Annotated in this window: 110 protein-coding genes and 3 pseudogenes (1 of these 113 cut by a window edge); 47 read left to right on the forward strand and 66 right to left on the reverse strand. The window is 68.8% G+C overall.

The genetic code is table 11. The features are described 5' to 3' along the window. Positions 1–27 precede the first annotated feature (27 nt). The 6 genes from RF637_RS08025 to RF637_RS08050 all read right to left on the reverse strand — a co-directional run bounded on the left by RF637_RS08025 (position 28) and on the right by RF637_RS08050 (position 6,114). Positions 28–975: an NADP-dependent oxidoreductase gene (locus RF637_RS08025; RefSeq protein WP_368844546.1), complete on the reverse strand. Its 948-nt coding sequence runs from the start codon at positions 973–975 to the stop codon at positions 28–30. A gap of 44 nt (positions 976–1,019) precedes the next feature. Continuing rightward, the gene (locus RF637_RS08030; protein ID WP_052160849.1) at positions 1,020–1,448 is read right to left on the reverse strand and encodes a cupin domain-containing protein; all 429 of its coding nucleotides are present in this window, start codon (positions 1,446–1,448) and stop codon (positions 1,020–1,022) included. A gap of 114 nt (positions 1,449–1,562) precedes the next feature. Continuing rightward, positions 1,563–3,494 (reverse strand): heavy metal translocating P-type ATPase, encoded by a 1,932-nt coding sequence (locus RF637_RS08035; protein WP_368835477.1) that lies wholly within the window; start codon positions 3,492–3,494, stop codon positions 1,563–1,565. Between the two features lie 213 nt (positions 3,495–3,707). Then, positions 3,708–3,947, reverse strand: coding sequence for a heavy-metal-associated domain-containing protein (locus RF637_RS08040; protein ID WP_035964356.1), 240 nt, complete (start codon positions 3,945–3,947; stop codon positions 3,708–3,710). 115 nt (positions 3,948–4,062) lie between these two features. After that, positions 4,063–4,887 carry a Crp/Fnr family transcriptional regulator gene (locus RF637_RS08045; RefSeq protein WP_084118103.1) on the reverse strand — a complete coding sequence of 275 codons (825 nt, stop codon included), beginning with the start codon at positions 4,885–4,887 and terminating at the stop codon, positions 4,063–4,065. A 165-nt stretch (positions 4,888–5,052) separates the two neighbouring features. Continuing rightward, a complete protein-coding gene (locus tag RF637_RS08050; protein WP_167317933.1) occupies positions 5,053–6,114 on the reverse strand; it encodes an IS481 family transposase in 1,062 nt (353 codons plus the stop codon). A 251-nt stretch (positions 6,115–6,365) separates the two neighbouring features. Between RF637_RS08050 and RF637_RS08055 the strand changes: the two genes are divergently transcribed. Next, positions 6,366–6,941 (forward strand): recombinase family protein, encoded by a 576-nt coding sequence (locus tag RF637_RS08055; protein WP_035965574.1) that lies wholly within the window; start codon positions 6,366–6,368, stop codon positions 6,939–6,941. A 140-nt stretch (positions 6,942–7,081) separates the two neighbouring features. On the opposite strand, the gene RF637_RS08060 is transcribed toward RF637_RS08055, so the two are convergent. The 3 genes from RF637_RS08060 to RF637_RS08070 all read right to left on the reverse strand — a co-directional run bounded on the left by RF637_RS08060 (position 7,082) and on the right by RF637_RS08070 (position 8,905). Then, on the reverse strand, positions 7,082–7,414 hold the full coding sequence (locus RF637_RS08060) for a recombinase family protein (protein WP_240919039.1): 333 nt from the start codon (positions 7,412–7,414) through the stop codon (positions 7,082–7,084). Between the two features lie 271 nt (positions 7,415–7,685). After that, on the reverse strand, positions 7,686–7,898 hold the full coding sequence (locus tag RF637_RS08065) for a hypothetical protein (RefSeq protein WP_368844547.1): 213 nt from the start codon (positions 7,896–7,898) through the stop codon (positions 7,686–7,688). A 125-nt stretch (positions 7,899–8,023) separates the two neighbouring features. Beyond that, on the reverse strand, positions 8,024–8,905 hold the full coding sequence (locus tag RF637_RS08070) for a manganese catalase family protein (RefSeq protein ID WP_035965578.1): 882 nt from the start codon (positions 8,903–8,905) through the stop codon (positions 8,024–8,026). Positions 8,906–9,300: 395 nt separating this feature from the next. Here RF637_RS08070 and RF637_RS08075 point away from each other — a divergent pair, with 395 nt between their 5' ends. Continuing rightward, complete coding sequence (locus RF637_RS08075; protein WP_368844548.1) at positions 9,301–10,617, forward strand: APC family permease; 1,317 nt, start codon at positions 9,301–9,303, stop codon at positions 10,615–10,617. A gap of 188 nt (positions 10,618–10,805) precedes the next feature. Here RF637_RS08075 and RF637_RS08080 read toward each other — a convergent pair whose 3' ends face one another. Then, positions 10,806–11,393 (reverse strand): recombinase family protein, encoded by a 588-nt coding sequence (locus RF637_RS08080; protein ID WP_368844549.1) that lies wholly within the window; start codon positions 11,391–11,393, stop codon positions 10,806–10,808. Between the two features lie 117 nt (positions 11,394–11,510). Here RF637_RS08080 and RF637_RS08085 point away from each other — a divergent pair, with 117 nt between their 5' ends. Next, positions 11,511–11,984 carry a relaxase/mobilization nuclease domain-containing protein gene (locus RF637_RS08085; protein ID WP_368844550.1) on the forward strand — a complete coding sequence of 158 codons (474 nt, stop codon included), beginning with the start codon at positions 11,511–11,513 and terminating at the stop codon, positions 11,982–11,984. A gap of 6 nt (positions 11,985–11,990) precedes the next feature. On the opposite strand, the gene RF637_RS08090 is transcribed toward RF637_RS08085, so the two are convergent. Beyond that, positions 11,991–12,344: a hypothetical protein gene (locus RF637_RS08090; RefSeq protein WP_368844551.1), complete on the reverse strand. Its 354-nt coding sequence runs from the start codon at positions 12,342–12,344 to the stop codon at positions 11,991–11,993. Between the two features lie 289 nt (positions 12,345–12,633). Continuing rightward, complete coding sequence (locus tag RF637_RS08095; protein WP_368844552.1) at positions 12,634–13,824, reverse strand: alcohol dehydrogenase catalytic domain-containing protein; 1,191 nt, start codon at positions 13,822–13,824, stop codon at positions 12,634–12,636. 399 nt (positions 13,825–14,223) lie between these two features. Between RF637_RS08095 and RF637_RS08100 the strand changes: the two genes are divergently transcribed. Both RF637_RS08100 and RF637_RS08105 read left to right on the forward strand, forming a co-directional pair. Further along, the gene (locus tag RF637_RS08100) at positions 14,224–15,447 is read left to right on the forward strand and encodes an MFS transporter (RefSeq protein WP_368844553.1); all 1,224 of its coding nucleotides are present in this window, start codon (positions 14,224–14,226) and stop codon (positions 15,445–15,447) included. A 43-nt stretch (positions 15,448–15,490) separates the two neighbouring features. Continuing rightward, the gene (locus RF637_RS08105) at positions 15,491–16,777 is read left to right on the forward strand and encodes a cytochrome P450 (protein ID WP_368844554.1); all 1,287 of its coding nucleotides are present in this window, start codon (positions 15,491–15,493) and stop codon (positions 16,775–16,777) included. A gap of 166 nt (positions 16,778–16,943) precedes the next feature. On the opposite strand, the gene RF637_RS08110 is transcribed toward RF637_RS08105, so the two are convergent. From RF637_RS08110 to RF637_RS08120, 3 genes are all read right to left on the reverse strand, one after another. Then, the gene (locus RF637_RS08110; protein ID WP_368844555.1) at positions 16,944–18,932 is read right to left on the reverse strand and encodes a peptidoglycan DD-metalloendopeptidase family protein; all 1,989 of its coding nucleotides are present in this window, start codon (positions 18,930–18,932) and stop codon (positions 16,944–16,946) included. 125 nt (positions 18,933–19,057) lie between these two features. Further along, positions 19,058–19,582, reverse strand: a complete 525-nt coding sequence (locus RF637_RS08115) for a DUF664 domain-containing protein (RefSeq protein ID WP_144933087.1) — start codon at positions 19,580–19,582, stop codon at positions 19,058–19,060. A gap of 87 nt (positions 19,583–19,669) precedes the next feature. Beyond that, on the reverse strand, positions 19,670–20,308 hold the full coding sequence (locus RF637_RS08120) for a DMT family transporter (RefSeq protein WP_368844556.1): 639 nt from the start codon (positions 20,306–20,308) through the stop codon (positions 19,670–19,672). A 221-nt stretch (positions 20,309–20,529) separates the two neighbouring features. Between RF637_RS08120 and RF637_RS08125 the strand changes: the two genes are divergently transcribed. Next, complete coding sequence (locus RF637_RS08125; RefSeq protein WP_368844557.1) at positions 20,530–21,120, forward strand: GntR family transcriptional regulator; 591 nt, start codon at positions 20,530–20,532, stop codon at positions 21,118–21,120. A 28-nt stretch (positions 21,121–21,148) separates the two neighbouring features. On the opposite strand, the gene RF637_RS08130 is transcribed toward RF637_RS08125, so the two are convergent. Beyond that, a complete protein-coding gene (locus tag RF637_RS08130; RefSeq protein ID WP_368844622.1) occupies positions 21,149–22,663 on the reverse strand; it encodes an MFS transporter in 1,515 nt (504 codons plus the stop codon). Between the two features lie 173 nt (positions 22,664–22,836). Between RF637_RS08130 and RF637_RS08135 the strand changes: the two genes are divergently transcribed. Continuing rightward, entirely contained in the window at positions 22,837–23,382 is a 546-nt protein-coding gene (locus RF637_RS08135; protein WP_368844558.1) for a TetR/AcrR family transcriptional regulator, read from the forward strand. Positions 23,383–23,468: 86 nt separating this feature from the next. Here RF637_RS08135 and RF637_RS08140 read toward each other — a convergent pair whose 3' ends face one another. From RF637_RS08140 to RF637_RS08190, 11 genes are all read right to left on the reverse strand, one after another. Continuing rightward, positions 23,469–24,113 carry an ABC transporter permease gene (locus tag RF637_RS08140; protein ID WP_368844559.1) on the reverse strand — a complete coding sequence of 215 codons (645 nt, stop codon included), beginning with the start codon at positions 24,111–24,113 and terminating at the stop codon, positions 23,469–23,471. Between the two features lie 62 nt (positions 24,114–24,175). Then, complete coding sequence (locus RF637_RS08145) at positions 24,176–24,742, reverse strand: DUF3817 domain-containing protein (protein ID WP_085106831.1); 567 nt, start codon at positions 24,740–24,742, stop codon at positions 24,176–24,178. Next, positions 24,739–25,818 carry a hemolysin family protein gene (locus tag RF637_RS08150; RefSeq protein ID WP_098054609.1) on the reverse strand — a complete coding sequence of 360 codons (1,080 nt, stop codon included), beginning with the start codon at positions 25,816–25,818 and terminating at the stop codon, positions 24,739–24,741. Before RF637_RS08150 ends, RF637_RS08145 begins: the two co-directional genes overlap by 4 nt. After that, positions 25,815–27,362 carry a hemolysin family protein gene (locus tag RF637_RS08155; RefSeq protein ID WP_368844560.1) on the reverse strand — a complete coding sequence of 516 codons (1,548 nt, stop codon included), beginning with the start codon at positions 27,360–27,362 and terminating at the stop codon, positions 25,815–25,817. The genes RF637_RS08150 and RF637_RS08155 overlap by 4 nt, the downstream gene beginning before the upstream one ends. Positions 27,363–27,634: 272 nt before the next feature. Further along, on the reverse strand, positions 27,635–29,047 hold the full coding sequence (locus tag RF637_RS08160; RefSeq protein ID WP_085106834.1) for a TIGR01777 family oxidoreductase: 1,413 nt from the start codon (positions 29,045–29,047) through the stop codon (positions 27,635–27,637). Between the two features lie 42 nt (positions 29,048–29,089). Next, positions 29,090–30,217 (reverse strand): Gfo/Idh/MocA family protein, encoded by a 1,128-nt coding sequence (locus RF637_RS08165; protein ID WP_368844561.1) that lies wholly within the window; start codon positions 30,215–30,217, stop codon positions 29,090–29,092. 139 nt (positions 30,218–30,356) lie between these two features. After that, positions 30,357–31,154 (reverse strand): carbon-nitrogen hydrolase family protein, encoded by a 798-nt coding sequence (locus tag RF637_RS08170; protein ID WP_131333738.1) that lies wholly within the window; start codon positions 31,152–31,154, stop codon positions 30,357–30,359. Positions 31,155–31,289: 135 nt separating this feature from the next. Next, entirely contained in the window at positions 31,290–31,682 is a 393-nt protein-coding gene (locus RF637_RS08175) for a hypothetical protein (protein ID WP_085106837.1), read from the reverse strand. Then, positions 31,679–31,909: a hypothetical protein gene (locus RF637_RS08180; RefSeq protein WP_035965611.1), complete on the reverse strand. Its 231-nt coding sequence runs from the start codon at positions 31,907–31,909 to the stop codon at positions 31,679–31,681. The genes RF637_RS08175 and RF637_RS08180 overlap by 4 nt, the downstream gene beginning before the upstream one ends. After that, positions 31,906–32,460: a hypothetical protein gene (locus tag RF637_RS08185; RefSeq protein WP_368844562.1), complete on the reverse strand. Its 555-nt coding sequence runs from the start codon at positions 32,458–32,460 to the stop codon at positions 31,906–31,908. The genes RF637_RS08180 and RF637_RS08185 overlap by 4 nt, the downstream gene beginning before the upstream one ends. Positions 32,461–32,525: 65 nt before the next feature. Further along, positions 32,526–34,559, reverse strand: coding sequence for a maleylacetate reductase and hydroxyquinol 1,2-dioxygenase domain-containing protein (locus RF637_RS08190; RefSeq protein WP_368844563.1), 2,034 nt, complete (start codon positions 34,557–34,559; stop codon positions 32,526–32,528). Positions 34,560–34,663: 104 nt separating this feature from the next. Between RF637_RS08190 and RF637_RS08195 the strand changes: the two genes are divergently transcribed. From RF637_RS08195 to RF637_RS08220, 6 genes are all read left to right on the forward strand, one after another. Beyond that, a complete protein-coding gene (locus RF637_RS08195; RefSeq protein WP_368844564.1) occupies positions 34,664–35,632 on the forward strand; it encodes a LysR family transcriptional regulator in 969 nt (322 codons plus the stop codon). Positions 35,633–35,769: 137 nt separating this feature from the next. Continuing rightward, the gene (locus RF637_RS08200) at positions 35,770–36,585 is read left to right on the forward strand and encodes a sulfurtransferase (protein ID WP_239319740.1); all 816 of its coding nucleotides are present in this window, start codon (positions 35,770–35,772) and stop codon (positions 36,583–36,585) included. 94 nt (positions 36,586–36,679) lie between these two features. After that, positions 36,680–37,345, forward strand: a complete 666-nt coding sequence (locus RF637_RS08205; protein WP_368844565.1) for a hypothetical protein — start codon at positions 36,680–36,682, stop codon at positions 37,343–37,345. Positions 37,346–37,473: 128 nt separating this feature from the next. Beyond that, on the forward strand, positions 37,474–39,144 hold the full coding sequence (locus tag RF637_RS08210) for an AbgT family transporter (RefSeq protein ID WP_082943423.1): 1,671 nt from the start codon (positions 37,474–37,476) through the stop codon (positions 39,142–39,144). A 244-nt stretch (positions 39,145–39,388) separates the two neighbouring features. After that, positions 39,389–40,132, forward strand: coding sequence for a hypothetical protein (locus RF637_RS08215; RefSeq protein WP_186317169.1), 744 nt, complete (start codon positions 39,389–39,391; stop codon positions 40,130–40,132). A gap of 251 nt (positions 40,133–40,383) precedes the next feature. After that, positions 40,384–41,217 (forward strand): hypothetical protein, encoded by an 834-nt coding sequence (locus RF637_RS08220; protein ID WP_368844566.1) that lies wholly within the window; start codon positions 40,384–40,386, stop codon positions 41,215–41,217. 244 nt (positions 41,218–41,461) lie between these two features. Here RF637_RS08220 and RF637_RS08225 read toward each other — a convergent pair whose 3' ends face one another. From RF637_RS08225 to RF637_RS08250, 6 genes are all read right to left on the reverse strand, one after another. Continuing rightward, positions 41,462–42,169, reverse strand: a complete 708-nt coding sequence (locus RF637_RS08225) for an aldolase/citrate lyase family protein (RefSeq protein WP_368844623.1) — start codon at positions 42,167–42,169, stop codon at positions 41,462–41,464. Positions 42,170–42,279: 110 nt separating this feature from the next. Further along, on the reverse strand, positions 42,280–43,065 hold the full coding sequence (gene hpaH / locus RF637_RS08230; protein ID WP_368844567.1) for a 2-oxo-hept-4-ene-1,7-dioate hydratase: 786 nt from the start codon (positions 43,063–43,065) through the stop codon (positions 42,280–42,282). Positions 43,066–43,101: 36 nt separating this feature from the next. Continuing rightward, on the reverse strand, positions 43,102–44,268 hold the full coding sequence (hpaD, locus tag RF637_RS08235; protein ID WP_368844568.1) for a 3,4-dihydroxyphenylacetate 2,3-dioxygenase: 1,167 nt from the start codon (positions 44,266–44,268) through the stop codon (positions 43,102–43,104). A gap of 49 nt (positions 44,269–44,317) precedes the next feature. Next, positions 44,318–45,853, reverse strand: coding sequence for a 5-carboxymethyl-2-hydroxymuconate semialdehyde dehydrogenase (hpaE, locus tag RF637_RS08240; RefSeq protein ID WP_085106848.1), 1,536 nt, complete (start codon positions 45,851–45,853; stop codon positions 44,318–44,320). A 110-nt stretch (positions 45,854–45,963) separates the two neighbouring features. Beyond that, positions 45,964–46,659: a GntR family transcriptional regulator gene (locus RF637_RS08245; protein ID WP_085106849.1), complete on the reverse strand. Its 696-nt coding sequence runs from the start codon at positions 46,657–46,659 to the stop codon at positions 45,964–45,966. 28 nt (positions 46,660–46,687) lie between these two features. Further along, a complete protein-coding gene (locus RF637_RS08250) occupies positions 46,688–48,214 on the reverse strand; it encodes a fumarylacetoacetate hydrolase family protein (RefSeq protein ID WP_368844569.1) in 1,527 nt (508 codons plus the stop codon). Between the two features lie 150 nt (positions 48,215–48,364). Between RF637_RS08250 and RF637_RS08255 the strand changes: the two genes are divergently transcribed. Then, on the forward strand, positions 48,365–48,709 hold the full coding sequence (locus RF637_RS08255) for a hypothetical protein (RefSeq protein ID WP_368844570.1): 345 nt from the start codon (positions 48,365–48,367) through the stop codon (positions 48,707–48,709). 183 nt (positions 48,710–48,892) lie between these two features. Beyond that, a complete protein-coding gene (locus RF637_RS08260) occupies positions 48,893–50,779 on the forward strand; it encodes an FAD-binding monooxygenase (protein WP_368844571.1) in 1,887 nt (628 codons plus the stop codon). Between the two features lie 52 nt (positions 50,780–50,831). Here the strand turns inward: RF637_RS08260 and RF637_RS08265 are convergent, their stop codons facing one another. The 3 genes and pseudogenes from RF637_RS08265 to RF637_RS08275 form a co-directional block, all read right to left on the reverse strand. After that, a complete protein-coding gene (locus RF637_RS08265) occupies positions 50,832–51,092 on the reverse strand; it encodes an encapsulin (protein WP_368844572.1) in 261 nt (86 codons plus the stop codon). Then, positions 51,089–52,081 (reverse strand): annotated as a pseudogene (locus RF637_RS08270) (Dyp-type peroxidase). Before RF637_RS08270 ends, RF637_RS08265 begins: the two are co-directional and overlap by 4 nt. 134 nt (positions 52,082–52,215) lie before the next feature. Continuing rightward, positions 52,216–53,229 carry an NAD(P)H-dependent flavin oxidoreductase gene (locus RF637_RS08275; RefSeq protein ID WP_368844573.1) on the reverse strand — a complete coding sequence of 338 codons (1,014 nt, stop codon included), beginning with the start codon at positions 53,227–53,229 and terminating at the stop codon, positions 52,216–52,218. A 22-nt stretch (positions 53,230–53,251) separates the two neighbouring features. Between RF637_RS08275 and RF637_RS08280 the strand changes: the two genes are divergently transcribed. Further along, positions 53,252–53,746, forward strand: coding sequence for an NUDIX domain-containing protein (locus RF637_RS08280; protein ID WP_368844574.1), 495 nt, complete (start codon positions 53,252–53,254; stop codon positions 53,744–53,746). A 205-nt stretch (positions 53,747–53,951) separates the two neighbouring features. On the opposite strand, the gene surE is transcribed toward RF637_RS08280, so the two are convergent. Together surE and RF637_RS08290 are read right to left on the reverse strand one after the other, a co-directional pair. After that, complete coding sequence (surE, locus tag RF637_RS08285) at positions 53,952–54,836, reverse strand: 5'/3'-nucleotidase SurE (protein WP_368844575.1); 885 nt, start codon at positions 54,834–54,836, stop codon at positions 53,952–53,954. A gap of 218 nt (positions 54,837–55,054) precedes the next feature. Next, positions 55,055–56,017 carry a 1-phosphofructokinase family hexose kinase gene (locus tag RF637_RS08290; protein WP_368844576.1) on the reverse strand — a complete coding sequence of 321 codons (963 nt, stop codon included), beginning with the start codon at positions 56,015–56,017 and terminating at the stop codon, positions 55,055–55,057. A gap of 61 nt (positions 56,018–56,078) precedes the next feature. Here RF637_RS08290 and RF637_RS08295 point away from each other — a divergent pair, with 61 nt between their 5' ends. After that, a complete protein-coding gene (locus RF637_RS08295) occupies positions 56,079–56,558 on the forward strand; it encodes a GNAT family N-acetyltransferase (protein WP_035965631.1) in 480 nt (159 codons plus the stop codon). A 63-nt stretch (positions 56,559–56,621) separates the two neighbouring features. Here the strand turns inward: RF637_RS08295 and RF637_RS08300 are convergent, their stop codons facing one another. After that, the gene (locus RF637_RS08300) at positions 56,622–57,041 is read right to left on the reverse strand and encodes a ChaB family protein (RefSeq protein WP_368844577.1); all 420 of its coding nucleotides are present in this window, start codon (positions 57,039–57,041) and stop codon (positions 56,622–56,624) included. A gap of 259 nt (positions 57,042–57,300) precedes the next feature. Here RF637_RS08300 and RF637_RS08305 point away from each other — a divergent pair, with 259 nt between their 5' ends. Continuing rightward, complete coding sequence (locus RF637_RS08305) at positions 57,301–57,795, forward strand: Hsp20/alpha crystallin family protein (protein ID WP_085106852.1); 495 nt, start codon at positions 57,301–57,303, stop codon at positions 57,793–57,795. Positions 57,796–57,954: 159 nt separating this feature from the next. Here the strand turns inward: RF637_RS08305 and RF637_RS08310 are convergent, their stop codons facing one another. The 6 genes from RF637_RS08310 to RF637_RS08335 all read right to left on the reverse strand — a co-directional run bounded on the left by RF637_RS08310 (position 57,955) and on the right by RF637_RS08335 (position 67,919). Then, positions 57,955–61,734 (reverse strand): MMPL family transporter, encoded by a 3,780-nt coding sequence (locus RF637_RS08310; protein WP_368844578.1) that lies wholly within the window; start codon positions 61,732–61,734, stop codon positions 57,955–57,957. A gap of 178 nt (positions 61,735–61,912) precedes the next feature. Then, complete coding sequence (locus RF637_RS08315; protein ID WP_368844579.1) at positions 61,913–62,614, reverse strand: TetR/AcrR family transcriptional regulator; 702 nt, start codon at positions 62,612–62,614, stop codon at positions 61,913–61,915. Positions 62,615–62,698: 84 nt separating this feature from the next. Beyond that, positions 62,699–64,090: a D-serine ammonia-lyase gene (locus RF637_RS08320; RefSeq protein ID WP_368844580.1), complete on the reverse strand. Its 1,392-nt coding sequence runs from the start codon at positions 64,088–64,090 to the stop codon at positions 62,699–62,701. 45 nt (positions 64,091–64,135) lie between these two features. Next, positions 64,136–65,992, reverse strand: a complete 1,857-nt coding sequence (locus tag RF637_RS08325) for a bifunctional sugar phosphate isomerase/epimerase/4-hydroxyphenylpyruvate dioxygenase family protein (RefSeq protein ID WP_368844581.1) — start codon at positions 65,990–65,992, stop codon at positions 64,136–64,138. After that, positions 65,989–66,930, reverse strand: a complete 942-nt coding sequence (locus tag RF637_RS08330; protein WP_368844582.1) for a shikimate dehydrogenase — start codon at positions 66,928–66,930, stop codon at positions 65,989–65,991. Before RF637_RS08330 ends, RF637_RS08325 begins: the two co-directional genes overlap by 4 nt. 74 nt (positions 66,931–67,004) lie before the next feature. Next, a complete protein-coding gene (locus RF637_RS08335) occupies positions 67,005–67,919 on the reverse strand; it encodes an IclR family transcriptional regulator (protein WP_368844583.1) in 915 nt (304 codons plus the stop codon). A 147-nt stretch (positions 67,920–68,066) separates the two neighbouring features. Between RF637_RS08335 and RF637_RS08340 the strand changes: the two genes are divergently transcribed. Next, entirely contained in the window at positions 68,067–69,521 is a 1,455-nt protein-coding gene (locus RF637_RS08340) for an MFS transporter (RefSeq protein WP_085106858.1), read from the forward strand. 159 nt (positions 69,522–69,680) lie between these two features. Here RF637_RS08340 and RF637_RS08345 read toward each other — a convergent pair whose 3' ends face one another. From RF637_RS08345 to mgtE, 5 genes and pseudogenes are all read right to left on the reverse strand, one after another. Then, positions 69,681–70,922 (reverse strand): MFS transporter, encoded by a 1,242-nt coding sequence (locus RF637_RS08345; protein WP_085106859.1) that lies wholly within the window; start codon positions 70,920–70,922, stop codon positions 69,681–69,683. Positions 70,923–71,441: 519 nt separating this feature from the next. After that, positions 71,442–72,527, reverse strand: coding sequence for an alkene reductase (locus tag RF637_RS08350; RefSeq protein ID WP_085106860.1), 1,086 nt, complete (start codon positions 72,525–72,527; stop codon positions 71,442–71,444). 145 nt (positions 72,528–72,672) lie between these two features. Further along, positions 72,673–73,155, reverse strand: a pseudogene (locus tag RF637_RS08355) (aldehyde dehydrogenase family protein); the annotation flags it as partial. Positions 73,156–73,209: 54 nt separating this feature from the next. Next, positions 73,210–73,341: a magnesium transporter gene (locus RF637_RS08360; RefSeq protein WP_259462906.1), complete on the reverse strand. Its 132-nt coding sequence runs from the start codon at positions 73,339–73,341 to the stop codon at positions 73,210–73,212. Further along, positions 73,332–74,573 carry a magnesium transporter gene (mgtE, locus tag RF637_RS08365; RefSeq protein ID WP_368844584.1) on the reverse strand — a complete coding sequence of 414 codons (1,242 nt, stop codon included), beginning with the start codon at positions 74,571–74,573 and terminating at the stop codon, positions 73,332–73,334. Before mgtE ends, RF637_RS08360 begins: the two co-directional genes overlap by 10 nt. 180 nt (positions 74,574–74,753) lie before the next feature. Here mgtE and RF637_RS08370 point away from each other — a divergent pair, with 180 nt between their 5' ends. After that, the gene (locus RF637_RS08370) at positions 74,754–75,191 is read left to right on the forward strand and encodes a PaaI family thioesterase (RefSeq protein ID WP_064846888.1); all 438 of its coding nucleotides are present in this window, start codon (positions 74,754–74,756) and stop codon (positions 75,189–75,191) included. Positions 75,192–75,546: 355 nt separating this feature from the next. On the opposite strand, the gene RF637_RS08375 is transcribed toward RF637_RS08370, so the two are convergent. Further along, on the reverse strand, positions 75,547–75,699 hold the full coding sequence (locus tag RF637_RS08375) for a hypothetical protein (protein WP_165489830.1): 153 nt from the start codon (positions 75,697–75,699) through the stop codon (positions 75,547–75,549). Between the two features lie 284 nt (positions 75,700–75,983). After that, positions 75,984–76,613 (reverse strand): MFS transporter, encoded by a 630-nt coding sequence (locus tag RF637_RS08380; RefSeq protein ID WP_368844585.1) that lies wholly within the window; start codon positions 76,611–76,613, stop codon positions 75,984–75,986. Positions 76,614–76,763: 150 nt separating this feature from the next. Between RF637_RS08380 and RF637_RS08385 the strand changes: the two genes are divergently transcribed. Beyond that, complete coding sequence (locus RF637_RS08385) at positions 76,764–76,955, forward strand: hypothetical protein (RefSeq protein ID WP_035965649.1); 192 nt, start codon at positions 76,764–76,766, stop codon at positions 76,953–76,955. Between the two features lie 90 nt (positions 76,956–77,045). Next, a complete protein-coding gene (locus tag RF637_RS08390) occupies positions 77,046–78,377 on the forward strand; it encodes a CynX/NimT family MFS transporter (protein WP_368844586.1) in 1,332 nt (443 codons plus the stop codon). 124 nt (positions 78,378–78,501) lie between these two features. Here RF637_RS08390 and RF637_RS08395 read toward each other — a convergent pair whose 3' ends face one another. Then, positions 78,502–78,813 carry a WGxxGxxG family protein gene (locus tag RF637_RS08395; RefSeq protein WP_312795808.1) on the reverse strand — a complete coding sequence of 104 codons (312 nt, stop codon included), beginning with the start codon at positions 78,811–78,813 and terminating at the stop codon, positions 78,502–78,504. A gap of 548 nt (positions 78,814–79,361) precedes the next feature. Between RF637_RS08395 and RF637_RS08400 the strand changes: the two genes are divergently transcribed. Next, positions 79,362–79,799: an NAD(P)-binding protein gene (locus RF637_RS08400; RefSeq protein WP_144932883.1), complete on the forward strand. Its 438-nt coding sequence runs from the start codon at positions 79,362–79,364 to the stop codon at positions 79,797–79,799. On the opposite strand, the gene RF637_RS08405 is transcribed toward RF637_RS08400, so the two are convergent. The 5 genes from RF637_RS08405 to RF637_RS08425 all read right to left on the reverse strand — a co-directional run bounded on the left by RF637_RS08405 (position 79,800) and on the right by RF637_RS08425 (position 85,544). Then, entirely contained in the window at positions 79,800–81,056 is a 1,257-nt protein-coding gene (locus tag RF637_RS08405) for an FAD-dependent oxidoreductase (RefSeq protein ID WP_368844587.1), read from the reverse strand. It lies immediately after the preceding gene. Beyond that, positions 81,053–82,783, reverse strand: a complete 1,731-nt coding sequence (locus tag RF637_RS08410; protein WP_144932879.1) for a choline/carnitine O-acyltransferase — start codon at positions 82,781–82,783, stop codon at positions 81,053–81,055. The genes RF637_RS08405 and RF637_RS08410 overlap by 4 nt, the downstream gene beginning before the upstream one ends. 102 nt (positions 82,784–82,885) lie before the next feature. Further along, positions 82,886–84,088 (reverse strand): PLP-dependent aminotransferase family protein, encoded by a 1,203-nt coding sequence (locus RF637_RS08415; protein ID WP_144932877.1) that lies wholly within the window; start codon positions 84,086–84,088, stop codon positions 82,886–82,888. 43 nt (positions 84,089–84,131) lie between these two features. Further along, on the reverse strand, positions 84,132–84,761 hold the full coding sequence (locus RF637_RS08420; protein ID WP_186313852.1) for a TetR/AcrR family transcriptional regulator: 630 nt from the start codon (positions 84,759–84,761) through the stop codon (positions 84,132–84,134). Between the two features lie 111 nt (positions 84,762–84,872). Next, positions 84,873–85,544, reverse strand: a complete 672-nt coding sequence (locus tag RF637_RS08425; protein ID WP_368844588.1) for a DedA family protein — start codon at positions 85,542–85,544, stop codon at positions 84,873–84,875. 106 nt (positions 85,545–85,650) lie between these two features. Between RF637_RS08425 and RF637_RS08430 the strand changes: the two genes are divergently transcribed. The 10 genes from RF637_RS08430 (at position 85,651) to RF637_RS08475 (ending at position 94,078) form a co-directional block, all read left to right on the forward strand. Next, the gene (locus RF637_RS08430; protein ID WP_368844589.1) at positions 85,651–86,097 is read left to right on the forward strand and encodes a pyrimidine dimer DNA glycosylase/endonuclease V; all 447 of its coding nucleotides are present in this window, start codon (positions 85,651–85,653) and stop codon (positions 86,095–86,097) included. A gap of 69 nt (positions 86,098–86,166) precedes the next feature. Next, positions 86,167–87,669 (forward strand): DNA-3-methyladenine glycosylase 2 family protein, encoded by a 1,503-nt coding sequence (locus RF637_RS08435; RefSeq protein ID WP_368844590.1) that lies wholly within the window; start codon positions 86,167–86,169, stop codon positions 87,667–87,669. Continuing rightward, positions 87,666–88,166 (forward strand): methylated-DNA--[protein]-cysteine S-methyltransferase, encoded by a 501-nt coding sequence (locus tag RF637_RS08440; RefSeq protein ID WP_144997712.1) that lies wholly within the window; start codon positions 87,666–87,668, stop codon positions 88,164–88,166. Before RF637_RS08435 ends, RF637_RS08440 begins: the two co-directional genes overlap by 4 nt. A gap of 12 nt (positions 88,167–88,178) precedes the next feature. After that, positions 88,179–88,973 carry a glycosyltransferase family A protein gene (locus tag RF637_RS08445; RefSeq protein WP_368835434.1) on the forward strand — a complete coding sequence of 265 codons (795 nt, stop codon included), beginning with the start codon at positions 88,179–88,181 and terminating at the stop codon, positions 88,971–88,973. Next, the gene (locus RF637_RS08450; protein ID WP_368844591.1) at positions 88,970–89,515 is read left to right on the forward strand and encodes a hypothetical protein; all 546 of its coding nucleotides are present in this window, start codon (positions 88,970–88,972) and stop codon (positions 89,513–89,515) included. Before RF637_RS08445 ends, RF637_RS08450 begins: the two co-directional genes overlap by 4 nt. A gap of 347 nt (positions 89,516–89,862) precedes the next feature. Then, entirely contained in the window at positions 89,863–90,480 is a 618-nt protein-coding gene (locus RF637_RS08455; RefSeq protein ID WP_368844592.1) for a methyltransferase domain-containing protein, read from the forward strand. Next, complete coding sequence (locus RF637_RS08460) at positions 90,477–91,898, forward strand: MFS transporter (protein WP_368844593.1); 1,422 nt, start codon at positions 90,477–90,479, stop codon at positions 91,896–91,898. The genes RF637_RS08455 and RF637_RS08460 overlap by 4 nt, the downstream gene beginning before the upstream one ends. Positions 91,899–92,109: 211 nt before the next feature. After that, complete coding sequence (locus RF637_RS08465) at positions 92,110–92,778, forward strand: hypothetical protein (RefSeq protein WP_368844594.1); 669 nt, start codon at positions 92,110–92,112, stop codon at positions 92,776–92,778. Continuing rightward, entirely contained in the window at positions 92,775–93,239 is a 465-nt protein-coding gene (locus RF637_RS08470) for an N-acetyltransferase family protein (protein WP_368844595.1), read from the forward strand. The genes RF637_RS08465 and RF637_RS08470 overlap by 4 nt, the downstream gene beginning before the upstream one ends. 83 nt (positions 93,240–93,322) lie before the next feature. Continuing rightward, complete coding sequence (locus tag RF637_RS08475) at positions 93,323–94,078, forward strand: class I SAM-dependent methyltransferase (RefSeq protein ID WP_035965665.1); 756 nt, start codon at positions 93,323–93,325, stop codon at positions 94,076–94,078. Here RF637_RS08475 and RF637_RS08480 read toward each other — a convergent pair. Both RF637_RS08480 and RF637_RS08485 read right to left on the reverse strand, forming a co-directional pair. Further along, on the reverse strand, positions 93,973–94,788 hold the full coding sequence (locus RF637_RS08480) for a VanW family protein (RefSeq protein ID WP_368844596.1): 816 nt from the start codon (positions 94,786–94,788) through the stop codon (positions 93,973–93,975). The genes RF637_RS08475 and RF637_RS08480 overlap by 106 nt on opposite strands. Positions 94,789–94,907: 119 nt before the next feature. Continuing rightward, positions 94,908–95,495: a GNAT family N-acetyltransferase gene (locus RF637_RS08485; RefSeq protein ID WP_368844597.1), complete on the reverse strand. Its 588-nt coding sequence runs from the start codon at positions 95,493–95,495 to the stop codon at positions 94,908–94,910. Between the two features lie 182 nt (positions 95,496–95,677). On the opposite strand from RF637_RS08485, the gene RF637_RS08490 reads away from it, so the two are divergent. The 3 genes from RF637_RS08490 to RF637_RS08500 all read left to right on the forward strand — a co-directional run bounded on the left by RF637_RS08490 (position 95,678) and on the right by RF637_RS08500 (position 99,435). Further along, positions 95,678–97,897: a catalase gene (locus tag RF637_RS08490; RefSeq protein ID WP_368844598.1), complete on the forward strand. Its 2,220-nt coding sequence runs from the start codon at positions 95,678–95,680 to the stop codon at positions 97,895–97,897. Between the two features lie 132 nt (positions 97,898–98,029). Continuing rightward, entirely contained in the window at positions 98,030–99,127 is a 1,098-nt protein-coding gene (locus RF637_RS08495) for an iron-containing redox enzyme family protein (RefSeq protein ID WP_082943158.1), read from the forward strand. Continuing rightward, on the forward strand, positions 99,124–99,435 hold the full coding sequence (locus tag RF637_RS08500) for a CDGSH iron-sulfur domain-containing protein (RefSeq protein WP_307723023.1): 312 nt from the start codon (positions 99,124–99,126) through the stop codon (positions 99,433–99,435). The genes RF637_RS08495 and RF637_RS08500 overlap by 4 nt, the downstream gene beginning before the upstream one ends. Before the next feature lie 73 nt (positions 99,436–99,508). On the opposite strand, the gene RF637_RS08505 is transcribed toward RF637_RS08500, so the two are convergent. Beyond that, positions 99,509–99,676, reverse strand: coding sequence for a hypothetical protein (locus RF637_RS08505; protein WP_186368883.1), 168 nt, complete (start codon positions 99,674–99,676; stop codon positions 99,509–99,511). Between the two features lie 220 nt (positions 99,677–99,896). Here RF637_RS08505 and RF637_RS08510 point away from each other — a divergent pair, with 220 nt between their 5' ends. Further along, positions 99,897–100,814 carry a sulfite exporter TauE/SafE family protein gene (locus RF637_RS08510; RefSeq protein ID WP_035965671.1) on the forward strand — a complete coding sequence of 306 codons (918 nt, stop codon included), beginning with the start codon at positions 99,897–99,899 and terminating at the stop codon, positions 100,812–100,814. A gap of 159 nt (positions 100,815–100,973) precedes the next feature. Here the strand turns inward: RF637_RS08510 and RF637_RS08515 are convergent, their stop codons facing one another. Continuing rightward, complete coding sequence (locus tag RF637_RS08515; RefSeq protein ID WP_035965673.1) at positions 100,974–101,396, reverse strand: organic hydroperoxide resistance protein; 423 nt, start codon at positions 101,394–101,396, stop codon at positions 100,974–100,976. 285 nt (positions 101,397–101,681) lie between these two features. Here RF637_RS08515 and RF637_RS08520 point away from each other — a divergent pair, with 285 nt between their 5' ends. From RF637_RS08520 to RF637_RS08550, 7 genes and pseudogenes are all read left to right on the forward strand, one after another. Continuing rightward, positions 101,682–102,362 carry a sulfite exporter TauE/SafE family protein gene (locus RF637_RS08520; RefSeq protein WP_368844599.1) on the forward strand — a complete coding sequence of 227 codons (681 nt, stop codon included), beginning with the start codon at positions 101,682–101,684 and terminating at the stop codon, positions 102,360–102,362. Between the two features lie 67 nt (positions 102,363–102,429). Then, positions 102,430–102,780, forward strand: a complete 351-nt coding sequence (locus tag RF637_RS08525; RefSeq protein WP_239321951.1) for a rhodanese-like domain-containing protein — start codon at positions 102,430–102,432, stop codon at positions 102,778–102,780. Further along, on the forward strand, positions 102,717–102,980 hold the full coding sequence (locus tag RF637_RS08530; protein WP_368844600.1) for a DUF2892 domain-containing protein: 264 nt from the start codon (positions 102,717–102,719) through the stop codon (positions 102,978–102,980). The genes RF637_RS08525 and RF637_RS08530 overlap by 64 nt, the downstream gene beginning before the upstream one ends. Positions 102,981–103,027: 47 nt before the next feature. After that, a pseudogene (locus RF637_RS08535) lies at positions 103,028–103,993 on the forward strand (AMP-binding protein); the annotation flags it as partial. Between the two features lie 83 nt (positions 103,994–104,076). After that, entirely contained in the window at positions 104,077–104,508 is a 432-nt protein-coding gene (locus tag RF637_RS08540) for a helix-turn-helix domain-containing protein (protein ID WP_035965677.1), read from the forward strand. A gap of 80 nt (positions 104,509–104,588) precedes the next feature. Then, positions 104,589–105,164 (forward strand): PIN domain-containing protein, encoded by a 576-nt coding sequence (locus RF637_RS08545; protein WP_239321538.1) that lies wholly within the window; start codon positions 104,589–104,591, stop codon positions 105,162–105,164. Between the two features lie 14 nt (positions 105,165–105,178). After that, a complete protein-coding gene (locus RF637_RS08550; protein WP_368844601.1) occupies positions 105,179–105,862 on the forward strand; it encodes a GNAT family N-acetyltransferase in 684 nt (227 codons plus the stop codon). A gap of 103 nt (positions 105,863–105,965) precedes the next feature. Here RF637_RS08550 and RF637_RS08555 read toward each other — a convergent pair whose 3' ends face one another. Both RF637_RS08555 and RF637_RS08560 read right to left on the reverse strand, forming a co-directional pair. Continuing rightward, on the reverse strand, positions 105,966–106,730 hold the full coding sequence (locus RF637_RS08555; protein WP_368844602.1) for an SDR family oxidoreductase: 765 nt from the start codon (positions 106,728–106,730) through the stop codon (positions 105,966–105,968). A 31-nt stretch (positions 106,731–106,761) separates the two neighbouring features. Further along, complete coding sequence (locus tag RF637_RS08560) at positions 106,762–108,087, reverse strand: deoxyribodipyrimidine photo-lyase (protein WP_131333792.1); 1,326 nt, start codon at positions 108,085–108,087, stop codon at positions 106,762–106,764. A gap of 486 nt (positions 108,088–108,573) precedes the next feature. On the opposite strand from RF637_RS08560, the gene RF637_RS08565 reads away from it, so the two are divergent. After that, positions 108,574–109,722, forward strand: coding sequence for a 3,4-dioxygenase subunit beta (locus RF637_RS08565; protein WP_368844603.1), 1,149 nt, complete (start codon positions 108,574–108,576; stop codon positions 109,720–109,722). A gap of 159 nt (positions 109,723–109,881) precedes the next feature. On the opposite strand, the gene RF637_RS08570 is transcribed toward RF637_RS08565, so the two are convergent. Next, positions 109,882–110,079, reverse strand: coding sequence for a hypothetical protein (locus tag RF637_RS08570; RefSeq protein WP_368844604.1), 198 nt, complete (start codon positions 110,077–110,079; stop codon positions 109,882–109,884). Between the two features lie 433 nt (positions 110,080–110,512). On the opposite strand from RF637_RS08570, the gene RF637_RS08575 reads away from it, so the two are divergent. Next, entirely contained in the window at positions 110,513–110,944 is a 432-nt protein-coding gene (locus RF637_RS08575; protein WP_368844605.1) for a MarR family winged helix-turn-helix transcriptional regulator, read from the forward strand. A gap of 47 nt (positions 110,945–110,991) precedes the next feature. On the opposite strand, the gene RF637_RS08580 is transcribed toward RF637_RS08575, so the two are convergent. After that, positions 110,992–112,749, reverse strand: coding sequence for an oleate hydratase (locus RF637_RS08580; protein ID WP_368844606.1), 1,758 nt, complete (start codon positions 112,747–112,749; stop codon positions 110,992–110,994). A gap of 142 nt (positions 112,750–112,891) precedes the next feature. Here RF637_RS08580 and RF637_RS08585 point away from each other — a divergent pair, with 142 nt between their 5' ends. Next, positions 112,892–113,503, forward strand: partial view of a TetR/AcrR family transcriptional regulator gene (locus tag RF637_RS08585; protein ID WP_368844607.1) — the 5' portion only. 81 nt of this gene lie beyond the right edge of the window; only the first 612 of its 693 coding nucleotides appear in the window; it begins with the start codon at positions 112,892–112,894; the stop codon falls past the right edge of the window.

The following is a 113,503-nucleotide window of genomic DNA, read 5'->3' on the forward strand; positions in this document are numbered from 1 at the left end:
GGGGCCGCCACACCGGCGCCCTTGTTCTCACCGCACGAGGCTCCGGGCGTGCCCAGGATCAGCACACGGGGTGGGTTCGAGGACGATCTTGCCGGTGGCGTGGCCGGTCTCGACCTCGGCGATCGCCCGTCCTGCTTCTGTCAGGGGGTAGCAGGCGGTGACGTGGGGATCGACGAGTCCGTATTCGATGACCTCGGTGATCTTTTCCATCGCCTCCTGGGTGCGTTCCAGTGCCGCCCCGCCCAGTTCTGTGGCGGTCGTGGCGTCGGCCGCGGAGATGATCCTGGTCGGATCGGCAACCAGACCAACAACCTCGCGCAGGGCCTCACCTCCGACGAGGTCGACGATAAGGTCCACCCCCTCGGGGGCGACCTCGCGGACGCGGTCGGCCACGCCTTCCCCGGAGGGAACGAAGGTCGCCCCAGTGGATTCGACGATCTTGCGCTTGGACTGGCTGGCGACGCCGATGACGGTGAACTGGTGGACGGACCCGATCTGGGCGGCCATCAGTCCCACCCCGCCGCCGGCGCCGAGGATCAGCAGCCTCTGGCCGGGGTCGAGTTCGATCTGGTGGGTGGCGTCATAGGCGGTGGCCGCAGCCACCGGGATGGTCGCCGCGTCGGCGAAGGAGATCTCCTCGGGCTTGGCCACCGCCTCGGCCGCCCGCACGAGGGTGTGCTCGGCGAACCCGCCGTGGCCGTCGGCGACGGGGCCGAGGACCTCGTCACCGACCGCGAAACCCTCCACGCCTTCCCCGAGATCGGTCACGACGCCGGAGACCTCCCGGCCCATCGGGGCCGGCAGCTCCCGGTCCCGCCCCAATGCCCCGGAGCGGATCTTCCAGTCGACGGGGTTCACCCCGGCGGCCCGAACCTCCACGGCCAGCTCGCCCGGGCCAGGCTGCGGGGCGGGCCGATCGAGGAGCTGTTGGGTCTCAGGACCGCCGAAGTCGGTGAACACGTAGACCGTGGACATGGTCTTCCTCGTTTCTTCTCTAGAAGGTGTGGACGGGTGCGGGCTCAGGTGGTCGGGGATTCGTCCCGGCCGGCGGCCTCGGCCGCGTCCGCCTCCTCCTTGGTGGCGTAGGCGGCTTCGGCGGCGTGCTCGGGTGGGCTGTAGACGGTGTAGAGCACCAGGGGCTCATCCCCGGTGTTGCGGAAGTTGTGCCGGGCCCCGGCCGGGACCGCGCACTGGTCACCGGCCTCGATCGGATGCGTGTGCCCGTTCAGGTCGGCTTCCCCGGTGCCGGCGACGAAGGTGAGGATCTGATCGGTGTGCTCGTGAACCTCCTCACCGATCTCACCACCGGCGGGGATGGTCATGATCACGATCTGGGAGTGTTGGCCGGTCCACAGCACCCGGCGGAAGTCGGGGTTGCGGCCGGCGATGTCGGCGATGGTGAAGTGCTCAATGTTGCCCTCGATGGTGAAGTGCTCTTGCGCGCTCATGATGTTCCTCCTGCAGTGATGGTGGTTTTTCTGCCCGGGGCCGGGCAGGACTGGTAGTGCGTTCCGCCCCGTGGCGGGCGGTCCTGGGGTGGGGCCGCCCGCCACGGTGGTGTCCTAGGACCGGGAGGTCACCCGGTTCGTGGTCGGGACGGCCGGTGTGGTGGTGCGGGTGGGGGTGGTGTCCTGGGTGCGGCGCAGCAGGCGCATGGCGTTGGCGATGACGATCAGCACGGAGGCCTCGTGGACGAGCATCCCGATCGACATCGTGACCCCGCCGGCGAAGACCCCGGCCAGCAGCAGCACCACCGTGATCAGGGCGACGGTGATGTTCTGGTGCATGACGCCCACGGTGCGCTTGGCCAGCCCGATCGCCTCGGGCAGCTTCAGCAGGTTGTCGCCCATCAGGGCGATGTCGGCGGTCTCCACGGCCACGGCCGAGCCGGCCGCGCCCATGGCCACCCCGATGTCCGCGGTCGCCAGGGCGGGGGCGTCGTTGACGCCGTCGCCGACCATGGCCACGACGTGGCCCTCCCGCTGCAGGGCCGCCACGGCGTCGAGCTTGTCCTCGGGCAGCAGGCCGGCGTGGATCTCGTCGACGCCGGTGACGCTGCCGATGGCCCGGGCCACGAGCGGGGCGTCACCGGTGAGCATGACGACCTTGTCCACCCCGGCCTCGTGGAGCCGGGCGACCATCTCGGCGGCGTCGGTGCGGACCTGGTCGGCCACGGCGATGACCCCCGCCACGGCGTCGTCGACGGCCACGATCATCGGGGTCCGCCCGGCCGCGGCCATCTCCTCGGCCGTGCGCACGGCACCGGTGTCGGGAATGCCGTGCTGCTCCAGCAGCGCGGCGTTGCCGATGAGCACCCGCACACCGCCGGTGGTGGTGGCGACGATGCCCTTGCCCGGGACCGGGTCGATCCCCTCGGGGATCCCGGAGGCGCCCACTCCCTCGGCTGCGGCGGCCTCGAGGATCGGACGGGCGAGCGGGTGCTCGGAGCCGGCCTCGGCGGCCGCGGCCCAGCGCAGCACGTCGGCGCGGTCCAGGGCGGGGTCGAGGACCACGACGTCGGTCAGCTGCGGGCGGCCCTCAGTGAGCGTGCCGGTCTTGTCCACCGCCACGGCGGTGATCTTCGCAGAGGTCTCCAGGAACTCCCCGCCCTTGATGAGGATGCCGTTCTTGGCGGCCCGGCCGATGCCGGCCACGATGGCGACCGGGATGGAGATGACCAGGGCACCGGGGCAGCCGATGACCAGCAGGGTCAGCGCGAGCACCACGTCGCCGGTGACCAGTCCGGCCACCAGGGCCAGGACCATGATCGCGGGGGTGTACCAGGCGGAGAACCGGTCGATGAAGGCCTGGGTCCTCGCCTTGGCGTCCTGGGCCTCCTCGACCCGGTGGATGATGCGGGCCAGGGTGGTGTCCGCGCCGATGCCGGTGGCCAGCACCTGCAGGAACCCGCCGCGGGAGACGGTGCCGGCGAAGACCTGGTCGCCCTTGGCCTTCTCCACCGGGATGGACTCGCCGGTGATGGAGGCCTCGTCCACGGCACCGGTGCCGGCCACGACCTGGCCGTCGACGGGAACCTTGGCCCCGTTCTTGACCAGCACGATCTCGCCCATGGCCACGCCCGTGGCCGTGACCTCGACCTGTTCCCCGTCACGGAGTACGACGGCGGTGTCCGGGGCGACCGCGACGAGCTCGGCCAGTGCCGAGCGGGTCTTGTTCAGGGTCGCCGACTCCAGGGCGTGACCGACCGCGAAGAGGAAGGTCACCGCGGCGGCCTCCCAGTAGTTGCCGATGATGACCGCCCCGATCGCGGCGACCGCCACCAGCAGGTCGATCCCGACCATGCGGGCGGCCAACGCCCGCACGGCCTTGACCACGATCTGGTAGCCGGCGACGACGGCGGCGGCGAGCATGAGCACATCCGCCCACAGGACCGAGCCAGCAACCTCGGACGCTGCGAACGAGGCAAGGATCAGCACCCCCGCAACCGCGGGGATCGCCCACCGGCCGTAAATCCACCTCTGCACCCTGTTCATGATGTCCGTCCTTCCTGGTAACCGTTCTCGCCCCTGATGGGAGCTTGTTCACGACGCTACGCACAGCCCACGGACCCGAACATGTCGGGGATCAATCAACCGCACGATCGCAGGAAGGGCCAATGAGCGCCGGCTCGGCGGGCAACGAAGAGCGCCGCTGCCGTGACCTCCTGGGGAGGTCCCGGCAGCGGCGCGGGCTGTGGGTGCGGCGGGTCAGAAGGCGGCGGGGCGGGCGGTGTAGCCGGCCTTGGCAACAGCGGCGACGATGTCCTCCACACTCACGTGGGCAGGGTCGTGGTCGACCTCGATGCGGGCCGAAGCGAAGTGGACCTTCACCGCGTCGACGCCCTTCAGACGCCCGACGCGCTTCTCGATCTTGGCCACGCAGGAGGGGCAGGAGAAGCCCTCGGCGCGCAGGACCGTGTGAGTGGTGGTGGCTGTGGTGGTGGTCATGGTGATGGTTCCTCTCCCTGTTGTGGAGTACTCACCTCATCGGGTGTGTCTCCAACCTACGAAGGACCGGGTCCTCGGACCATGACGGGCGTCAATCAACCGCGAAGCTCGGGGGTCAGGCCTCCGCTCCGGCGATCTCCGCCAGCCAGCGCGGGTCACGCACGGCAGTCCAGCGGCGGCCGGCGTCGATGACACCGTCCTTGCGCCACCGGCTCATCACCCGGGAGACGGACTCCGGGGTCGACCCGGTCATCCCCGCCAGATCCGCCCGCGACAGCGGCAGCTCGATCAAGGTCCCGCCCTCGCGGGCGGGCTCCCCGAACTTCTCCGCCAGGCGCAGCAGGACCGCCGCCAGTCGCTCGGCCACGGTGCCCGTGGACTGCCGGGTGACGTCGGCGCGGGCCTGGGCGAGCAGCGCTGTGGTGTCCTCGAGCACCCGCAGCCCCACCTCTGGGTGCTCGCCGAGGATCTGGCGGAACGCATCGTCGCCGATCCGCAGGGCGCACACGGTGGTCAAAGCCTCGACAGTCTCGGCGTAGGCTTCCTGGCCGAGGGTGCGCAGCCCGCCGAACAGGTCTCCCGGCCCCAGTAGCTCCACCACGACCTCTTGCCCATTCGGGGCGGTCCGGTAAGCCTTGGCCCGTCCCGCGGCTACGAGGTAGAGGTGCTCAGCCGGTGCGCCCTCGACGTGGAGCGCGTCCCCCTCAGCCCAGGACAGGGAGGTCATCCTCCGGTCGATGTCGGCCAGCTGCTCCTCGACCAGCCCGGCGAACATCGGTGTCCGGGACAGCACCCGCATCCGCACCGGCGCCGGACAGGCGTGGGGCTGCGCGCAGGTCGACCGCAACGGGATCCGCCGCCGAGCAGACACCGGGGTAGCATCCGGGGACATCCGCGCCGGCGACCCCTGCAGGTCCTCGCCGTGGGAGGGGGTGCTCATGCCGTTCCCTTCTAGCCAAGTGGGCGCGACGGTACCAGGGATGGGTCGCTCACCTGATCACCGGATCACGTCGTTCTGATTCCACCGTACGCCCACAGCATTCGGCGCCCCACCGGCTTCCCGGCTTCATGAACCCCGGCACGCGTCAACAACATGGCTTTTTCCCTAGATGTAAGAGGGCATGACGTTATTGACACGGGCCGGGACGCGTGAGGCCGGGGGCTTCTCGCCGCAGGCAGTGTGCGGGCGGTGGTAATTATAGTGATTGACCCAGGTCCCGATCGCGGTCCGGCGGTCGTGCTCGGTGGCGTAGGTCCGGGTGTAGAGGACCTCGTCGACGAGCAACCGGTTGTACCGCTCCACCTTGCCGTTGTACCTCGGGATGTAGGGGCGGATCCGCTGGTGCTTCGAGGCCAGGGCCTCAACGGTGCGGGTGAAGTCCTTGGCTCGGTAGTTGGCGCCGTTGTCGGTGACCACCCGGTGGACCCGCTCGATCCCGTGAGCGGCGAAGAACGCCCTCGCCCGGGCGAAGAACCCGATCGTGGTGGTGGCCTTCTCGTCGTCGAGGGCCTCGGTGTAGGCCAGGCGCGAGAACCCGTCGATGGCGGTGTGCAGGTAGGTGTAGCCGATCCTGGCCCCGGGACCGCGTTTGGCTGCCAGGGCCTTGGTCGTGCCGCGGCCGTGGGCACGCCACCCGCCGCCGTAGGGAATCCTGCCGACCTTCTTCACATCCAGGTGGACCATGTGCCCGGGCCAGTGCGCGGTGATTCGCCGCGGGACCCGGCGGGAGTCCTCTCCGTCCGGGGTGAGGTCGCGCAACCGGGAGATCCCCAGCCGGGCCAGCCACCGGCCCACGGTGCGCAGCGCGATGGTCACGGGGGCGTGGAAGGGCCCGGGGCCCTTCTCGTCCTGGGGGTCGTTGTCGTAGCCGCCGGCGCTCAGGTGGTGCCAGATGCGCCGGGCCGACCACTTCCGGCCCCGGCGCAGGGCGTCGATGCGCTCCACCACCTCCGGGGCCGTGCGGAACGGACTCCCGACAGGGGTGCAGGGCCGGTCGGCCAGGCCATCCTCGCCGTCTTCGAGGTAGCGGGCCACCCAGGTGGACACCGTCGGACGGCTGACGTGGAATTCGGCGGCGACGTGGGCCTTGGGGATCCCGTCCTCGAGGTGACGGGCCACCATGCGCAGCCGGCCGGTCGGGGTCAGGGGTGCATTACGGTGGGTCATGAACGGGCTCTCTCGTACGGACGGACGGTGTAGGAACTTCCATCCTGTGGCGAGGAGCCCGTTCCTCATCTCATCGGCGCACCCGCGACAAGAACCTCATGACCCACAACAACTAGAAGCACGCCACCTACCGGCGAACTCCACACGCAACCCACCAACGCCACAACCGTGCCCTTTTGTCTCATTTGCCTGTCTCATTCGCTATCGTCTCAACAAACCGAAAACAGTCGAGTTATTGAGACGAGGACCGGATGGCAAGCCTGGGATACGCGCGCGTGAGCACTGTCGAGCAGAACGCGGACCTACAGACCCGCGCCCTGAAGGACGCGGGATGCCAGAAGGTCTACACCGACCATGGGGTCAGTGGGACCAAGGCCAAGCGCCCCCAGCTCGACAAGCTGCTCGAGCACGCCCGCGCCGGGGACGAGGTCGTGGTGTGGAAACTCGACCGGCTGGGACGCAACACCCGTCAGCTGCTTGAGCTGATTGACCGGCTCGAGTCCCAGGGCATCAACTTCCGGTCCCTTACCGAGGGGATCGCAACCACCGGGCCGATGGGCAAGGCAATGCTCACAGTGATGTCCGCTTTCGCGCAGCTCGAACGCGACCAACTTGCCGAACGCACCAAGGCCGGGTTGGCCGCGGCCGCGGCCCGCGGCCGTAGAGGTGGTCGGCCGGCAGTCACCCCAGAGACGGAAAGGGTTCGCCAGGCTGGCCAGTACCGGCATGCGGGACTCACGCCGCCGGAGATCGCCAAGCTGCTCGGGGTCAGCCGGGCTACTGTATACCGCTACCTCGCTTTGGCATCCGGTGAGGCCAGCGGGTAAGTCCATCTGGTGGACGCCGTTGCCCCTTGTCCTGCCCCCTGGGGCGTTCACGACGTCGTCGCGGAACTCCTGGGGATGGGGCTTGGGCGCGGTGTTCATTCTTCTAGCGATGCCTCACAGCGTCACAGATCAGATGTCACCTATTCGTGCAGCAGTCCCAAGGGCTGTATAGAACGTCTGGCGGCCTTGAACCGCGCAGCCACTTCGGTTTTGGGGATCCCCATGTCGACCATGGCCCGCGCCTGCTCTACGTCGTCTGCCGACAGCTTGGGAGTCTGCGCATACTTCCCGCTAGCCTTCGCGATCGCTATCCCCTCAGCCTGTCGCTCTTTGATCCTGCGCCGCTCAAACTCCGCGAAGGCCGCAAGGATTCCCAGCATCAACGAATCTAGTGGAGACGCGCCGTGGCAGTCCACGGTGATCCGCTCCGAAACGAACCCGACCGCTGCACCCTTCTGGGCGATCTCCTCCACCAGGTTGTAGAGATCCCGCGTATCGCGGCCGTCCAAGCCACGGACGGATCGGCGGTCTGCGCGGCATCCAGCTCCGCGCGGAGGGTTTTGGCACCCTTCTCCGTGGTGGCGTAGATGTAGGCGGTGCGGCACTGGTAGGAGGCGCCCCGCTCGGGGCGCTCATGAAGTGTCTCCGTGATCTCGGGAACGAATCATCTCTTCTCCGGCCTGCGACACGAGGAGCCCGGGACCGACCGGCCCCGGGCTCTTCCTGCGCTAGTGACTTAGGGAGTCACTTCTTCATGGTCAAAGACTTCTGCTCTTCCAGCCGCAGGGCGATCCCGACAGCCAGGAAGGTCGGTGCCCACTGGCCGACGAAGATGCCCCAGCGGTCGGACTGTGCCCGTGAGTCATCGGGCTTGCCGCGCGAGGCGAGCCAGGACGCGAACGTCATCCCGATGGAGCCGAAACCGGCCGCGTAGGCGTACTCGGACTTGATTCCCATGCTGTGAAGCCACTTGATCATTGCAGCCTTCAGAGGTTGTAGATGTGTTGATACATGCGGGGTGGGTGAACGCGAGGGTATCAGCCGGATGCGACCGGGGACACCGTCGAAGGTCGCCCGCGGGCCTATTCCTTGTTGAGTTTGTCCTGAATGGTTCCAGCGGCCTTCTCGACGATGTTCGGCAGCTCCGTGGTGCCGTAGAACCGGGCATCGGGATGGGTGGGAGGCGGCATCGGCACTCCCGGCATCGGCTCGGGCTGATAGGAGAACTCGGCCTTGCCGTCCGGGGTCGGGCCCGAGGCCCACGATCCCTGCTCCATCGCCTCCCCGTCCGAGAAGTTGTAGGCGGTGTAGGCGTGCTCGCTGGCCTCCTTGGACTGTGGGAAGTTGCTCGGCACCGGCATCTCCTCCAGACCGTCCGCCTGCAACTCACGCACCGCCGCGACCCACTGGTTCTGGTGCATGGTGTCCCGGGCCAGCAGGAAGGACAACAGGTCCCGGATCCCCGGATCGTCGGTCATGTGATACAGCCGCGCCACCTGGGTCCGGCCCTGCATCTCCGCATTCACGTTCGAGGTCATGTCCGCCAGCAGGTTGCCGCTGGCGGTGACATACCCGGCAGTCCACGGATTGCCCATGCTGTCCACCGGCCGCGCCCCGGCACCGGAGACGATCGCCTGCTGCATATCCGTCCCGCCGATCACCGCGGCCACGGCCGGATCATCCTGGACGGCATCCTCGGTGATACCCAACGGCGCCTTCTCCAGCAGCTGGGCCACCATGGTGGCCAGCATCTCCACGTGGCCGAACTCCTCCGCCGCCGTGCTGAACAACAGGTCACGGTACTTGCCGGGAATGTGCGCGTTCCACGCCTGGAAGCTGTACTGCATCGCCACCGTGATCTCCCCATACTGGCCCCCGATCACCTCCTGAAGCTTGCGCGCATACACCGCATCAGGCTTCTCCGGTCTGGAGTTGTACTGGAGCTTCTGCTGATGAATGAACATACTGCGTCTCCTTCTCTAGGCGGGCAGGGTGTTCCCTCCCCGCGTATCGGCCTGACTCGACTCACGGTAACTGCCGCACTGCCTCACCCCAAGGGCTAACCAACTGCAGTATTTCCCCGTCTGAGCCGACTCTGTGTCGGAGTCGACTCCAACAGTGGGGCGAGCCGGGCGACTCCGAATCCATCGACGGACCCGACGTCTGGTCGACATAACTGGCCGGCGGGGTAGAGATGTTCGTATCCACCATCGTCCTGGGCAGCTAATCCATACCCTGGTGCAGAACGGTGGTGCCGAGGATCTCGAGCGTCCAGTCAGGACTCAACTCTTCTGCTGGTATCGGAGCGGGTCTGAGCAAACTGAGTACCCCGGCGGCCAGCCGGGTCTACTGTTGCTTCATGTCATCAACCTCTACCAGCGCCCAAGGGCGGGGTCTGCGCCGTACGGTCACCACTGCGGGCCTGTTCCTGTTCATCCTCGGTGACGTGCTCGGTGCCGGCGTGTACGTATTGGCCGGTGAGATCGCCAGGATCGCGGGAGGCGCCGTCTGGGTGCCGCTCGTGGTGGCCCTCGTTCTCGCGTTGCTCACCGCCGGTTCCTATGCCGAACTCGCCACCAAGTATCCGAGGGCCGGCGGGTCATCCCATTACGCCACCCGGGCCTTCGGTCCGTTCGTCGGCTTCCTGGTGGGGTTCTGCATGCTCTCGGCGGGCATCATCTCAGTGGGGGCGCTGGCCCTGGGCTTCGCAGGTGACTACCTGACAGAGTTCATCACCCTCCCCACAACCTTGGTCGTGGTCGTTTTCCTGGGTCTGCTCGCAGCACTGAACGCGCGGGGCATCTCGGAGTCGATGGGCGCCAACCGGGTGGCCACGATCATCGAGGTCTCCGGCCTGCTCCTGGTCATTGTCCTCGGCGCGATCGTGGTGGCCCGGGGTGACGGCGACCTTAGTCGGTTGACCGAGCTGGGGACATCTGAGAACGGCCCACTCGCCGCCGTCTTCGCCGGTTCCGTGCTGGCCTTCTATTCCTATGTGGGCTTCGAGACCAGTGTGAACATCGCCGAGGAGACCAAGGATCCGGCCCGGTCCTACCCCCGGGCGCTTTTCGGCGCTCTCATCGTCGCCGGCGTTGTCTACGCACTGGTGGGGGTCGCGGCCTCGGCGGTCGTCCCGACGGCTGACCTGGCCGAGAGCAGCGCTCCTCTGCTGCAGGTCGTCACCGCCGCGGGCATCATCCCTCCGGTGGTCTTCAGCCTCATAGCCCTGGTGGCAGTGGCCAACGGCGCCCTGCTGACCGGCATCATGTCCTCCCGCCTGGCCTACGGCATGGCCCGCGACGGACTTCTGCCAGCAGGGCTGGCCCGGCTACTGCCCCGCCGTCGGACACCGTGGGTGGCCATCATCGTCACCACCGGCCTCTCCCTGGTTCTCTCCCTCACTGGGACGCTCGAGATTCTCGCCAGCACCATGGTCCTGCTGCTGCTCGTGGTGTTTGCCGCGGTCAACACCGCCGTCCTGGTGCTGCGCCGCGATGCCGTTCAGCACCGCCATTTCCGCGTCCCGTCCTTCTTGCCGGTCGCCGGTCTCGTCTCCTGCATCGGCCTGGCCACGCAGGTCGAGGGAGAGGTCTGGCGGCTCGGCCTGCCCTTCCTCGCCGTCGCTGCCGTCCTGGCCGGCATCGCAGCCTGGCGTCATCGCCGCCGCGCCACCTGACAGGGCAAAATGAAAGGGGCTAGGGTCACAATCACCCAAGTCGCCCGCAGAAGTCGGCGCCAGTAGACGGCAGTATCGTCCCCACCTTGGCACCTGTCTTCCAGTCTTCTGGCATGGCACCGATGTATGGCATAAGTCTGGATGCCCCCCATGTTGCCGCTTGCAGACGAGGGGCTGTGTCAAGAGCGCTACGTTGCAGCGGGTAGGTCGCGGATGCGTCGGTAGAGGGTGGCTCGGGACATGCCCAGATCGCGGGCGACCTGTGTGGCGGGCTGGCCGGACTCGACCAGGTGGGCGGCACTGCGGATCTGCGACTCGGTAAAGGTCGGGCGCCGGCCGCCGAGGTCCTGACCGGCGGCCCGTCGTTTGGCGACGGAGTCGGTGATGCGTTCGCGCTTGATCTCCAGCTCCATCTGGGCCAAGGCGGCCATCACCGTGAACACCATCGAGCCCATCGGCGTGTGAGTGTCCACGTCTCCCCCACCCAGGTTCAGCACCCGCAGCCCTGCACCTCGTTCTCTGAGGGTCTCGGCGAAGGCGAGCATGTTCTGGGTGGACCGGCCCAGCCGGTCCAGGGTGGTGATCACCAGGGTGTCCCCCTCATGCAGCGCGGCGATCACTTTGTCGAACTTCGGCCGGGAGGCCCGGGCCCCGGACACCCCCTGATCGACGTAGAGGTCATCCCGCCGGACCCCGGCCGCTAGCAGGTCCTCGACCTGCCGGTCGGCATCCTGCCGCCGGGTCGAGACCCGCGCATAACCGATGAGCTTTCCCATGACGACCCCGAGTGTCTCGCAACCAACGATGAGTACACAACTCTAGTCACTGGGTTACGATACATAGTTGCGAGAATCGCCGAGGGTAGAAGAAACCCGGAAATTCGCGCTTTCGTCATGCCCTCACGTAGGCGCTCACGAGACGTCTCGCATCCCATGGGTTTCGAGGAGCACCCGTGGGTGATGGTCCGCCACGCTGATGACTATGTGCATGTGGTGGTGTGCCGGGTCAGTGACGAGGGGACGGTGTGGCACGGGCGCAACGACCGGCGTGCGGCCCAGAGCGCGTGCACCCGGCTGGCGTTGGAGCACGGTTTGCAGACGGCGCCGCGGCGCCGTGAGGCGGGGCGGGGTAAACGCTCGGTGGTCACAGTGCGTCAGCAGCAGGAGCAAAAGACCGAGGTGGTAGCGGTCCGCCGCGCGGAGTGGGAGCAGATCCGCAAGGTCGTGGAACGAGACACCCCAGCACCTCGGAGGCAGTCCCCGAAGCCCGAGCAGCAACAGCGGGTGGTCCCGGCCCATCCCCTGGAACAGGTGCAGCACCTTCCTCGTCCCGGCTCCGACCGAGAGGACCACGGGCGGGGCCTGTAGCTGGGCTTAGGCCGAGAAGATGCGGGAGAAGAACCCGCGGCGCGGCTCGGGCGGTGCCACAGGGGCTGCGGGTTCTGGTGACGTTTCCGGCTCTGCCGTCGGGGTGGGACGAACAGGTTCTGGAGTAGCAGGAGCCTGCGTGATGTGGGAGCTCTGCCCGGTGAGCGTGCGCAGCGCCATGCGCTCGGTTTCATTCGCGATCTGGAGGGCGTCGAGAGCTCGGCGGCGCTCTTCGGCTCGTGCTTCAGCAACTTCGGCGCGCCGGCGCCATTCCTGGACCTCGGTTTCCAGCTCGCGGACGCGTTCGAGCAGCCGACCGGTGCTCTCCGATGCCTCAGGGGTTTGAGCGGAAGGTGCCAAGGGACTGGTCTGGGGGCGGTATGGAAACCTTCGCCGCGGATGAGGCCCACAGCGATGAGTGCGGTCATGGGCACCCGCCGCCCGGCGGAGGTGATGGTGGCCCCCGCTTCCTCCAGCTCGACGCGCCGTCAACGGAGGGTGCTGTGGAACCCCTGGCACCGGGTTCACGGCCAGCTGTTTTCCTGACCGGCCATAGGAGAGAACGAAAAGGCGCCCTCAGCTTGGGGCGCGTCCTGGAGGTAGTGAGGCCCTGGCAAATTGCCAGGGCATCACCACCGGGTGAGCAAGATCAGGAGGCGATCATGCCGTGGGGGTCGATGATGTACTTCTCCTGCGAGCTGTTGTCGAAGTCCGCGTAGGCCTGAGGAGCATCGTCAAGGCTGATGACCTTGGTCTGCAGCATGTCCGACAGGTACGGCATGCGGTCCCACAGGATCGCCTGCATCAACTCGTAGTTGTAATGCATGATCGGCGCCTGGCCAGCGGTGATCTTCGGGGACTTGATCCAGGCGTTGCCGAATTCAATCGGGTAGATGCCGTTCTGCTCGTCCTTGGAATCCGCCAGGGGGTCAGGCCCGTAGATGCCGATGATGCCGGTGGCGCCTCCCGCGCGGGTAACGTCGATCACCTGGTTGATCGCATAGGCCGGATCCTCTTTGTCCGCGTCCTTGCCGATGCCGTGAGCTTCGGTGCCGACGTAGTCCACGGCGCAGTCGACCATCGGCTCGCCAAGGATCTTTTCGATCTGGTCCTGCAGCGGGACATCCTCGTTGAGGTCAATGGTTTCGCAACCGTTGCGCTTCATCAGGGCCAAGCGATCCTTGTCATGGTCGCCGACGATGATGCAGGATGCCCCCAGCAGGCGCGCAGCTGCGGCGCCGCAACGGCCCACGGGGCCGGCCCCCGCGATGTAGACAGTGGACCCGGGCTTGGCGCCAGCCTCCATGAGGCCGTGGAAGGCAGTCGGGAGGATGTCAGAGAGAAGCGCCAGATCGCGGATCTTCTCCATGGCCTGGTCACGGTCCGGGAACTTCAGCAGCTGGAAGTCCGCATAGGGAACAAAAAGATACTCGGCCTGTCCGCCGTCCCAGCCGCCCAGGTTGAAGCCGTAGGCAGCGGAATCGGCGTCCGGGTTGCAGGTCTGACAGACCTCGGTGCGACCGTTGCGGCAGTTGCGGCAGCGGCCGCAAGCCACGTTGAAGGGAACCGAGACCAGGTCGCCTTCCTTCAGGAACTCGACGTCAGAGCCGATTTCCACGACTTCCCCGGTCATCTCATGCCCCATGACCATGCCTTCCGGGGCGGGGAAGGACCCGCGGTAGATGTGGAGGTCACTACCGCAGATGTTGGAAGCCACGATCTTCAGGACAACACCGTGGGGTGCCTTCTTGCCGTTGGGCATCTGGAGCTTCGGAAAGTCCAGATCCTCAACCTGCATGTTCTTCACGCCGCGGAAGACGACGGAACGGTTGCCTGCCATGTTCTTCACTCCTTCTTGAGTTCTCACACCGGGGCCCGGGGAGACTCGGTCCAGCCCCAGTCCTGAGGCTTCTCTCAGTTAACCATAGGTCTCGCACAACCTAAATCGACCCCCAGGGGCCTCGTGGGGAGGGAGGCGTCCTGGACGAATCCACGTTCTGCATGGCGCAAAATGTCGATATTGACGATGCCTTGGCTTGGTGGGAGATTCCGATTATTTCGGGCGAATGACTCAATGCGCGCTTTTGACATACATGTCAAACACCCCGGTGGGTGTACTTTTCACGCATTTCTCACCCAAAATGTTCATGTTACGAACCCCGCGGATTCAGGCCCTGCGGACTCACGCACACACCACCCCCGAGTGTGCTCCACCCTCCCCGGCCCGTAGCCTGACGGGGTGACGCCAGCTTCCCCACCACCGGCCATGGACCGCCTGCGGATCACCCGAGCGCGCATCGCGGTGTCCCTGCTGTTCCTCACCAACGGCGCGATCTTCTCCAACCTGTTGCCTCGCTTGCCCGAGATCAAGGACATGTACGACCTGTCCAACGCCCTGTACGGGTTCGCGCTAATCGCCTTCCCCATCGGAGGTGTGGTGGCGGGCCCCCTGCCGGCCCCCATCCTGCGGAGGTTCGGAACGGCGCGCGTCGCCGTGGTGGGTTCGATCCTGCTCGCCACCGCGGTGTTCGTGGCCGGATCCGTTCCCCTCGTGGCCGTGTTCTGGATCGGATTGTTCGTCGCGGGCATGCTGGACGCCCTCGTGGACACAGCGCAGAACGCGCAAGGACTGCGAGTACAACGCCTCGCCGGAACCTCCATCATCAACTCCATGCACGCCCTGTGGAGCGTGGGTGCCGTGATCGGCGGCCTCATGGGCACCGCCGCCGCAGCCATGAACCTACCCCTGCCCTGGCACTTCCTGATCAGCGGTGTCATCTTCGCGGCCGTGGCGGCCTTCGCCATGCGCTGGGCCGTCCCCGACGACCACGCGGAACATGCCGCCACCCAGGCCGAGAACGCCCCCCTGGACACCGCCGGGATGCCCAAGCTCCCGCGTAGCGCGGGAGTGGCCGCGCTCGCGCTGCTGCCGATCGCCGTCGTCGCCATGTCCGGGGTGCTCGTGGAAGACGTGGGCTCCAACTGGTCCGCCGTCTACCTGCGGGACGCCCTGGGCGCACCCGTGGGCATGGTGGGGCTCGGCTACGTCAGCCTGGTGGGCGCGCAGTTCGTGGGTCGCCTTTTGGGGGACAGGCTGATCGACGCGTTGGGCGCTGTGCTGGTCACGCGCATCGGGGGCGTACTGATCTTCGTGGGCCTGGGCGCCGTGGCGCTCGCGCCGACACCGTGGGTGGCCCTGGCTGGGTTCGCCCTCGCGGGCTTCGGCTGCGCGACCATGGTCCCCAACGCCTATGCCGCCGCGGACCGCGCCCCCGGCCTGAGACCCGGCACGGGCCTCACCCTGGTGAGCTGGTGCATGCGCATCGTGTTCGTGCTCTCGCCCCCGCTGATCGGCCTCTTCGCCGATGCCGCCGGGTTGCGGACCGCGCTGTTCGTCTTCCCGCTTATGGGCCTGTTCGCGTTCTTCTTCGCGGGCGCCCTGCGGGTGCGTGCCCGGCGTTGAAACCTCCCAGTCGGCGAAAGGTCAGTACCCGTACGATCGGAGCATGACTTCCACCGCGGGACGCACCCGCCCCGACCAAGTCCTCTCCTTCCTGCGCTCGGGCTACCTCTTCGCCTCGCGCGTACGACGTCGCACGGGCGTCTCCCCGGGGTCCGCCGCCCCGGTGAGCATGAACCTGCTGGGCAAGCGCTCGGTCCTGGTGCGCGGGGAAGAAGGGGTGGACCTCTTCTACGACACCTCCCGCATGAAGCGCGACGGCGCCATGCCCCTGTTCGTCCGCGGCCCGCTCTTCGGGTCGGGTGCCGTCCACGCCCTGGACGGGGACGCCCACGCCGCACGTAAGAACCAGATGGCGGACATGGCCTACGAGGACGAGCGGGTGGCCCAGTACAAGCCGTTCGTGGCCGAGGAACTCGAGATGCTCATCCGTGAATGGACCTCCCCCGGCAACGTCTACGACGGCACGGCCCTGGCCTTCGGCCGTGCGTCCTTCCGCTGGGCCGGGATCCCGTGGAGCCGCCAGGAGATGGACCGGCAGGCCCGCCGTATGAGCCGTCTGCTGGACACCTTTGGGCGCCCCGCCACGCACCCGATCTCATGGTTCGAGCGCTTTCGCCTGGATCGCACGTTCACGCAGCTGATCCACGGGGTGCGTTCGGGCACCGTGGCCGCCGACCCGGATTCGGTGCTCGCCCACATGGCGCGTCTCGTGGACGAGAACGGTGGCCTCGTGGACGAGAAGACCGCCGCGGTGGAGTTGCAGAACCTCACCCGCCCCAACGTGGCGGTGGCTCGCTTCGCGGCCTTCGCCGGGGCAGCACTCGTGGAGCACCCGGAATGGGCCGCCCGTATCCACGAGGCGTCCCAGGCACGGGGTGGTTCTCTGCTCGACATCCCGGAGGCCGTGGCCTTCGCCCAGGAGGTCCGCCGCGTCTACCCGTTCGTCCCGATGCTCCCCGCCGAGGCCACCGCGGACACTGAAATCAAGGGCTGCCCCATCCACAAGGGTCAGCGCGTGCTGATCGACATCCTGGGTACCAACAACGATCCCGCCTCGTGGGAGCGCGCCGGCACCTTCGACCCCGAACGCTTCATGGGGGTCGACGACGCCGAGGCCATCCGCACGTTCATCCCCCAGGGCGGTGCCGAGGTCCGTACGGGCCACCGCTGCCCCGGTGAGAAGATCGCGGTGACATCCCTGTCCGCGGCCGTGGTGGCACTGGCCCGCCCGAACGTGGAACTGGGCACCGACCCGGACGACCTCACGTTCTCGTGGACCCACATGCTGACCCGCCCCGCTACGGGCATGCGGGTGCGTGCCGCCCACTGATCCACCCGAGCGAACCGAAGGGCCACCCCGCGTGCGAGCGGGGTGGCCCTTCGGGTAAGCACCTCTATGTCCGGAACACCGGGGTGTCGCCCGCCGCTGTGGGCGGGATCGCCGGCCCACGGGTACCCACCGCCGCCGTTACGGGCGGGAGGTGGAACCCCGATCCTCACCCGTCCTTGGCAGAGGGAGCCGGGGGCTGATACGGCGGGGCATCGGCCACCAGCTTCTGCAGCGTGGTCAGCTCGGCCGTGGCCGCCGCGGTGAGTTTCTTGTCCGCCGGTTTCGCCGACGCCGCCGCCACCGCGTGCTGGGTCTTGTTCAGCTGCGCGGTGAACGACGGATCCGCGGCGGCCAGCTTGGAACCCGTGAGCCGCTGGGACAGCAAGGTCAACTCGGTGTTCAGTGGCGTGGCGGGTCCGAACTGCTGAGCCGGGGTCAGCACCAACTGCGTGGCCAGCAGGTGCTGCGTGCGCTGCTGCACCTGCTCCAGCGTGGTCAGCTGATCCACGGGCGCGGTGCGCCCCGGTGGCTTGGGACGCCCGGACGTCGACGGATTCGGGGTGGGCAGGGTCTCCCCCGGATCACTCGGGGTGCCCGTGGCGCCACCGGACTTCGACGGGGTCGGCGTAGGACTCTGAGTCGGGGAGCCGCTCGGGTCGACCTTCTGCTTGTCCGGATCGCTCGGCTCACCCGTGAGGCCACCGGACTTCGACGGGATCGGCGTAGCACTCCGAGTCGGGGAGCCGCTCGGGTCGAGCTTCTGCGTGCCCGGATCGCTCGGCTTACCCGCGGAACCACCGGACTTCGACGGGATCGGCGTGGAAGTCTTGTCCCCCGACTTCTTAGCGCCGGAGTCGTGTCCTCCCGGTGTCGCCCGGCCCGGGGTCTGCTCGGGCCTGCCCGGCGTGGATGCTCCGGACGGGGTCGTGTTCGGGCGCGGCGTCGTCGTCGACCCTGACTCGTGAGCGGGCCCCTTCTTGGCAGGTGCCTTCGTGGCCGACGCAGCCTGGGGCGCGGACTTCTTGGCGTCGTTCCCGGCCTTCTCGCCGGACGCCTGCTTCGCGGCGGCCGGTTTTCCGGAGTTCGACGACGCCGCTGCCGGCTGCGGGGTCTTCCGGCCGAGTGCCATCACGCGTTCGTGATCTGCGTCGGGAACGTCGGCCGGTGCGGGACCGGAATCGGTACCGGGTTCCGCGTGCGGATCCACGGGAGGCTGCATCGCGGCCTGGTCCTCCGCGGAATACGGCGCGCGCGACGCGGGGATGACACCCTTGCCGGTCTCCCAGTCGAAGGACTCCGGATCCGCGACCTTGCCGTGAACCCAGATCTCGAAGTGCAGGTGGGGGCCGGTGACACGCAGACCCGTCTGCCCCACGGTGCCCAGTTGTTCGGAGGCGCGCAGGGTGTCCCCCACGCGCACCATGACGTCCTTGAGGTGGTTGTACGTGGTCTTGATGCCGTCCGCGTGCGTGACCTCCACCCGGTTGCCACCCCACACGTCCCAGAAGACCGCTGTGACGGTGCCGTCCAGGGCGGCTACCACGGGTGTGCCCTCCGGCACGGAGATGTCCGTGCCGTTGTGGAAGTCCTTCTGCTTGGTGTCCGGGGCGATCCGCCATCCGAAGCGGCCACCGTCCAGCACGACCACCGGTTGGGCCGGGGCGATGATGGTGTTGACGGGCAGCTCACCCTCGAAGGTCGCCGGAGCGCGCGTGCTCGGTGCCACGGGGGACGTGTCACCCGCGCCGCTCCCGGAGCCGCTCGAGCCCGAACCGCTTCCGGATCCGGCAGCGCCCGCGCCTCCGGCTCCGGAGGCGCGGGGACCGGAACCCCCGGGAGCGATCTCCACCGCATTGCGGACGAACGTGCCCGGGGCGGTCACCGGAACGTCGTGGGACGCGGCGATCGCCGCCTGGTCCGGCACCACGGCGAACAGGGAGGCCTGAGCCGGCCGCGCGGCGTCGTCGTCGGGAGCGGGAACGCCCGGGCGCTGGGGGCCTTGCGCGTCGTGAGCCATGGCTGGCTGCCAGGGGGCGGTTTCGGTGCCATTGCTGAGCGCGACGCTCACGGCCACGAGCATGGAGAAGGACGTGAAGGCGGTCAGCGCCATGGACGGCTTCCTGGCCGCCGCGGCGCGTGAGCGTGAACGAGTCATGAGGCGATCGTGTCTCCCGGGATGGACTTCGGCACCGTTAGCCCGCGGCCCGATAGTCAGTACAGCCAGTGTAGGTGAACCGGGGGTGTCCATGTAGTTGCATGAAGACTAAGATCCCCGCGTGTTCAGTACTTCCCGGACCAGCCGTGCTCGACCAGCCCGCGGACGTAGGCGGCCTGCCCCACGTGCTGGGCGGCGTCGTCGATCGCGGACACGATCCGCACACCCCGCGTGACGGGCGGATCCCAGGAATCGTCGATGACCTCGTCCAGCTCGGCCTCCGAGAGGGAACGGACGTACTCGGCCGTGGTATTCGTGACGGCTTCGAGGTAGCCCAGCGGCAACTCGGGATCGTCCACGCGCACGCTCGCCACGGCCTGCGGATCGTCCCCGAAGCCGAAGTCCTCACACGGGCGGTCCAGCCCGAACCTCTCGCACCACCCGCCGGAACGCCACACCTGCTCCGCTCCGCGCAGCTCGGCAACCTGGGCGTCCTGCTGCCGCGCCGCATGCCACACGAGCCAGGACATGGAGTTCAGTTCACCGCGGGGCATCTCGTTGAGGGTGTCCGCGGAGGCCCCCTCCACGGCGGCCCGCGCCGCCTCCAGGGGCCGCTGCGCGGCGTCCGTGATCAGTTCCAGTGCGCTCATGCCCGCGCCTCACTTCCTCGTGCCGACGATCTACGTCGCCCGCCCGGTCCGGTGACTTCCGATCCGACGACGCCGCTCCCTGTCACTCTACGGGTGCCCCGTCGGATCCGGGAGGGGTTCGTCGAGCAGCAGGACGGTCCAGACAAGGGTCAGGAGCGGTTGCATCAGCTGCAGTTGACTCGTCCTGGCGATGCCCATCAGCGCCATGCCGCGATACCAGACCACGAATCCCAGGAACTGGGAGGCCGCCGCGATGTAGAGAAGCCCCGCGACGCCGCGCGCGGAGTGGTGAACGGGCTCCATGGGCAGGGCGGCGATCGTCACGACCAGGTTCACGGGAGCGGCCAGGAGCACCCCCCATGCGATCACTTGCCAGCCGGGGATGCGGGAGGACAATCTCCCGCCCTCCGCGTAGCCCGCGGCGCACACCACGAGGGCGGCCACGAGATAGAGATCCCCGATGCCGGGTACCCCATTGCTCTGCAACAGGGCGAATCCCACGACCACCGCCCCTCCCGCGGCGGCCGCACACCAGAACGCCCACGACGGCCGGTTCCCGGTGCGCAGCGTGGAGATGACGGCGGTGGCCATGGGCAGGGCACCGATGACCACCGCGGAGTGCGAAGCGGACGTGGTCTGCAGCGCCAAAGTGGTCAGAAGGGGGAAGCCCAGGGCGCAGCCGAGTGCCACCGCGGTGATCCCCACCCATTCGTGACGGGCGGGCACGGGCGGGCCCACAGGAGGGCGGTCCCGGCCAGTGCCGCCGCGATGGCGCCTCGTAGTCCGGTGGCCGTCCAGGGTTTGAACCGGCCCAGGGCGAAGACCGTGCCCGGGAAGCTCAGAGAGAAGGCGACGACGCCCAGGGACGCGAGGAAGGGGCCACTGCCCCATACGCCGTCGACCCGTCCCGGGCCCCGAACCGATACTGCTGTGGGAACAGTAGCGCTATGACAAGCTTTCATGATCGAAGTAGCAGTTCCGAGGACATCGCCCGGGAACTGACGCGGGACATCACATCACGTGCCACGGGAACGCGGCTACCGTCCCACCGGGCTCTCGTGACCCGCTTCGGCGCGAGCGCCTCCCCCGTGTCCCGGGCACGCGCGCTACTCGCACAGCGCGGCCTGGTGATCTCCCGCCCCGGGGCGGGGCTGGGGCGCGAGGACGTGCTGGTCGTGGGTCGGCGGACAGGCCGTCCTGTCCACCGCGATGCGGGCAGTGGCCGGTCCCTGGCACGATTGCAGACGGCGCTCACGCAGCGCAGGCGGTTGGCGGTCCGCACGGTCGTCGAGACCCTGGGAGCAGACGTCCTCCCCGATCACCCCCGCGGGGGTTATCACCTGTGGCTGCGCCTTCCCCGGGGCACCGACGAGAGCGAGTTCCTCTCGGCAGCCCTCGCGCGCGGCACCGCGCTGGCCCCCGGCACCTACTTCCACGCCGACCAGCCCGACGTCCCGCGCGTTCGCCTGAGCTACGCAGCAGCGCCCACGACAGCGGACCTGGTCACGGGCATCCATCGACTCGAAGGACTCGTGTGAGGAGGACCGCTACAGCACCGCGGTCCGGTCAGTGGGTGCGGGGCATGCGGCGGTCCGCGCGGAGCACGCGCACTAGGACCACGGCCACGGCCAGCACCATGAGACCGCCCACGAGCGAGCTCCACTGCATGCCGGAGGAGAAGGCGGCCGTGGCGGCGTCGACGATCGAAGCCTGCAACGGCGACTGAGCGGCCACGTCCAGGGCGCCACCCAGCGTCTCGTGCGCGGCCTGCGCGCTCGCGGGATCCAGGGCCGCGGGCAGGTCCAAGTGGGCCTGGTAGAAAGCGGTGGTCACACCACCCAGCACGGCGGTGCCGAGCACGGCGCCCACCTCGTACCCGGTTTCGGACACGGCCGACGCCGCTCCGGCCTTGCGTTCCGGCACGGACGAGACCACGAGGTCGGTGGACAGTGTGGTCGCGATACCCACACCCGCGCTCATCACGGTGAACCCGCCCAGGACCGGCAGCGCCGAGGCCTGTTGATCGGTGAAGAACACCAGGAGGAAGCCCAGGGCAACGAGCAACAGACCCAGCACCACGGCGTTGCGCAATCCGATCGTGTAGGCCAGCTTCGCGGCGGTGAGCCCGGCGACGATCGCCAGCAGCAGCCCGGGGACCATCAACAGACCGGAGGTCATGGGGTCCATGCCACTGACCAGCTGCAGATGCTGGGTGAGGAAGAACAGGAACCCGAACATCGCCACGTTGGACACCACGTTCACGGACAACCCACCCGAGAACCGGGGGCTGCGGAAGAAGCGCAGGTCCAGCATGGGGTAGTCCTTGACCACCTGGCGGCGCGCGAACAACAACCCGGACAGCGCACCCACGGCGATGAACAGCACACCGTGCAGCGCGGAGCCACCCGTGGCCATGGTCTTGATGCCGTACACGATCGGGGCCATGGTCAGGATCGCGAGCACGATGGACGCGGGGTCCACCGGTCCCGGGTGGGGGTTACGGGACTCGGGCAGCAGCAACGGGGCCGCGATCAGGAACGCGATCAGCACCGGGACAGCCAGCAAGAATACCGAGCCCCACCAGAAGTGGTTGAGCAGGAAGCCCCCGGCGATGGGACCCAGGGCGGCGCCGGCGCTGAACCCGGCCGTCCAGATCGCGATGGCAAGGCTGCGCTGGCGATCGTCCTGGAACACGGTGCGCAACAGGGACAGCGTGGTGGGCAAGAGCATGGAACCGAACACGGCGATCCCCACGCGGGCGGCCAACAGCCATTCGGCGCTCGGGGCGAAGGCCGCGCCCAGGGAGACCAGGCCGAAGCCCGAGGAACCGATGATGAGCATCTTCCGCCGCCCGATCCGGTCCCCCAGGCTCCCCATGGGGATCAGCAGGGCGGCCAGGACCAGGGGGTAGATGTCCACGATCCACAGCAGCTGCGCTGCGGTGGGACGCAGCCCCGCGGAGATCGCGGGCAGGGCGAAGCTCAGGGCGGTGTTGTTCACGGAGACCAGGAGCACCGGGAACATGAGGGCGCCCAGGGCGGCCCAGCCACGGGCATCGGCCTTGCGGTGTTGATCGACCATCACGGACACGTGGAACCTCCTGGGAGAAGAGCTGCGGATTCGGGTGTGCGAGCCGTACACGGTTGTACCGAGCTCCTCCACAGGAGCCTCTCGCCAAGTTTTTACCGTCTAGACGGTACAGTTAACATGGTTAGGCTGGCAATGATTCCCACCCCGTGAGGTTCACTACACCCATGCCCCGCAAACCCGTGGCCCGCGAGAAACTACTCACCGCGTTCGAACACCTCGTGCTGTCGGAGGGCGAACGTGCCGCGACCCTGGACGCCGTCGCCGCCCGGGCGGGGGTGTCCAAGGGCGGGTTGCTCTACCACTTCCCCCACCGGCAAGCGCTCGTGGACGCCGCCCTGGCCCGGTGCGAGGAGATGGCCCGCGAGGACCTGACCCGCCTCACGCAATCCCCCCGGGGTGCCGCACGGGAGTTCCTGGCCACCTCCCTCTACGAGGACAGCCCCCTGGACCGCAGCCTCATGGTGGCCTTCCGCATGGTGCAGTCCGGCGAGCCCGGCGCCCGCGAGACGTGCGAGCGCGTGACCCGGGAGTGGTACCGCGTGGTCCTCGAGGACGTGGGGGACCCGATGATCGCCACGGCCGTGCAGTGCATGGGGGACGGGCTCTACCAACGGGCGTCCATGGGCCTGCTGCCGGAGGATCCGGAGGAGAAGCAGCAGATCCTGCAGCGCCTGTTGGACACCGCGGATCGGTTGACGCGGGGCTCGTGACGAAGCCCCGGCCGAGCACCTCGCGGTACTCAGCCGGGGCTTTGTGGCGGGGCCGTTCAGGGCGCCGCCGTGCCGGAACGAACGGGTCAGTCGACCCGCGCCAGCCCCTCCACCGGGTTGAGCTTCGTGGCCCGCCGCACCGGCAGCGCGGAGGCGATGACCGCCACCACCACCGCACCGGCCAGGATGAGCAGAAAACCACCCCACGGCACCACGGGCCGGACGGTCATCCCCTCCACGACCAGGGACATCACCCCCAGCATCCCGAAGAGCCAGCCCACCACCAGGCCCACCACGGTGGCCACGAGTGAGATCACGAGGGCTTCCCGCCGGATGACCGCCCCGAGTTGCCGTGTGGACAACCCCAGCGCCCGCAGCAGAGAGCTCTCCCGGGAGCGTTCCAGCACCGACAGGGACGTGGTGGACGCAATCCCCAGGACGGAGACCACCACGGTCACCGCGAGCAGTGCCAGCATCACCGCAAGCAGGATGTCCAGGAGGTTCACGTAGCCGGCCTTCTCGAGTAAGGCTCCACCCAGCTCATCCGTGCCCACGTGCAGGATCTTCGCGACGGACTCCTCCAGCTTGGTGGCTTCCTGCACGTCGAGGCGCTGCGCGGCGTCGGAATGCCGTCGGCGGAGCGGGAGCCGCGCAGACCGTCGAGTGCCGCCGCGCCGGGCCCAGGAGGCCACGAGGGTCAGGAGCACGCCGGTGACCAGTCCCGCGATCACGTCCCACAGGACCTGCGGTGTGCATCATGCGAGGGGATGAGCGGGCCACCGTGGGGCTCCCCTCAGGAGAACCACTCGGTGGGCGGGCCCGCGGTGAGCAGCACCGAGAACAGCGCCACCACGAACACCAGCAGGGCCAGGGCGGAGAGCACGGGCCACCGCAGGATGACCGCGAGCAGCCGCTCCGCGGGAGTGCGGGCGGGCTCACGCAGCCCGCTCGGGACCCCGCCGGGGGTGGCGGAGGTGGCGCGGGCGTCGTCGCCCCCCGCAACCCGTCCGTCCGACGTGGTGCCGGCCCCGGTGCGCGCGTGACCCGCGGGGGCCACGCGCCACTCGTCCGCGAGCAGGCCCTTGCGCTCCACGTGCCGTTCGAACGGCACCGTGGCGAACGGAACCACGGAGAGCACGAGGCCCAACACGCCCGTGGCGGCCGGCCAGCGCCGGTCCGTCCAGACCACCACGGTGGAGACGCAGTAGCTCAGGAACACAAACCCGTGGATCCCCCCGGCCAGGCGCACGGGGAGGTCACCGGCACCGAATCCGTACTTGGCGATCATGCCCAGGATCAGCAGCGCCCACGTGACGGCCTCGGCGGTCGCGGCGATCCGGTACAGCTTCCGCGGGCTCATGCGGCGGAGTCCTGATCGGCCTTGGAGGTGGCGTCGCGGACCTCGCCTACGAGCTCCTCCAGCACGTCCTCGAGCGCCACGATGTACACGGACTCGTCCGTGGTGCGCGAGTCCCGGGCCACCTGGCCCAGCAGCGCGAAGTGCGCGCCGTTGGCCTGCATGGTGCGGGTGACCTTGCGCAGCTTGTCCTCCGGGGCCACGCGCGCGAAGCGGCGGATGATGGCGGCGGGGATCGGTTGCTCCCGGGCGGTCTCCGGCAACCCCAGCACGTCCTTCGTGTGGACGTAGCCCATGAGCCGCTCGTTCACGTCCCGCACGGGGAAGCGCGAGAAGCCCGTCTCCGCGCACAACTGCTCGACCCCGGCCACGGTGATGTCGGACGGGACGGTGCGCATGCCCGCGAGGGGCAGGGCGACGTCGCCGGCCGTCTTGTTCTCGAAGTTCAGCGCGCCCGTGAGCAATCGGATCTCGTCGGTGTCGAGCAGGCCCTCACGGCCGGACTCGGCCACGAAACCGCGGACGTCATCGGACGTAAAGGCCGAGGCGACCTCGTCCTTGGGCTCCACCTTGAACAGCCAGCGCACCAGGTGGTTGGCCGTCTCGTTCATGACCCAGATGGTGGGGCGGAAGACCACCACGAAGCCGTGCAGCACGGGGCCGAGCACCTGGGCTACGCGGCTGGGGATCGCGATGGCGATGTTCTTGGGCACCATCTCGCCCAGGACCATGTGCAGGAAGGTCACGATCAGCAGCGCGATCGCCAGGGCGATCGGGTGCAGCAGAGCGGACGGCACGCCCGCGGCCTCGAGGGGCACCTCAATAAGGTGTGCGATCGCGGGTTCACCCACGGCACCGATCAGCAGGGAGCACGCGGTGATCCCCAGCTGGGTGGCGGCCAGGGACACGGACACGTTCTCAATGCCCTTGAGGGCGTACTTCGCGGACTTGGATCCGTCCGAGGCGCGGGGTTCGAGCTGGTCGCGGCGGGCCGATACCATCGCGAACTCGCTGGCCACGAAGAAGGCGTTGCCCGCCAGAAGCAGGACCAGGACGATGATGGCGGTACTCGTGGTCATCGCTGCTGCTCCTCACGCGGGTCCTCCACGGACACGTCCTCGTCCCGGTGGAAACCGGCGGCGCCCACACGGTCGCCGTGCGAGACCCGGAATTCCTCCGCGGTCTCGGGGTCGCGGTTCTCACCGCCCAGCGGGTCCGGCCGCCCGGGTGGGCGCCAGGACGTGGACGACGTCGAACCGCCCCGTTCGTCCGGATTGCCGCCTTCGCGGTGCACCATGATGCGGTCCACGCGGTGCTGGTCCATGCGCACCACGGCCAGGTGGATCTGCGCTTTGGTGGGCAGGTCGTCGTCGTCGCGGTGGATGTGGTCGATCGCTTCCAGGGTGAGCTTGTCGCCCACGCTGGGCAGCCGGTCCAGTTCCTCGGCGATGAGACCGCCCAGGGTGTCGGACTCCTCGCCCTCGGGCATGTCCACGCGCAGCACGTCGCCCAGTTCGTCCGGGCGCAGCAGTCCGGAGACCACCAGGCCACCGTCGCGGGTGCGGCGGAAGCGCTGCACCCGGGTGTCCTGCTCGTCGTCGATCTCCCCCACGATCTCCTCGATGAGATCCTCCAGGGTCACGATGCCCGCGGTGCCGCCGTACTCGTCCACGACCACGGCCAGTTGCAGACCCTTGTTGCGCAGTTGACGCATGAGCGGGTCCAGGGTCATGGATTCGGAGACCACGTCCGCGGGGACGCACACGTCCGCGACGCGCACCACCGCGCGTTCCTCGAACGGAACGGCGAGCGCGTGGGTGTAGTGCACCACGCCCACGATGTCGTCCACCGATTCCCCTGTGACGGGGAACCGGGAGTGACCGGACTCGGACGCGGTGAGCAGCATGTGCTCCACGGTGTCGTCCGCGTCCAGGAAGGTGACCCGGGGGCGGGGACGCATCACGTCCGCGGCCGTGCGGTCACCGAACTCGATGGACCGGGCCACGAGTTCCGCGGTGCCCGCATCCAACGTGCCCTCACGCCCGGAGCGGCTCACCACGGACGCGAGTTCCTCCGCGGTGCGCGCGTTGGCCACTTCCTCCGTGGGCGTGAAACCGAGCATGCGCAGCACCGCGTTCGCTGAGCTGTTGAGCATGGTCACGAGCCAGCCGAAGACCACCATGAAGATCTTCTGCGGCAGCACAACCACGTGGGTGACCCGCAGGGGGTCCGCAATGGCCCAGTTCTTGGGGACGAGTTCACCGAACACCATCTGCGTGAAGGTCGCGACGATGAACGCGGCGGTGGTCGCGATACCCACCGCAGCGGCGTCGGGCACGCCGGTCCACCCGAGGCCCTCGGTGAGCAGGGTGCCCAGACTGGGACCGGTGAGGAAGCCCGCCATCAGGCTCGTGACGGTGATGCCCAATTGGGCACCGGAAAGGTTGGTGGAGGTCTTCTTGAGGCTCTGCTCGATGGTCTTGGCGCGCTTGTCGCCTTCGGCCTCCGCGCGTTGGACCGCTTGGCGGTCCACGGTGAGGAACGAGAACTCGACCGCCACGAACAGGGCGTTGGCGAGGACCAGCAGGAGAAAGACGAGGAGGAGCAGCCAGGCCGTCAGCACCAGCTCACCTCACTGCACACCGCATTGGCACGGGAAGGGAACGGGGAACCGAACGAGCGGATGTCAGGGGAGCAGCGGCGCTGCCCGGGACTGTCCGACTCCTTGTCATCGGCCGAGGGGAGCGCACCGAAGTACGCTGCGGGCCGGTTGTGTTGAGATGTCACGGGAAAAGGATACCGAATCCGCTCCCGGGGAGGAGAGGGACACCGCCCGACCGGTGGAGCTCTGCCCCCGCGGTGTTCCGCGTTCACACCTGAGCGGCGGGCTCAGCGTCAGCGGGTGCGCCCCAGGATGTGCTCGGCGCAGCTGCGCAGGTCCTCGTTGCGGAACCGGTACCCGCTGGCCAGGAGCTTGCCGACGTCCACCCGGTGGCTCGCCGCCACGAGTTCCTCGGTGGCCTGCGCCCCCAGAACGGCCTTGGGACCGGCCAGGGGTGTGGGGACCACCGCGGGGCGGTGCAACACACCGGCCACGGTCTTGGCGAACTCCTTCTGCCGCACGGGTTCGGGGGCGGCCACGTTGAACGGGCCCTCGGCGTCGTCGCTCAGCGCAAGGTGGGCCACGGCGCCGGCCATGTCGTCCAGGCCGATCCAGCTCTGCCACTGCTTCCCGCCGCCCATGGGCCCGGACAGACCGGCCTCCATGAGGGGCAGTTGCGGTTTCAGCAGGCCACCCGTGGGTGAGAGCACCAGACCGGTGCGGACGTTGACCACACGCATGCCGTACACGGCGGCCCCGTGCGCGGCACGTTCCCACTCCCGGCACACCTCCGCGAGGAAACCGTCCCCGGACGCGGAGTCCTCCGTGAGGATCTCGTCCCCCCGCCCGGTGCCGTAGTAACCGATCGCGGAGGCGACCACCAGCGCGCGCGGGCGCTTCTCGGCCGACACCTGGCCCAGCGCGCGCACGAGCAGGTTGGTGCTGTCCACGCGCGAGCGCATGATCTCGTGCTTCTTCGCGGGCGTAAAACGCGTAGCGATACTTTCGCCGCCCAGGTGGACGACGACGTCGACCCCCTCCAGATCGTGCGGGTTCAGCACCCCTTCGTCCGGGTCCCAGCCGATGACACCCTCACCGGTGGCGCCGCCGCGCTTGAGGCGGAGCACCGTGTGCCCGCCCGTTTCGAGTAGCGCGCACACCTGGGTGCCCACGAGCCCGGAGGAACCGGCCACCGCGATGGTGAGCCGGGGCCCGTCGTGCTGGTCGTGGAAGTCCAGGTCGGCACGCAGTTGACGTTCCCGGTAGGCGAAGATCCGCTCGAGCTGCGGCGTCATCACGCGCTCACCCAGGTCGTTGAGCTTGCCCGCCCACTCCGGCAGTGGGCGCACCGTGACCTGGTCCCGGACCAGGGTCCCGCCGTTCTCCGTCTCCTCGAAGACGTGCCGGTGCTCCCACTCCCCCAACGGCCCGCTGACCATGCGATCCGTGAAGTACCGCGGCGGATCCCACTCACCGTGTTCGGCTGTCCAGGGCAGGTGCACCATGCCGAACGTCCCGGGCACGGAGATCCCCAGCTTGGCTTCCGAGCCCGGTTCGATCCCGTCCGACGGTGCTTGGCGCACCTGGTCGGGGCCCCCACCGAACGGCGGGGTCAGGCGAGGCAGGGCGCCGGGGCGCTCGTGCCACGCGAAGACCTGCTCCCGGGGTTGGGACAACCGTGTCTCATGGATGTACTGGTGTGTCATGGCAGTGCTGTCCGTTCGTCAAGGGGCCCGGGATGCGGGAGATCAGCCGTTCTGGGGAACCTGGTCCACGAGCTCGTCGTCCTCCGGCTCGTCCGCGGGGGTGACGCGGCGGACCTGCTCGGAGGTCACCGTCCGTTCCCGCTGATAGGGCTCGAGCGTGACGGGGCGGCCGGTCTCGAGCGATTCGAGGACGGCCTCGTTCACGCGCACGTCCAGCATGCCCTCCTCGCCGTCCGGTTCCGGGGCCTCGCCCCGGCGCAGGCAGTCCACGAAGTACTGCGTCTGGCCACCGAACTGTTCCACGGGGTCGTGGGCGAAGCTCTCGGAGGAGCCCTCCTGGGTGAGCGTGTACTCGATGCCCACGCCCGGACCGAAACCGAAGCACGGCTGCGCGCTGATCTCGCCCTTGGTCCCGGCCACGGTGAACTGCTCGGCGGACTCGGAGGCGTAGCTGATGGTGAACTGCGCCACCCGTTCACCCGGGAAGGTGAGGGTCACGGCCACGGTGTCGTCGAAGTTGAACTCGCGGCCCGGGGTGCGGACTCCCTTGGCGTAGACCTCCACGGGTTCGTCGTGGAAGAGGTTGCGGACCATGTTCTGCGGGTAGGTGCCCATGTCGGGGATGGGCCCACCCCAGAAGCCCGAGTGACCGCGGTGGTTCTCCTCCGTGATGTCCTGGGAGAAGGTCGCGGTGAAGAATCGCGGGTCACCGATGACCTGCTGGTCACGGACCTTCTCGATCATCTCCACGGTCGCGGGTTCCTGGTGCAGGCGGTAGGCGACCATGAGGGTGGCCCCGCTCTGCTTCGCGGCATCGGTGATGGCCTGGCAGTCCTCCACGGAGGTGGCCATGGGCTTCTCGAGCAGGGTGTGGATCCCGGCCTTCAGCGCGGGTTCCGCGAACTCGCGGTGGCGGAAGACGGGAGTGGCCACGTACACGGCGTCGATGTCACCGGACTCCAGCAGCGCGGGGTACTCCTCGTAGGAGTAGGTGGCCACACCGAATTCCTGACCCAGCACCTCCGCTTTCTCCGGGCTCGAGGTCACCAGGGCCGCGAGCTCCGCGTCCTCGATCCGGGAGAGCCCGGGGATGAACGCCTGCTGGGAGATCTGTCCCACGCCCACCACGGCGAAGCGGACGGGGTGGTTGTTCTGAATGGCATCAGCCATGATTCTGACCTCCGGACTGCTCGAGTATGACGGTCCACGCCCACAAGTCAGGGGCTTATGACGTGCTACTACCCACTGTAGGCACGGGCCGCGAGTTCTGTCAGCGCTCGTTCACCCACCGCGCACAGCTTCCCGGGTCTCAGAGTTCGCGCGCGTTGCGCAGCACCGGGATGGCCTTGCGCGTCCGCTCCACGAGCTCCGGGTCCAGGTCCACGACCGTGTAGTCCGGGGCGTCTCCCAGCCGCGCCACCACGGAACCGTCCGGCGCGGCCACCAGGCTGTGCCCCACACCGCGCGGCGCCTTGTCCGGGTTCTCCTCCCCCACCGACTCGGGGTTCGCCTGTCCCACGGCCACCACGTACGACGTCGTGTCCAGGGCTCGCGCGCGTGCCAGCAGTTCCCACTGCGCGACCTTGCCCGGCCCGTCCCCCCAGGACGCGCCGAGAACGGTGACCACGGCGCCGTCGTGCGCCAATCGCGTGAACAGACGCGGGAAGCGGATGTCGTAGCACGTGGCGACCCCCACCGTGAGGCCGCCCGCGGAGAAGGTGACCGGTTCGTCGCCGGGGTCCACGGTGTCCGACTCCAGGAAGCCGAAGGCGTCGTACAAGTGGATCTTGGCGTAGCCGCGCACGGTGCCGTCCGGGAGGGCGATCACCGCGGTGTTGCGCACGCGATCACCGTCGCCGGGAGTGAACATGCCGGCGACGATCGCGACCGAGTGCTCACGCGCGAGCTCGGAGACCGCCGTGGCCCATGGCCCATCGAGAGGTTCGGCGACGTCCTTGAGGCTGCGACCGAACGCAAACATCGTGGCCTCGGGCAGCACGAGGAGATCCGCGCGGTCCTCCCCCGCGCGGCGCGCGAGCTCGCGGACGCGCTCGAGGTTGTGTTGCGAGTCGTGGGTGCTAAGCAACTGGCCGAGTGCGATACGCATATCAGTCACGGTAGCCGGGCGGCGCAGGGGTCCGGAAGTGCTGCCGGGGCGCAGGGGCCGTCTCCGTGCGGATGTCGACGGCGCGTCTCACGCGGAACCACCCGGCCGCCCGCGGGTGCGGGGCGGACCCGGGACCTATGCGTTCTTGGCGATCTTGACCGCGCTCATGATCATGGGGATCTGCAGCGGGAGGCGGCCGAGGGAGATCGCCTGCTTCGCGGCGGACGCGTGGCGCCAGTCCCACGCCATCTTGAAGTTGCCGGGCCACACACCCACGAACAGGGCGGCCGCGGCCACCCCGCCGGCCTTGCGTGTGGCGGGGATGAGCAGCAGCGCGGCGGTCCCGAGTTCCGCGAATCCTGAGCCGATGGACCACTGCCGGGCGGTGCCGGGCAGCTGTTCGGGGATCAGGTGGTCGAACGGTTCCGGTTTCACGAGGTGCAGGGTCCCCATCCCCGTGAGTGCCAATCCGGTGAACAGCGCGGCGCGGTGGGCCCTGCGGCGGGCGGTCATCAGTTTTTTGGTCATGCTCCACGGTACCCGGGAGTGGACTCCCCGCAGCGGCGGTAGGACGGGCCCCACTCCTCACCGCAGTCGATGAGGTACTGCGAACCGTTCACGGTGAGCAGCGTGGAGATGCCCACCCGGTCGGAGCCGTCCCACCACGGCGGCCCACCGGAGGTCCCCAGCAGGGTCACGCGCGTGGCGTAACGGGAGGCGTCCTCCCGACTCAGTGGCCGCGGTGCGACGTTCATGCCCGGGCCCCCTGCTGAGAAGCGTCCCGCGTTCCCTGCTCGGAAGCGCCCCCGGAGTCCTGCTCGGAAGCGTCGCGAGCACTCACGGAGCTCCGGCCGCCCTGAAGCGCACCCTCCCCGCTGCCCAACACCGCGCGCAGCGTCTCGGTCAGCATGGCCGCAGGATCCTCGACCATCCCGTGCGAACGGTAGGCCACGCGGTTGTGGGGGCGCACGAGCACCATGCCGTCGTCCGCGACCTCGCGCAGTCCGGCCCAGTCACCGTAAAGGTCCTCGTTTTCCTGCTCCGGCCCGATCACGTGGGCCGTGAGCGGGATGCCGAGCTCCTCGGCCACCCGTTCGGCGGCGTCCGCCCACTTGGCGCCGTTGATCCCGGTGAGCACCGTGAACCGGCCGTGCCCGCAGATGTCGTGCGTGGACACGCTGGGTTCCCGCGGGTCGGCGAGCCCGAGCCACGCGTGGGGCAGCGGCGAGCCGGGGCGCGTCGTCGGACGGTAGTACAGCTCGGCGTCCCGCTCGTCCACGGGCAGCTCGGTGCCGTCCGCGACCACGGCGGAGGACGATCCGGCGGCGCCGTGACGGCACGGCGCTCGCGGTGGAGGGGAAAGGGGTGGGCTCAGACGTCCTCGGGGGCGAGCACCACGTCGAAGCGGGTGCTGGCCCAGCTCTCGTCCAGGCGGCGACCGTCCGGGGTGGGTTCGTTCGCGTCATGCGTCTCGAACGTCTTGATCAGGGAGTCCTTGACGCCGAACACCGAGTCGCCGGCCTCGAGTTGCGGATCCCCCTCCACGAAGATGTGGGTCACGAGCGTGCGCCGCCCCGGGGCCGAGACCATGAAGTGCAGGTGGGCGGCGCGGTACGGCGAGCGCCCGGTGCTCTGCAGCATCTTGCCCACGGTCCCGTCGTGCGGGATGGGGTACGGGGTGGGTGTGAGGCCCCAGAAGCGGAACGTCCCATCGTTGTCGGATTCGAGCCATGCGCGGCCGTAGACCCGGCCGTCGGTGTGCTGGACGTCGTACAGACCCTCGTCGTCCGCCTCCCACACCTCGATGCGCGCACCCGCCACGGGGTTGCCGTCCGTGTCCTTGACGGTTCCCTCGACCCAGCACGGCTGGCCCGGGGCACCCCCGGCGATGTCTTCGCCCTGGTCGATACGCGGGGCGTCCTGGGCGAAGAACGGGCCGAACACGGTGGCTTCCGTGGCGTCCTCGTAGGCCCGGTTGTTCACGGCGATGGTCTGCATGGAGATGCCCAGCACGTCCGAGAGCAGCACGAATTCCTGACGGGTGTCCGTGGTGATGTTCCCCGCGTCCGTGAGGAACTTGATCGCGGCGTTCCACTCGTCCTCGGTCAGCCGGGTCTCGCGCACGACGGCGTGGGCATGGGTCACGACGCTGCGCAGCACCTCCGCGAGGCGCTGGTCGGGGGACTCGTCGAAGGACGCCAGGACCTGTTCGGTGAGTTGCGCTTCGCGCTGGCACTGCTCCTCACTCTCGGTGCTGTCGGACGCGTCACCGGTCGCGGCCGTGACCACCGAGGGGTTCTCCCCCTGCAGGGCCGCGCGCAACAGCACGGTGAGGTTCTCGGTCGTGGGCGTGACCGGGTTGGACTCCGGGATGGCCTTGAGCGAGCGCTCCACGGCCTCGGTAACGTCCTCCTCGGTGAAGCCCACGTCGGACAGCGCCCGGGGTGCGTCCAGGTCCTTCCGCAGTGCGGCCAGTGCGTCGTTGGCGGCCCGGGCCTCCCCACCGGCCACGGTGCCCTCGTACCCGAGCGCGGCGGCGAGACGGCCGGCGAGTTCCGGGACGGCCGGGGCGTTGAACGCCAGGACGTACGGCAGCACGGTCGCGTGGGTCTCGGCGTGGGGCAGGTTGAACGTCCCCCCGAGCACGTGCGCGATCTTGTGGTGGATCCCCGAGCCCGCGGACGCGAACGACAGTGCGGAGAGGTAGCAGCCGTAGAGCGCCTGCTCACGGGCGTGCATGTCCTCGGGGTCCTTGACGATCCCCCGCAGGGCGATCGCCAGTGCCCGCGCACCCTCGAGCGCATGCGCTTGGTTGATGGGATCGACCTTGGGCGCCCACAGCGAGTCCACACAGTGCGCGAGTCCGTTGAGCCCGGACGCGACCGACAGACCCACGGGCAGGGAACGCGAGAGTTCGGCGTCGTAGATCACAGCCTCGGGCAGCACCTTGGGGTCCAGGCCGGTGGACTTGGTGCGGTCCTCCGTCATACCCCACATGCTCGTGGCCTCGGAGCCCGCGTAGGTCGTGGGCACGGCCAGGAGGGGCAGCCCGGACGTCAGTGCGATGGCCTTGCCCAGCCCCGTGGTGGAGCCGCCGCCCACGGTGACGAGCGCGTCCACGTCCGCCTCGCGTGCGGCGTCCCGCGCGCGCTCGGCGAGTTCCACGGGGACGTGCTGGACGACGTCGTTCCACGTCAGGGCGGGCTGCGCACGCTCGGCGACCTGCCGGACCAGCTCGGCTCCGTGCTCCCCCGCGATGATCATGGGGCGCGTGGCGCCGAGGCGGTCGAGTTCGGCCGCGAGGTGTTCGGCGGCCTTGCCCGAGCCGAACAGGACACGTTGTCCCAGGGTCGTGTGCTCGAAGACCGTCGGCCGGGGCGCTGAGTCGGAACGCTGGATGGACATGGGAAACCTGCCTTGACTGGACGATCCTGATGTCCTCCCAGTGTGGTGCACACCATATCCATAGATCCAAGACAATTTTTTCTAGTCAGACATAAGGAAACATTATGGATACCCGCCAGCTCACGTACTTCCTTGCGGTCGTGGACCACCAGGGCTTCACTGCCGCGTCCGCGGCCCTGCGGATCACGCAACCGGCTCTGAGCAACACCGTGAAGCAACTCGAGAAGGAATGCGGGGTGCCGCTGCTGCACCGCGGCGCACGCGGCACCCGGCCCACCGAGGCCGGCAAACAACTCGCCACGGACGCCCGGCGCATCCTACACGACCTCGCGTCCACCACAGCGCGCATGCGGTCGATCGCCCAGGGTCGGCGGGGTCAGGTCACGCTGTCCGTGGCACCCGCGTTCGAGTGGTGGCACCTGCCGCACGCGCTGAACATCATGGAGAGCGCGGCCCCGGACATCGACATCGACCTGCGGGACCCCTCCCCGGACATCACACTGCGCACGTTGCACGAGGGCGTGATCGATCTGGGGGTCGTCCTGACCTCGGACGTCTCCGCCCTGCGGCGGATCCACGGCGCGGACCTCTCCCTGGAACCCCTGCTGACCATGCCGCTCGTGGTGCTGTTGCCGCGCAGCATGGACACCCTGCCGCCTTATGTCTCCTTGGCGGACCTGGCGTCCGAGACGTGGCTCGTGCCCGCCCGCTACCCGGGACTGTCCGGGCTGCCGGAGTTACTGGCCAACGTGTGGCGCGAACGCCCCACGACCCGCCCGGAGACCGTCACGGAGGTGTCCACGCTGCAAACATGTGTCCCGCTCGTGGCGGCCGGGCGCGGGGTGGCGCTCGTGCCCGAGCAGGTGCGGGAGATCATGGGCGCCACATGCGTGATCCGGAAGGTGCGGGAGAGCGTGGCGCACCAGACCGCCGTCGTCGGCTGGCGCACGCAGCAACCGCTGTCCCCCGCCGCCCTGCGCGTCAAGGACGTCCTGTTGGACCCCGCCACGTGGGCGCGACCCGGGGACGCCGTGGGTCCGGATCCCGCGCTCGAGCAGGAACAGAGCTGGTGACCACCTCCTGCCATAATCGGCGCTTATCGGTCATCCCGCGTTCCTCGTGAAGGGACGCACGTACCGGGCCTAGGCTGGGAGACAGCACGCGGCGTCGTCGTCGGAGGACGTCGTCGCAGGAAGTGGGGGAGACTGTCATGGACCCGTTCGTATCACCCGATTGGCTTGCCGAGCACCGCGAGGACGTGGTGCTCGCGGACGCCCGCATGTACCTGGACGGACGCAGCGCGGAGGCCGCCTACCTGCAGGGACACCTGCCCGGCGCGGTATTCGTGGACGTGGCCACCGCGCTCGCGGCCCCGGCCTCCCCGGAGAAGGGTCGGCACCCGTTGCCCACCCCCGAGGATTTCGCCGCGGCGATGTCCCGGGCGGGCATCGGCGACGACACCACGGTGGTCGCGTACGACGACGCCGGCAACGTCATGGCCGCGCGCCTCATCTGGATGCTGCGCACCACGGGCCACCGCGCCGCGCTGCTCGACGGCGGCCTGTCTGCCGCAGGCTCCGGCGAGCTGGAACGACGCCGCACGGTCCTCCCCGAGGCACGTTTCACCCCGGTGCCGTGGCCGCGCGACGCGCTCGCGAGCATCGACGAGGCGGTCCACGGCCCGCTGGTCGTGGACGCGCGCGACCGCACACGGTTCGCGGGCAACACCCCCGATCCCGTGGATCCGCGCTCCGGCCACATCCCGGGCGCCGTGAACGTCCCGTGCCGTGAGCACCTGACCGAGCGACAGACCCTGCAACCGGTGGAGCAGTTGCGGGAGCGATTCGAGCGCGCGGGGGTCACGGACGCGCACCACATGATCTCCTATTGCGGCTCCGGTGTGACGGCGTGCCACAACCTCCTCGTGGCCGAGCACGCGGGACTCGGCACGGGACGGCTGTTCCCCGGGAGCTGGTCCCAGTACTCCCACACGGACCGCCCCGTGGAGACGTCCCCTCAGGGCTGAACCATCCATCACGGTACTTACGGTTTCCCCACCTCGGTGCCAAGATGGGAAGCACCACAGTGGTTAGCGCCACGGACAGTACAGGAGGCACGTCATGACTCAGCAACCCGAGAACCCGGATCCCATCGCGTCCGCCGGTCAGATCGACGATCCCGACCAGCCCACCACCGTGCAGGGCCACGACGACTCCCGCGCCGGCCGCGACACCCAACCGGATGAGAGCTCCGCGGAAGGGGACCCCGACCAACCCGGCGCGGTCCGTCGCACCAGCGTCCCCCCGGCGGGCGCCACCGATCCGGGCACCGTCGACGGCGCGGCGAACGCGACCGATCGCGGCGTCGTCGAGGAGCGCACCGTCCGTGACATCGTGCGTGATGACCACGCCGCGGACCACGGCAAGCCGCCCAAGGCGTTGAAGGAGACCGGCTTCCCCAACGTGGGCGAGAGCACCGTGGACGAGCAGAGCGCACGCGTCGTCGATTCGGAGGCGCTGGCCGGAACGCGGAAGTTCCAGCCCAGGCCCGGGGATCCCAACCCGAACATCTCCGCGAACCCCGCCGACCGCCCGGACGTGGACGGCGAGGTCGACGACGAGGGCAACGCCCAGTACGAGCGCGCCGAGGAGATGCCGGACATCGAACCCGTGCGGCACTCGCACATGGTCGAGGACCGTGTCCAGGAGCAGGAACGCGACTACGACCTCGAGACCACCGAGGACGGCGAGCGCTACCTCACACCCAAGGACCTGCCGAACAACTGACGGCGGTCCCCCAAGCGCGCCCGGTCGGACACCCGTTCGACCGGGCGCTCGTGTTTGCGTGGCCTTGATAGTCTCGGGCTTTCCGGGCACCGCAGGTGCCGCGTCCCCGACCACGAAAGAACCGGGCCATGACCGACCCTTCGTTCACCGTGCATGCCGCGGCCGGCAGCTCGCCCGCCCTCGGCCCGGGGCGGGACCCCGCGCCCGGCGGCCGACCGCCCTCGGGAACGTCCGGGCGCGACGGCGCACTGCTGCGGTTCCTGAACGGCGTCGAGTGGGTGGGCAACAAGTTGCCGCACCCGTTCTGGCTCTTCGTGATTCTCGCCGGTCTCGTGGCGGTGCTGTCCGCCGTACTCGCGACGGCCGGTGTCACCGCGCAGAACCCCGCGACCGGGGACGTGGAGACCGTTCACAACCTGCTGACGTCCGAGGGGCTGCAGGCCATGGTGGGCGACGCCGTGGAGAACTTCGCCTCCTTCCCGCCCCTGGGCGTGGTGATCACGGTTTTGCTGGGCGTGGCCGTCGCCGAACGCAGCGGGCTCATCAACACCGCGGTGAAACTCGTGGTCTCCCGCGTCTCGGCGGGATGGCTCACGTTCGTGCTCGCGCTCACGGGTGTCACCGGTTCCGTGGCCTCGGACGCGATCGTGGTGGTGCTGATCCCCCTGGGCGCGGCGGCGTTCAAGGCGGCCGGCCGCTCCGCCGTGCTGGGCGCGGTGATCGCGTTCGTCTCGTCCTCGGCCGGCTTCAACGCCTCGCTGGTGGTCAACCTGACCGATCCGCTGGTGGGCGGGATCACCCAGTCCGCGGCGCAGCTCGTGGATCCCGAGTACACGGTCTCCCCCATCGCCAACTACTTCTTCTCCGCGGCCTCCGCCGTGGTGCTGGCGCTCGTGATCACCCTGGTCTCGGAGACCGTCCTGACCCGGATGACCAAGAAGTACCACGCGGCGGAACGCTCCGAGGCGGAGGCCGCACGGGCGGCCGAGGCCGGCGACGGCGAGCACGCCGAGACCTTCACGGCCCAGACCCTGACGGTCACGTCCCGGCGGGAGACCACCGCCCTGTGGGCCGCCGTGGGAACGCTCGTCGCGGGCCTGGGCATCTACTTCACCCTGTTGTTCATCCCCGGCACACCGTTCCCCGGGGAGGACGGCACCCCCCTGACCTCGGTGCTGATCAGCAGTGTCGCGGTGCCCATCGGGCTGCTGTTCTTTGTGTGCGGTATCGCCTACGGGATCGTGGCCGGGACCATCGACAAGGCCTCGGACGTGCCGCCCATGATGGCCTCCGCGATCACCCAGGTGGCACCCCTAATCGTGCTGTTCTTCGCGGCCGCCCAGTTCATCGCGTGGTTCGACTGGTCCAACATGGGCACCGTACTGGCCATCAAGACCGCCGGGGTGCTCGGCTCCGCCGGGGTCCCGCCCGTGGTGCTCTTCGCGGGCATGGTGGTGCTGATCTCCGTGATCAACCTGTTCATCACGTCCGGCTCCGCGCAGTGGACCCTCACCGCGCCCGTGCTGGTGCCCATGTTCATGTACTTGTCCATCCCCCCGGAGACCACGCAGATGCTGTTCCGCATCGGGGATTCCCCGTCCAACGTGCTCTCGCCGCTGAACCCGTTCTTCGCCATGACCCTGGGCTTCATCCAGCGCTGGTACCCCAAGGCCGGGATCGGCACTCTCATGTCCATGGTGCTACCCCTGTCCCTGGCCATGATCGTGGTGTGGTTCCTGTTCTTCCTGGCCTGGTGGGGCCTGGGCATCCCGCTCGGACCCGGCTCCCCCACACGCTGACGCCGCAATGTTCACGGACACTTCGCTCGTTGTCCCCCAAAAGGGACAGTGTTGTCCCCTTAAGAGTTCGACGTCGCCGTGAACCGCGTTCTCCCAGGTCATCGTGGGATTACGCGGGGACGGAACTGCGTTCTATGAAAATGAAAAATCACGGGTTGATTACAACGCGGATGTGGCATTGCAGCGACCCGGACAAGTTGTCAGCCTGTTTGCTATGGCGAAGACGACATCACCTCGAACATGGATGACCACCCTTGCCCTGGTCGGGGCGTTCGCAGTGACCGGATGCGGGTCCAGCAACGATTCCGGCCCGGGCAACGACGCCGCCGGGGCCACCCAGGGGAGCACGCCGCAGGGTGGGGAGCAGACGAGCACCGACGCGAGCGGCACACAGCCCCAGACCGGTGACTCACCATCCGGTGAGGCGCAGTCCGGGGCGAGTGCCACTCCGGATGCCGACCACAGCGCGGACGTCTACGAGCTCACGGAGACCTACACGGATCCGGCGAAACTGTTCACGGTGAAGTACCCCAAGTCCTGGAAGGTCCAGAAGGACAACGGGTACCTGGAGTTGACCAGCCCGGACGGGAAGGTCCAGGGCAAGGTGGCCTCCACCAAGGTCCGACCCCCCAAGGGCGATTGGTTCACCCGCCCCGCCCACCCCCTGATCGGGGAGGAAACCGGGTTGAGCAAGCAGGTGGGCACCCAGGTGTTCACGTACTCCACCTACGTCCCGGCCCCGCCGCACAGCGAGCGCAGCGATTCGATCCTGTGGGGGCTCACGGAGTCCGGCAGCCAGGGCATCGTGTCCCTCCCAGGCGGGGACAAGCGGGACGAACTGTGGGCGGAGTTCTATTACGCCCCCGTGAACAAGGGGAACCGACCGCTGTCCCAGAGCCAAGGGGTCAAGCTGGTCAATCAGATCAACGAGACGGACGAGGCCGGCACGGTGGACGCGATCCTCAAGTCCATCCGGGCCGTCGACTAGAGACGACCTGCCGGCCGTTCGTCGGGGCGGGGCAAAGAGCGCGGGGAGAGTGGCCGGTGCGGTCATTCCGGTGGGTTGCCGGGATGACCGCACTGATGTTTTTCGGCGGGTGATCCGAGTGGGCACGCCGATCCGATCACTCGAGAACACCCCTGCGACATGGGCAACCACTGAGGTGCCCTACATCACAGGTACGTCACATTTAATCGTTCACTATTGCAAACCATATGGCGCGGATCCACGCTGGTGCCATGACACACAACACAGCCCGCAGCTGGGCCATCACCCTCGGTATCACGTCCGCCCTCGCCCTGACGGGGTGCACCGCGTCGAACGGCGCGGCCTCCCCCACGAGCTCCGACACCACCACGCACAGCACCGCACCGCCGCAATCGGGCGGGACGGCGACGTCGACTGCGGGCTCCACCGCGCCGTCGGCGACACAGCCCGGGGACTCCGGAACGACCGCACCATCCACGCCCTCGGCGTCGGATGCGAGTTCCGAACCGGTTGGGGCGCCCGGCGCCACCACTGAACCGACCGAGCCCGCACCGGGCGACCAGACAGGTGACACGATCGCCCTGTCCGAGACCTACACCGCGCCGGACGGGGCCTTCAGCATGAAGTACCCCGCCTCGTGGACCGCGAAGACGGATCAGGGGTACTTGGAGCTCACGAGCCCCACGGGTCAGGCGATGGGTCGGATCGCCACCACGGACGTACGACCGCTGCGCGAGGACTGGTTCACGTCCCCCCGCTACACGGTGCCCGGTGAGACCACACAGTTGTCCGAGGACATCGGGGCGCAGGTGAGCACGTACTCCGCGTACCTCCGCAGCGCCAAGGGTCCGGACGAGGACTCCGTGCTCTTCGGCCTCTCGCAGGTCAACTCCTCCGGCCTGGTGAGCCTGGCGGGAGGCGAGACGGGTCGCGAGTTGTGGGTCGAGTTCTCCACCGGCCCGGTCAACACGACCGGGAGGTTCGTCACCGATGAGGAACTGGTCGACATCCTGAACACCACGGTCGCCACTCACCCGGACGTCCCCGCCATCCAAGCGATGCTGCACAGCATTTCCATGGACTGACACGCGACGCTCTGAGCCACAAGATTTCAGGCAGTGCCGCGTGCATTCTGGGACGTACGGAAGCCAGTATCGAAATTCTGGGCACCCTGGAGCCAGTATCCGGCGAGCGAGTGGTTTTGGAGTGCCCAGGAAATCGTGCCTGGCTTTAGCTGCCCCAGAAATCGCCGGTGGCTTCGGAGTGCCTCGAAGTGCGCGGATGGCCTGCCGGGCCCGAGAGCTGCGGCGCGACGCCGGCCCTCGGCGGCTACTTCCGGAACGCCTCCAGCAGGGCCTTGCTGCCGGCGGCGAGCAGAGCGACGTCGGCGCCCACGTTCACGAAGTCCGCGCCCGAAGCGAGGTAGTCCCGCGCCTGGTCCTGGGCGAACGCGTTGACGCCCACGAACTTGCCGGCGGCCTTCACCTCCGGGATCACGTGCTTCACGGCGGCCACGACGTCCGGGTGGGTCTGCTGACCGAGCAGCCCCATGGACGCGGCGAGGTCCGACGGGCCGATGAACACACCGTCCACGCCGTCCACGGCGGCGATCGCGGCGGCGTTCTCCATGGCAGCGGCGGATTCCGCCTGAACGATCAGCGTGATGGTCTCGCGTGCCCGGGTCAGGTACCCGGGGATCCGGTTCCACCGGCCGGAGCGGGCCAGGGCGGAGCCGACGCCGCGCACACCCCCGGGCGGATAGGCCACCGCCCGAGCGGCGGCCTGCGCCTCTTCGACCGAGTCGACCATGGGCACTACGAGCGACTGGGCGCCGAGGTCCAGGTACTGCTTGATGAGCACCTCACTGTTCTCGGCGACCCGCACGACCCCGAGCGTGGGGTAGGCGGCGATCGCGCGCAGCACGGACTGGATGGTCTCGAGCGACAGCGGCGAGTGCTCGCCGTCGATCAGCAGGTAGTCGAAACCGGCCCCGGCCAGGATCTCCGCGGCGGCGGGATCCCCGGAGGAGTGGAACATCCCGATCACCGGCTGATCGTCAGAGGCCAGCGGGAAGAGGTCCTTGAGGCTCGGCAGCACACCGGGCAGGTTGGGAGCGTCCTCCGCGCGGAACGCGTGGATCAGATCGTTCACTCGAACCGACATGTGATGGCCCCCAGATCTCCGTAATCGGCGTGCACGGTGTCCCCGGGGTGGACCCACATGGGCTTGGTGAAGGAACCGGCCAGCACGATGCTTCCGGCGGGCAGGGTGTCGTCGTGCGCGGCGAGCTTGTTGGCCAGCCACGCCACACCGTTCGCGGGGTGGTTGAGCACGGCCGCGGCCACGCCGGTGTCCTCGAGACTCTCGTTGCGGTACAGCAGCGCGGAGACCCAGCGCAGGTCCACGGAGTCCGGAGCTACGGGGTTACCGCCGTAGACCATCCCACCCAGTGCCGCGTTGTCCGAGATGGTGTCCACGATCGTGCGACCCTCCATCTCGAGGCGCGAACTGAGGATCTCCAGCGCCGGGACCACGTACTCGGTCGCGCGCAGGACGTCGAAGATGGTCACGTTCGGCCCGGTCAGCTCGTCCCGGAGCACGAACGCGAGTTCCACCTCGATGCGCACGTTGGAGTACTGGTCGTGGCGGATCACGGAGCCGTTCTCGTACACCTGGTCCGCGAAGATCGCCCCGTAGTCCGGTTCGGTGATGCCCGTGGCCTCCTGCATGACCTTGGACGTCAGCCCGATCTTGCGCCCCACCAGCCGACGTCCGGAGGCCTCGCTGCGGCGGCGCCACTCGTTCTGCACCGCGTAGGAATCCTCCACGGTCATCTCCGGGTACTGCTGCGTGAGCCGCGGAATCATGGTGCGCTCGCGCTCGGCCGCGGCCAGATCGTCCGCGATCTTCGTGATGCGTTCCTTCTCCAGCATGGTGTCTCCCTCGCGTTGGTCGTGGAAGCCGAACGATCAGAGCTGGTGACCCAGCTTGTACTCGCCCTTCTTCCACTCGGGCATGGACTCCTCGCCCTCGGAGGGGCGGGTGTAGGAGAAGCCGTCCGCGCCGATGGTCGCCGCGAGCTCGGACTCCTCGGTGCGGGCCACGACCTCCTGCGGGTTGCCGTCCAGGTCCAGCACGAGGGAGGCGTCCGTGTACCAGGACGGGACCACGGGGGTGCCCCACCAGTCGCGACGCTGGTTGTCGTGGACATCCCACGTGACCACGGGGTTGTCCGGGTCACCCGTGTAGTAGTCCTGCGTGTAGATCTCCACGCGGTGACCGTCCGGGTCGCGCAAGTACAGGTAGAAGGCGTTGGACACGCCGTGGCGGCCGGGGCCGCGCTCGATCATGTCCGAGCGGCGCAGCGCACCGAGCTTGTCGCAGATCGCCAGGATGTTGTGCTTCTCGTGGGTGGAGAAGGCCACGTGGTGCATCCGGGGACCGTCGCCGCCGGTCATGGCGGTGTCGTGCACGGTGGGCTTGCGGCGCATCCACGCGGCGTACACCGTGCCCTGCTCGTCCTGGATGTCCTCGGTCACGCGGAAGCCCAGGTCCTGCATGAACTTGGTCGCGCGGGGGACGTCCGGGGTGACCTGGTTGAAGTGGTCCAGGCGCACCAGGGCACCCGGGGTGTAGAGGTCGTAGCGCCAGGCCAGGCGCTCCACGTGCTCCACGTCGTGGAAGAACTCGTACGGGAAGCCCAGGGGGTCCTCCACGCGCACCGACTCGCCGATGCCCTTGGTGAAGCCCTCCGCGCGGCGTTCCACGCGGCAGCCGAGCTCCTCGTAGAAGGCCACGGCCTTGCCTAGGTCCTCGGGGGTGCGCACACGGTAGGAGAACGCGGCCACGGCGGCCACGGGGCCCTGGCGCAGCACCAGGTTGTGGTGGATGAACTCCTCGATCGAACGCAGGTAGATGGTGTTCTCGTCCTCCTCCGTGACCGTGAGCCCCAGCACGTCCACGTAGAACTCGCGGGACTTCACGAGGTCCGTGACCACGAGTTCCATGTACGCGCAGCGCAGGATGTCCGGCGCGGGCACGGACGGGGTCGTGATGGGGTTGTCGGCGGTAATCGGGGCTTCCTGCGAAACGTAGAAGCCCGAGGACGTCATTGTCCGATCAGCGGGATTCGTCATGGTGTGTCCTTCTCGTGGGTGGCACCGGGTTGGTAGAGGAGGGGGACGCTCAGGCGTCCATTTCTTCGGCGGCGTCTTCCTGCTTGCCGAACACGGGGTTGTGCACCTCGCCCAGGTTGATGTGCACGGCCTGCTGGTCCGTGTAGAAATCGATCGAGCGGTAGCCACCCTCGTGGCCCAGCCCGGACGCCTTCACGCCGCCGAACGGGGTACGCAGGTCACGCACGTTGTTGGAGTTGAGCCACACCATGCCCGCCTCCACGTTCTGCGCGAAGTTGTGGGCACGCTTGAGGTCGCTCGTCCAGATGTAGGCGGCCAGGCCGTACCTGGTGTTGTTGGCCAGCTCCAGGGCTTCTTCCTCGGTGTCGAACGGCGTGATCGCCACGACCGGGCCGAAGATCTCCTCCTGAAAGATCCGGGCGTCCGGCTTGACGTCCACGAACACCGTGGGGGCCACGTAGTTACCGGTCTCGAAGCCCTCGGGGCGACCGCCACCGGCCACCAGACGGGCCTCCTGCTTGCCGATCTCCACGTAGGACATGACCTTCTCGTAGTGCTCGGGGTGCACGAGCGCGCCCACCTCGGTGGACGGGTCCGAGGGCAGACCCACCTTCACGCGCTTGGCTTGGGCCGCGTAGCGTTCCACGAACTCGTCGTAGATCCCGCGCTGGACCAGGATGCGCGAACCCGCGGTGCAGCGTTCGCCGTTGAGGGAGAACACACCGAAGATCGTGGCGTTGATCGCGCCCTCCAGATCGGCGTCGTCGAACACCACGGCCGGGGACTTGCCGCCCAGCTCCATGGACAGACCCTTGAGGAAGGGCGCGGCGTTGCCGAAGATGATCTGCCCGGTGCGGGACTCGCCCGTGAACGAGATCAGCGGGACGTCCGGGTGCTTGACCAACGAGTCGCCGGCGTAGCCTTCCTCGCCGAAGCCGTTGACCAGGTTGAACACACCGGCCGGGACACCGGCCTCCTCGAAGATGCCGGGCCACAGGGACGCGGACAGGGGCGTGAACTCGGCCGGCTTGAGCACCACGGTGTTGCCCGTGGCCAGGGCCGGACCCAGCTTCCAGGACTCGAGCATGAACGGGGTGTTCCACGGGGTGATCAACCCGGCCACACCGATCGGCTTGCGGTTGACGTAGTTCACCTGGCGGCCGGGGACCTTGTAGGCGTCGTCGATCTGGGCGACGATCAGGTCCGCGAAGAAGCGGAAGTTCTCCGCGGCGCGGCGCGCCTGACCCAGGGCCTGGGTAATGGGCAGACCGGAATCGTAGGACTCCATGGCGGCGAGCTGGTCACCGCGGGACTCCACGATGTCCGCGATCTTGTGCAGCACCCGGGAGCGCTCGCGGGGCAGCATCTTGGGCCACGGGCCCTCGTCGAACGCCTTCTTGGCCGCGGCCACGGCGGCCTCGATGTCCGCCTTCTTACCGGAGGCGGCCTTGATATAGGGCTTGTTGGTCACAGGGTTGAGCACGTCGAACGTGTCCCCGTCCACGGAATCCACCCATTCGCCGTTGATGTAGTGGCGGATGGAATCGGGAAGGTTCTCGGGCTTGGTCTCCTGCAGGGCTGCCATGGGATGACTCCTCCAGTCGGTGACTTGTGACGGGTTGCTTCTGATTGCGTGTTCTTGATGGACCGGGTGCGCCCGGCCGGCGGCCCGATCGGTACGGGTGGGTCGGTGGTTCACGAGCTCCGGCGCTGCGGCTCCTCGTGGGTGTCGGCGCGGCTGCTGAGGTAGCTGCGCAGGGTCGCGGAGCGGTGCTGGCGCACGGCGCGCTCCACGGCATCGGCCGGGGCGCGGGTCTCGATGAGGTGCAGGATGTGGTAGTGCTCGTTGACCGAGGCGCGCGCACGTTCGGGGATGAACGAGAACGTGGAGGTGCGCAGGTGGTTGAGCCGTTCCCACTCGACCATCACGAGGTCGTTGAGGCGTTCGTTGGGGCACCGGCACGCGAGCACCCGGTGGAACTCGTGGTTGGTCTCGGTGAACGCCTGCGGGTCGAAGTTCTTCAGGGACGCCTCCAGAGAGACGTTGAGCTGGCGGGCGTGCGCGAGGTCCGCCGCGGTCATGTGTTCCGCGGACAGCGCGGTGGCCGCACCCTCCAACAGACCGAGGGTCTCCATGCTGTAGCGGTACTGCTCACCGTTGACCATGGACACGCGCGCACCCACGTTGCGCTCGAAGGTCACGAGGCCCTCCGCCTCGAGCCGCCGGATGGCCTCGCGCACGGGCACCACGGACATCTCCAGGGCCTCCGCGATGCTTGCGAGCACCAGGCGGTAGCCGGGCGAGAACGCCTGGGTCATGATCTGGCTCTTGATCCAGTCGTAGGCACGCTGGGCCTTGCTGGGGGCCCCGGTGGCCGTGGTCGTGGTCATGGTTTCCTCGGTTCGATGGGGGTGTCGGTCAGTCGTCGGAGGCGGGGTGTTCCGCCAACCACTGCTGGAATTCTTCCTTCCACTGCCCCGTGGGCGGGAAGAGTCCCTTGACGGGGTTGCCCTCGGCGACGCGCTCGGCCACCCAGGCGTCCTCGCGCTCCTTGGCCAGGGCGGCGTCCACGACGTCCTCGGCGAGCTCGCGCGGGATCACGATGACGCCGTCGTCGTCACCCACGATCACGTCACCGGGCAGCACGGTCGCGTTGCCGCACGCCACGGCGACGTCCTGGTCCCACGGGACGTGTCGGCGGCCCAGCACCGCGGGGTGCGCGGTCTGCGCGAAGACGGGCAATCCGATCTCGGCGACGGCCGCGTAATCGCGCACACCGCCGTCGCTGACCACTCCCGCCGCGCCGTTGAACTTGGCGCGCAGCGCGAGGATGTCACCGAGCGTGCCGGAACCTGCCGCCCCGCGGGCCTCGATCACGATCACCTCACCCGGGCCCACGGCGTCGAAGACCTGCTTCTGCACGTTGTACCCGCCGCCGTGGGACGTGAAGAGATCCTCGCGGTTGGGCACGAAGCGCAGGGTCCTGGCCGTGCCGACCATCGTGGTGCCGGGCGTCTGCGGGTACACGCCCTCGATCACCACGTTGTTGAGTCCGCGCTTGCGCAGCTCCGCGGACAGCCCGGCCGTGGGCGCCTTCTCGAGCTTGGCGCGCAACGCCTCGGGCAGTGCCGCGGCGTCGGAGTCCGGCAGACCCGCGGCCTCGCGGGAACCCCACGCCTCCTCGCGCTGCTTGTCGTCCACGGCGGGCATGGCGCCCAGCCCCTCGTCGAAGCTCTCGTCACCCTCGGTCACGTGGCTGATCAGGCGGCCCGACGACGGCGCTCCCGCCACCTCCGGCGCGTCCACCTCGATCTCCACGACGTCCCCGGGCTGCGCGACCGAGGAACCGGCGGGGGTGCCCGTGAGGATCACGTCCCCCTCCTCGAGGGTCAGGTGCTGGGAGAGGTCCGCCACCAACTGGGCGAGCGGGAAGATCATGTTTTCCGCCGCAGTGGTGTCCTCCTGGACCAGCTCACCGTTGCGCCACGTGCGCACGCGCAACTGCTCCGGGGAGATCTCGCGGGCGTCGATCAGGGAGGGGCCCAGCGACGTGTAGCCGTCACGTCCCTTGTTGCGCAGGTTCGAGCCCTTGTCCGCGGCGCGCAGGTCGTAGAGACCCCAGTCGTTGGCGGCGGTCACGGAGGCCACATGGGACCACGCGTCCTCGAGGGAGACGTTCTTCGTGGGCGTCCCGATCACCAGGGCGATCTCGCCCTCGAACGCGAGCAGCTCGGTGCCGGCGGGGCGTTCCACCGCGGCGCCCGAACCACCCAGCGAGCTCGCGGGCTTGAGGAAGTAGGACGGGACGGCGGGCTTGCGACCGCGCTGCGCCGCACGGGACTCGTAGGCCACGTGCACCGCGATGATCTTGCCCGGATGCACGGGAACCGGCTGCCCAGGGGCTCCGGATGAAGCCTGCTGAGCGTTCTGGGGGTTCTCGGTCACGGCCACTGCCTCCTCGTCAGAATGTTATTTGAAATCGTATATTATCTATATATTCTGGGCAAGTGGCGCGGATCACATCATCTCCCCCTGGGACACCCGGGCGGCGTACCCACCCCAGAGAATCAGACTCGCCGGACGAAGGAGTCACACATGGCGACCCACGATCCCATCGCCCACGAAACAACGGTCAGAAGTGCCACGCGGCGTCGTGAGCAGCGCAAGGTCGTGACCGGAACCATCATCGGTACCCGTATCGAGTGGTACGACTTCTTCCTCTTAGCCTCCGCCGCGGGACTCGAGTCCAACCACTTATCCTTCGAGCCCATAGACCCCCAGGCGGCCACTCTTGTGGCCTTCGCCACAGTGGGCCTGAGCTTCCTCTTCCGCCCCTCGGGGCATTCCTCGCACGGCCCCTCGTTTCCGTATTCCCGTGCACCCGGGAGGACCATGGGGCTGGAATTGTTACCCAGAACACAGATCGTATATGATCCGTGACACACTCTTTCGACGCCACCGAACCACCCCGGGGCGGGCAACGTGGCCCGCACCCGCCGTACGGATCTCACCGGTGGAACCGCACAGCACGGACGCCGCCCCGCGGCACGTCCGCGACTCGGACCCGGATCCCGGACCCTGCGGGAACACCCTGCGAGATCACCGCACAAGCCAGGAGAAGGCATGTTATTTCACCAGAACGGATACGCCTCCGAGGATCCCCGGATCGAGGAGCCCCGCGGCTGCGGCGTGGACCGTCCCGAGGACCTGACCGACACCATGGACGTGCTGATCGTGGGCACGGGACCGGCGGGTGTGATCGCGGCGGCACAGCTGTCCCAGTACCCGGACGTCAACACGCGCATGATCGAGCGCCGTCCGGACCGGTTGGAGATCGGCCAGGCGGACGGTATTCAGGCCCGCAGCGTGGAGACCTTCCAGGCCTTCGGTTTCGCGGAGGAGATCACGCAGGAGGCGTACCACCTGCGCGAGATGTGCTTCTGGAACCCGGATCCCACCAACCCCCAGAACATCGTGCGCACCGGCCGCCCCGCGGATGACCCCCACGGCGTGTCCGAGTTCCCGCACCTGATCGTGAACCAGGCCCGCGTGCTGGACTACTTCCTGCGCTCGGCCGAACGCGGCCCGGCCCGGATCACCCCCAACTACGGCATCGAGTTCGTGAACCTGGAGATCGACCAGGACCAGGAGTACCCCGTGGCCGTGACCGTGCGCTACGCCACCGGTAAGCGCGAGGGCGAGGAGCGCACGGTGCGCGCCAAGTACGTCTTCGGGTGCGACGGCGCGTCCTCCCGCGTGCGCAAGGCGATCGGTCGCACGCTCAGCGGCCAGGGCGCCCACCACGCGTGGGGCGTCATGGACGTGCTCGCCAACACCGATTTCCCGGACATCCGCACCAAGTGCGCGATCAACTCCGTGAACGGCTCCATCCTGCTGATCCCGCGCGAAGGCGGGCTGCTGTTCCGCATGTACGTGGATCTGGGCGAGGTCCCCGAGGACGACAACCACGAGATCCGCAAGACCCCGGTGGAGGAGATCATCCGCCGCGCGAACAAGATCCTCAACCCCTACAGCGTGGACGTGAAGTCCGTGGCCTGGTCCTCCGTGTACGAGGTGGGCCACCGCCTCACGGACCACTTCGACGACGTCGACACCGAGGACCGCGGCACCCGCGTGCCCCGCGTGTTCATTGCCGGGGATGCATGCCACACCCACTCCGCCAAGGCCGGCCAGGGCATGAACGTGTCCATGCAGGACGGCTGGAACCTGGGCTGGAAGCTCGGGGCCGTGCTCTCCGGGCGCGCGGACGAGTCGCTGCTGGACACCTACTCCGAGGAACGCCAGGTGATCACCAAGAACCTGATCGACTTCGACCGTGAGTGGTCCACCCTCATGGCCACCCCGCAGGACAAGTTGCCGGACCCCAAGTACCTCGAGGACTTCTACGTGAAGACCGCGGAGTTCCCGGCCGGGTTCATGACCGAGTACCAGCCGTCCCTGATCACGGCGGGTACCGACCACCAGGACTTCGCCGAGGGCTACCCGGTGGGTAAGCGCTTCAAGTCCGCCCGCGTCCAGCGCGTGTGCGATTCCATGGTCGTGCACCAGGGTCACGAGGCCACCGCGGACGGGCGCTGGCGCATCCACGTCTTCGCGGACAACTCCGTGGCCGGGGCGGATTCCCCCACCACCGCGTTCGCCGAGTGGTGGCAGAACGATCCTTCATCCCCGCTCGTGGCGCTGCGCCGTGATGACGACGGCGATGCCACCCTCTTCGACGTGGACGTCACCTACCAGCAGCCCTACACGGACGTCGACATCACCAAGGTGCCGCGCGCGTTCAAGCCGCAGGTGGGCCCGTTCGAGCTGAACTACTGGGAGCGCGTCTACGCCGCGATCCCCGGCGAGGACGTCTTCGACGTGCGCACGATCAGCCGCGACGGCGCCGTCGTGGTGGTCCGCCCGGATCACTACGTGGCCGCAGTCCTGCCGCTCGACGCGACCGACGAACTCACCGAGTTCTTCGGGAAGTTCCTGCGCAAGAACTGACCCTGCCCCCCGGGGGTTACTCCCGGGGGCCGTGACGAGGCCCGGGCCGGGCTCAGCGGGTGATGACCACGCTCGCCTCGGACGTGTTGACCCGGAACGTGAGGGTCTCCCGGAAGTAGAGGTCCACGGTCTCCGCGGTGTGGGACGAGTAGCCGATCGCGGCGTCCTGGCCCAGGTGCAGTACGGTCTTGGCGCGGGCCACGGCGTCCACGTCCGTGCGCCGGACCGTGAACGGAGCGCGCAGTTCCACCACGCGCACCACGCGGCGCTGCAGGGCCTGGATGCAGGGGGTGTCCGCGGCCAGGTCGCTCACGTGTCCTGTTCCCAGTGCCGAGAACTCGGCGCCCGCGGGGTCCGCGTCCGGGGCGCCGTCGCGCGGGGCACCGTGGTCGGGTCCTCCAGGAACGAGCGCGGCGGCGCGAAGAACAGGGACCCGTGACCGCGGTGGAGAAGTCCAGGATGCGGTCGTACGTGCCCGGGGGGATCGCCCAGGAACATGTTCTCGAGCATGGTCTCCGTGACGCCCGGATCCGCGGCGTAGCTGATGAAGTACGTGCCGAACTTCTCGGTGCCCACGCGACCGAACGGCATGTTGTCGCGCATGATCTCGCGGGCCCGCCCGTCCACGTCGTCGAGGTCGTTGAGGGCCACATGCGAGTTGGCGGGCTAGTCCTCGTCCGAGAGCTCGATGTCCTCCAGTTTGGTCCGCCCGATCACCAGCTCCTGCTCCGTGACGGACAGTGCCTCCCACGCGCCCATGTCGTGGAGGTACTTCTGCACGTGCACGTAGCTGCCGCCACAGCAGGTGGGGTCCTGGTCGCCCACGACCGCGACCGTGAACGCGTCCTCGTTCTTCGGGTTCGCGGTGCCGTCCACGAAACCCAGCAGATCGCGTTCCTGGAAGAATGTGAAGCCCTGCACCTCGTCCACCACGTCCATGTGCGGGCCCAGGCGCTTCATGAGGTGCTTGGCCAGCTCGAAGCACATGTCCTGGGAGACCGCGCGCAAGTGGATCAGCAGGTCCCCCGGGGTGGACACGGCCGCGTGCACAGGACCCACGATCTCCGGGAACGGGTGCAGGTCCTTGGGGCGGGGCGCATCGTAGAGCCGGTCCCACGCATCGGAGCCGATACCGACCGCGCACAACAGGTCACTCGTGGGGACGCGGAACGAGACCGCCTTGGTGAGGTCCGAGACGTCCGTGAGGATGTCCGCGACCTCCGCCTCCGATCCCTCCTTGATGGTCAGGACCAGGAACATCGCGGACTTGGCCGGGGCGGCCACGATCTTCTGAGTGGGCATGGGCTCTCGGTGGGTGGGCGGTGCGCCACCCGGATGCTCACGCGTCCTGGGCGTACCGAGCACGGTCGATCCGGGGTGGGCGGGTGTGCTGTCCTTCCCACGCTAGCCTTCAGGTACCGCCCCGCGGCAGTGGGTCACAGCCCCCGGAAGAGTTCCACGATCTCCGCCGCGCTCGTGTGCCGGCACGCGCCGAAACCGGTGCCCGCCCACAGGTTCAGCCCCTCGGCGTCGCCCGCGGACGCGGCCCGCAGCGGCGCCGTCATGTAATGCACCTGCGGGTAGCCACTCACCTGCGCAGATCCGAGTCGGTCGGTGAACCCATTACGCAGGGCGCGGGCCCAGCGGCCCGAGAACGCCCGCGTGACCACGGTGTCCCTGCCCCCGCCGTTCAGCAGGGCCTCCCGGTGGGCGGGTTTGGTCCCCGCTTCCCGCGCGGTGAGGAACAGGGTGCCCACTTGCACCGCCACGGCTCCGCGGCCGAGCAGGTCCGCGGCGTCCTCGCGACTCGCGATCCCGCCCGCGGCGATCAACGGGATCTCGCTCAACTCACGCGCCTGGTCGAGCAGTTCCGCGGTGCTGATGTCCTCCGGGGTCGTGGCCTGGCCGTGTGTGGCCCGGTGTCCGCCCGCTTCGCGGCCCTGCACCACGATCGCGTCCGGTGCGAGTTCCACCGCGGCCTCGACTTCCCGCGCGTCCGTGGCATTGAGGACGACGACGCTGCCCGCCTCACGCAACCGCGCGACGTCGGCCGCTCCCGGCAGTCCGAACGTGAGCGAGACGAGGGGCACGGGGTTGGCCACGAGGTGATCCAGCTTGGCCGGGTAGTCGTCATCCGTGAACGGGCCCGGCTGCGGTGCGGGGACGTCCAGGTCGGCGGCCACGGGGGCGAGGGCTCGCGCGTACGCCTCGAGCTGCTCCGGATCGGAGGGGTCCCGTTCGGGGACGAAGAGGTTGACCCCGAAGTGGTCCGTGCGTGCGGCGACCTCACGGATCTCCTCCGCCATGGCACTCGCGGATTTGTAACCCGCGGCCAGCATCCCCAGTCCGCCCGCTTCCGCCACGGCCACGGCGAGCGCGGGGGTCGAGGGGCCACCCGCCATGGGCGCCTGCACCACGGGTACGGACAGATCGTGCAGAGGGTTCGTCATCGTGGCTCCTTATAGTGGGGGCGTGCCGAATTCCCATGATGCCAGTCCCCTCACCAGCGCCGACAGGTCCCCCTCACGTCCCGTGATCAAGGTGACCGGTGTGGTGCTGCGGCGCGCCTCGGACGGGGCGGTCCTGACCGTGCGCAAGCGTTCGACCGGGATGTTCATGTTCCCCGGGGGCAAGCCGGAGGGGGACGAGACACCGCTGGAGACCGGGATCCGCGAGGTCCGGGAGGAACTGGGGATCTCGCTGACCCCGGAGCAGTTGCGCCCCGTGGGGGAATGGCACTCGGATGCCGCGAACGAACCCGGTCACGCGCTGCACAGTCACGTGTTCGTGAGCACCGTGCCGCTCACCGACACCCCCGTGCCTGCAGCGGAGATCGTGGAACTGCGGTGGCAGCCCCTCGCGGGTGCGGAGGACGTCACGGACCTCGCTCCCCTGGCCCGGTTGCATGCTCTCCCGGCGCTGCGTGCCGCGTCCAGCGGGGCATGTGTCTCCGGCTGCGAGTCGTGAGGCGCGCGGAGGCCACCGGCAAAGTTTGAGGCACGTAGAGGCCCACCGCGGATTTTCAGGCACTCCAAAGCCACTTAACCGCCCGAATACTGGCTTCCGCGTGCCCAAGGGTTTGCGAGGGTCACATGGGCGGGCATTCCCGGGGCGGGTCACTGGGGTATCGCCGTTTCACTATGTTCCACGCCGCGACAACAGGGGCGCCGGGTCACGTGCGGCGCATGACCGTGGCGGCGTCCACGGTGACGTCCCCCGTGCCCGGGACCGCGGCGTCGTCGTCCGTGAGGCCCGGAAGGGTGACGTCCCAGAAGGGCGTGGGGGCCGTGATCCCCAGGTCCTCGCGGGGGACGGCGTGGGTGTCCTGGGAGCGGTCGTCCACGGGGGCGCGCAGCAGCGTGGCCGTGGCCCAGCCGTGGGTGAGGAGGTAGTGGTCGCTGTCTGGCTCCTCCGGGCCGGTCTCCGCGCTGTAGGTGACCGCGATGTGCTTCTCGTCCCCGCGGCCGATCTGCGCCTGCACCGCCCCGAAGCTCGCCAGGTGGGCGGGCTTGAGACCGCGCAATCGCCCGGGGGCCACGTCGGGAACGTTGAGGTTGAGGATCCACTCGTCGAAAGGCCGGTCCTCCCAGTGCTCCAGCGCGAATCGGGTGACCAGCAGGGCCGTGTCCCAGTGCTGCGGCGCGCCGGACGTGATGGACACCGCGATGCCGGGGATCCCGTGGGACGCGGCCGTCAGCACCGCACCCACCGTCCCCGAGTGCAACGTGGCCTTGCCCGTGTTCGCGCCCAGGTTGACCCCCGAGAGCACGAGATCGGGCCGCTGGCCGAACGCACCATAGGACGCCAGGAACGCGATCAATGCGGGGGCGGCCTTCACACCCACGCACTCCACACCGTCGGGCATGTTCGGCGGCGCGGCCTCCACCAGAGCGATGCGGCCATCGACCTCCTCGCCGGACAGCGAGGCGCTGGCACCCGAGTACTCCTCGGCCGGAGCGGCCACCGTGACGCTGTGCCCGCGGTCCAGGGCTGCCTGCGCGAGAACCGCAAGTCCCGCGGAGGAGATGCCGTCGTCATTGGTGACCAGGATGTGCATGTGCACCATGGTGACACGCGCCCGTCACGCGGACCAGAGCCCGGTACTCGGGCCAGGCCACCCAGGAGGACCAACCCGGTCACGCTTCACACGGGCCGAACTGCCCGCGACCACGTCCGGTCAGGGTGCACTGGGCGTCAGCCCGAACTGCTCGGCGCGTCGAGCCGGAGCCGGGTCGTGGCACCGAATCGGAGACCACAGGTCAAGCACCCGGAACGTCAGGACAGCGTGCGCACCGTGATCTCGCGGGCGAACTTCTCGATGGTCGTGCGGTTGCCGGTCCCCAGGCCGCGGCGCGCCACGTTCAGCGCTCCCGCTGATGCACCGAGGGCCACGGCCTCCACGAGATCGAGACCGCGCGCCAGACCCACTGAGATCCCCGCGGTCATCGAGTCCCCCGCCCCTCGGTGGTCCAGCGGTGTGATGGACGGCGCGGAGACCTCCCGCACGGAATCCTTCTCCACGAGCAGCGCGGGGTCCTTGGCGCGTGAGATCACCACGGCGCCCGCACCGCGTTCGAGCAGCATGTGTCCGGCGCTCACCAGGGCATCCGCGGTGTCCTCCGCGACGAGCTCGAGATCGAGCACCTCTTCGTGGCTGATCTTGAGCACGTCCACGTTAGCCGCCACGGCCGCCAGTGCGGGCTTGCCGCTGAGGTCCGCGACCACGGTGGTCCCGGCATCCCGCGTGTCCCGGATAAGGCGGCCGAAGAACGACGCCGGCACCACGTCCCCGGGTTCGGCCCCGGTGACCGTGAGGACGTCCGAGGCGAGCGCGTCCACGAACGCCGTGCCGTAGAGATCGTCCAGTTCATGGCGGGAGAGCTCCGGGGGCGGCATATGGGCCACGGTCTCCCGGTCCTCACCGCGCAGGTCGTAGACGTATCCGCCGTTGCCGTACCCGTAGCGCACAGCATTGACCTGCATGACCAACCCGTCCAGCATGGTGCGGATCAGCGAGCCCAGTTCCCCGCCGAACGGCCCGCTCACGGACACGTCCGCCCCCAGCGACCCGGCCATCCGGGCGACCCACAGCCCTTGCCCGCCGGGGTGCATGTGCACGTCCGACTCGTGGGAACTACGGTTACGATGCGCAGCCGGTTCCGTGATTTCCGTGATCAGCAGCGGAGTGGGAACCAGGATGGAGATACGCGGCTTGGGGCCGGGGCGGGTCTCGGTCACGAACGAAAGCTACCTGACACGGGCGCTGGTGAACAGCACACCAAGGTGTCACCATGGTGGGATGAACGTCACCGCACCGGTTCGTATCGTGGAAGGTCAGGCCGCCAGTGAGCACACGCTGCGCGCCCTGAGCGCGTACTTCAGCGAGTTGAACAACCGGATCGACGGCGGTTTCGATCCCGAACTCACCGAGGTCACCGCCCCGGAGGACGTCACTCCGCCGCACGGGGATTTCTTCCTCATGACGGATTTGGTCACGGGCTCGGTCATCGCGTGCGGCGCGGTGCGCAAACTCGACGATGACCGCGTGGAACTGCGCCGGATCTGGGTCACCCCGGAACACCGCGGACAGGGCCACGCGCGCACCCTGGTGCGGGCACTCGAGAACAAGGTGCGCGCTTTCGGCGCCACCACGGCCGTGGTCTCCCTCAACGAGGAGATGACCGAGGGGATCGCGATGTTCCGCAAGCGCGGCTACGAGCCCGTGGATTCCTTCCACGACGCCACCACGGCCTCGGTCTTCCTGGCCCGCCAGTTGTAGACCCACCGATCGCAGGCCAGCAGTCACAAACCCGCAGGGTATGAGCCCGCCGAGCGGTGAACCTCAGTCGCGGGCCTCGCGCGTCTTCTTCCGGTTGGCCTTGTCGATCGCCTCGACCAATTCGTCCTTGGCCATGTCCGAGCGTCCCGTGATGTCCAGTTCCTGGGCGAGTTCGTACAGGTGCTCCTTGCCGGCATTAGCGTCCACCCCGCCGGCGGTGTCCTCCGCGTTCAGACCGCCCTTCTCGGCGCTGTCGTCCGAGGGCCCGTTGTGCTCCTTGGGCTCCCAGTGGTCCCCGACCTTCTCGTGGGTGTGCTTGACGGCCGACCACGCGGTGCGCGCCGCCCGAGCGTCGTCGTGGTATTCCTCCTGCGCCGAGTCGTAGGTCTGCGCGAACGTGTCCTGTGCGTTCTCGTCCGAGCGTTGCAGCGTGGACGGGATCTCGTCCTGACGCGCGTGGCCGTTCTTCTTCGCCTTGGGCACGGGGGCCTCCTCAAAGCGTTCGGGTGTCACTGGTGACTCGATCCTACGCGCCGCCGACGCCGCTGCGACAGGCCCGCCCGCTGCTTGAGTCAGTGCCACTCAACTTTCGTGCGTCAATGGCTAGCACTTCCGCCGAGAGCCTGCTACATTAGATGTTGTTGAGTCACAGAGACTCAAGAAACGTGATGGCTCCACGCGGGTAATCGACCGGATCGCGGGGCACAGCACGTGAGTGCCGCAGAGTGAAGGAGTAATCGTCATGGCTACATTCGACCCGTTCTCCGAGGTCCAGAACTTTGCCAACCAGGTCCTCTCTGGCCGCAACGGCCTGGAGCAGATGCCCATGGACCTCTACCGTCAGGACGCCAACTATTACCTTGCCGCGGACCTGCCGGGCATCGATCCCACGAGTGTGGACGTGGACGTGGACGGTCAGCTGCTGACCATCCGTGCGCAGCGTCGTCTGCCCTCCGCTGAGAAGGACACCAAGTGGATCGTGCGCGAGCGCCGCAGCCACTCGTTCGTCCGCCAGCTCAACCTGGGCCAGGGCATCGACACGGAGAACATCACCGCCGCGTACGACAACGGCGTGCTGACCGTGACCATCCCCGTGTCCCCCAAGTCCCAGCCGCGCAAGATCCAGGTGGCCACCGGCCAGGAACACCACGACAACGTGGTCCTGGAACACGACAAGGGCTCGGACGAGGACCGCTCGCAGAACGTGCAGAAGGACTCCGAGGGGTCGCAGGACTGACCAGAACCGAACAGGGCCGATCAGGACCGACCCTTCACCGGCGCTGACCGGCGAATCCACCCGGTCGGAACAGGCCTGCTGAATCGGGGGCTCACCGCCCCATGACATGACTGTGCCCCGCAGGTCACCCTGCGGGGCACAGTCATGTTCACGGCGGGGTCAGCGGTTCATCCACCGCACCACGTGGTCGAGGTCCTCGGACGCGCGGGAGGACCAGACCATGAGCGCGTACACGTGCGGTCCGCCCTCGCACACCACCGCGGTGGTGTCCACGTTCGCGCGCACCAGCTCGGCCACGAACTCCATGGTGTCCGGGTAGAGCATGTCCCGGTCACCCTGCAGCACGAACGTGCGGGGCAGTCCGCGCACGTCGCCGAACGCGGGGCTCACCATGGGGTCGGTGACGTCCCGGGTGCCGGCCCACCAGCGCGCGGCGGCCCGGGCGCCGTCGGTACCGAGCATGTGGTCCGCGTCCCGGTACGCCTCGATCTGGGGGTTCGTCACCGTGGTGTCCACCCACGGGGCCATGAGGATCAGACCCGCCACGCCGAAATCGTCCGCGTCCCGCAGTCGCATGGCCTGGGCCAGCGCCAGACCACCGCCGGCGGAATCGCCCGACAGGAAGACCCGCGGGCCGAACGAACGGGCCAGGTCCCACACGCCATCGGCGAGTTCGAGCGCCTCGTCCACCGTGTGATCGGGGGCGAGTCCGTAGCCCGGCACCACCACGGTGGCCCCGGTGCGCTGCATCAGGGCGTCGATCCAGCGCCAGTGCACCGTGGTCATGGGGTTCACGTATGCGCCACCGTACCAGTGCACGACCACCGGGGCGTCCGCCCGGGTGAGGGCCGCCTTGGGCCGCGCGACGATGACCGGGTACCCGGCCACCATGACCTTCTCGAAGCTCGCGCGCTTGTGCATCGCCTTGTGCGGTGCCGCTTCCTCGCCACGCACGGCCAGGGACTCGAGCAGCTTCTCCTCGGAATCCAGTACGTCCGGGAGCACCCGCAGCGCCTGGTTCGTGGCGCGCAGCACCGGGTCCGCGGCACGCACGATCACGTCCGCAGCCGGCTTCGCGGCCCGGTCCTCGGCGATGCACGTGCTCGTGGAGGCCGCCGCGTGCCGACCACGACGCCGCTGGGCCCCGGTGGTCCCGGGCGTTGCGGCGTCCTCGCGGGAGCCGCCGTTCTCGGCAGCGCCCGCGGTCTCGCCGCGGTGCTGATCGTCGTCGGCCATGGGACCGACGGGGGCCCCGGCGGTACGGTGCTGCCCGGTCGAGCGGTGCGCAGTTCCCCGGTGGTCGGTGGCACGGTGATCGGCCGCGGTGCGGTGGTTCCCGACGTGACCGTGGGTCCGCTCGCCGGCCCCGGCACGGTGACCGTGCGACGTCGTCCGACCGGAAACACCGGCCGCACCCGCTGCGCCGGCCGCACCCGCGGTGGCCACGGCGGCGGCGGTCCCGACGTGCTGCCCGTGACCGGAATCCCCCCGGCGCTTCCCGGACACCGCGCGATGGCGACCGGTGACGGGGGCGGACCCGGCGGCGTCGCCCTCGAAGACCGTGCCGGACTGCCCGGCACCCTGCACGGCGAGGGACTCACCTTCGACGTCCACGTGCGGGAGGATCTTGTCCAGCCAGCGCGGGAGCCACCAGGCCTTCTCGCCCAGCAAACGCATGACCGCGGGGATCAGGAGCATGCGCACCACGAACGCGTCCAGGAGAACGCCGATCGCGAGTGCGAAGCCGATGGGCCGGACCATGGCCATGTCCGCGAAGATGAAGCCCGCGAACACGGAGATCATGATGATCGCCGCGGCGGTGACCACGGAGCGGCCCGCCTTGAAGCCGTAGACCACGGCCTGGCGCGCGGGGTGCCCATGGGCGTAGGCCTCGCGCATCCCGGAGACCAGGAACAACTGATAGTCCATGGCCAGGCCGAACAAGATGCCGATCATCAGCGTGGGCAGGAAGCTGAGGATGGGCCCGGGATCGTGCACGCCGAACACGGCGCCACCCCAACCCCACTGGTACACGGCCACCACGGCACCGAAGGCCGCGAGCACGGAGAGCAGGAAGCCCAGCGTGGCGATCACCGGGACCAGGATGGAGCGGAAGACCATGAGCAGCAACAACAGCGAGATGATCAGCACGACGCCCAGGTAGAGGGGCAGTTTCTCCCCCAGCAAATGGGAGACGTCGATGTTCGCCGCGGTGGTGCCGGCCACGCCCACGTGGACGTCCTCGCTGGCCTGGAGGTCGCCGTTGAGGTCACGGATGTTGTTGACGAGTTCCTCGGTCGCGGCGTCCGCGGGGCCCGAGGAGGGGATCACCTGGATCACGCCGGTGGTGTTGTCGTCCGTGGTCACGCCCGGGAGGACGTTGGCGACGTCGTCCTTCTGCGCCAGCCGGTCCGCCACGGTGTTCATCTTGTCCGTGGCCTCGGCGTCACTGAGACCCTCGGGAAGGTCCACGACCACCGCGAGCGGTCCGTTCTCACCCGCGCCGAAGTCGTCCGCGATGCGCTGGTAGGCCTGGTACTGGGTGCTGTCCTGGGGTTCGGTGGACGCGTCCGGTAGACCCAGACGCATGGTCTGGGCCGGCAGTGCGAGCACGATGAGCACGGCCGCGCACGCCAGGGTGGTGATCCAGGGGTGGCGCAGGTGCAGGGGGACGTCGTGCTCGTCGATGTTCTCCTGGCGGGGCGCGGCGTCGCGCACCTTCTTGGGCAGCACACGCCGTCCGGCGAGTGAGAGCAGGGCAGGGGTGAGTGTCAGGGTCAACAGCAGGGCGACCGCCACGGCCACACCGGCCACGGTGCCCATGAGTCCCAGGAACGGGATCGCCGTGACGTTCAGAGCCACTAGGGCCACGATCACGGTCAGCGCCGCGAAGAACACGGCGGTTCCGGAGGTGCCCACGGCCATCCCGATGGATTCCCGCATGGGCATACCTCGTCGCAACTGCTGCCGGTGCCGGTTGAGCACGAACAGGGAGTAGTCGATGCCCACGGCCAGGCCCAGCATGACGCCGAGCATGGGCGTCACGGACATCATGTCGATCACGCCGGAGAACGCGAGGGTGGCACTCGTGGCGATGGCCACGCCCAACAGCGCGGTCAGCACGGGCAGCGCCGCGGGGACCACGGCGCGCAACATGATCAGCAGCACCAGGGCCGCGATGATCACGCCCACGATCTCCGCCGGACCCACCAGGGAAGAGATGTCCTGCGCGAGCTCCTGGGAGAACTCGGCGTCCACGCCGTCCACGGGGTGGTCCTTGATGGCGTCCATCACTGCGCTCTTGGTGTCCGATTCCACGGAGGTCTGGTCCACCGAGAAGCTCACCACGCTGATCGCGGAGTTGCCGTCCCGGGAGACCACGCGGTAGTCACCCATGCGTTCCATGGCCCGTTCACCCTCTTCGAGCTGGGCCTTCTGCTGGGCGATCTGCTGCGGGTCGATCCCGCGTTGCTGCAGGATGCGCTGTTCGCTCACGCCCGGCGGCAGGTTCTGGCGCAGCTGTGCGAGTGCTTGCTCGCCCTGCTCGAGCTGCTGGCGGCCGTCCCGCAACTGCTGCCGACCGTCGTCCAGCTGTTGCTGCGTCTGGAACGGGTTGCTCGTGGAGGCCACCTGGTCCACGTCCTCGGTGGCCTTCAGAGCCTCGGCGATGCCGTCCTTCTGGGCCTGCGTGAACTCGGAGCCGTCCTCCGTGAAGAACACGACGCGCCCGGTACCCTGGTTCGCCTCCGGGAGTTCGTCCTTGAGCCGGTCCGCGAGGTTCTGGGTCTCGGTGCCCGGGATCGTGATGGCGTTGCTCAGGTTCACACCCGACATGGCGACCCCGCCCACGGCCAACGCAAGCACCGCGAGCCATACCAAGATCACCGCCCACGCGTGGGAGGCTGCGCTCTTGCCCAGCCTGTACAGAAGTCGTGCCACGGGATTCTCCTACTGAATCGGAAGTTCTCTGGTGGGTGCGTCGCGCGGGGCGGCGGCTGATCGGTCCATGGGTGCTGTGCGGTTGTCGACGACGCCGCGGCGCCGGTCTGCGGTCTCGGGCCCCGGCGTCGGGGGCTCGCCGGTGGTGCTGGTCAGGGTTTCGGATCGGTGCGCGGCATCAGGAATCGAAGCCCCGCCCCAGGACGCCGAGTGCGGTGGTCAACAGTTCGTCCCAGATCCGGCGGCCCCGCTCGTCCAGCTCGCCCCCGGTGCGCGCAACCCATTCGTCGAGGCACTCAGCGAACGAGTTGATGAGCGTGGTGGCCACCAAGTGCGTCTCGAAGGACGAGTGCTGCGGCAGTCGTTCGCGCAGCACCTCGTTCAAGCGGTCCACGGCGGTGCGGGTCACCCTGAATCCCCACAGCGAGGCCGCGGGGGTGTCCTGCAGGTCCATGGAGAACACCGGTTGGAGTTCCTCGATCAGGGTGTGGGTGCGCAGCGATCCGATCAACTGCCGGTAGACGTCCCCCAGGGAAACGTCCGAGGTCGCCGCTGTCGTGCCCTTCGGCGTCATCGGCTCCGGGAGATCCCGCAGCACCCCGTCGATCAGCCCTGCCACGAGTTCCGAGAGGTACTCGAACACCGCGTCCTGGGCCGAGGGGAAGTGGTTGAAGATGGTCCGGCGGGAGACCCCCGCCCGCGCGGCCAACTCGTTGACGGTCACGCGGTCGGTGCCCAGCTCGGTGGCCAGTTCACCCGCGGCCGCGATGATGGCCCGCCGATTGCGCAGCCGGATGGCTTCGCGCTTGTCCTTGGGCTCCCCTGATCGAGGCTTACCCGAACGGTCGTCGGCGCATCCGGACAGCAACGTGGTCAACACGTGATCCATCGTACGGCAGTAATTGCACTGTGTGCATCTTCTGATGAGGAGGCTCTCATCACCTCCCTGCCAGGTCTGCGTACGTCAGTCCTTGAGGGATCGATAGTGGGGGCGTCGGTCCCTAGAACGTCGGTTGTCGGAGCGTCCTGCGAGGTATCCCGCCCGCACGTGATCCGGGAGCATGCCACCACCGGTGAGCCAGGCCAGATGGGTGGCCCCGTCGGAGATCTTGATCGGGCTCTCCCCCGCTCCCTCGCGGGCGACGCGCCGCAGGGCGTGCAGGGCCGCGGCGGCCGAGGGTTCCACCACCATGCCCTCTGCGCCATACAGGCTTCTGACCTGCGACAACATGGCCTCGTCCGTGCACGTGACGTAACCGGCGAGCAGTCCTTCCATGGCACGGCCCACGAAGCCGGAGGCCCGCCCCACCGCGAGCCCGTCCGCCACCGTGCGGGTGTCCAATCCCAGCTCGGCGACCGAGATCCCGTCATGACGACCCGTGTACACGCCCAACAGCATGCACGGCGCCCGGGTGGGTTCCACGAACACACAGTGCACTGCATCCCCGAATTCCCGTTTCAATCCGTACGCCACGCCGCCCGGGGCTCCCCCGATGCCGCACGGGAGGTACACGAACAGGGGATGCTCAGTGTCCACCGCGATACCCAGGTCATGTAATTGCCGGGCCACCCGCGCCCCCGCCACGGCGTACCCCGCGAACAGGCTCAGCGAGTGTTCGTCGTCCACGAAGTGCACCGACTCGTCCGCCTCGGCGGCCACACGCCCCGCCGCGACGGCTTCCGTGTAGTCGGTGCTGTGTTCCACGACCTCCACTCCCCGCGAGCGCAGCAGATCCTTCTTCCACTGTTGCGCGTGTACGGACATGTGCACCGTGGCCCGCAGCTCGAGCGCCGCGGCGATGATCCCGATGGACAGCCCCAGGTTTCCCGTGGAACCCACGACCACGCGGTGCTCCCGCATGAGCCGGCGGAAGGGCTCGGCCCCGAACACGGTGTAGTCCGGTCCGGGCCGCGGTGGTTCCGGCAGCAGGCCGTGGCGCACCGCGAGCGTCTCGGCGTACTGCAGGACCTCGTGCACCCCGCCACGGGCCTTGATGGAACCGCTCACGGGGAGGATGTCGTCACGTTTGAGCAGGACCCGCCCCGTCCGGATACCGCTCACGCGCTGCCACTCGCCGGCCTCGTCCAATGGCGACTCGATGAGCCCCCGCGCGGGCGCGGTCTCGGGGAAGGTCGCCGCAATCCAGGGCCGGAACCGCTCGAGGCGCGCCGCGGCGTCGTCGACCAAGGCCGGGTCCACCCCGGAAGCCGCCAGCCCCCGGGCGCTGTCCACCGCGGGATTCCACCATGTCAGGGGTTCCTCCCGGGCCAGCCGGGACAGCACGGGATCCGACGCACCCCTTGACCCGTGCTGCCTCGGCGGCTCCGCGGTGGGTTCCATCTCCGGCGTATCCATGGCCCCATCATGGCGCGGCATGCTCTCACAGGCCACCGACCGGGCTCAGCCCCCGAACTCCCGGTACTGCGCGGCCAACCGGACGGGAGCATTGGGGGCGCCGAAGCCCTCGTAGCCGCCGCGGCGTTCCACGACCTCCACGAACACCTCGCCCAGCGTGGCCGTGTAGAAGTGCAGGAACTCCCCGTGCTCGTCCCGGTCGTAGAGCAGCCCGTGGGATTCGAGCTCGGCCACGAACTCAGGATCCAGATCGAAGCGGGCCACGAGGTCCTCGTAGTAGTTGCGCGGCACGGGCAGGAAGGCGAGCCCGCTGCGTCGTGCCCGGCGTGCCACCGCGACGACGTCCGAGCACGCGAGCGCCACGTGCTCCGGGTAGGCCGCGCCCGTGAAGGCGCCCTGCTCCGCGGCCATGGGCGCCACGTTGAGGGGGATCCGCACGGTGTTGCCCTCCGAGCGCATGACCTGCGAGCGCACGAGTCCGGACGGCCCCGCGACCTCTTGCGAGGACGTGGGATGCAGGTTCAGCAGGGACGTCAGGAACAGCACCGCCTCGTCGTAGTGCTGCCACGGCTGGGCCAGGTTCACGTGGTCCACGCCCGTGATCAGGGCGCCCGACGCCGCGTCGTCCTGGTCCGCGCCGAACTCCCCGAGCCACGGGGGCACCCCATGGTTGCCGTGCGGGCCGAAGAATAACTCCGTCCCGTCCGGCGCGAGCACGCCGTGCAGCACGGTCTCGTCCGGCTGCTGGGCGCGATCCACGGCCCGGGCGAGCAGGCGTTCCGCGCGGTACGCGGCGAGGTCGGGATCCGCGACCTGGAAGCCGAGAGCCGCGAGCCGCGTGGGCTGCACGGTGGCCCCCGGGTCCTCCGAGACCACGATCCGCACCGGCCCCTGCGTCCACGCCTGGACCGAGTCCTTGGAGCGGTGGTGCCCGGCCAGGGAGAACCCCAGCTGATGTAGCAACCGGGTCACGCGCCCGAGCTCCCGGGTGCGCAGCTCCACGAAGTCCCAGTCGTCGGGGGTCTGCGGAGCGGGCAGATCGGTGAGCACGAGCGGCTCGCGCTCGGGTTCCCCGCCGGCGTCGCGCACGGCGTCCGCGGTCTGGTCCTCGAGCCAGCGCAGGGACCGCAACCCGTCCACGGCCGTGCGGTAGACGTCCGCCTGCCGGAACGAGTCGTTGAAGATCTCCAGGGACACGGGCCCGGCGTACCCGCACTCGTGCAGGCGGCCCAGCAGGTCCACCAGGTCGAAGTCCCCCTCACCCGGGAAGACCCGGTGGTGGCGCGACCACGAGAGCACGTCCTGTTGGAGCAGGGGCGCGTCCGCGAGCTGCACGAAGAAGATCTTGTCCGGGTCGCACTTTTCCACCCCGGCCACGGTGTCCCCGCGGGAGAAGATGTGGAAGCTGTCCAGGCACGTCCCGACCCGGGGGTGGTCCGCGAGTTCCACGATCCGGTGTGCGTGGCGCCAGTCGTTGACGTGCGCGCCCCACGCGAGAGCCTCGTAGGCCAGGTCGATCCCGTATTCGTCGGCGACGTCGCCCGCGGTCCGCAGCTGCTCAGCGATCGCCTGGTCGTCGTCCAGAACACCGGTAGCCACGTTCGAGCACACGAGCAGCACCGTGGTGCCCAGCCGGTTCATGAGTTCGCACTTGGCGCGCAGTTGGCGCAGGGAATCCGGGAACGCCTCCGGGGCCACCTCCACGCCGTCGCGGAACGGCTGGTACATGTCCAGGGAGAGCCCCAGCTCCGCTGCGAGCTCTCGGAGTTGTTCGGGCGACGACGGCGAGACCACCAGGTCCGGCTCGAAGACCTCGATCCCGTCGAACCCGGCGGAGGCCGCCGCCCGCATCTTCTCCTCGAGGGTTCCGGACAAGCACACCGTGGCGATACTGGTCCTCACAGGACACCCTCCTGTTTCTCGTGGTTGCGCTCACCCTCGGGAGCGGACGCGGGGATGGTAACGGCGTCGTCGCCCTGGCCGGTGAGCTCCAGGAAGTGCCGGCGCATGCGGGCACTGTCCGGGGCAACCCCCGTGATCAATGCAAACGCATCTACTGCTTGCCCCACGGCCATGTGTCCACCGTCCAGCACCGAGCACCCGAGAGCCCGCGCCGCCCGTACCAGGGGCGTCTCGAGCGGAAGGTAGATCACGTCCGCGACCCAGTGCTCCGGTCGCAACAGACCCACGTCGAAAGGCGTCCCGGGGTGGTGGTGCATCCCCACCGGGGTCGCGTTGACCACGCCGTCGGCCGCCGCGATGTGCTCCGTGGCCCGTTCGGCCGTGACGGCTTCCACCACCGCGTCCGGGTAGCGGGCGGCGAGTTCGCTCGCTCGCTCGGCGGCGCGGGCCACGTCCACGTCCACGAGACACAGCCGCTGCGCACCCAGGGACAGCAGGGCCTCGGCCACCGCGGACCCCGCCCCGCCGGAACCGAACTGCACCACGGACCCCACGGTCACGCCGGGCAGACCGTGCCCGAATCCGGTGGTGAACCCCGAGCAGTCCGTGTTGTACCCGATGAACTTTCCTTCCCGGATGAGCACCGTGTTCACGGCCTGGATGGCCTCGGCGCGCGGATCGATCTCGTCCAGGTGCTCGAGCACGAGCTGCTTGCACGGGTGCGTGATGTTGAAGGCGTTGAACCCCAGATCACGCCCGGCCCGCAAGAGGTCCCCCACACTCGTGCCGGGGCGTCCGATCACCCCCAGGTCCACGGGGCGGTAGAGGTAGCGCAGACCGTGCCGGTCCGCTTCGACCTCGTGCATGGGCGGGGTGAGGCTCTGGGTGATGCCGTCGCCGATCAAACCCACCAGGTAGGACTCGTTGCGAGTGGACATGGGACTCCTTCCGGGGAGTGTGTGCCGTGGTCAAGAGGTGCGAATTCAGGGCCCAGGGAGCCCGGACCCGAACATCAGCTGCGCTGCGGAAGCACCACCGCGAGTCGGTCCGCGGCCTCCCGCAACAGGGGGACGTTCTGGATGAGCTCAGTGGGATCGCACCGGTGTACGGGCGCGGCGAGCGCGAGCGCCGCCTGGAGGGGAGCACCTGGGGACATGACGGGCACGGCCAGGGCGGCCATGCCGTCGTCGTGCTCCTGGTCCTGCAGGGCCCACCCCTGCTCCCGGACCTGCGTGAGGATCGCGCGCAAGCGCTCGCGGTCGGTGCGCGAGCGCTCCGTGCGCGCGCTGAGGTCGAGGGACGCCACGAGGTCCTCGCGGACGTCCGGTGCGGTGAAAGCCAGCAGCACCCGGCCGAGTGCGGAGGTGTGCAGCTCCCCCCGGTCCCCCGGGTCCGTGGTGATGCGGTGGTGCGGGCCGTCCACGGTGTGCACGGTGAGGAAACGGTCCCCGTCCAGCACGGCCAGCAGACAGCTCTCACCGGTCGCCTCCACGACCTCCCGCATGACGGGCAGCGCGGTGCCGGCGTAACCCCTGGCCGTGGCCGCCTTCTGTCCCATCGCGAAGAGCAGCAGACCCAACCGGTACTGCTTGGTCGCGGGCTCGTACTCCGCGTACCCGGCGTCCACGAGGGTGCTCAGCAAGCGGTAACACGTGCTGAACGCGTAGCCGGAGTCCGCCACGAGTTGCCCGGCGGTCGCCCCGTGGGGGTACTCGGCCAGCATCTCGAGCAGCGCGAGCCCCTTGCGCACGGTTCCCGAACGGTCAGCGGCCCGGGACCGGCCACCGGCCCCACCCTCCCCGGACTCCCGACCCGGTTCCCGGTCGCCTTCTCGCTCCGGTTCCCGGCCGGATTCCTGCTCCGGTTCCTGGGCCGGTTCCTGGGCCGCCGACGCCGCGACGCGCGGCTGCGATGCACTGGGGCTCACGCTCAACTCCTGATTCGCTAACGGACATTTTTCTCGATCACTTGACGAACAGTGTGACCCACACCATTCTTGGTTTCAAGTATTCGGAAGTGATTTTCATTATTTGGCAATTGCTCACGCGATGACGCCCCACGGAAGGACCCGCTCATGAGCACGACCCCAGGACCGGATCAGCCGATCCACCCGCCGGCCCCGGCGGCGTCGGCGTCGTCGTCGGGACAACTGACCGACGCACGCCCCGAGAACGTCAAGACCCCCAAGAAGGCGGCGCTGGCCAGCTGGATCGGCTCCGCGCTCGAGTACTACGACTTCGCGGTGTACGGCACCGCGGCGGCGCTCGTGCTCAACCACTTGTTCTTCCCCAAGGACGCGTCCCCGGGTGTGGCCATCCTGTTGGCCATGGGCACCGTGGGCGTGGCCTACGTAGTGCGGCCGCTGGGGGCGCTCATCATGGGCCCGCTCGGTGACCGGATGGGACGCAAGTTCGTCCTGATGCTGACCCTTTTCATGATGGGCGGCGCCACGTTCTTGGTCGGGTGCCTGCCCACGTACGACCAGGTGGGCCTGTTGGCACCCGCCCTGCTCGTGCTGTGCCGCGTGATCCAGGGCCTGTCCGCCTCGGGTGAGCAGGCCAGTGCCATCTCGGTGTCCCTGGAGCACGCCGACGACCGCCACCGTGCGTTCACCACCTCGTGGACCCTGCAGGGGACGCAGTTCGGCACCCTGCTGGCCACCGCCGTGTTCATCCCGTTCACCCTGCTGCTGAGCGAGGAGCAGCTGTTCAGCTGGGGCTGGCGCGTCCCGTTCTGGATCTCCGCCGTGGTGGTCCTGGTCGCCTACCTGATCCGCCGCCACCTGGAGGAGCCGCCCGCCTTCGAGGACGCCCAGGCCGAGACCCCCGGCGAGAAGCCCGCGACCCCGCTGGCCCTGATGCTCAAGTACCACAAGGCCGCCGTGATCCGGATCGCCGCCGCCGCGCTGATCAACACCGTCAACGTGGTGTTCCTGGTGTGGTCCCTGTCCTTCGCGACCTCGGTCGTGGGCCTGGAACGCTCCACCATGCTGTGGGTGTCCGTGCTTGCCAACTTCGTGGCCCTGTTCACCATCCCCGCGTGGGCGCTGCTCGCGGACCGGGTGGGCCGCAAGCCCATCTTCGTGATGGGTGTGATCGGTTCCTCGCTGCTCATGTTCCCCTATCTGGGCGCGGTGTCCTCCGGTAACTGGGTCCTGATCTTCCTCCTGGGTGCGGTGCTCTCCGGCGTGTTCTACTCCATGGCCAACGGCATCTGGCCGTCCTTCTACGCCGAGATGTTCCCCACCCGGGTGCGCGTCTCCGGGCTCGCGCTGGGCACGCAGATCGGCTTCGCGATCTCCGGCGGCGTGACCCCCTTCCTGGCCACCGCCGTGGCCGGCGCCGAGGGCGACGCCTGGCTCAACGTGGCGCTCGTGGTTTGCGCCGCCGGTCTGATCTCGGTGATCGCCGCACTCACGGCCAAGGAGACCAAGTCCCGTTCGCTGCGCAACATCGACGACCTGCACACCAGCCGCACGGAGGCTCTCGAGGTCGTGGCACTGGACAAGCGCAACGCCGCGGGCCGCTGATTCCGGGCTCTGGTCATCGCACTGCCATTCCGTGGAAGGCGCGGTCGGGAGCTCCCCGGTCGCGCCTTCCGTCTGCCCGCCGTCAGGTGCGGCGGGTCGCGAAGGCTGCGCAGCGTCGTCGTCCGAGCACGGGGACGACGACGCCGCGCGGCCCCGTCCTCAGACGTCCCGGCGGCGTCCGGGCGGGCGGGTCGCGTGGATGGCGACCGAGACCAGCAGGGCGGCCACCCCGGCCCCGAGGGTGAGCAGGAACCCGTGCCGCGGCACGACCGACAGGACCCCGCCCAGTGCCGAGCCGAAGGAGACCCCCAGGACCAGGCAGGTCGTGAGCATGGTCATGACGCTCGCGATCCGGTGGGACGGGGCCACGCGCTCACCGCGCGTGTAGGCGCTGGCCAGGATAGAGCCGACGCCCAGGCCGATCACCGTGAACAGCAACGCCAGACCCACCGAGCCGGGGACCGGCAGCAGCAGGACGGACACCAGCACCACGAGAAGTGCTCCGCCGGCCACGCGCCATGCGAGCGGCACGCGCTCCGGGAACCGGGACACCAGCACGCTCGCCACGGCGCTGCCCAGCCCCATGAAGCCGTAGATGATGCCCGTGTAGGCATCGGTCCCTCGGGCCGCGTTGATCGCGGTGAGTGCGGTCTGCGTGGAGCCGAAGACCGTGCCCACGCACAGGCACGCGAGCATGGGCGGGAGGACGGCCTTCAGGCGGATCCGTGGGGCGGTGCCGTCGGTGGGGGTGGGCGTCTGCGTGTCCACCCTCATGCCGCGGCGGCTCACCAGATAGGCGATGAAACACCCCTGACCCGCCACGACCCACGTCATGAGCACCAAGAGCGCCGGATTCGGGCCGAGTACACCCACCAGGATCCCGGCGATCACGGGCCCCAGGATGAAGCTGATCTCGTCGCACGCGGTCTCGTACCCCAGGGCCTTGCCCACCAGGCCGGGGGTGTCCCGGCGCCTGGCCAGGGCGGACCAGCGGGCCCTCGCGATGGCTCCCACCTGGGGGTTCGCGGCGCCGACCACCGCGGCGCACACCAGGATCAGTGACCGGGGCGCGTCGTGAAGGACCACGGCGAGCAACAATCCCATCCCGAGCAGTTGCACCACGGTGGCCGCGAGCACCACGGGCAGGGGTCCGAAGCGATCCACCAACCGCCCGATCACGGGCGCGCCCACGGCGGAACCCAGTCCCGCGGCGGCCACGGTGATCCCCGCGAGCCCCAGGCCCAAACCGGCCCCGCTCACATACAGCAACAGACCCAATTGCACCGTGGCGGCGGGGAGCCTGCCAACCAGCGCGGTGATGAGGAAGGGCCATCCGCCCGCAGCTGAGAGGGACGGTGAGTCCCGGGCGGGTTCGGGGACGGCGGGTGGGCGAGTGCTCACGGATTCTCCTGGGTACGACCGACGCCGCGCACCCGACCACACGCGCGGATAATCCCCTGACGACACCTCGATGCTACCCGGGGGCCATCGGGCCGCGGTCTCTACTGCACCCTCGTGGCCCAGCGCGCCAGGTCGGCCCAGGTCCGAGGCAAGCGCTTCGTCCACGTCGACTGCACGGAGTATTTCCGGCCCATCCTCGAACGCTCGGGTCTGACGCCGATCACTTCGGTCACCGCCGCGACGTGGCGCCGAGGCTGATGACAGGGCAATTCGTCGAGCCCGAGCGGTTGTTGGGGCCGATCAAGGGTCAGCTATTTTGTGCGGTTGACGTAGTCGAGGAATGCGAAGTGGAGCAAAAGCAGCATCACCCCCCGCGAATCGACATGTGCTCAGCTAAAGCAGGGGGTCAGCCGCTCGCCCGAGGGTCCCCGGGCTGAGGCGCCAGTCACGACCCAAGAAACGCAGGAGGGTGGCAGCCGTCCGTCCAGACGGCTGCCACCCTCCTGAAGGAACCCGTGCCTACCGGGCCGCCACATTCGCGAACGGGTAGTCCACGTACCCCTTGGGTCCGCCCACGTAAAAGGTCGTGGAGTCCGGGGTGTTCAGCTCCAGCCCGTCACGCCAGCGCTCCACCAGGTCCGGGTTGGCAATGAGCTCGCGGCCCACCACCACGCCGTCCGCGAGATCGGCGCTCATGATGTGCTCCGCCTCCTCGAGTTCGGTGACCACGCTGAAGCCGCTGTTGAGGTAGAACACACCCTCGAAGCCACGGCGCAGGTCCCGCACGAACTCCCCGTCCACGTCCTTGTGCAGCACGGACAGGTACGCGAGGTCGAGTCCGCGCAGACCGGTGAGCAACGCGTCATAGGTGGCCACGACGTCGTCGTGGTCGTCCTCGATCGCGCCCTGGACGTTGTGCTCGGGCGAGATCCGCAGCCCCACGCGCTGCCCGCCGATCTCCTCGGCGACGGCGCGCGCCACCTCGATCACGAACCGTGCCCGGTTCTGCGGGGAGCCGCCGTACTCGTCGGTGCGGTGGTTGGAGGACGGGGCGAGGAACTCGTGGAGGATGTAGCCGTTGGCGCCGTGGATCTCCACGCCGTCGATCCCGGCGTCCACCGCGCGGCGGGCCGCGGCGACGAACTCCTGCTTGATGCGGGGCAGCTCGTCGGTCTCCAGGGCACGGGGCGTGGGCATGGGCTGCTTGCCGCTGGGCACGTGCACCGCCTGGTCCACACCGATCGCGCTGGGGGCCTCGGGCAGGGGGCCGCCGGTGAGTTCGGGGTGGGAGACCCGCCCGGCGTTCATGATCTGCAGGAAGATCACGCCGCCCTTCTCGTGTACGGCGTCCGCCACCCGGGACCAGCCCTGGGCCTGCTCGGCGGTCTCGATGCCGGCCTGACCCCAGAACCCGCGGCTCGTCACGGCCGGGAACGTCCCCTCCGTGACCACGAGGCCCGCGGACGCCCGCTGCGAGTAGTACTCGACGTTCATGTCCTTGGGTACGCCGTCCGCGTCGGAACGCATCCGGGTCAGCGGCGCCATGGCCACACGATTCGCGAGCTCGAACTTTCCTACGGTGATCGGGTCGAACAGGGTGGGCATATGTTTCCCTTCGTCGAAAGCTGTTGATACTTAGTCAGTACCCACAACATCCTTCCCCCGCACACCATTCCCGAGGAAGGCTTTCAGAAGGGTCGCCGGAGGAGTTGCCGCAGCCCTTCTGCTCCTGGCCCACCAACGGGTTGCTGTACTGCAGCTTGTTCTGCAGCGGGCCCAGGACGTTCTGTTCCTCACGGCCATTGCCCATGGGCATCTGCTGCGCCACGCCGACGAGCGCCTCGTACACGGAGTCGTAAACGTCCTCGTGGACGTAGAGGCGCGTGAGCGCGGCACACGTCTGGCCCGTGTTGATGAACGCACCCCAGAACAGGTCCCCGGCAATGGCCTGCGGGTCCACGTCCGGCAGCACCACACCGGCATCGTTGCCCCCGAGCTCAAGGGTCAGTCGTGCGAGCCCGTCCGCGGCCGAGCGCATGATCGCCTGGCCGGTCTTGGTGGAGCCGGTGAACATGATCTTGTCCACACCGTCGTGTTCGGACAGCGCCTTGTCCACCTCGCCGCCGCCGGGCACCACGTGCAGGACGTCCGCCGGGAGCACCTGGTTGAGCACGTGGATCAGGCCCAGCACGGACAGCGGGGTGTACTCGGAGGGCTTGACCACTGCGGTGTTGCAGGGCGCTCCGGGCACCGGGGTGAATGGCTCCGACCTGGGGGTGCTCCCGCTCTAGGCCAGCCCCAGCATCGCCCGGGCGATCAGGAAGTAGACCACGAGCCCGGCGGCATCCACGAACGTGGAGATGAACGGGTTGGAGAACACGGCCGGGTCCGCCCCGATGGCGCGTGCGATCAATGGCATACATCCCCCCCCACGGTGGCGGCCAACGTGCACAGGGCCAGCAATGTCAGCCCGATCACCGCGCCGATGTCCCACCCGTAGATCAACCCCACGATCACGAATCCCAGTCCGCCCAACAACAGCCCCAGACACAGTCCCACGCGCATCTCGCGCAGCATGACCTTGACGACGTCCCGGGTGTGCACGTCCCCCAGGGCGAGCGCGCGGGTCAGGGATGTCGCCGCCTGGTTACCCGTGTTGCCGCCGGTGCCCGTAAGCAGCGGGATGAACACGGACAGCACCACGAGCTGTTCCAGGGTGGACTCGAACGCCTCCAACACCCGTACGGTGAGCACGGCGCTGACCGCGAGCACCAACAACCACACCACGCGCGAGCGCACGAGCCGGAACACGGGGGTGGACAGGTACGGCCTGCGTAACGGCTCGGAACCGCTGAGCCGCGCCTGGTCCTCGGACTCGGCGTCCTCGAGAATGTTCAGGGCGTCGTCCACGGTGAGCACGCCCACCAGGCGGTCCTCGTCGTCCACGACGGGCAGGCTGAGCACCCGCAGGGCCGCGCACTGGCGCGCCGCCCGCTCCCGGGGTTCCGTCGCGGATACCCGGTCCGCCTCCTCCATGACTTGTGAGACGAGGGTGTCCGGAGGGGCTGCCATGAGTCGCTGCAGGCTGGTCACGCCCATGAGCCGCCGCTGCGGGTCCGTGACCATAACCGTGTACACGTTGCGCGTGCGTTCCAACTCCCCGCGCACCCGCTCCAGACTTTCGGCGCACGTCAGATCCGGGTGGGTCGTGACGTACGAGGGGTTCATCCGCCGCCCGATCGAGTTCTCCGGGTAGCCGAGCACCGCCGCGGTGAGCTCGCGCTCGGAGAGCGGTAATCCCTTCAACAGCCGGGTGGCCAGGGCCGCAGGCAGTTCGTCCAGCAGACTCACGCGGTCGTCGGTGTCCAGGGACTCGACGACGCCCGCGACCTCCTCGTCCCGCAGTCCCGTCACGAGTTCGCGCTGCAGCGGCGCGTCGAGACGTTCGAACACGGTCACCGCGCGGTCCTTGGCCAGCATCCGGTAGGCGACGGCGCGCTGGCGCACTCCCAGCCGCTCCAACAGGTCCACGACCTCCCCCACCGTGAGCTCCGCGAGCAAGCGTGCCACCTCCGGCAGGTCCTGGCTCCCGATGGCCGATTCGACGGCGCGGAAGGGCCGTTGGACCTTGACTTCCTGGACACGGCTCACGTGCCACCCCTTCCTGGTCATTGGACGGCACCGACGGGACGCGGGAGCCGTTGCCAGCCTGTCGGAAATCGGACGCGCCCGCCCAGTGGTGGCCGCACTCTAGAGTGTTCTCGTATCGCCCCACCCCGTCCCCGGGAGTGGTCCTCCAGGCCCGGCCAGGCCCTGCACCGAAGGGTGACCGTGTACGCAGACCCCACCGACATGACCGCCATCCGTGAACTCCTGCACGAGATCCTGCGCAACGATCCCGCACCCCTGCACCTGGGCATGGACCTCGGTGAGATCGAACAGGGCCGAGTGACCATGTCCATGACCGTGTCCGACTTCATGGCCAACGGCCACGGTGTCTGCCACGGCGGATACCTGTTCACCCTGGCGGACACCACGCTCGCGTACTGTTGCGCGACCGCCGGCTCCCCCATCCTCACGCGCAACGCCGAGATCACGTTCACGGCTCCCGCGCACAGCGGCCAGGTGATCACCGCGATCGCCACGCGCCGGGTGAGCTTCGGCAGGAATCAGATCTGCGACGTCGTCCTGGAGGCCGACGGGCGCGTGATCGCCTACTTCACGGGGCAGGGCACCACCCCGCCGCAGCCCAAGGGTACGGTGAAGTGACGGGCCGGGCACTGTAACGCCCACCGCTGGTAGTTCTCAGGCACGCCGAGGCCATGTTCGACCCCGTGAGGTAACCTCGGCGTGCCTCAGGCTTTGGTGCGGGCTCGCGAATGACGTGCGGATGCGGCGTCGGCACTGGAACGCCACGCCGTCACCGCATGACAGACCGGAACGGCGCTACACCCGCCCCGGTGCACGATGCGACCGTCGCGGTTCATGCGCTCCTGGCCCAAATTATTGATGTGCGAATTCCCGAGCTCCTACACGAACGCAGTCGAGGACGCCGCGATGAGGTCCAAGACTTGCCTCACGGCGCGGTCCCCGATCCCGTGGATCGCCCCCCGCAGCCCACTGCTCAGGGCACGCCCAACCATGGGGGCCACGGCCGGAAGCGCGTGGTCAGCTCTTCTGCGGTGTGCAGCCGCTGGTAGGCGCCCACTTCCAGGGGGCCGCTGCTCATGCCGTGGACGGTGGTGATCCCCCACGCGGAGAAGTCGGCCAGGGCCACACGCTTCCCGGCCAGCAGGTCGTCCGGGCCCGTCCATCAGGTGCTCGTCGTAGCCCCACCCACGCACCCACTCCCACGCCTCGGCTTCCTGTGCGGCCTCGCGGATCGCTTTGACGACGTCGCTCGCTCGCGGTGTCACGGACGGCCTGCAGCCCGCCTTCATGGCCAGGCAGGCATACATCCCCGGGATGCCCGTGGGACTCGATAAGCCCCGGCATGAGGTAACGCCCACCCGCATCCACGACGGGTGCACCCTCCGGGGTGCGGGCGCGCGCGATGGCCGACTAGCGGACCTTGACCGGGAACAACTGGGTCAGGACGGTGCCCACGGGGGCGTACGGGATGGAGGCGAAGCCGAGTCCCAAGATCATGGCCACGGTAATCAGGGCGGTGTCCCGGGTGTCCACGAGCCAGAAGATGGGGAAAGCGACGAGCGCGGCGTTCGCGTAACCGACGGCCTCCACGATGGACGGGGAGGTCTTGTCCGCGAGGGCCACCACGGCGGCCACGGCGGCCACGATCATGGAGGACAGGATGGTGCCGGTGGGCGAACCCAGCTGCACCACCGCGCTGGAGAAACCGCGCTTGTGCTCAGGGGCGTTCTCCACGGCCAGCAGGGTGGCGCCGCCCCATTCGCCGCGGACCGCCATGCCCTGCAGGAACCGCAGGACGGCCAGCGCGGGGTCCTCGCCGCCGAAGAACAAGGGCGCGAAGACGATGGACGCGGTGGGGCCGAACAGGAAGAAGTCGTACCACTCGAGGGACGTGCCCACGTAGGCGCCGATCAGCGCTTTGCAGGCCTTGCGGGGGGTCGTGTTCTCGGGCCGCGGGATACTCCGTGGGACCTTCGGTCGTGCTGGACATGACAACCTCTGGATCAGGGAAGTGGTGCCGTTGCCCCGGGACCCGCTCATACGAGCACCCGGAACAGTGGCCGCGATTATTTATGTGACCAGGGTCCTACACCGGAGCTTTCCGGCGGGCTCAAGACTGGAAGGGGTCCGTCCGAAATTCGCTGCCGCGAGACGGTTGTCGCGTCCCGTGGCAAGTGGTCGAATAAACGCATGAGTGAAAACAGCATCTGGGATGCCCTGGAATCCGCACGCGACAAGGCCAAGGAACGGGAGCAGGAGGAGATGCAGCGCGTCGAGGACGCGGACAACCACGAGCAGCAACGCGCCGCCAGCTCCCGCGTGGCAGCGCGCCAAGCCGTGCGCGAGACGCTCGACGACATTCTCGCGCAGCGGGAGGGGTGAGGGGTTCACGGAGGGGGTGAGCCCCTCCGGCAACCTCGTGCGGCTCGGGGAACGGTTCCGTTCCCCGAGCCGCCGCGCCATCTGATATTGATGCTGGGGACGCACATCGACCGAGGAGTCCCCACGAGCACGCATCACTTCATCCGAGCACGGCTGCCGTGGGTGGTGGCCGGGATCATCCTCGTGGCGCTGAGCCTGCGCGGGCCCATCATCGCGCCCACGCCCGTGATCACGAACATCCAGGCGGACATCGGCCTCTCGTCGGTCGCGGCGGGGCTGCTCACGGGACTCCCGGTGTTCCTCTTCGCCGTGGTCACCCCGGCGGCCTCCGCGGTCATCCGACGTGCGGGCCCCGAGGCCGCCGTCCTGCTCTGCCTCATCGGTGTCCTAGTGGGCACCATCATCCGTTCCCTCGGCTCCACGCCCCTGCTGTTGGTGGGCACCGTGGTCATCGGGGCGTCGATCACGATCGGCAACATCGTGATCCCGGTCATCATCCGCCGCGACATCCCCTGGCGCCAGGTCTCCGTCGTCACCGCCGCCTACTCCGCGGCCCTCAACGTGGGGTCCATGATCACCGCGCTCGGGACCGCGCCGCTCGCCGCCGCCCTGGGATGGCGCTGGGCCCTCACGGCCTGGGGCGTCCTGGCGCTCGCCGGCATCGGCTACTGGCTCCTGCTTTCACGACGCCGCTCCGGCAGCCCCGGCGACGACGCCGCCTCAGCCGCCCACACGTCGTCGTCCCCCGACGCCCCCGGCCGCGGCGCGGCCCCCAACCCCCACACGCCGTCGGCCCCCGAAACTTCAGAGGCCCCCGCGGAGATGCTGCCGCCAGCGGAACCCGACACCGCTCACGCGACGGGACATGTGCGGCGCATCGGCTGGTTGCTCGCGCTGGCGTTCTGCGGGCAGGCCATGGCCTACTACTCGGTGACGGCGTGGCTACCCGCGCTGCTCGCGGACACGCGGGGGTTGAGCTTGGCGAGTTCCGGGGCCTCGGCGTCGCTGTTCCAGGTGGCCGCCGTCATCGGGGCGTTCGGCGTGCCCCTCCTGGCCGCACGGGCGCCCGCGTGGGTTCCGGTGGCACTGATCGGAGCGCTGTGGATCACCCTACCCATCGGCCTGATGCTCGCGCCGGGGTGGTTCATCGCGTGGTCGCTCATCGGCGGGGCGGCCCAGGGCGGCGGTTTCACGGCGATCTTCTCGATCGTCGCCCGCGTGGCCCGCTCCTCCGCCGAGGCGGCGAGGATGTCCGCGCGGGTGCAGGGCATCGGCTACCTCGCGGCCACGATCGGGCCACCCCTGGCCGGGGGTTTGAACACCGCGACCGGGGCGTGGACGGCGCCCCTGCTGTTGGTGCTCGCCGCGACCGTGGTGTTCACGGTGGGCGGGGTGTTGGCGGCGTTCAGGGCGCGGTCGTGAACACCACGACATGACAGCGCGCGTTCCACTGCAGTTGATGTTACGGATACAGGACTGGGGCCCACTCACGAATGAGTGGGCCCCAGCCATCAGGTCCTGGATCTAGAACCTACGGAACGAGGTCTCAGCGACCCGGGTGGGTGGTGCCGTCCACGTTGGTGGTCCCGGTGTCGCGCACGGTGCTGGTCCCGGTGTCGCGGCGACGATCCGTGGTGTGGTCGACGTGGCGATCGTTGTGGACGGTCTTGTTCTTCTTCAGCAGACCGGCCAGACCCAGGAGACCGAGCAGACCCCACAGGCCGGCGTTGCCGTTGTCGTCGTTGGTCTGCTGGCTCGTGGCGGGAGCCGGGCTCTCCTCGGCGGCGATGGCGGGGGCCGACACACCGGTGAGGATTGCGAGGGACAGGGCAGCGGTAGCAGCGGTCTTACGCATCATTTTGCACTCCTGGCTGGGAAAGGAAGTACCATCATTTAACGGCTTAATAAGCACCCCACCTTACTTGTATGTTTCCGGCGACCACCCGGTGAGGGATATATGCCGTGGCGGGCCGGGAATAACAGCATGGATATTCGATAAGGTGGCGCATTGATTTCGCACCCTTGGAAATATGGTCTTAACTGGCCTAACGTGCCCCCCATTATGACGTCGCCGCCTCTCGCGGGCAACAGTGTACTCTCTTTATATTCGGGAATAATCGGAGGCGAGTCCGAGAGCTTGATTCTCCTGGCCGGGGCCCGCCGGAACACCGGCGCGTACTGCATCACCCAGGTGAAGCGGCGATTTCCTTAAATTTTCCCGGATACACGCGGGCGAAGAGGATGAATCGGAAATAAATATACGACTTCGTCCTCGCGCCCCCAGCACCGATGATCGAGGAATGTAGAGGGCATTCCCCTACCCCCCTCCGTAACCTCACCCGCCCCGGACCAGCGCGCCCCCTTCCCCGGGTAGTTTCAAGATCAGTTACCCCGGGAGGAGCTCACATGTCCCAGCGCATCGCCATCATCGGCGCGGGAATCGGCGGTCTGACCCTTGCCATCGATCTGCAGCGCAAGGGGTTGCACGTCCGGATCTACGAACAGACCGCTGTCCTGCGGGAGGTCGACGCCGCCGTCCCCCACCACGGCCGGGGTGCGAACCAGTCCATCGAGGACGCGATCGTCCTATCCGACCTACTCTCCAGTACGACCGACTGGGACCATGCGCGTGCCGAGTACGAGCGGCGTCGCCGTTTCCGTACCCGCAAGATCGTGGACGCGTCCGTCACCGTGGGTGAAATGCTCCACCTGCCCGACGGCGCTCGCGCCCGGGAACGCAACACTCGCCTGGCCTCGCCGGACGCCTTCGACCGGGACCTGGACTGGATCCATTCGTTCCGTGCCGATGAGCAGGTCCCGGAAGCCCCCGCCGTGGGTGGGTGATCAGGAGGGGCGTCGTGCCCAGCGCGGCGCCCGCTCCGGCCGCGGTCCTACGCCCACCGCCAACGCCGGGAGCGCACTGAGCCACGGGACCCGCCGCACGACCTTCACGACCCACGACGGCGGCCGCAGGTCCCTGCCCCGGATCGCCGGCATGATCAGTGCCGGGTGCAGGATTCGCTGCATGCCCTGGATGACCACCGTGGGCACCATGCGGCGTCGCTGGATCCGCGCCAACGCACGCGCCTCCGCCCGCCCGGATGCACCGTCAGAACGCAGCAGCGGAGCCAGAATGCGGGCCGCAGCCACCGCGTCCTGCACCGCCAGATTGATCCCGACGCCGCCCACCGGCGACATCGCGTGTGCAGCGTCCCCGATGCACAGGACCCCCGGGGCGTGCCAGCGGCGCAGCCGGTCCAGGCGCACGTCGAGGTGCTTCACGTCCGCCGTGGACCCGATCCCGGTCACCCCGGCGGCCGCCTCCGGGAAGAGCTGCGCGGCGTCGGCCCGGAAGGCGTCGAGACCGCGGGCGCGCACGGCGTCGTCGGCACCCTTGGGGCCCAGCTGCGCGACCTGGATGTAGCCGTCGCGCGGGATGCCGATGGCCACCCGCCCCCGGTTCGAGCGCGGCAGCAGCGACTCCCCCACGCGGCGATCGGTGGGCAAGCGGTACCACCAGACGTCGAAGCCCACGGCGCGTTCCCGCGCCGGAAACCCTACGGCGCGGCGGATCACGGACCAGCGGCCGTCGCACGCGATCGTGAGATCAGCCGCCACCTGTCCAGTACCTTCCGGCGATTCGACGACGACGCCGCTCACCCGCCCCTTCTCCCACGTCACCCCGGTGACCTCGTGCTCCGCGCGCAGCGAGAACGTGGATTCGGCGGCGGCCGCGTCCGCGAGCAGGTTCAGAAGATCCCACTGTGGGACCATGGCGATGTAGGGGTGGCGCACCGGCAACCGGGTGAAGTCCACCATGCGCACCGGGCGGCCCTCGGGGTCCGGGAGGTCCACGTGGGTGACCCTGGAATGCGGAATGGCCTTGAAACGATCGACGAGACCGAGATCGTCGAGCAGGGCCAGAGTGGTGGGATGCACGGTGTCCCCGCGGAAGTCGCGGAGGAAGTCCGCGTGCTTCTCCAACACCGTGACCGCCACACCCGCACGCGCCAGTAGGAGACCCAGCACCAGGCCGGCCGGACCGCCGCCGACGATGGCGCACGTGGTGCGAACGGTGGGCGGCTCCGCGGGCGTCGTCACCCCGCCAGCCCCTTCACGAATCCCCAGAACGTTTCCGCGCTCACGGTCAGATTGTGCGCGAAGGCCTCCAGGTCCTCACTCGAGTCCCGGCGGTAGTTCACGCAGAACTCGTAGCCGTCCGTATGGGTCGTGTACGTGACACCGAAGCCCTCGGGTGTGGTGGGCGCGAACGCGTAGCGCACGATCGGGTCCGGACCGCCGATGGACGTGGTGGACAGGAAGTCGTGGCGCATGGCCGCGATCCCCGGGGAGTCGAAGAACTCGGACAGCTCCCCCGTCTTCCGGGCCATCATGGCGAGTCCCAGCAGGTGGCGATCCACACCGCGGGCGTTCTTGCAGGCCTTGACCCAGCCACGATGTGCGTCCAGGGCCTCCGTGAACAGCTCCTCGGTCGCCTCACCGGCGAGCAGGGCGCGGGCGAACGCGGTGGCCTGCGGGGTCACGGGGCGGAGGCACTCGGTGCGCCCCGCCTGGAACTCACGCATGTCCACCGCTTCATATACACCGCGCGCCGTCCCGTACGTCGCGAGCTGGGCGAGCAACATGATGAATTGCTGAGCGGCGTCGTCGCTGATCCTGAACGGGAGTTCGGCGCGGTGCAGCCGCGGCACGAACACCCGGTGCACGCCCAGCAGCGCGGCCTCCGTGCGGTATTGGGCGACCCGCGCCACGAGTTCGTCACGCAACTGCGGCTCGAGCTCCCACGTAATCGCGGCGGGTTGCGGGGCGTCCGGCAGCGCGGCCTCGTCCGGGATCGTCACGTCCTGCATGGCTCCCGCGACGGCCAGGATCGTGGCCCCGTCCACGGTGCTGTGTTCCACGTGCATGGCCAGCCACGGATCCTCGAGGCACACCTCGTACGTGATCGGTTTGTAGGCCCACGCTTGCCCCACCTCGAACGCGCAGCGCTCCAGATGCTCCACGACCTCGGCCCGTGCCCCCACGACATTGACCAGGAACACCATGCGGCTGATCCGGTCGTAGATCTCCGCGTTGTGCTCGTTCGAAGTCAACTTCTCCAACAGGGGCGCGGCCGTCTCACTGCCCAGGTAGGACAGCGCCCCGAACGGCAGCTCGGTCTCCCGCGGTTCGTCCCGCTCCACGACCGCGCGCAGCCCCGCGGCCACCGTGCGCAGCGGCAGCGGTTGCCGGTCCTGGGTGCTGATCGTCAGCGCGTACAGCCGGCCGCGGTGGATCACGCCGATCTCCTCCGCTGCCTCGGCCGACCCCGACGACGCCGCTCGCTCCGGTCTGCGGATCTCGTCCCGTTCCGCGCGAGGATGCCGCACCCCGCCCGTGAGACATTCCCACTGGGACATACTCACGTCGTTACCGCGAGGGTCCACCTCCTGCGGGGTCTCCCCGCGCACCTGCCGTAGATGCACCCACGCCGCCCGGTAGACGAGTTCGGCCGCCCGGCCCAGCCCCGGGGCGCCGAAGTCCCCCGTGATCTGGAATCCCACGTTGGTGGTCAGCGGCAGGGGTGTGCGCACGGTCAGATATCCGTCCAGCCACTCCTGGGACAACCAACTGCGCCCCTCGGCGTCCTCCGCACGGGCAAACTCCTCGAGTGCCGCTTGTAGCCGCGGGCCCTCCCCGGTCCGGAACGCTTCCGCATCACGCCGGGTCCGCTCGAGCGCCGCGCCGTCCACGAGGGGTTCGACGGCGCTCAGCATCCGCTGCAGCGTCTCCTCCAGCGGGGGCACGGGAAGGGGTTTGACACTCATGAGGGATCCTTTCGGTCGCGGGAACGGGAGGGTCGGGTCAATGGGAGGGTCGGCGCGACGGCGCCCGTGCGGATCCGCCGCGGTGTTCCATGGGGTCGAGGTCTACAGCTCCCCGTAGCGGGCCAGCGCGCGGCCCAGCCGCTGCACGCCCTCGTGGATCACGTCCGGGGCATGGGTCACGAAGGACAACCGCATGGTGGACTCGTCCGGGTCGTGCGCATAGAAGGAGGCACCCGGGACGAAGGCCACGCCTTCCTCCACCGCGAACGGTAGCAATCGGGCGGTGTCGATCCCGTGCCCCAGTCGGACCCACAGGAACATGCCTCCGTCCGGGCGGGTGATGTGAGCGTCCCGCGGGAGGACAGCCTCGAGTTCCGCGTACATGGCCCGCGCCCGCTCGGCGTAGACGGGACGTACGCGCTCGAGGTGCGCCTCGACGTCGGCGGTTGCAAGATACCGCGCCACGGCCAACTGGTCCGGCACGGGCGACTGCAGCCCAATCGCCTGCTTGGCCACAGTGAGCGTGAACTGGATGGGTCCCTCGGAGCGCATCCACCCGATCCGCACCCCCGGGGCGATGATCTTGGACACCGAGTTCAGCAGGATCGTCTGCGCGGACATCCCCGGAAGGGATGCGATGGGGGCCATGGGCTCGCCCGTGTAACACAACTCGCCGTACGGGTCGTCCTCCACGAGCGCGGCGCCGGTGCGCAGCAGGACGTCCGCGACGGCGCGGCGTCGTTCCACGGGCATGCAGATCCCGGACGGGTTCTGGAAGGACGGGATCAGGTAGACGAAGGTGGGGCTGTGCTCGGCGATGAGCCGCTCGAGCTCCTCCGGCACCACGCCGTGCTCGTCCGTGGGGACGCCCACCATGTGCGCGCCGTTGAGATCGAAGGCCTGCACAGCCGCCAGGTAGGTGGGCCGTTCCACGAGGATCACGTCCCCCGGGTTGACGAGCGCCTGGGCCACCACGAACAACCCCTCCTGGGAGCCCGTGGTCACCTGGATCTGGTCCGCGGTGGTGGGCAGGTGCCTGCTGACCCGACGCGCCGCTTGCTCGCGAAGTTCCAGCTCACCCTCGCTCGAGGCGTACTGCAGCGCGCGTGCGGGGTGGTTCGCGAATACCCACTCGTAGGCGGCCTTGACGTCATCGACCTCGAAGTACGCGGGATCCGGGACACCACCGGCGAACGAGATCACACCCTCCTTGGACACCACCTCCAACAGGTCGCGCACGGGGGAGGAATCCACCCCGCGCAGACGGTCGGCGATACGGAACGAGAAGGGTTCGAGGGTGCTCATGCGGCCAGTATCCCACCGGCCCCGGAACGGTGAGGGTCCGGGATCACTCACCCAGGGGCGTGCGCGCGCACCAGGCTCTCAGGAGGGCGAGCACGTGACGGTCGAACGCGGCGTCGGCGTCCGCGTCGGGGAGGACCGGACGGCTCATCTCGATGGCGATCCATCCATGGACGCCCACCCAGAGTGTGGCACCGATGACCTCCACGGGGAGGTCATGGAAGATCCCCTTGTCGATGGCCCCGCGGACCAGTCGGTACATGGGTTGCATGGCCGTGTTCGCGAATTCCGCGCGGCTGGATCCCCCGGCGGAACCGTCCCTGCGGGCGCCGATGCAATCCCCCGCCTTGCCCAGGATCACGTTGTACAGCGCCGGGAACTCCAGGGCCCAGCGTCTGCCGGAGCGGGCGAGTGCGCGCATGTCCGCCACGGGTTCGCCGGTGCGCACGGCCATCTCGTGCGCGCTGAGGTAGCTCACGATCGCTTCCTCCCGCACGGCATCGATCAGGGCGTCCCTGCTGCCGAACATGGTGTAGATCGCGGTGGTGGAGCAGCCGTGCTTGGCGGCCAGTGGCCGGAGGGAAACGGACTCGACACCACCGGCCAGGATCTGTTCGGCGGTGTTCTTGATCAGTGCTTTGCGAGTGGTCTCGTCAAATTTTCGGGGTCGGGCCACACGTGCGATCGTACTGGTCAGACCCTTGTTAGTGCATTAATTATCGAGAATTGTGGGCATCTTAGGGGGCAACTGTATACCAGTTCGCGACCCCTCGAGGTGCCCCGTGATTCATCCCTCGTGAGCCGAACGACGATTGCGCCGGATCCGCTTGACGACCCACCACACCAGGAACAGCAGGACCGCGATCACCACGATGCGTGAGAACACCCCGGCGTACTGTTCCGCGATGTGCCAGTTCTCCCCCAGGAAGTACCCGGCGAGCACGAAAATGGTGTTCCAGATCAGGGACCCGGCCGCGCTGAGCACCACGAACAGCCCGAACGACATCCGCTCGATTCCCGCGGGAACGGAGATCAGGGATCTGAAGATGGGGATCGTCCTCCCGAAGAACACGGCGGCCTTGCCGTGGCGGTCGAACCACTCCTCGGTGCGATCCAGGTCATGCAGATCCACGAGTGGCATCTTGTCCACGATCACGCGCAGGCGGCGTCGTCCCAGTGCGGCGCCGATCCAGTACAGCGCGATCGCGCCCACGACCGACCCCAGCGTGGTCCAGAAGATGGCCCCGCCCAGGCTGAAATTGCCCTGGCTGGCCGTGAAACCGGCGAGCGGGAGGATCACCTCGGACGGCAGCGGCGGGAACAGGTTCTCCAGGGCCACGAGCAGTCCGGCGCCGGGAGCGCCGATGGCTTCCATGACGTCCACCACCCACCCCGCGATACCGGAGAGCTGAGCACTCTCGTCGGCTGATGTGGCGGCCAGGATGGCAGGCAGGGACATGAAGGTGTTCTCCGCACGTGGTCGTCAGGGGTGTGTCCGCCATGCTACGGGAGGAATCTTGGGGTCCGCTTGGAGCTATCGGGGCGGTGCGCGATTGAATGGGGCCATGCGTCTATGGTCAGTTCACCCGTCCCTGCTGGACCGTCGTGCTCTGGTGGCGTGCTGGCGGGAGGGTCTGCTCGCCCAGAAGGTCCTGCTCGGTCAGACCAAGGGCTACACGCGCCACCCCCAGCTGCAGCGCTTCCGCGCCACGAGCGATCCGGTACTGTCCGTGGCCACGTACCTGCACGGCATTGCCGACGAGGCCGACCGCCGCGGTTACAACTTCGACCGCACCCGCCTGGCCCGGGAAGCGAGCACACAGCCCATCACGCTCACCGTGACCACCGGTCAGCTGCGCTACGAGTTCGAGTTCCTGCTGCAGAAGGTCCTGGACCGCGACCCCGAGTGGGCGCGATCCGCACTGGGCGGCATCGATCCCCATGCCGCTCCCCACCACCCGTTGTTCGTCCCGGTTCCCGGGCCGGTCGCCGAGTGGGAGCGCGTGAAGTAACCGGTCCGGGCCACCGCCGTGTCCGAAACCCGCTAGCACGCGGCGCCCGGGCGTGGGACCGTGGGACGCATGCCCCCTCAAGACTCCTCGTTCGACGAGCGCTACCGGGCCGTCGAGTCCCGGGACGGGCGCTTCGACGGGCAGTTCGTGACCGCGGTGCGCACCACCGGGATCTACTGCCGCCCGAGCTGCCCGGCGCGCACGCCCCACCGCGAGAACGTGCGCTTCTACCGCACGAGCGCGGCCGCCCACGCCGCCGGGTACCGCGCCTGCAAACGCTGTGTCCCGGAAGCCGTGCCGGGCTCCCCGGAGTGGGACCTGCGCGGGGACGTGGTGGGGCGCGCCATGCGGCTCATCACCGAGGGGGTCGTGGACCGTGAGGGCGTGCTGGGACTCGCGCGGCGCGTGGGGTATTCCACGCGCCACCTCACCCGCGTGCTGACCGAGGAACTCGGTGCCGGGCCCCTCGCGCTCGCTCGCGCCCACCGAGCCCAGACGGCGCGCGCCCTACTGACGCAGACGGACCTGCCGGTCGCGGAGACCGCGTTCGCCGCGGGATTCTCGAGCATCCGACAGTGCAACGAGGTGATCCGCGAGGTGTACGACATGACCCCGCAGCAATTGCGGGCGCGCAGCACGAGCACCGGACCCTCGGGACACGGCGCGGCGAGTGAGCCGGGCGAGGTGGACCTCGCGTTGAGCTATCGCGAGCCCCTGGACGTGCGCGGGCTGTTCGTGTGGTTCGCGGTCCATGCGGTGGACGGCGTGGAGGTCGGGACCCCCGCCTCCTACACCCGCGCGCTGAGCCTGCCCGGCGGCCCGGCCTGGCTGCGCGTGTATGAGCGCGCGGGGCGGTTGCGGTTGCGCGCGCGGGTCACGAATCTCGCGGACCTGCCCGTGCTGATCGCCCGGGTGCGTCGGCTCTTCGACCTGGACGCCGATCCGGAGGCAGTGGCCGCCGCGCTGTCCCGCGTCCCGGTGTTGCGCCCGCTGGTCGAGGCCGCCCCGGGGCTGCGGGTCGCCGGTTCTGCGGACCCGCACGAGACGTTGATCCGCACGCTCATCGGTCAGCAAATCTCCCTGGCCGCGGCCCGCACCGTGTTGGGTGCCCGCGCGCGGGACATGGGAGAGCCCGCGCCCTCCTTCGCCACGGGCATCCGGTACATGTTCCCGACCGCAGCGGCCATCGCCGAGCACGGCGTCCAGTTCCTGGGCGGGCCGGCGGCGCGGGTCCAGGCGGTCCTGGGTGCTGCCCGCGCGCTCGCCTCGGGTGATTTGCAGTTGTCCCCCGGCGACGACGCCACTCAGCAACGCGCCGCGCTCCTCGCCCTCCCCGGGGTGGGGCCATGGACCGCGGACCACGTGCGCATGCGGGTCACCGGGGACCCGGACGTGTTCCTGATCGACGACGGGGCCATGCGCGCCGGTGCCCGACGGCTCGGGCTCCCGGACACCAAACCCGCACTCATGGACTGGGCAGGGGCCGCTGCCCCATGGCGCAGTTACGCCACCACCCATCTGTGGGGCCCGCTGACCCCTCCCGCATCCTTCTCGGAAAGTGTGCCGTCATGACATATGTCGTTGAGAGCATTGACACCCCTGATGGTTCCTTCACGGCAGTGGCCCGGGAGGACGGAACCGTCGTGGCCTCCGGATGGACACGCTCGACCGAGCAGCTGCTCGCGCGGATCCGCCCGGCCTTCCGTCCGGAGGAAACGCAATCCGGTGACGTGCCCGCACTGGAGGCGGTCCGCGCGTTCTACGACGGCAACCTCGACTCCGTCATGACCGTGCCAGTGGACCTGCACGGCACCGAGGGCCAGCAGGCCGGGTGGGCCGCGCTGCGCCGCATCCGCCCCGGGTCCCCCCTGACCTACACCGAGTTCGCGCGGGAACTCGGCAATCCCCGGGCCGTTCGGGCGACGGCGTCGGTGTGCGCCCGCAATCCCGTGGCGCTGTTCGTCCCGTGCCACCGGGTGCTGCGTTCGGACGGTTCCATGGGTGGGTTCGCGTGGGGCGAGGCGATCAAGCGTGATCTGCTGCGGCGAGAGGCACGCTCCGCGGCATGACAGACTGGACGGGTGGAACGGGAGAACACCGAGCAACGCATGACCTGCAGCGTGGTCATCCCCGTTCGTAACGACTCTTCCTACCTGGAGCGCTGCCTCCGGGCCCTGCGTGAGCAGACCCGCACCCCGGACGAGATCGTCGTGGTGGACAACGGTTCCACCGATGATCTCTCGACAGTCCTGGACCGCCACCCCGAAGTACACCGGGTGTGGGAACCCGTCCCCGGAGTGGCCGTCTCCGCGGCCGCGGGCTACGACGCCGCCCGCGGGGACCTCATCCTGCGCTGTGACGCGGACAGCCTCCCCTCCCCCGGCTGGGTCGAGCGACACACCGCGGTGCTGTCACGGGCCCTGCGGGATCCGCAGGGGAAGGCCACCGTGGCGGTGTCCGGGATCGCGCGGTTCGGGCCGCGGTACGAGTTGGCCGGACGCATCCTGGGTGCGGCATACATCACGGCCTACCGCCTGGTGGCCGGCACGGCGCTGGGCCACTGGGCCTTATGGGGGTCCAACATGGCCTTCACCCGGGCGTGGTGGCAGCATGTCCGGGAAGAGGTGCACCGGGATCCACGGGTGCACGACGATTTCGACCTCAGCTTCCGCGTCCGTCGCGATCAGCGCGTGATCATGGACCCGGGCAATGTCGCGATCGTGTCCTGGCGGGCCTTGGTCTCCCCCGCTCGGATCCGCCGGCAGCTGCGCATGGCCATGGCCACCGTGTTCCTCAACTGGCGCAGTGAACGACCGTGGGTGCGTATCCGGCAACGCGTTCTCTCCGGCCCCCTGGGTCGTGGGGGCAGCCGATGACGTCCGAGCAGACGCACAGCGTGGGCGGCGTGGTCGCATCGGCCATGTGCTTCACGGCGATCATCGCGGCGGGTTACTACGCATTGGACGGGCGCCGGGTGGACATGGCCGTCCTACTGCTCGCGGGACTCGGACAGGTGATCGCGTTTCTGTGGTTCCGCACCCAGTACGCGCGGGCCGTGTGCTCGCTCATCATGCTCACCGCCGCCATGAGCGCGGCCGAACAGCTCTACAGCAGGATCTGGTGGTGGGACATCCTCATCCACTTCGCGACGCTGTACGCCCTGGTGTGGATGGCATGGAATCGCGTTCTGACCCACCACCCCCGGGTGCGGGGCCGGGTGCGCGATCGTCCCGTGATGCGGTTCACGTGGTGCACGGTGGCCGGCTTCGTGATCGCCGTGGTGTGGGAGGTCATGGAACTGTTGGGGTTCCTGTTCGCGACACCGGACATCCACATCCCACCCCTGGACACGCTGGGGGACATCGTCATGGGGGTGCTGGGGGCTGCCTGCGTGGGCTTCCACAGGGAACCGCGCTGAGCGTCGTCGTCCCCGGCGGGCCGCGAACGGTCGCGTGCGGTGAGTCCCGACCCCCCAAGTGCCGGGACTCACCGCACGCTTGCGGCGTCGGCGAACAGTATGGAGCCCCGCTGGGGAGCGGGGCGTTCGATCCGGATGCGAGGTCACCGGCCGTGTGCTGGACCAAGGCGGGGGCCGGGGTGCAGTGCTCGGGCGACTGGGCTTAATCATAGTTGTTCACATTTTAGTTGTCCACAATTAGATAGAGACACCAGGTGCCCTTCGCGGTCGCGGCGCGGTACCGGGCCGGTCACGCCCAGCGCGGACGACGTGGCGCGGTACCGGGCCGCGGTGGAATTCTGGGACGCATGACCCACGAACACGCTCCCCACCGCACGCCCGAGACCGCTGCCGGCTGGGACGAGCGCTACGGCGCCACGCACATCTGGAGCGGGGAGCCCAACGGCGCCCTGATGGCGCTCACGTCGGACCTCGCTCCCGGCACGGCGCTGGACGTGGGTTGCGGTGAGGGCGCCGACGCCGTGTGGCTGGCCCGACGTGGCTGGACGGTGACGGGGCTGGACGTCTCACGCGTCGCCGTCGACCGCGCTCGGGCCGCGGCAGAAGCCGCGGGGGTCGAGATCACATGGCTCATTGAAGGGTTCGGCGAGCGCCCCCTCGGCCCGTTCGACCTGGTGTCCGCCCAATACCCCACGGTGCCCAAGCGGGGCGACGACGCAGCGGTGCGCGCGTTCGCGGACGCCGTGACACCGGGCGGGCGGCTGGTGTTCGTGCATCACGAGCTGGATGAGACACCTCACGGTTTCGACCCCGCCGACTACGTGATGCCGGAGGACGTGGTGACGTATCTGACCGGGCAGGGATGGCAGATCGAGACGAACGAGATCCGCGAGCGACACCTGGAACGCGGTGCCGGGTCCGGCCACTCGCGGGACCGGATGGTCGTGGCGCGGCGGGGCGCGTGAACACCTCCGGCGTGGATCGCGCCTCGGTGGGGCTGCGCTCGCAGCGCGGTCCCGTCCTGCTGGCCGTAATGCTCTCCACGGCTCTGGTGGCCCTGGACGCCACGATCCTGGCGACCGCGGTGCCGAGCATCGTGGGTTCGCTGGGTAACTTCGCCCAGTTCCCGTGGCTGTTCTCGAGCTACATGTTGGCGCAGGCGGTGAGTGTGCCGATCTTCTCCAAGCTCTCGGACATGTACGGGCGCAAACCCGTGATCCTCACCGGCGTGGGGCTGTTCCTGGTCTCCTCCGTGCTCGCGGGATGCGCGTGGAGCATGCCGTCGCTCATCGTCTTCCGGGTGATCCAGGGATTGGGTGCGGGAGCCGTGGCGCCCATGGGCATGACGATCGTGGGGGACATCTACACCGTGGCCGAGCGCGCCGCCGTGCAGGGGTACGTGGCCGGGGTGTGGGCGGTCTCTTCGGTCGTGGGGCCCACATTGGGTGGGCTGCTGTCCCAGTTCTTGAGTTGGCGGTGGGTCTTCTTCGTCAACATCCCGGTGGCCCTCGTGGCGGGGTGGCTGTTGCTGCACAGCTATCACGAGAAGATCGAGCGCGAGGAGCACCGGGTGGACTTCACCGGTGCCGCGATGCTCGCGATCGCCCTGTCCGCCCTCATCCTCGGCGCGCTGGAGGGCGGCAACGCGTGGGAGTGGCTTTCGGTGCCCACCCTGGTGTGCGGCGTCGTCGGCGTCATGGGGCTGGCGATCTTCGTGGCCGTCGAGCGTCGCGCGAGCGAACCAATCATCGACCTCGCGCTGGTACGACGCCGCGTGGTCGCAAGCACCACCCTGGTCTCCCTGGGGATCGGCGCGCTGCTGGTGGGAATGACGAGCTACGTTCCCACCTATTTAGAGCGCACGGCCGGGGCCACACCGATCGCGGCGGGAGCGGCCGTGGCCGCCGTGAGCATCGGCTGGCCCGTGGCTGCGTCCACGGCGGGGCGGATCTACATGCGGTGGGGCTTCCAGCGCACCGTGTTTCTGGGCGGTGCGATCGCGACCGTGGGAGCGGCCCTGACCGCCGCACTGTCGCCGTGGCCGAGCGTGATCGGTATGGCTGTGTGCGCGTTTATCATCGGGCTGGGGCTCGGTTACACCGCGGCGCCGTCGCTGATCATGGCCCAGTCCTCGGTGGAGTGGAACCAGCGCGGGTCGGTGACGGGTCTCAACATGTTCGCGCGCTCCGCCGGCTCAGCCGTGGGGGTGGCGATCTACGGCGCCATCGCCACCAACCTCATCCGTGCCGGTGGCGGTGAGGGCGATCCCGCCACCGTGATCCACGCCTCCGGATGGGTCTTTGTGGCGGCGGCGGTCACCGCCGTACTCATGGCCGCCGCGACACTCGCCGTCCCGCGGGACGAGCCGGACTCGGTGAAGTGAGCCGCGGGTACCGGCGGGTCGGTGGGGCGTCCACACGGGTCCCGGTACGCCGTCGCCGCCGGGGTTCGCACGACGTCGGCACCCCGGGACCCACGGTGGCCTCGGCGCTCGGGGGTGCGACGTCGCCCCCGGGTTTGCCACGCAGCAGCGACGTACCCGGTCCGTATGCCAACTTCTCCCCCACCACCCCTTCCTCCCCTACCCTGGCCCCATGACCTCCTCCATCCGTCACCGCTTCACCGGCCACATCGCCGGGGTCGGCACGTCCTCCGGCACGCGGCTAGTGCTGGGGTGCTGGTCCCACACGCCGCAGGGCCCGTTCGCGGACGTCATGGTCGCCCACCCGGACGGACGCCGTGAACTGCTGGCGCCCAACGACTGGGTCGCGCATTTCGTGTCCGACACCTACACCTTCGACACCGTCACCCGCGTCCCCGTGAACGTGCAGCGCACGGGCCTCTCCCGCGCCTCCCGGTGGACGGTCACCGCGGGGCCGCTTACATGGCACTTCAGCGTGGGGCCGCGAGCGCCCCTGGGGTACCTGCTGCAGACGGTCCCCCGACCGATCAGCACCTCGCTGACCTTCGCCCGGCTCACCGATCAGGTGGCCCACCGCGTGATGCCCGGCGTGCGCACCCTGGGTACGGCCGGCAACGACCGCACCGAGTGGTACGCCGCCTACGACCTCCACACCATCACCCACTCCCGCGCCACCTGGGACGACCAGGACCTGGGCCGCCTCACGGACATGACCCCGCCCCCGGACTTCGGTTTCAGTTCCACCCCGCGCCGGCCCAGCCTCACCGCCCTGACCAGCACCGTCCGGGTGCCCGACGCCGCTGCGGTCACCTCCCCTGCGCGGACCCCGGAACTCGGGTGAGCGCCGTCGACGAACCGGCAGAACTGCGTCGACTGAGACCGGAGGACGCGCCGGCGCTACAAGCGCTGCTCGAGGCGACCCCCGATTACACCCGCCGGATCAGTGGACACGCGCCCCTCCCCGGCGACGCCGCCGAGATCCTTTCCGCGCTCCCGCCCGGCCTCGCACGCGAACAGAAGTACGACGTCGGGCTGTTCCGCGGGCCTACTCTGGCGGCCATGGCCGACGTCATCCGCAATTTCCCCGAGGAGCATCACGCTCACATCGGTCTGCTTCTCGTGCGGCAAGACCACCAGGGAGAGGGCCTGGGGCGGGCGATGCATGATGCCGTCACGAACCTCGTGAGCGGCTGGCCCGAGGTGACCACCCTGCGCCTGGGGATCGTGGAGACCAACGCGGCGAGCGCCGTCGGCTTCTGGAAGGCTCTGGGGTACGAGCCCACGGGCGAGACAGCGCCGTAAGAGAACGACGAGGTGCGCAGCCGTGTGACCTTGTGGGAACGACCGGTACACCCGACCCCGCCATCCCATGAGAGGACCGCCACATGACCCGGAACTGGTTCGAGCAGGGCGGAGGGAACTACGCCGCGCACCGCCCCGATTACCCCGCGGAGCTGGGCGCGGAACTGGCACGGATCGCCCCGCGACGGGGCACCGCGGTGGACGTGGGCTGTGGGACAGGCCAGCTCACGGGCTTGCTGGCCGAACACTTCACGCACGTGATCGGCGTGGACCCCGGTGAGGATCAACTCGCTCATGCCGCCCCCGTACGCGGCGTCGACTACGCGCGCGGGACGGCGGAGGACCTGCCCGTGGCCGACGGCCGCGCCGATCTCGTGACCGCGGCCCAGGCCGCACACTGGTTCGACCTGCCGGCTTTCTACACGCAGGCACGCCGCATCGCGGCCCCCGGCGCCGTCCTCGCACTCATCAGCTACGGCGTGGTGGAGGTGGAGCCGGGCCTGCGGGAACGTTTCGAGCGGTTCTACTGGCGCGAGATCGGCCCGTTCTGGCCGCCCGAGCGCCGCCTCGTGGAGACCGGGTACCGGGACATCGACTTCCCCTTCCCGCAGGTCCCGGTGGCCGCGCTGTTTATCCGGCGATCCTGGCCGCTCGATGCCTTCCTGGACTACCTGGGCACGTGGTCCGCGGTGCGCAACGCCGCGGAGTCCGGGCACGACGACGTTCTGCGCCATTACGCCGCCGACCTCACCGAGGCGTGGGGCGAACCGTCCCGGCCGCGCGACGTCGTCTGGCCCATCACTGTGCGGGCGGGCAGGCTGGACGGGGAGTCCCGATAGGTGCCGCCCGTGCGCTTGGACCGGGTCTCCCGCAGCACCACGTTGTGCCGGCGCACCTGCTCCTCACCCGTCGCGGGATCCGTGACGCGGTAGAAGTACGCCTCGTCCTCGCGGATGTGGAACTTCTCCGGCCAGGTGTCGTCCGAGAGCAGCTGACCGCGCAGGTACTCGTCGTCCACGTACACGCGGAACTGGTAGCTCTGCCCGGTGTCGTTGCGCAGCCGGTAGTCCAGGAAGTTGTAGATGATGGACGTCCCGGTCCCGAACGGGATCTGGCGTTTGAAGTCGGGGAACAGGTCCAATCCGCTGTGGTGGTGGTGTTCCACCACGGTCAGTGGCGAGTGCAGCGCCATCCAGTGCAGCAGGTTGGTGAACTGGCACATGCCCCCGCCGATCCCGACGTCCGCGTGGTCACCGTTGATCACCACACCCGGCAGGTAGCCGCGGGAACGCGTGGGATTGCCCACGAGCCGCCAGAAGGAGAACGTCCGCCCCGGGCGGATCACGATCCCGTCCACGAGCGGCGCGGACAGTTCCAGCGAGCGTGCCTTGCCCTCCTGCAGGTCCAGCTCGGTGTTGCCGAGCGTGCGCCGGATGAGTGAGTTGTGACGGTAGACCTTCACGGGCAGGTCCTCGGCCGAACGCTCGGCGGCGAACGCCCCGCGTCTGCCGAGGTCCCTCGCGCGCCGCTGCCATCTCTGACGCTCCACCGCAATGCGTTAGGCCAGTGGGGAGATCTCCGAGAAGAGTTTGCGTCCCATGGACCCAGCGTAAGAACGCCCATAGTGATTCGCAATAGCAAACAAACGTTTTTTAGTGAGCCTTTCCCTCAGCGTCGCGCGACCCGCGCCTCGAGTCCCGCCTTCACCGAGGGCCACTCGTGCTCGAGCACCGAGTACACCACGGTGTCCCGCAGCGCGCCGTTGCGCTCCAACCGGTCCGCGCGCAGCACACCGTCCAGCCGAGCACCGAGACGCTCGATCGCTGCCCGGGACTGCTGATTGGCCCAGCTCGTCTCATAACGCACGCACCGGCACCCGAGCTCCTCGAACGCGTGGGTCATGAGCAGCAGCTTGGACTCCGCATTCGTCCCCGTCCGGTGGGTGGACGCCCGGTTCCACGTGTGGCCCACGCTCACGCGCGGCACACCCCACTGCGGGTCGTAGAACGTGGTCATCCCGAGCACGACGTCGTCGGCCTGCCGCACGGTCACGAAGGGCAGCATGAATCCCTCGTCCTGCCACGTGAGCCACTTTCCCACGGCCGCGGCCATGCCGTCCGGGTCCGCCACGCTCGTGTACCAGCGCTCCCACATGCGCCCGTCCTCGGTGGCCTCGATCAGCCCGTCCAGGTGCTCGCGGCTGAGGGGTTCCAAGCGGACCAACCGCCCGCGCAATGTCACCGGTGTCCACGTCATGGGATCACTGTCTCACGACGACGCCGCGCAGCCCGCGCGCAGCCCCTGACGGGTTCACAACCCCGCAGGAAGGCGACTGCCTCCCTACAGGTGTATGCCCACCCCCAAGGGTGCTGACAGTATGGGAGAACCACGTCGCACTCCATGACCGCGGCGTGCGTCAGCTTCGTAGGAGGATCGTCATGTCCGCACGCGATAACAACGCCCCCCAGGTCCCGGGAGTTCCCGGGACCGGTGAGCCGGCCATCGAGGAGCCCACCGCTCCCCGTCAGCCGCTTCCGCCCAAGCCCGATCAGGGTGCCCCCGAGCGGGTCACGCCCACGGGTGCGCCCACCGATGCCCCGATGTCCGCGATGGCCCAGCAGGGTGAGTACCTCACCACCGCGCACGGCGTGCGCCTAACGAACTCCGACCAGTCCCTCAAGGCCGGGGCCCGCGGTCCCGTGCTGCTGCAGGACCACCACTTCCGGGAGAAGATCTCCCACTTCGACCACGAGCGCATCCCGGAGCGCGTGGTGCACGCCCGCGGCGCGGGTGCCCACGGCACGTTCCGCGGCTACGGCTCGGCCACCAAGCTCAGCCGCGCGGGCCTGTTTGCCAAGGACAAGGAAACCTCGGTGTTCGTGCGGTTCTCCACCGTGCTGGGCTCCCGCGGTTCGGGCGATCTGGCCCGTGACACCCGCGGTTTCGCCGTCAAGTTCTACACGGACGAGGGCACCTGGGACCTCGTGGGCAACAACATGCCGGTGTTCTTCATCCAGGACGCCATCAAGTTCCCGGACGTCATCCACGCCGGTAAGCCCCACCCGGATCGCGAGATTCCCCAGGCCCAGTCCGCCCACGACACGTTCTGGGACTTCGTGTCCCTGCACACCGAGGCCCAGCACCACACCATCTGGAACATGTCCGACCGCGGCATCCCGCGCTCGTTCCGCATGATGGAGGGCTTCGGCGTCCACACGTTCCGTCTGGTGGCCGAGGACGGCTCCACCGTGCTGGTCAAGTTCCACTGGAAGCCGCGCCTGGGCGTGCACTCCGTGGCGTGGGAAGAGGCCCAGCTGATCAACGGTGCGGACCCGGATTTCCACCGCCGGGACCTCGCGGACGCCATCGAGGCCGGCGCGTACCCGCAATGGGAACTGGGCGTCCAGGTGTTCGAGGACACCGAGGACCAAATGTTCCAGGGCATCGACTTGCTGGACCCCACCAAGATCGTCCCGGAGGAACTCGTCCCCGTGGAGCCCGTGGGTCTGATGACCCTGGACCGCAACCCCTCCAACTACTTCGCGGAGACGGAGCAGGTGGCGTTCAACCCCAACAACCTGGTCCCGGGCATCGACGTGACCAACGACCCCTTGCTGCAGGGGCGTCTGTTCTCCTACCTGGACACCCAGATCACCCGCCTGGGCGGGCCCAACTGGAACCAGCTGCCCATCAACCGCCCGCACGCGGCGGTCAACGACATGCTGCGTGACGGTTTCCACCAGAGTGCGGTGCACTCGGGTGTGGCCCCCTACCGGCCCAACTCGCTGGACGGCGGCAACCCGGCGGAGACTCCCGAGGACGAGCACGCGTTCATCGACTACCCGGCCCCGGTCCCCGCGTCCGTCAAGGAGCGCGTGCGGCCCCAGTCCTTCGAGGACCACTTCAGCCAGCCACGCCTGTTCTGGCTCTCGCTGAGCGAGGTGGAGCGCGAGCACACCGCGCAGGCCTACGCGTTCGAGCTCGGCAAGTGCTGGGACGAGAACATCCGCACCCGTCAGCTGCGCCACCTGTTCGCGATCGACCCCGCGCTGGGCAAGACCGTGGCCCAGGCGCTGGGGCTGCCCGAGCAGGAGCCCACCGAGGCTCCCGCCCAGGACGTCCAGGCCTCCCCGGCCCTCACCCAGGTGGGCGAGACGTGGCCCGTCGAAGGCCGCCAGGTGGGCATTCTCGTGGGTCCGGACACGGACGCCGACCAGCTCGCCACGCTCGTCTCCGAGATCGACGGCGCGGATATGGTCCCGCTCGTCATCGCACCCCAGGGAGGTGAGGTGGCCCCGGGCATCGTGGCGCACCGCACCCTGCTCACGGCACGGTCCATCGAGTTCGACGCCGTGGTGGTCGCCACCGCCGGCGCTCCTGTGAACCCCGTGGCCGGTGGCCTGGACGCGAAGGCCGGTGCACCCAGCCCGGGTGACATCGACCCCCGCGTGAGCCTGCTGCTCAACGAGATGTGGCGCCACGCCAAGGCGATCGCCGCGTTCGGCCCCGGCACGGACGTGCTGGACGCCCTGCAGATCGCCCAGACGCCCGGCGTCGTGAGCGCGGACTCCGCCAAGGACGTGCTGAGCACCGTGGTGGAACTGCTCGGCAGCCACCGGGTCTGGGAACGTTTCCCGACCACGGGTATGTTGGCCTAATGAATAGGAAGTAGTCGTACTATTTCCGCCGATTGCCCGCGGACCGCTCCACCGCGGTCCGCGGGCAATCCCCGCCTTCAGAGACACCCCACCCGCGCCGAGCACCCACCTTCCCGAGCGGAGAACACCATCATGACGACCGTCCCCACCCGAACCGTGGCCCCGACCGCTCGCGGACCCGTGAGCACGGCCCTCCTGGAGATCCTGACCGGCCCGGAGGAGACCCCGGCAAGCGGGTACGCGGCGCTGTCCGAAGCAACGGCCACCGCGGTTAACGCATCGCAGGACGTCCTCGCGGACGAGGACCTGCAGCTGTCCCTGTTCCTGCTCTACCTGTTGCACTACGGGCCCGCGGAATTCGTGACCGCGGACCGCGAGTGGGATCCCGAGCTGCTGCGCGTGCGCACAGTGCTCGAGGCCGGTTTCGAGGCCGAGCTGCGCCGTCGCGTGCCCCTCCCCGATCCCCTGCCCGGCGACTCCGCGCAGCTCGTGGACACGATGTTCGCGATGACCGGCGGGGACGCTAAGCCCACCCTGGCCACGTGGCTCGCCCGGCACCCGAGCGAGGAGATCCTGAGCGAGTTCCTGGTCCACCGCTCCATCTACACGCTGCGCGAGGCGGACCCCCACTCGTGGGGCATCGCCCGGTTGCGGGGCCGCGCGAAGGCGGCGCTCGTGGAGATCCAGTCGGACGAGTACGGCGGGGGCCGTCCCGAGCGCGTGCACGCCACGATCTTCGCGCAGACCATGCGAGGTTTCGGCCTGGACGACACCCTGGACCACTACCTGGACCTCGTGCCCGCCCCCACGCTCGCGTCCATGAACCTCATGAGCCTGTTCGGACTGCACCGCCGGTTGCGCGGGGCCATCGCGGGTCACCTCGCGGCGTTCGAGATGACGTCCTCGATCCCCAACAAGTACTACGGCCGAGCGTTCCGCAAGCTCGGTTACGACGCGGACGTCACCTGGTACTACGACGAGCACGTGGAGGCCGACGCCGTTCACGAACAGATCGCCGCGCGTGACCTCGCCGGGGCGCTCGCCCAGGACGAGCCCGAGCTGCTCGAGGACGTCCTGTTCGGCGCGGCCGCGTGCCTGTACGTGGACGGGCTCATGGGTGATCACATGCTCGAGTGCTGGTCAGACGGGCGGACCTCCCTGCGCGGGAGCATGCCGGGACTGCAGACCGTGGGTTCCGAGGCCCCGGTCGCCGAGCGGGTGGCCCTGTGAGCGAGCAGGATCCACGCACCACGGACGACGGGAGCCCCGTCCTCTCGGTGGCGCACGACGCCGAGGATCCCGTGGTGATCACCCCGTGCCCGGACGGGCCGCTCTTGGTGCGCGGTGACGTGCTGATCGCCCCGGAACCGGGGGCCGAGCCGCAGAAGCCGCCGCGGCGCGTCGTCGCCCTGTGCCGGTGCAACATGTCGTCGATCGCGCCGTTCTGCGACGGTTCGCATAAGCTCGCGAACTTCCGCACCCGCCCGCCGCGGTACAACATCGGCAACCCCCGCGAGGATCCCGGCGAGGAGGACTGAGCCGGACATCAGAGACCTGAATACGCGATCGGCCCGTGGCATGTGCCACGGGCCGATCACGTAGTGGTTCAGGTCAGTTCTCGGTGGCGGGCTCGTCGCCCTTGTTGTCCGTCATGGCGCCCACGCCCTCGTCGGCGGGTTCGGCGTCCGCCTGAGTCTCCTGACCTAGGGCCGCGCTCTCTTCCTGGGGGCTCATCTTGATGGATTCCTCGCCCGCATTGGCGGGATTCTTCTCTGCCACGTGCTGTCCTTTCATCGGACGTCTCGGTCGGCGGAATCGCTGACCCTCCCATCCTCGTCAGCGTACTGACGATTGACAAGAGAAGACGTCCCCCGGCCGATGTCAAGCGGATGTCATCGCACTACACGTTGTGACGCACGGCGCAACATTCCTTGGGTGAGCGCCCGCCCGGTTCCTAGGCTGAGTCATCTCACCCCTTCCACTGCACAGGAGTCGCACCGTGCGTACATTGATCTTGCTCGCCCTGGTGGGTTTCGGGGCGCAACTCGTGGACGGTTCGCTCGGTATGGCCTACGGCGTGACCTCATCCACCCTGCTGTTGGCCGTGGGCCTGACCCCCGCCTCGGTGTCCGCGACAGTGCACCTCGCGGAGGTGGGCACCACCCTGGCCTCCGGGCTCTCGCACTGGCGCTTCGGCAACATCGATTGGCGCGTCGTAGGCTTCATGGCGGTTCCCGGCGGGATCGCCGCGTTCGCGGGCGCCCATCTGCTGACCCTCTCCGGGGAGGCCGCCGCACCGGTGATGTCCGTGATCCTGTTGCTGCTGGGCTGCTACGTGGTGTGGCGGTTCTTGCGGCTCGGCGGGCGGCGCCCGAACTTCACGGGCAAGGTGCGCGGATTCTTCCTGATCCCCCTGGCCACGGTCGCGGGCTTCATGGACGCGATCGGCGGCGGTGGGTGGGGCCCCGTGGGCACCCCCACCCTGCTGGCCTCCGGCAAGATCGCCCCGCGCAAGGTCATCGGATCCATCGACACGTCCGAGTTCGTGGTCAGTCTGGGTGCCTCCATCGGGTTCCTGATGGCACTCGGCAGCCAGGGCGTCGACTTCGGCATGGTCCTGGCTCTACTGATCGGCGGTGTGGTGGCCGCGCCGATCGCCGCGTGGCTCGTGCGTTGGCTCGCCCCGCGCATCCTCGCCGTCGGCGCCGGCGGACTCATCATCTTCACGAACACGCGTACCCTGTTGCGCCTGGACGCCGTGCAGGCGCGCCTCCCCGGCGACGCCGCGTACTACGCGATCCTCGGCGCGCTCGCCCTGCTGTGGATCGTCGCGGTCGTCTGGGTCGTGCGCCGCGAACTCGCCGACCGCCGCTCCGCGACCCTGCGCACCGAGGTGCGCGTCCCCGAGAGCGTCTGAGGGCGACGTCGCGCCGAGGGGACGTGACATCCCCCTCGGCGCCGTGGGGCTCGTGGCCCCCGCCCGTGCGTCACGGCACGGCCCCGTCAGGGCCTCAGTGGGCCCCAGGACGCCGGGGACGTGCCGTGCGCTCTCATCGGGCGCGGTGCGACGCGCTCGTCAATCCTCCACGACGGTCACGGTGACCTCGATGTTGCCGCGCGTGGCGTTGGAATAGGGGCAGACCTGGTGCGCGGCGTCCGCGAGTTCCTGGGCCGCGTCGTGCTCGAGTTCGGGGATGATCACTTCCAACTGCACGGCCAGGGTGAACCCGCCTGCGCCGTTGTCGCCGATCTGCACGCGGGCCCCCACGGCGGAATCACCGAGCGAGACCTTCTGCTGGCGGGCGACCATCTGCAAGGCGGAGTGGAAGCAGGCCGCGTACCCGGCGGCGAAAAGCTGCTCGGGATTGGCGCCGTTCCCGGATCCCCCCATCTCCTTCGGCACGGCCAGGTCGAACTGCAGCGACCCGTCCTTGGTGGCGACGCTGCCGTTGCGGCCCGCGCCCTGGGCAAGCGCTTCCGCGGTGTACATAGCCTTCATGATGATTCCTCGTCCTTTCCGTGGCCGGTGAGCCCCGGCCCTGAACGCCGGGTGGTACGACCGCAATCGATGGTAGGTCGCGGTATTTAGATTGTCCACAATCTAGACGTTCACTTTTCATGCGGGACGGGCCGGTGAGGGCCACCCGGAATCCCCCTCCCCTGCACCCCACCGCGTGATCCGCACACGGTTCTCCCTCGCTCCAAAATTACCCCCGGGAGTATGTGCTACAGCGAGTGCGGCTTGCTTCGGCGCGCACCCCAGGACCGTCATCATCCCGCAGGAGTGATCGCGCTCATCGTCGTCATCGCAGGGCTGCTGGTGGGGCTCTTCAGGGGCGCGCTGGGCGGCGGCGGGGCCATCATGACCGTGCCGCTGCTCACCTTCGCCCTGGGACTCCCCCCGACCCACGCAACGGTGGGTTTCCTGGTGGTCGTGATCTCGGGTGCGATTTCGGGCCTGGTCTCGCATCTCCGGCGCCGCCACGTCCGCCCTGGGATCGGCGTGGTCTTCGGCGCCCTGGGCACAGGGGGTGCGGTGCTCGCTGCCAACGTGTCCGGCCTGATGGACGACGCCGTGCTGCTCACGCTGTTCTCCGCGCTGCTCGTGGTCGTGGCCGCGGCCATGATGGTGAAGAACACGCGGCGACGCTCGTCCCGCCCGTCCTCGAACCACGACGGCCCCGAGAACCGTCCCGCATGGTCCGACCCGCGCTCATGGCTACCGCTCATCCTCACCGCCCTCGTCAACAGTCTCGTGACCCTGTCGCTGCACACGAGCGTCCTACCCCACCTGGAGTGGGAGGCCGTGGGGCCGTTCGCGGGCGCCGCCGTGGTGGGCCCAGCACTCGGCGCCCGCGTGGGCCACCGGATCAACACGCGCCTGCTGTCGTTGGACTTCGCCGGCCTGCTGGTGCTCACGGAGTGTTACACCGCCCTGCAAAGCGTGCCCCGGCTCCTGGGCTGACCCTGTGACACCCCGCACCCGAGCCGGGCACCGTCCCGTCCGAGAACCACTCGAGAAGGAGAACACCATGTCCTCACCCGCCACCGTTTCCGCCTCCGAGCTCCAGGACCCCCATGAGGGTGCACCGCTGTTCCTGGACGTCAGGGCCCCCGTGGAGTTCGGCATCAGTCACATTCCGGGCTCCGTCAACGCCCCCCTGGCTCTCACCGAGAAGCACACCCGGCAGATCGGGCAGCTACTACCCCGCGACACCGTGGTGATCTGCCGCTCCGGAGCCCGCTCAACGCGCGCCGCGGAGCTGTTGGCCTCGGCGGGTATGACGAGCGCAACCGTCCTGACCGGCGGGATCGACGCATGGCGCGACGCCGGACGCACGGTGCGCACCGGTGCTGGGATCTGGAACGCCAGGTCCGACTGACCGCCGGGTCCCTGGTACTCGCAGGGCTTCTGACGGGCACCGTGGCGCCGCGTGCCACATGGTTCTCCGGCGCCGTCGGCGCGGGGCTGGTCTTCGCCGCCGTGAGCAACACCTGCGCCATGGGCCAGCTGCTCTCGGCCCTGCCGCACAACCAGCGCGACCACGTCCACCTGGCGGACGTCACGCGTCGGCTCGCCTGAGACGCGACACCGCAGCGCCGCCGAGAACGTTCTCTCGGCGGCACTGCACGGAGAAGGACCGCATCGTGGTGGTGCCGCCGCTGTATCACTGCTTCGGGATGGTGATTGGCAACCTCGCGGCCACGTCCCACGGCAGCGCGATCATCCTGTCGGGGCCGGGGCTCGACCCGCGGGCCGCGCTTCGCGCCGTCTCTCAGGAGAAGGCCACAAGCCTGTACGGGGTGCCCACCATGTTCATCGCCGAGCTCGAGCTGCCGGACTTCGGGGACTACGACCTGTCCTCGCCGTGCAGCGGCGTGATGGCCGGTTCCCCGTGCCCCATGGAGGTCATGCGCAAGGTGATCGACAAGATGCACATGAGCGAGGTCGCGATCTGCTACGGCATGACGGAGACCTCGTCGGTGAGCTTCCAAACGCGCGCGGACGACTCGTTGGACCGCTGCGTGGAGACCGTGGGCCGGGTGCACCCGCCCGTGAAGGTCAGGACCGTGGATCCCTCCACAGGTGAGACCGTGCCGCGCGGCACGGCCGGGGAGTTCCACCCCCGCGGCTACTCGGTCGTGAAGGGCTACTGGGGTCAGGAGGAGAAGACCCGCGAGACCGTCGACTCCGACGGCTGGTTGCACACCGGGGACATCGCCGTCATGGATCAGGACGGGTACGCGCAGATCACCGGCCGCATCAAGGAGATGGTGATCCGGGGCGGGGAGAACATCTACCCGCGCGAGGTCGAGGAGTTCCTCTACACCCACCCGGACATCGTGGACGCCCAGGTGATCGGTGTACCGAGCAAGAAGTACGGGGAGGAGCTCATGGTGTGGATCCGGGCGCGTCAGGGCGCGGCCCCCATCACGACGGAATCCATCGCGCAGTTCTCGCAGGGGAAGATCTCCCACCACAAGATCCCGCGCTATGTGCACGTGGTGGAGGAGTTGCCCATGACCGTCACGGGCAAGGTCCGCAAGGTGGAGATGCGTGAGGAGGCGCTCAAGCTGCTGGATCTGGAGCGCTGAACCCGCAGGTTATTTCACTTATATGTGAATGAGTGTTACGGTATAACTAAATACTTACGAGCACGGCGCGAAGGGAGACGCCAATGACCACCATGACTGAGCGGATCACGATCTCGGCCCAGACCGTGCGCGCGGCGCAGGCCCCCGCGCGTCAGGGTTCAACCTTGGTTCTGCGCGATGCAAACGGCGGGGAGGTGGAACTCCCGGACGAGGTCCAGAGGACACTCCTCCATGCACTCACGGCCATTGCCGAGCACGGTTCGGTCAGCATTGCTCAAATGCCCGACGAGCTGACAAGTACGGTGGCCGCGGACATCCTGGGGGTCTCTCGCCCCACCCTTCTCCGTTGGACCCGCGAGGGGCTGATCGAATCCTTCAAGGTCGGATCACATACGCGCTTCCGTCGTTCCGATGTCCTCCGATTGCGGGAACAGCGGGAAACGGAACGTCGCGACGCCTTCGAGAAACTGCGGGCACTCGACGCGGCAGACAATTTCGAGCTTTTCGAGGACTGAGATCATGCGTTCGTGAGCGACACGGGGGGCACCCCTGTTTTCAACCGGGGTGCCCCCCGTGATGTCATTAGATTGGGACCATGACGCAAAGAGTTTTCGTCGATGCCAACGTCCTCTTCAGCAAGACCCTGATGGATTGGCTCTTCTTGTTGCGCCTTGAAAACCCCGCGATGTTCCAGGTCCACAGCACGGAGGACGTCTTCGCGGAGGTCATCGCGAACATGCGTAAGAAATGCCCTACAGCTCCGGGACATAGAACCGCCCAGCGGGCGCAGCTGATACGCAAGAACATGGATGAGGTCCTGCAGGGCTTCCCGTCCGATCTCGATTTCACCGGTACGGATCGCCACGATTACCACGTTCACGCGGGGGCCGTTTTCGGAGGCGCAGACATCATCCTCACATGCAACGATCCCAATGACATCACGACAACACCCGAGACAGAACCGTATGAGGTCATCCATCCAGACGATTTCTTTTTGCTGGTTACTGATTCGAATCCGGCCTGCGTAGCTCCCATTGCGCGCAATCAAATAAAGTATTGGAGTGGCAAGTCCAACCACCTGCAGTTGGACCAGGCGCTCCTCAAAGCTGGGTGTCCCCGATTTGCTTTCCGAATCCGAGAGGCCTTAGCCCACATTGCTCAGCTACCCTGAGGACGCTTCCTGACATGCTCACGTTGGAGGAGATCTTCCCGCCCTACGGGCTGCGCATCACCTGCAGGAACGTGGAACTGCGTGTGCTCCGGGACGAGGACTTCCCGGAGCTCGTAGAACTCGTCCAGAACGGCATCTCGGTCTCCGGCCTCCCCATGTCTTTCCCGCGCGCGTGGCACGAGGAACCGTACGCCCCCGGGACACCAGATGGTTTCCCGGCGACGTCACTGTCCTGGTGGTGGACGCAACGGTCAACGTTCGCGCCGGATCGCTGGAACCTGGCGCTGACCGTCCGCTGTGACGGCGAGCTCGTCGGCGTGCAGGACGTGATGGCCCAGGACTTCCCCCTCACCCGCTGGGTCACCACGGGATCGTGGTTCGGCCGAGCACACCAAGGCAGGGGTCTCGGGACGCTCATGCGCCAAATGGCAGTCGGCTTCGCATTCGATGAGCTGGACGCGCTCACGTGCGAGTCCGCGTACGTCGTAAGCAATCACGCCTCGGCGGCGGTCAGCCGGAAGACCGGTTACGTGGACAACGGCCGGGTCCGCGGGGTGCAGCACACCCGGGAGGGGACGGTCGGGATGGAGGAGCAGCGCGTCGTCGTCACGCCCGACACCTACGTGCGGCCCGGGGAGCCGGTGACCTACGAGGGCACGCAGGCGCTGCGCCGCTTCTTCGGGATCGAAGGCGACTGACCTCCAGCACACTAGAGGCCCCCGCACCATGCTCTGACGACGGCGAGATAGCGGTCCTCGCGACATCGATCCGTCACACGACGGGCCGCTGCGGTGCCGCCTCTCAGTACTCCGTCTGCAACCACTCGTCGAAGCGCTGCGAGGTGACGAACGCGTCCTGTGGGATCAGGCCACCGTGGGCGATCGCCCGGCCGAGCAGCGGCGCTTCCTTCAGCACTCTGGGCGTGCGGCCCGCGAGGTCACCGCCGGCCGCGAGGATGCGGCGCGCGAAGTTCGCCATGGTGTCCACCTCCGGGCCGCGCACCGCGAGGATCTCGTGACGTGCCTCGCGATGGGTGGTGGCGACCTCGGCGACGAACCGTGCGACCTCCTCGCGCCGCGCGAGCGCCATGAGAAGGGTGGGCATCAGGGCCACCGGGCCGCGGGCGACCAGGCCGGTGGTTGCGGGAATGAAATCGAACCACTGGGTCGAGCGCACCGTGGTGGAGGGGATCCCCGCCTGCTGGTACACGCTTTCCTGCGCGGCCTTGCCCTTGTAGTAGCCGAAACCGCCGTTGACCCGCGGATCCACGGCACCCGCGATGGACAGGCACACGATCCGGCCCACGCCCTGCTCGCGCGCCGCCTTAACGGTCTGGGACGCGGCCCGCGTGAAGAACGGGACGGACTTGCGGGCACCGAACGTATTGATGTGCAAAGCGTCCACGACCACGTCCACACCCGCCAAGGCTTGCAGCAACCCCCGACCGGCCACGACGTCCACCCTCGTGCGGCGGCTCGCCCGCACCACGATGTGGCCGTCGGCCTCGAGGAGGTCGGCGACGTCGGACCCGAAACTCCCGCTGGCACCCAGCACGGCAATCTTCATGGGGCCAGCGTAGGCGTAGAGCGTGCAAGGTTCACAGGGTCTTGAACAGCTCCAGGGCGTGGGCGCGGGAAGCCTTGAGGTCCACGATGGATTCCACGCCCTCCTGCCGCCCGTTCCAGCGGTCCACGTACACGAAGTCCGGGTCGAACTTCTTCTGCTGGGTCTCGGGGTTGAAGATCCGGAAGTAGGGCGCGGCGTCGGTCCCGGAACCGGCCACCCACTGCCAGTTGTGAGGGTTCGAGGCGGGGTCCGCGTCCACGAGGGTGTCCCAGAACCACTGCTCCCCCAGCCGCCAGTCGATCAGCAGGTTCTTGGCCAATAGAGACGCGGTCACCATGCGCACCCGGTTCTGCATGGTCCCGGTCTCCCATAGTTCGTGCATGCCCGCGTCCACCAGGGGGATCCCCGTGCGCCCGCGCTGCCACGCGGCGAGCGCGTCGTCGTCCAGCGGAGGCCATGGGAAGCGCTCGAATTTGGGGTTGATGGGGCGGGTTGCCATGTCCGGGTGGATGTAGAGGTTGTACCAGGCGTACTCCCGCCATCCCAGTTCGGTGAGGAACTTCCCCGGGTTCTCCGCGCCGGACAGCGCCCTGTACCACACGGTGTGCGGGCTGATCTCCCCCCAGCGCAGATGCGGAGACAGGCCCGACGTCGCCGGTTTCGCCGGGACGTCCCGGTCCTGCGTGTAGGTGGGCAGGCGCTCGTCGAGGAAGTCGTCGAGGCGGTCGTGGGCCGCGCGCTCGCCCACGGTCCACGTGCGGGCCAGCCCTGCCGACCAGTCCGGCGCGGTAGGCAGGAGCCCCCAGTCCTCGAGGGCGTCGGAGGCAGGGGTGGGCTCGGCGGGCACCACGGACGACGGCGCCGGATACGGTTCACGCGGCGGCGGCCCGCTCGTGCACGCGCGCCAGAACGGGGTGAACACCCGGTAGGGGTCACCGGCCTGCGTGGTGATGGCCCACGGTTCGAACATCAGGTTCCCGGCGTAGGAGTGCGCCTCCACCCCGTTCTCCCCGGCCCAGTCCTTGAGCCCGGCGTCCACCGCGCGCTCGGGCCCGCCGTAGCGCCGGTTCCACAGCACACGGTCCGCACCGGTTTCGCGGACGACGTCGCGCACGACCTCCCCCGCCGCCCCTCGCCGCAGGGTCAGAGGCGTCCCCAGGGCGGCGAGATCCGCCGCCAGCGACGTGAGGGAGTGATGCAGCCACCACTTCGCTGCACCCCCGAGGGGCCGGATGCCCGGGGATTCCTCGTCCAGCACGTAGAGGCACACCACAGGCTCACCGTGGGACACCGCCTCGTGCAGGGCGGGGTGGTCGGTGACCCGCAGGTCGTCGCGGAACAGCACCACGGTGGTCATGCGAACTCCTCGATGGGACGTGCGTGGGACGTGCCGGATTCCAGGCCGGTCAAGGGACACCTGTCAGCCTGGCACATCCACCGGTGAGAAGGGACCGGGCACCGGCCTGTGTGGCATCGGCGCCGTGCGCAACACGTCTGACTCCCTCGCACCCCGCGGCGCCGTGTGGCTGATCGTGGCACTGGCCGCGCCGGCCCTGGGGCTGCTGCGCACCACGATCGCCCTGAGCGTCGGGCCTACGGCAACAGCCCGCCGTAGCGCCGGTTCCACGGCACGCGGTCCGCACCGGTTGTGCGGACGACGTCACGCACGGCCTCCCCGGCCGTCCAGCACTGCGCGGGGCCCGGAGCCTGCTCCCCGTCAATCGACAGCCCCGGCACAGGCACACCCCACGCGCAGCACAGGCCGGTCGGACCGCGGATCCAGCCCGGCTCCGTAGCGTCGGGGGTTCGACGCGCCACTGAACGCCTTCCGAAGGAGCATGTAATGAACCCGATCCGTCGACGCCGCGGCATCCGCACCTACCCGGCCACCTCCGAGACCTGCGTTATGCAGTCGCAGAACACCGACCGCGACCACGCGGGCCGCCACCACCCCGGGCACCGCGACACCGGGCACCGCGACACCGGCGGCCCTGACACCGGCCACCCCCGCGATGAGGGTCACGACGCCTCCGGGGCCCTCCCCGCAACCGCAGCTGGCACGTTCGAGGGACGGGTCCTGGACCGCCCCCACGAGGACGTAGAGGACCAGGGCCTCGCTTTCGACCTCGGAACGCTGATCGACCGCCGCCGCGCGCTCGGCATCTTCGGGGCCGGCGCGAGCGTCTTCGCACTGGCGGCGTGCACGGGCACCACGACGTCGAGCTCGTCCAGTTCCGCCTCCGCGACGGCATCGGCGTCCGAGACCGCGAGCGCCACGCCATCGCCCTCCAAGACCTACGACGAGGAGATGCCGCAGGAGACCGCTGGGCCCTACCCCGGTGACGGCTCCAACGGTGCGGACGCGCTGGACGTCTCCGGGGTGGAGCGCAGCAACATCACCGCGAGCATCGACGGCGGCGCCGCGGTGGACGGCGTAGCCATGACCCTGACGATGAACATCGTGGACATGGTCAAGGACAACGGTCCCATGACGGGCGCGGCCGTGTACGTGTGGCACTGCGACCCGGACGGCAACTACTCCATGTACTCGGAGGGCGTGGAGGACGAGACGTACCTGCGCGGCGTCCAGGTGGTGGGCGACGACGGCAAGGTCACCTTCACGTCGATCGTCCCGGGCTGCTACGCGGGCCGCTGGCCGCACATCCACTTCGAGGTCTTCCCAGACATCGGCTCGATCACGGACGCCACCAACGCGGTGCTGACCTCGCAGATCGCCATCCCGCAGGCAATGGCCACCGCGGTCTACAAGGACTCCCGCTACCCGGACTCCGCCACGAACATGTCCCAGGTCACCCTGGAGACGGACAACGTCTTCTCGGACGGGGTGGACATGCAGATGCCGAAGGTCTCGGGCAGCGTGGCCAAGGGGTACACGGTGACGATCGACGTCCCCATCGACACGAGCACCGAGCCCACGGCCGCCGCAGCACCGGGCGGCGCGGGCGGTCCCGGCGGCGTCCCGGGCCAGTAATTCCGTCGAACGAGTGATCCCGCAGGTCCCGCCGCGGACGACGCCGCCGCACCGCCGGTTCCCCGGCACCCGTGCGCCGGGGCGCGGGGCCGTGTGGAGCGGCGTCGTCCACGGGTCAGGCGTCGCCGCCCGGGCGTGGGAGCCTGCCGGGGCGGGGACTCAGGGCAGCAGCCCGTAGACGATCCCGCTCACGGCCACGATGCCGGCCACGGTGACGAACACGTTGGAGATCTTCCCGCGGTACGGCTCCAGCCCGGGGAGCCTGCGGATGGCGTACATGGGCATGAGGTAGAGGATCACGACGATCACGGGCCCGGCCAGGGACTCGATCAGCGACAGGATGCTCGGGGTGGCCACGGCCGCGATCCAACCCGTGATGAAGATGAACGCCGCCGCGGAGGCCCGCTCGCACGGGAGCCGTACTCGTGCTTCATGGCCACGGAGAACTGGGAGATGGCCGGCGAGTGGTTGAACGCGAAGACGAGCACCGGGATGACCAGCCACTGGGTGATGATCAGCATGATCCGCTGACCGGTGAGCATGACCGCCATCATCGGTGCCACCAGAAGACCAGAAGACCGGAGCAGCCAGCGCGGCGGTGGCTGCGGGCACCGAGGATCCTCCGGCCGGTGTGGACGTACGGTCGTGGTCATGCTCCGGCACCGGGGTCTCCGTGCTGTTGGGGGAAGGGCAGAGCGGAAGGATGCGAACACCCTGTGAGCGTGGGCATAGCTATACGCGACGTGCCCTCGTTGTTCCACAACCCCGCCGTGGGGGCGCCTCCCGTACCATGGTGGGCATGGATCCCGAGTTCCGCCTGGACACGCAGCTGTGCTTCGCGCTGTACACCGCCTCGCGCAAGGTGACCAGCGCGTACCGTGAACCTCTCAAGGCCATCGGGCTGACCTACCCGCAGTACCTGGTGATGCTCGTGCTATGGGAGCAGGACCACCGCTCGGTCCGCCAGCTGGGCGAGACCCTCGCCCTGGACAGCGGCACCCTCTCTCCGCTGCTGCGCCGCATGGAGGCGGCGGGCTTCGTGACCCGCCGCCGCAGCGAGCAGGACGAACGCTCGGTGGTCATCTCTCTCACGGACGCCGGGCGTGCCCTGCAGGAACCGGCCGCGGGGATGCAGCGCGAGCTGCTGGACGAGCTGGACATGTCCCCCAGGGACAGAAAGACCCTGCACATGCTGGCCCAGAATCTGTGCCACGTACTGTGACGGCTTCCGGGTGCACCCGTGCAGGGTCGCTCAGCCCGCGCTGAGGATCACAGCACGCCGTACTCCTCGAGAAGCTCTCCCACCTCGCCGTTCTCCAGACGACGACGCAGCCGCTTGCGCAGCGGTTCCGGCCCGGGGACCCGGACCTTCTCGCCGTCCCGCAGCCGGGTGAGGCCCTCGAGCAGCACCCGCACGTCGTAGGTGCTGCCCCACGTCTCGGGAACTCCGCGCTCCACGCCCATGAGTTGGTACACGGCCTCCATGCCGGTGCGCACCGAGTACTCGGTGGTGAAGATGCAGTCGCGGCCGGTCTCGGCGAACTGGCCGATGAACGCGAAGTTGCGGGCACCCTCGGGCACCACCCGGGGGCGGTCCCCCGCCTGGCGGGGCATGAAGAAGCTGGTCACGTACGGCATCATCACGGGAACCGTCTTGGCACCGGTGGCCGCGAGCTCCGGGATCTCCTCCACGGGAACGCCCATGTGGTAGAGCCACTCCTGGGTGATCTCCTCGCCCGTGCACTCGGCCATGGTCTTCTTCACGAAGTCACCGGGAGTGTCCACGAACAGCGAGTAGACCCACACCACGACCTGGTCCTTCGGCTGCTTCTTGAAGTGCGGCTGGCGGTTCACGGTCCAGCTGAGCAGCCATGAGGAGTCCTCCGCCGTGACGATCCCGCCCGTGACCACCCGGCCGCTGAACGGGTCCCGCTGCGCGATCTTGCGGATGTACTCGGGGATCCGCTCGTCCAAGGTGGTGACGGTGGCGGACTCCCACTTGGTCTCGTCGATCGATGAGCAGAACACCTCGGGGCGCCCGAACGACGGGTCCTTGGCGGCGATCCGCTTCCACAGGTCCCAGGCCGAGGCGGGGCCGCGGTCTAGCGTGGCGGCCGTGGCGTGGTCGCCGTCGTTCGAGTTGTCCACGAGGGATCCGATGGTGGTGAACACGAGGTCGTGCTCACCCAGTTCCTGGGTCTCGGTGGAGCCCTCGCGCACCCAGTGGATCGCGGTGGCACGGATCTCGCCGTTGCGGTGGGCGAAGTCGATGTCGCGGACATCGGTGTCGTACTGGAAGGTGACACCGCGCTCGGTGAGGTAGGAGATCAGGGGCAGCACGAAGGACTCGTACTGGTTGTACTTGGTGAACTTCAGCGCGGAGAAGTCCGGCAGCCCACCGATGTGGTGCACGAAGCGGTGAAGGTAGAGCTTGAACTCCAGCGCGGAGTGCCACTCCTCGAACGCGAACATGGTGCGCCAGTACATCCAGAACGGGGAAGCCAAAAACTCCTTGCTCATGACTTCCTGGATCTGCTTGCCCTCCATCTCCTCACGCGTGGCCAGGAAGATGTGCAGGAGGTCCTTCTGGGCGCGCTGCGGGAGGTCGAACTTGCCCTCGTGGCCCGCGTCCTGGCCCTGCTTCACGGTGGCGCGGCGCAGGGAGTAGTTGGGGTCGTCCCGGTTGAGCCACGCGAACTCGTCCAGCACGGACGCGCCCTCGATCTCCAGGGACGGCACGGAGCGCATCATGTCCCACAGGCACTCCATGTGGTTCTCGAGCTCACGGCCGCCACGGATCACGAACCCCTTCTCGGGGACGTCCAACCCATCCAGGGCACCGCCGGGCAGCCGGCCCTTCTCCACCACAGTCACGTTCTCGCCGGGCACGCCGGCGTCCCGGACCAAGAACACTGCCGCCGCGAGTCCGGCGAGACCGGATCCCACGATCCACGCGCGGGTGTCCTGTGCGTGCTCCGCCGGGCGGGGCCGCATGAAGGCCTCGTAGTTGCCTGCTGTGAACTGCATGTCGTTCCTCCTTCCGCGGGGGCGTCACCTTGGCGCTCCCTGCGTTAATAATTGAGCATACTCAATTTTGAGTGCAATACAATTATCTGGTGGAGAAAATTCAGAACCCGACGCCCGCCGCAGAGCACGCCCCCTGGAACACGTGGCCGCCCGCGTGAGCCCGCGCGGCCCCGGGCGCCGCGAGATCGCCAAGGCGCAGAAACGCGCCCGCATCCTGGCCGCCGCCCGCTCGCTCATGAGCGAGAAGGGCTACGCGCAGATGTCCATGAGCGAGGTCGCCTCCCGCGCGGACGTGGCGGCGGGCACCGTGTTCCAGTACGCCGCCACCAAGGCGGAGCTGCTGATGATGGTCACCGAGAACATCTGGGCGGACCACATCAACGACACCCTGGACGCCACCCCCGACCCCGGCCACCGCTCCCCCGCTGCGGTGGTGGACGCCATCATGGACTCACTCGCCCCGGTCTTCGACATGGCCGTGCACTGGCCGGAGACCACCGTGTGGATCGCGCGGGAGATTCTCTTCGGCGAGGACCTCCCCCACCGCCGCGAGGTGCTGGTGCTGGTGGAGAAGCTCGAGAACCACATCGCGCGGATGCTCGCGGGCTGCCGCTCCGCCGCGCACGCCGGCACTACGCCTCTGGACGTGGGCGCACGGATGATCGTGACCAGCGGGCTCGCGGAGCTCAACCGCGCCCGCCAGGGCCGCGCCGAGCTGCGCCTGGTGCTCGAGCGAATGCGGGAGATCGTCGCC

The organism is Kocuria sp. CPCC 204721, assembly GCF_040980945.1.
Lineage (GTDB): Bacteria > Actinomycetota > Actinomycetes > Actinomycetales > Micrococcaceae > Kocuria > Kocuria marina.

Coding starts and splice junctions, on each gene's coding strand:
- RF637_RS08025 (WP_368844546.1), bottom strand. CDS start 975: ATGTCCACGGTCTACGTGTTCACCGACTTCGGCGGTCCTGAGACCCAA.
- RF637_RS08030 (WP_052160849.1), bottom strand. CDS start 1,448: ATGAGCGCGCAAGAGCACTTCACCATCGAGGGCAACATTGAGCACTTC.
- RF637_RS08035 (WP_368835477.1), bottom strand. CDS start 3,494: ATGAACAGGGTGCAGAGGTGGATTTACGGCCGGTGGGCGATCCCCGCG.
- RF637_RS08040 (WP_035964356.1), bottom strand. CDS start 3,947: ATGACCACCACCACAGCCACCACCACTCACACGGTCCTGCGCGCCGAG.
- RF637_RS08045 (WP_084118103.1), bottom strand. CDS start 4,887: ATGAGCACCCCCTCCCACGGCGAGGACCTGCAGGGGTCGCCGGCGCGG.
- RF637_RS08050 (WP_167317933.1), bottom strand. CDS start 6,114: ATGACCCACCGTAATGCACCCCTGACCCCGACCGGCCGGCTGCGCATG.
- RF637_RS08055 (WP_035965574.1), top strand. CDS start 6,366: ATGGCAAGCCTGGGATACGCGCGCGTGAGCACTGTCGAGCAGAACGCG.
- RF637_RS08065 (WP_368844547.1), bottom strand. CDS start 7,898: ATGGGAATCAAGTCCGAGTACGCCTACGCGGCCGGTTTCGGCTCCATC.
- RF637_RS08070 (WP_035965578.1), bottom strand. CDS start 8,905: ATGTTCATTCATCAGCAGAAGCTCCAGTACAACTCCAGACCGGAGAAG.
- RF637_RS08075 (WP_368844548.1), top strand. CDS start 9,301: ATGTCATCAACCTCTACCAGCGCCCAAGGGCGGGGTCTGCGCCGTACG.
- RF637_RS08080 (WP_368844549.1), bottom strand. CDS start 11,393: ATGGGAAAGCTCATCGGTTATGCGCGGGTCTCGACCCGGCGGCAGGAT.
- RF637_RS08085 (WP_368844550.1), top strand. CDS start 11,511: ATGCCCTCACGTAGGCGCTCACGAGACGTCTCGCATCCCATGGGTTTC.
- RF637_RS08095 (WP_368844552.1), bottom strand. CDS start 13,824: ATGGCAGGCAACCGTTCCGTCGTCTTCCGCGGCGTGAAGAACATGCAG.
- RF637_RS08105 (WP_368844554.1), top strand. CDS start 15,491: ATGACTTCCACCGCGGGACGCACCCGCCCCGACCAAGTCCTCTCCTTC.
- RF637_RS08110 (WP_368844555.1), bottom strand. CDS start 18,932: ATGACTCGTTCACGCTCACGCGCCGCGGCGGCCAGGAAGCCGTCCATG.
- RF637_RS08115 (WP_144933087.1), bottom strand. CDS start 19,582: ATGAGCGCACTGGAACTGATCACGGACGCCGCGCAGCGGCCCCTGGAG.
- RF637_RS08125 (WP_368844557.1), top strand. CDS start 20,530: ATGACAAGCTTTCATGATCGAAGTAGCAGTTCCGAGGACATCGCCCGG.
- RF637_RS08130 (WP_368844622.1), bottom strand. CDS start 22,663: ATGGTCGATCAACACCGCAAGGCCGATGCCCGTGGCTGGGCCGCCCTG.
- RF637_RS08135 (WP_368844558.1), top strand. CDS start 22,837: ATGCCCCGCAAACCCGTGGCCCGCGAGAAACTACTCACCGCGTTCGAA.
- RF637_RS08145 (WP_085106831.1), bottom strand. CDS start 24,742: ATGAGCCCGCGGAAGCTGTACCGGATCGCCGCGACCGCCGAGGCCGTC.
- RF637_RS08150 (WP_098054609.1), bottom strand. CDS start 25,818: ATGACCACGAGTACCGCCATCATCGTCCTGGTCCTGCTTCTGGCGGGC.
- RF637_RS08160 (WP_085106834.1), bottom strand. CDS start 29,047: ATGACACACCAGTACATCCATGAGACACGGTTGTCCCAACCCCGGGAG.
- RF637_RS08165 (WP_368844561.1), bottom strand. CDS start 30,217: ATGGCTGATGCCATTCAGAACAACCACCCCGTCCGCTTCGCCGTGGTG.
- RF637_RS08170 (WP_131333738.1), bottom strand. CDS start 31,154: ATGCGTATCGCACTCGGCCAGTTGCTTAGCACCCACGACTCGCAACAC.
- RF637_RS08175 (WP_085106837.1), bottom strand. CDS start 31,682: ATGACCAAAAAACTGATGACCGCCCGCCGCAGGGCCCACCGCGCCGCG.
- RF637_RS08180 (WP_035965611.1), bottom strand. CDS start 31,909: ATGAACGTCGCACCGCGGCCACTGAGTCGGGAGGACGCCTCCCGTTAC.
- RF637_RS08190 (WP_368844563.1), bottom strand. CDS start 34,559: ATGTCCATCCAGCGTTCCGACTCAGCGCCCCGGCCGACGGTCTTCGAG.
- RF637_RS08195 (WP_368844564.1), top strand. CDS start 34,664: ATGGATACCCGCCAGCTCACGTACTTCCTTGCGGTCGTGGACCACCAG.
- RF637_RS08200 (WP_239319740.1), top strand. CDS start 35,770: ATGGACCCGTTCGTATCACCCGATTGGCTTGCCGAGCACCGCGAGGAC.
- RF637_RS08205 (WP_368844565.1), top strand. CDS start 36,680: ATGACTCAGCAACCCGAGAACCCGGATCCCATCGCGTCCGCCGGTCAG.
- RF637_RS08210 (WP_082943423.1), top strand. CDS start 37,474: ATGACCGACCCTTCGTTCACCGTGCATGCCGCGGCCGGCAGCTCGCCC.
- RF637_RS08215 (WP_186317169.1), top strand. CDS start 39,389: ATGACCACCCTTGCCCTGGTCGGGGCGTTCGCAGTGACCGGATGCGGG.
- RF637_RS08220 (WP_368844566.1), top strand. CDS start 40,384: ATGACACACAACACAGCCCGCAGCTGGGCCATCACCCTCGGTATCACG.
- RF637_RS08225 (WP_368844623.1), bottom strand. CDS start 42,169: ATGTTCCACTCCTCCGGGGATCCCGCCGCCGCGGAGATCCTGGCCGGG.
- hpaH (WP_368844567.1), bottom strand. CDS start 43,065: ATGCTGGAGAAGGAACGCATCACGAAGATCGCGGACGATCTGGCCGCG.
- hpaD (WP_368844568.1), bottom strand. CDS start 44,268: ATGACGAATCCCGCTGATCGGACAATGACGTCCTCGGGCTTCTACGTT.
- hpaE (WP_085106848.1), bottom strand. CDS start 45,853: ATGGCAGCCCTGCAGGAGACCAAGCCCGAGAACCTTCCCGATTCCATC.
- RF637_RS08245 (WP_085106849.1), bottom strand. CDS start 46,659: ATGACCACGACCACGGCCACCGGGGCCCCCAGCAAGGCCCAGCGTGCC.
- RF637_RS08255 (WP_368844570.1), top strand. CDS start 48,365: ATGGCGACCCACGATCCCATCGCCCACGAAACAACGGTCAGAAGTGCC.
- RF637_RS08260 (WP_368844571.1), top strand. CDS start 48,893: ATGTTATTTCACCAGAACGGATACGCCTCCGAGGATCCCCGGATCGAG.
- RF637_RS08275 (WP_368844573.1), bottom strand. CDS start 53,229: ATGACGAACCCTCTGCACGATCTGTCCGTACCCGTGGTGCAGGCGCCC.
- surE (WP_368844575.1), bottom strand. CDS start 54,836: ATGCACATCCTGGTCACCAATGACGACGGCATCTCCTCCGCGGGACTT.
- RF637_RS08295 (WP_035965631.1), top strand. CDS start 56,079: ATGAACGTCACCGCACCGGTTCGTATCGTGGAAGGTCAGGCCGCCAGT.
- RF637_RS08305 (WP_085106852.1), top strand. CDS start 57,301: ATGGCTACATTCGACCCGTTCTCCGAGGTCCAGAACTTTGCCAACCAG.
- RF637_RS08320 (WP_368844580.1), bottom strand. CDS start 64,090: ATGGATACGCCGGAGATGGAACCCACCGCGGAGCCGCCGAGGCAGCAC.
- RF637_RS08330 (WP_368844582.1), bottom strand. CDS start 66,930: ATGTCCACTCGCAACGAGTCCTACCTGGTGGGTTTGATCGGCGACGGC.
- RF637_RS08340 (WP_085106858.1), top strand. CDS start 68,067: ATGAGCACGACCCCAGGACCGGATCAGCCGATCCACCCGCCGGCCCCG.
- RF637_RS08350 (WP_085106860.1), bottom strand. CDS start 72,527: ATGCCCACCCTGTTCGACCCGATCACCGTAGGAAAGTTCGAGCTCGCG.
- RF637_RS08360 (WP_259462906.1), bottom strand. CDS start 73,341: ATGCCATTGATCGCACGCGCCATCGGGGCGGACCCGGCCGTGTTCTCC.
- RF637_RS08380 (WP_368844585.1), bottom strand. CDS start 76,613: ATGAGCGGGTCCCGGGGCAACGGCACCACTTCCCTGATCCAGAGGTTG.
- RF637_RS08385 (WP_035965649.1), top strand. CDS start 76,764: ATGAGTGAAAACAGCATCTGGGATGCCCTGGAATCCGCACGCGACAAG.
- RF637_RS08390 (WP_368844586.1), top strand. CDS start 77,046: ATGCTGGGGACGCACATCGACCGAGGAGTCCCCACGAGCACGCATCAC.
- RF637_RS08395 (WP_312795808.1), bottom strand. CDS start 78,813: ATGATGCGTAAGACCGCTGCTACCGCTGCCCTGTCCCTCGCAATCCTC.
- RF637_RS08400 (WP_144932883.1), top strand. CDS start 79,362: ATGTCCCAGCGCATCGCCATCATCGGCGCGGGAATCGGCGGTCTGACC.
- RF637_RS08410 (WP_144932879.1), bottom strand. CDS start 82,783: ATGAGTGTCAAACCCCTTCCCGTGCCCCCGCTGGAGGAGACGCTGCAG.
- RF637_RS08415 (WP_144932877.1), bottom strand. CDS start 84,088: ATGAGCACCCTCGAACCCTTCTCGTTCCGTATCGCCGACCGTCTGCGC.
- RF637_RS08425 (WP_368844588.1), bottom strand. CDS start 85,544: ATGTCCCTGCCTGCCATCCTGGCCGCCACATCAGCCGACGAGAGTGCT.
- RF637_RS08430 (WP_368844589.1), top strand. CDS start 85,651: ATGCGTCTATGGTCAGTTCACCCGTCCCTGCTGGACCGTCGTGCTCTG.
- RF637_RS08435 (WP_368844590.1), top strand. CDS start 86,167: ATGCCCCCTCAAGACTCCTCGTTCGACGAGCGCTACCGGGCCGTCGAG.
- RF637_RS08440 (WP_144997712.1), top strand. CDS start 87,666: ATGACATATGTCGTTGAGAGCATTGACACCCCTGATGGTTCCTTCACG.
- RF637_RS08450 (WP_368844591.1), top strand. CDS start 88,970: ATGACGTCCGAGCAGACGCACAGCGTGGGCGGCGTGGTCGCATCGGCC.
- RF637_RS08455 (WP_368844592.1), top strand. CDS start 89,863: ATGACCCACGAACACGCTCCCCACCGCACGCCCGAGACCGCTGCCGGC.
- RF637_RS08465 (WP_368844594.1), top strand. CDS start 92,110: ATGACCTCCTCCATCCGTCACCGCTTCACCGGCCACATCGCCGGGGTC.
- RF637_RS08475 (WP_035965665.1), top strand. CDS start 93,323: ATGACCCGGAACTGGTTCGAGCAGGGCGGAGGGAACTACGCCGCGCAC.
- RF637_RS08485 (WP_368844597.1), bottom strand. CDS start 95,495: ATGACGTGGACACCGGTGACATTGCGCGGGCGGTTGGTCCGCTTGGAA.
- RF637_RS08490 (WP_368844598.1), top strand. CDS start 95,678: ATGTCCGCACGCGATAACAACGCCCCCCAGGTCCCGGGAGTTCCCGGG.
- RF637_RS08495 (WP_082943158.1), top strand. CDS start 98,030: ATGACGACCGTCCCCACCCGAACCGTGGCCCCGACCGCTCGCGGACCC.
- RF637_RS08515 (WP_035965673.1), bottom strand. CDS start 101,396: ATGAAGGCTATGTACACCGCGGAAGCGCTTGCCCAGGGCGCGGGCCGC.
- RF637_RS08525 (WP_239321951.1), top strand. CDS start 102,430: ATGTCCTCACCCGCCACCGTTTCCGCCTCCGAGCTCCAGGACCCCCAT.
- RF637_RS08530 (WP_368844600.1), top strand. CDS start 102,717: ATGGCGCGACGCCGGACGCACGGTGCGCACCGGTGCTGGGATCTGGAA.
- RF637_RS08540 (WP_035965677.1), top strand. CDS start 104,077: ATGACCACCATGACTGAGCGGATCACGATCTCGGCCCAGACCGTGCGC.
- RF637_RS08545 (WP_239321538.1), top strand. CDS start 104,589: ATGACGCAAAGAGTTTTCGTCGATGCCAACGTCCTCTTCAGCAAGACC.
- RF637_RS08550 (WP_368844601.1), top strand. CDS start 105,179: ATGCTCACGTTGGAGGAGATCTTCCCGCCCTACGGGCTGCGCATCACC.
- RF637_RS08555 (WP_368844602.1), bottom strand. CDS start 106,730: ATGAAGATTGCCGTGCTGGGTGCCAGCGGGAGTTTCGGGTCCGACGTC.
- RF637_RS08560 (WP_131333792.1), bottom strand. CDS start 108,087: ATGACCACCGTGGTGCTGTTCCGCGACGACCTGCGGGTCACCGACCAC.
- RF637_RS08565 (WP_368844603.1), top strand. CDS start 108,574: ATGAACCCGATCCGTCGACGCCGCGGCATCCGCACCTACCCGGCCACC.
- RF637_RS08575 (WP_368844605.1), top strand. CDS start 110,513: ATGGTGGGCATGGATCCCGAGTTCCGCCTGGACACGCAGCTGTGCTTC.
- RF637_RS08580 (WP_368844606.1), bottom strand. CDS start 112,749: ATGCAGTTCACAGCAGGCAACTACGAGGCCTTCATGCGGCCCCGCCCG.